Source organism: Dactylosporangium sp. NPDC000244, assembly GCF_040300725.1.
GTDB lineage: Bacteria > Actinomycetota > Actinomycetes > Mycobacteriales > Micromonosporaceae > Dactylosporangium.
In genome coordinates, this window is sequence record NZ_JBEPEH010000039.1 from 1 (window position 1) to 115,343 (window position 115,343).

The window sequence follows — 115,343 nt, forward strand, 5'->3', positions numbered from 1 at the left end:
CAGACAACACCAACGGGGTGATAGGACGCCCGGTCCTCGGCATCCCACCACCCTACACCCACTTATTAGGCGAACTTACGGCGCAGGACACTAGTGGCTTGGCCTCCAGCGGGGCCAGCCGTGGTCGCCGGCCAGCTGGGACAGGCGCGAACCGAGCATCAGCGCGGTGGCCGGCTCCGCGGACTGCAGGCGGTAGTGGACCTGCTCGGCGATCTCGGGCGCGCGGTACTCGGCGTGCTCGAGCAGCTGCAGCGTCACCGACCACCAGTAGCGGTCCTCGTCCGTCGCGTGCGGGGCGCCGGCGCGGAACCAGTCGGCCAGGCCGTCGAGGAGGTCGTCGCCGACGCCGTCCGGGTCGGTGAGGCGCAGCGCCGCGCAGACGCGCACGACCACGTCGTCGTCCCAGCCGGACAGGTGGCCGCGGACGAGGGTGTGCAGGGACGCGTGGCCGAGCGCGCCGGCGGCGTCGATCTCCAGCGAGTAGACGTTGTCGCGGGCCAGGCGCTCGTGCAGCACCGGCAGCACGCGCGTGTCGCGGCGGCGGGCCAGGCCCAGCAGCGCCTCGCAGCGCGTGTCGTCGTGCGGGTCATCGAGGCGCGCGGCCAGCGCGTTGCGCACGGTCGTCGAGTCCAGCTCCGACAGCTGGGTGCCGAGCGCGAAGCACGCCCAGTCGCGGACGTCGTTGTCGCGGTCGGCGCTCAGCAGGATCAGGGCGTGGATGGTGTCGTCCGGCGGGGCCTCGCCGAGGACGCTCGGGAGGGCCTGGGCCACGGCGCGGCGTACGCCCGCGTCGGGGTGGTGGGCCAGCGGCAGCAGCAGCGGGAGCGCGGCGTCGTCGTAGCACCAGGCGACCGCGTCCGCCAGCTCGGCCGCGGACGCGGCCGGCGAGCTCAGCAGGGCGGCGATGCTCCGCGCCGTCGGTTCCGCGTCCTCCGAGCCGGAGATCAGCGCGTCGATCGGGTCGAAATCGTGCACGTCCCGGGGGTGCGGGCGGGCCGCCGACGGAGAAAAATGGCGGAATTCATCGGAAAAAGATGAAAAGTCCGACATGTCGGAACTGGGCGACGGCTGGTCCGGGTCCGGGGAGCGCAGGTCCGCCAGGTCGGCGATCACCTCGGCCAAGGGGCTCAGGGCCAGTTCGTCCAGGTCCGAGGGTTCCCGGGCCGCGGGTACGAACAGCTCCGACGAGCTTGGGAACAATCCGGACACGTCGGCAGGGCCACCGGGGCGCGGGTCCGGTGGCTCGTCTGGCACGGGGCGGGAGGACGCGAGGTCGCTCATCCCCGAAAGTGTGCTCGTCTTCGCGAGGATCTTCCAGAGGGGTTCGCCCCTCAGAAGGACAATGCGGGGTGGACGATCACCCTACTCGTTGACATATCGACGCACATGGGAAAGGTGGCCTGGACAAGGGGCGGGCGGGGCGCTAGGGCGGAAAGCAGGGGCCGATACTCCGTCAAAGCGGGCAAAGGCGAAAAGTCAGAGCAAAAGCGCGAAAGTGAAAATACGGGGCAAAGCGTAAAGGGAGAGGGCAGGCAAAGCGCGAGAGCGGAGGACGGGTAAGCGTCGAGCGCGAGAGCCGGGGTCGGAGGAGGGCCGCGGTCGGGGGAGAGCCGGGCTGGCCAGGTGCACCGACCGCCGGGAGCAGGGCCGCCGAGTTGCGGTGCGGCGGCCGACCGGCGTCAGGTTCGGGGAACGCCGGTTGGCGGCGCGGGGGCGCAGAGACCGCCGGGAGCGGAGTCGTCGAGTGGCGGCGCGGTGGACAGGGCGCGTGCGAGAGATCAGGGGCGGGCCCGGCTCGCCAGGCGCAGGGACTGCCACGAGCCGTCCGCCGCCCAGCCGCCGTCCACCGACAACGCCGCCCCGTTCACGAAGCCGCTCTTCGCCGGGTCGGCCAGGAACGACACCGCCTTGGCGATGTCGTCCGGCTGGGCGAACCTCGCCATCGGCACGTGCTCGGTGATGTCGGTGTCCACATAGGCGCCCGAGGCCTGCGACGCGTCGTCCATCTCCGTCTTGACCCAGCCGGGGCAGACCGCGTTGACGCGCACGCCCCGGCCGCCCCACTCGACCGCCAGGGTGCGCGTCAGGCCGATCAGGCCGTGCTTGCTGGCGTTGTACGCCACCCGGTCCGCCACGCCCATGAGCCCCGCGACCGAGGCGATGTTCACGATCGAGCCCGCCCCGCGCGCGAGCATCCGGCGCCCGAAGGCCTGGCACAGCAGGAACGGGCCGGTCAGGTTCACGTCGATGACCTGGCGCCACTGGGCCGCGGTCGTCTCCTCGGCCGGGGCGATCGACGCGATGCCCGCGTTGTTCACGAGCACGTCCGCGCGGCCGTACCGCGCCTCGACCTCGGCCACGAAGCGCAGCACGTCCGACTCGTCCGAGACGTCGCCGGCGAAGGCCAGGACGTCGCCGGCGGAGGCCAGGACGTCGCCGGCGGAGGCCAGGACGTCGCCGGCGGAGGCCAGGACGCCGCCGGCGGAGGCCGGACCGTCGAAGTCCGCCACCGGCTCCCGGTCGATGACGGCCAGGAGATAGCCCTCCGCGGCCAGGACTTCCGCGGTGCGCCGGCCGATGCCGTGAGCCGCGCCCGTGACCACTGCCACCCGTTCCTCAACCATCCCGCGACAATAGACTCCACGTATGACTCAGCGCGTCGTGGTCGTCGGTGGAGGGATCGCTGGGCTCGCCGCGGCGCACCGGGTGCACACGCTGCGGCCGGACCTCGACGTCGTCCTGCTGGACCAGCGCGAGCGGCCCGGCGGGAAGCTGTCGACCGGGACCCTGGCGGGGCATCCGGTCGAGCGCGGGGCCGAGTCCTTCCTCGTCGGCGGGCCCAGCGCGGCCGTCCAGCTGGCCCGCGAGGTCGGGCTGGGCGACGCGATCGTGCACCCCGGCGGGGCCAGGGCGGCGGTTGCCGTCGGCGGCACGCTGCGCGACCTGCCGGCCGGGACCCTGATGGGCATCCCGCTGGACGGCCCCGCCGAGGAGCCGGGGCCGGCCCTGCTGCAGCCCGGCGAGGACGTGACCGTGGGCGCGTTCGTGCGGCCCCGGCGGGGGGACGAGGTCGTCGACCACTACGTCGAACCGCTGCTCGGCGGCGTGTACGCGGGCCGGGCCGACCGCCTCTCGCTGCGCATGGCGCTGCCCGCCCTCGCCGCGGCCGCCGAGCGGCACGACACGCTCACCGGTGCGCTGCGGGAGGCGGCCGGGGCCGGGCGCCGGGAGCCGGGCGCGCCCGTGTTCGGCACCGTCGCCGGCGGCATGACGACGTTCGTGGACGCCATCGCGCGGACCCTGCCGGACGTGCGCGCGGACACCACGGTGCGCACCATGCGGCCCCGGAAGACGGGCTGGGAGCTCACCGTCGGGTCGACCCGGGACGCCGAGACGATGACCGCCGACGCCGTCATCCTCGCGGTCCCGGCCAGGCCGGCGGCGCGCCTGCTGCACCGCGACTTCCCGCTCGACTACGCCTCCATCGCCCTGGTCGCCCTGGCGCTGCCGGCCACCAAGCTGCCCGAGCTGTCGGGCTTCCTGGTGCCGGCGACCGAGGGCCTGGCCGTCAAGGCGGTCACCTTCTTCGACCGCAAGTGGCCGCACCAGCAGCGGCCGGGGCAGACGGTCCTGCGCGCCTCCATCGGGCGCCACGGCGACGAGGCCCAGCTCCAGCGCACCGACGAGGGCCTGGTCGAGGTCGTGCGGGCCGAGGTCGCGCGGCTGATCGGCGTCGACGCGCTCCCCTCGGAGCTGGATCGGGGGGTGTACCGCTGGGGCGGCGCCCTGCCGCAGTACGCCCCCGGGCATCGGGACCGGGTCGCGGCCCTGCGCGACGACCTCGAGTCCCATCCGCCGATCGCGGTCGCCGGCGCGGCCTACGACGGCGTCGGCATCCCGGCGTGCATCACGTCCGGCCGGGCCGCAGCCGAGTCCATCCTGGCCAAGTTGGGAGAATGAGCGCCATGACAAGCACGAACGCCGCCCGCATCAAGGAGCTCAACGACAGCATCCGGTACACCATGTGGTCCGTCTTCCGGCTCGCCACGCCCTATGGTGCCGACAGCCGCGACGCCACCCAGGTCTCGGCGTTCTTCGCGGACCTGGCGACCAAGGACGTGACGGTCCGCGGCACGTACGACGTGGCCGGCCTGCGCGCCGACGCCGACCTGATGATCTGGTGGCACGCGTCCAGCGCCGAGGCGTTGCAGGAGGCGTACGCCGGGTTCCGCCGCACCAGCGTCGGGCAGCGCATGGCCCCGGTGTGGTCGCAGATGGCGCTGCACCGGCCGGCCGAGTTCAACAAGAGCCACATCCCGGCCTTCCTCGCCGACGAGCACGCCCGCGAGTGGGTGAGCGTCTACCCGTTCGTGCGCTCGTACGAGTGGTACCTGCTGCCGGACGAGGAGCGCCGCGCGATGCTCGCCGAGCACGGGCAGCAGGCCCGCGGCTTCCCCGACGTGCGGGCCAACACCGTGGCCAGCTTCGCCCTCGGCGACTACGAGTGGATCCTGGCCTTCGAGGCCGACGAGCTGCACCGCATCGTCGACCTCATGCGCGAGCTGCGCGCGTCCCGGGCCCGCCGCCACGTGCGCGAGGAGGTCCCCTTCTACACCGGGCGCCGCCGCGAGATCGCGGACCTGGTAGCAAACCTTCCATAAAATATTGACAGAACCCTCCGCCGACCCGCAGCCTGCTTCATAGACGGCTGTGAAACTAAGGCGGAGAACATGTCGAAGGTTCGATGGTTCGCGGTCCTGGTCCTCGCCGCGGGGCTGCTCACGGCGCTGCCCAGCCCCGCGGACGCGGCCCCCGGCGACTTCAGCACCTCGTTCGAGAGCGCCGATCCGCAGCCCACGTGGTCGGACAGCGTCGAGCGCAGCGCCGGCGTCGGCGGGTACTGCTGCGGCCTGACGGCCATGGAGAGCGGCACCCGCACCGAGACCGCGCACACCGGCACGAACGCGCTGATGTACTCGGGCGCCGACACCAGCACCACGACGAGCTACTCGTACAACCGCGTCTTCGACGTGGACATCGCCGTCGGGCCCGGCACCACGCTGTCCTACTGGGTGTTCCCGCAGAGCGGCGGCAACCTCGACGTGGCCGTGGACCTCGCCTTCACCGACGGCACCTACCTGCGCGACTCCGGCGCCGTCGACCAGCACGGCGTGCGGCTGCACCCGCAGTACCAGGGCAGCGGCAACGTCCTGTTCTTCGACACGTGGAACTTCGTCACCTCGAACATCGGCGCGAACGTGGCCGGCAAGACGATCGACCGCATCCTGATCGGCTACGACAAGCCCGACGGGACCGGGACGTTCCGCGGGTACTTCGACGACCTGAGCATCACCGCCGGCACCCTGGCCGACTACGTGGACACCCGCCGCGGCTCGAACTCCGACTCCGGCTACTCGCACGGCAACACGTTCCCGGGCGCCACCGTGCCCAACGGGTTCAACTTCTGGACCCCGGTCACGAACGGCAACAGCGACAACTGGCTGTACCAGTGGAACGCGACCACGATCCAGGGCTTCGCGATCAGCCACGAGCCCAGCCCGTGGATCGGCGACTACGGCCAGCTCCAGGTGATGCCGATGACCGGCGGGGTGAAGACGGCCCCGGACGCGCGCCGGTCCACGTTCAGCCACGCCGGCGAGGTTGCCCGGGCGCACTACTACTCGACGCGGCTGGACACCTACGGGATCACCGCCGAGATGGCCCCCACGGACCACGCCGGGGTCATGCGCTTCACGTTCCCGGCCGCGTCCGACTCCACGATCCTGTTCGACGTCATCGACAGCGCCTCGGGCTCGTTCAGCGTCGACACCTTCGCCCGCACGATCTCCGGCTATGCCGACCATCGAGGGCAGAAGTTGTACTTCTCCGCCACGGTCGACACCGCGATCGCGGCCTCCGGCACCGGCGGCACCGGCTGGGTGCGGTTCGCGACCGGGGCCAACCAGGCGGTGACCCTGCGCATCGGCACCTCGTGGATCAGCGTCGCGCAGGCCGCGGCCAACCTGAGCCAGGAGGTCGGCACCAGGACGCTCGACACGGTGAAGGCCGAGGCGCGGGCGCAGTGGGACGCGGTGCTGGGCCAGGTGCGGCTCGAGGGCGCGACCGGCGCGCAGCTCACGACGTTCTACTCGAACCTGTACCGGGCGAACATGTACCCGAACAACCGCGCCGAGACGGTGGGCGGGGTGCGCCGCTTCTCCAGCCCGTACGACAACCAGCTCCACGACGGCCAGATGTACGTCAACAACGGCTTCTGGGACACCTCGCGGGCTGAGTGGCCGCTCATGACCCTGCTGGCGCCGACCCGCACCGGCCAGATGCTCGACGGGTTCGTGAACGCCTACAAGGAGAGCGGCTGGACCCCGCGCTGGTCGGGGCCGTGGAACGTCGGGGCGATGGTCGGCTCGAACCAGGACCTCGCGTTCGCCGACGCCTACGTCAAGGGCGTGCGGAACTTCGACTACAACGCGGCGTACGCCTCCATGGTGAAGAACGCGACGGTCTGGACGAACTGGGATCCCAACGGCCGGCAGGGCATCGAGGTCTCCACGTTCAAGGGCTACGTGCCGACCGACGTGCGCAACGAGTCCGCGTCGTGGACGCTCGAGGACGCCAACAACGACTTCGGCATCTTCCAGATGGCCACGGCCCTGGGCAAGAGCGAGGACGCGGCGTACTTCCGCAACCGCGCCCTGGACTACGTGAACCTCTTCTCGCCCAGCGCCGGGATGTTCCGCGGCAAGCAGGGCAACGGCAACTGGCGCACCAGCGACGCCGACTTCAAGCCGAACCTGTGGGGCTGCGAGTTCACCGAGGGCGCGCCCTGGCACTACGCGATGGGCGCCCCGCAGGACCCGCAGGGCCTCGCCGGCCTCTACGGCGGCCGGGCCCAGATGTCGGCGAAGATCGACGCGGTGCTCGCCGCGCCCCGGGACTACCTGACCGGCTGCTACGGCGGGGTCATCCACGAGATGCGCGAGGCCTACGACGGCAACATGGGCCAGTACGCGCACGCCAACGAGCCCATCCACCACATGCTCTACATGTACAACTACGCCGGTACCCCCGCGAAGACCCAGAACCAGGTGCGCACCGTGCTCACCCGGCTCTACGACTCCGGGGCCGGCACCGGCAACGGCTACCTCGGCGACGAGGACAACGGCGAGATGTCGGCGTGGTACGTCTTCTCCGCGCTCGGCTTCTACCCGGCCCGGATGGGCAGCACCGACTACACCATCGGCGCCCCGCTGCACCCGAAGGCGACCATCGCGCTCGAGAACGGCCGGACGTTCACGGTGAACGCGCCGGGCGTGAGCGACACCAACCGCTACATCCAGTCCGCGACCCTCAACGGCGTCGCCTACACCCGCAACTACCTGACCCACGCCGACCTGCTCGCCGGCGGCACCCTGTCCTTCGTCATGGGCCCGAACCCGTCGTCGTGGGGCACCGGCGCCGCCGACATCCCGCCGTCGCTGAGCACCGGCACCGCCGCGCCCGTCCAGCTCAAGGACCGGGCCACCGGCGGCACGCTCACCGTCAGCGGCGAGAACGGCCCCGGCGAGGCCCGCGACAAGCTCACCGACGACACCTCGATGACGAAGTGGCTCACGTTCGCGAACACCGCGACGATCACCGACCAGCTCACCGGGGCGGTGGCGGTGAAGCAGTACACGCTGACGTCGGCCGACGACGTCCCCGGCCGGGACCCGCGCGCGTGGACGCTGCAGGGCTCCAACGACGGGGTGACCTGGACGACCGTGGACACCCGGGCGGACGTCGACTTCGCCGACCGGCGCCAGACGCGGGCGTTCGTGGTCACCGGCAGCGCCTCGTACTCGCGCTACCGCCTGCAGATCACCGCCAACCACGGCGCCGCCGAGACCCAGCTGGCCGAGTGGCAGCTCATTGCATGAGGTTCGACCAGCCCGACCACACCGACAGCCCGCGCAGCCACAGCTGCGTGACGAGGTTGCCGTGCGAGACCGCGTAGATCTCGGTGTTGCCGGTCCACGGGTTGAGCAGCACGGCGGGGTCCGACTCCAGGGCCCCGCCGATGCCCGTCCAGGCGGTCCAGCCGCCGCCGGGCATGACCAGGGTGTACCGCAGGGTGCCGGAGCCGGTCGCGTAGATCTCCGTCGAGCGGTACTGCGGGTTGAAGAACACGGCCGGGTCCCCGTCGATCGAGCCGCCCAGGTCGTTCCAGGCCGACCACGCCGTGCCCGAGTAGTACCGCTGGACCAGGTGCCCGCCCGCGCCGCGCGCGTAGATCTCCGTGGTGCCGTAGAGCGGGCTACGGAACGACACCGGGTCGCCGCGCAGGTCCCCGCCGAGGCTGTTCCAGCCCGACCAGCCCGAGCCGTAGTAGAGCTGCACGAGCGTGCCGTAGGTGGAGCGGGCGTAGATCTCCGTGGTCTTGTAGGCCGGGTTGTAGACGATCTCGGCCGGGTCGCCGGCCAGGTCGCCGCCGAGGTCGTTCCAGCCCGACCAGCCGCCGGCGTAGAAGCGCTGCATCAGGTGGCCGTTGGTGCCGCGGGCGTAGATCTCCGTCGAGCCGTACCGCGGGCTGTAGAACACCACCGGGTCCCCGGCGAGGTCCCCGCCCAGGTCCGTCCAGTCCGACCAGCGGCCCGCCCGCCAGTACTTCTGCGCCAGGTGGCCGTCGCGGGTGCGGGCGTACACCTCGACCGTGCGCGCGGCCGGGTTCTGCAGCACGTGCGGGGTGCCGGCGATGCCGCCGCCGAAGTTGCTCCAGCTCGACCAGCCGTAGCCGGGGCTCCAGTACCGCTGTGACAGCCCGTGGCTCGCGTCGGTGTAGACCTGCATCTGGGCCGTCGCCGGGTGGGCGATCGCGGCCGGCTTGGCGATCAGGGGCTCCGGCGGGTCGATCCCGGCCAGGCGGCGCAGCTGGTCGAGGTCGCCGTTGAAGACGTCCTTGTCGTAGTTGCCCTGCTGGTTGTTGTCGCCGCCGGTGTACTGCCACAGCGCCCACTTCGACCAGCCGCTGGGCAGCTTCGGGGTGGTGCCGCTCCAGCTCGCGATGTCCAGCGGGTAGGACGCGAACTGGGTGGTGCCGCCGACGCACTGGTTCCACCAGGTGGCCGCGGTGTAGATCATCGCCTTGCGCCCGATGCGGGCCTGGACCTGGTCGAGGAACGCCTGGATCCAGGCGCGCATGGCGGTCTGGTCGAGGTTGTAGCAGGCGCCGACGGTGCTGAAGTAGGGCCACTCGAGGTCGACGAACGGCACCAGGGTCTTCGAGTCGTTCACCCAGGCCGCGTTGTCGATGAAGGTGTTCGCGTCGCCGACCGGGTCGCCGCGGTCGGGGCGGGCGAACGTGTACGCCCCGGCCAGCAGCCCGGCCCGCTTCGCGTCGGCGATGTCCCGGGCGAAGTACGGGTTGACGTAGTTGCCGGACTCGGTCGCCTTGATGTAGGCGAAGCTCACGCCCTGGGCCGCCTGCCCGGCCCAGTCGATCGTCCTGAAGACGCTGTGGTCGTGGCTGGACACGTCGATGCCCTTGACCGTGTACTGCGGCCCGGGCACCGCCGCGGCGACCTCCTCGCGCCCTCCCGCCTGGGCGTGCCCGTCCGTGTCCGGGGACGGCACGGGATTGATGAGCCCGGCGAGCATGACCACGGCGAGGAGGCTTCGCATTCGGGCACCGTATCCGGACTTATCGGTTTATGTCCGTGTTTTCACGCGGAACAGTACGGCCGCGGCGACGACGGCGACGAGCATGAGCCCCACGCACCAGGCGGCCGCGCGCCACGGGGCGTCGCCGACCGGCTGATCGAGCAGCAGCCCGCGCAGGCTCTCGGTGATCGGCGTGACCGGCTGGTTGCCGGCGAAGCCGCGCAGCCACGAGGGCATGGTGCCGATCGGGACGAAGGCGCTGCTGGCGTACGGCAGGAAGGTGATCCCGAACGTGTAGCCGCTCGCGCCCTCGGGCGACCCCGCGAGCAGCCCGAGCGCCGCCGACAGCCACGACACGGCGGCGATCGTCAGGACCAGGATGCCGATCGCGGCCAGCCACTGCCCGGCGTCCGCGCGGGGCCGGAAGCCGAGGGCGAACGCGACCCCGAGCACCAGCGTGGACGAGATGACGTTGCGGACCAGGCTGGCCATCACGTGCCCGGACAGCACCGCGGCGCCGCCGCCGACGTCGAGCGAGCGGAGCCGGTCCATGATGCCGCCCTGCAGGTCGTTGGCGACGGAGACCGCGGTCATCGCCGAGCCGAACGACACGCACAGCAGCATGACGCCGGGCACGACGTAGGTGACGTACTCGGTGCCGGTCTGGATCGCGCCGCCGAAGAGGTAGACGAAGACGACCATGAGCATGACCGGCAGCGCGATCGACATGATCATGGCCTCGACGTTGCGGCGTCCGAGTCGCAGCGAGCGTCCGCCCAGGACGGTCCACCGGGTCAGTGCGGTGCTAGACACCGGCGAGCTCCTTGCGCGAGGTGAGGGACAGGAAGACGTCGTCGAGGGTGGCGCTGTGCAGGGAGAACCGGCGGACCGCGGCCCCCGCCGGGTCGATCTCGTCGAGCACCGAGCGCACGTGCGCGGCGCTGCCGTCGGTGGTCACGCCGAGGGTCAGCCGGGCGTCGTCGCGCTGCACGACGCGTTCGCCGAGGCGGCGCGCGGCCGCGTCGTAGGACGCCCGGTCGGCCAGGTCGAGGTCGAGGCGCTGGTCGCCGAAGCGCTGCTTGAGCTCGGCCGGGCTGCCCTCGGCGACGACCCGGCCGTGGTCCACGACGGCGATGCGAGCCGCGAGCCGGTCGGCCTCCTCGAGGTACTGCGTGGTCAGGAACACCGTGCGGCCCGCCTCCACGAGCCCGTCAACCACGTCCCACATGGCCTGCCGGCTGGTCAGGTCCAGGCCGGTCGTCGGCTCGTCCAGGAAGATGACCTCCGCCGGTCCGGCCAGGCCCGCGGCGAGGTCGAGGCGGCGGCGCATGCCGCCCGAGTACTGCCCGGCCCGCCGGTTCGCCGCGGCGGTCAGGTCGAAGCGCTCCAGCAGTTCGTCCGCGCGTTGGCGGGCCTCGCGCCGGGACAGGCCCGACAGGCGGCCCATCATGCGCAGGTTCTCCGCCCCGGTCTGCAGCTCGTCCACCGCCGCGTACTGCCCGGTGAGGCTGATCGCCCGGCGCACCTGGGCGCGGTCGCGGACCACGTCGTGCCCGGCGACCCGGGCGGTGCCCCCGTCCGGGCGGGTCAGCGTGGTGAGGATGCGCACCGTCGTGGTCTTGCCGGCCCCGTTCGGGCCGAGCAGGCAGAACACCGAGCCGGCAGGCACCCGCAGGTCCACGCCGGTGAGCACGGCGAGCCGGCCGTAGGACTTGGTCAGGCCCGTGGTCTCAATTGCGTATGACATACGCGTCATGCGTACGTTATACGCAGAAGTAGAATCCCTAGTCAATGAGCGAGCAGGAAAACGGCATACCGAACGCGCTGGCGCTGGCCTGGGGTCTGAAGGAGCGTCCCGGCAAGGGACCGAAGCCCGGGCTGAGCCTCGAGCGGATCGTCGCCGCGGGGGTGAAGGTCGCCGCGGCCGAGGGGCTGGGCGCGGTCTCGATGAGCCGGGTCGCGGCCGAGCTCGGGGCGGCGACGATGTCGCTGTACCGGTACGTCTCGGCCAAGCACGAGCTGCTGGACCTCATGGTCGACATGGCCATCGGCTCGCCGCCCGAGGCCGGTGAGACCGTGGGCTGGCGGGTGGGGCTGCGCGGGTTCGCCGACGCCTACCTCGCCCTGCTGCGCCGCCAGCCGTGGGTGGTGCGGGTGCCGATCAACACCCGGCCGATCACGCCCAACCAGATCGCCTGGATGAACCACGGGCTCTCGGTCATGCGCGACACGAACCTGCGCCACGACGAGCGGCTCTCCACGATCATGATGGTCAGCGGGATGGCCCGGAACTGGGCGCTGCTCACCGCCGACATCGACGCGGCCGCCGAGGCGCAGGGCGGCACGACGGAGCAGGCGATGCACGAGTACGGCCGGCTCCTGCACCTGCTGGCCGACCCGGAGCGCTTCCCGGCCGTCGGCGAGCTGCTGCGGTCCCGGGTCCTGGAGACCTCCCAGTCCCGGCCCGACGACGACTTCGAGTTCGGCGTCGAGCGCTTCCTCGACGGCCTCGAGGCGCTCATGAGCCGCAGGAAATAGCCCTTCGAGTGGTTTTCACCCGCTTCCTCACTCCGGCATCGGACGTTGCATACGGTGCGACGGACATCTCGGAGAGTGGAGCGCGGGTGACAGCACTGGTCGAGCGGCGATCCCCGGCAACCGCCTCCACCGCCCCGGCCCGGCGGGTCCCGCCCGCGTGGGCACCACCGGCGGTCCTGGCCGTGCTCGTGGCCGCGGGGCTGCAGTTCTACGGCGTGCCGATCGCCACGACCGTGATCTTCACGGGGTACGTCCTGCTGGCCGTCGTCACCCCCGGCACCCTGATCTGGCGGGCCGTGCGCGGGCGCTCCGGCTGGCTCGTCGAGGACCTCGGCGCCGGCCTCGCGCTCGGCTACGCCGGCGAGGTGCTCGCCTACATCCCGGCCCGCGCGGCCGGGCTGCCGCTGCTCGTGCTCGTCTGGCCCGCCGCGGTCATCGGCGCGTTCCTCGCCGTGCCCCGGCTGCGGCGGTGCTGGCGCGGCAGCCCCGACCCCCGCGACCGGACCCCGCTGTGGTGGTCGCTGATCCTGTCCGCCACCGCGGCCGTGGTCTTCTACTGGAGCTGCGTGCGCTTCTTCCGCACGCACGACCTGCGCGAGCCGGGCATGCTCAGCCCCGACGCCGACTCGCCGTTCCACCTCGCGCTCATCGGCGACGCGAAGCACCACATGCCGCTGCTGTCGCCGTGGCTGCCCGACCAGCCGGTGCTGTACCACTGGTTCGTCTACGCCGAGATGGCCGCGACCTCGTGGGTCACCGGCATCGAGCCGCACGTGCTGCTCGTCCGGCTCGCGCCGCTGCCGATGCTGTTCGGGCTCGTCGCGCTGCTCGGGGTCATCGGCCGGCGGCTCACCGGCGTGTGGTGGGGCGGGGCCGCGGCCGCGGTCGTCACCTTCTTCGTGCTCACCCCGCTGCCCTACCACTGGCCGCTGGAGGGCTGGTTCTCGGCGTTCGGCACCAACGCCTACGAGGACGGCTCCTCCCTGCGCGCCCAGCTGTGGACGAGCCCGACCCAGACGTTCGGGGCGCTGCTCTTCGCCGGGCTGGCGCTCGCCCTGGTCGAGGCGATGGCCGCCCCCACCAAGGCCCGCTGGGCGCTCGTGACGATCCTCATCGCCGGCGTCACCGGAGCCAAGGCGACCTTCCTGCCGATGCTGCTGGCCGGGCTGCTGCTCGTCGTCGCCGTGCGCCTGGTCACGCGCCGGCGGGTGCACCCGGGCGCGCTGTTCGCCGCCGGGATCACCCTGCTCGGGCTGCTCTTCGCCCAGTTCGTGCTCTTCGGCGGCGCCTCGCAGGGCATGGCGATCGACCCGCTGCACTTCGCGCAGATCTCCGGCGCGCCGTACACGCTGAAGTTCGCCGCCCCCGAGTACCCGCACCCGCTGTGGCGCCTGATCATCGTCACCGCCATCACCGTCAGCTGCTGGGCCTGCATCTGGCCCGGCCTGCTCGGGCTCGGGCGCCTGGCCCCGACCATCCAGCACGCCCGGCGGATGCGCCGCGACCTCGGCATCGCCGCCGATCCCGTGATCCTCATGTTCGGCATCGGCCTGTCCGGCGTCGGCGCGCTCATGGTCTTCGGCCACGAGGCCGGCGCCGAGGGCTGGTTCATGGTCTCCGCCCGGCCCTACCTGACCCTCGCGTCCGTGGTCGGCCTGGTGCTGCTGACCCCGCGCGGGCTGCCCGGGCGCAGGCTGCTGCGGCAGGTGTACGGCGCGATCGCGGTCGGCGCCGTGGTGCTCCTCGCCGTGCACAAGATCGGCTCGATGCACACGCCGAAGCTGCAGAACACCGGCAGCCTCGCGGTCACGCTGTGGGCGCTCGTCTGGCCGTACCTGCTGTCCTACGGGCTGCTCGGGGCCGCGGGCTGGTGGATGTACCGCCGCAAACTGCCGGCCTGGAGAACCCTCGTGTCCGCGATGCTCGCCGGGGCGTGCATGATCACCGCCCTGCAGCACGTGTATCTCATGACCCGCGCGTCGTACCTCGGCGGCTGGCGCGGCGTCGTGCAGATCGCGACGTTCGTCACGCCCGGCACCCAGGAGGCCGGCCGCTGGCTGCGCGAGCACTCCGACCCGGACGACCTGGTCGCCACCAACGCGCACTGCGTCGGCGACCCCTACGCGCTCACCGGCTGCGACAACCGCCACTTCTGGTTCTCCGCCTACAGCGAGCGGCGCTTCCTCGTCGAGGGCTGGGGCTTCACCAACCGGGCCCACGAGGAGGCCGCCAAGGCCGGCGTCAACGCGATCTTCGCGCCCTACTGGGACCAGCGCAAGCTCGCCGACAACGACGCCGCGTTCTACCACCCGACGGCGGCCACGGTCGGCAAGCTGCGCGACCAGTACCACGTCAAGTGGCTCATGGTCGACGAGGGCTACCTGCTGCTGCCGTCCACGTGGATCCAGGACTACGCCCAGTTCCGCTTCCGGGCCGGGCGCATCGCCGTCTACTCGCTGGGGGGATCGTGACGTCAACGCTCGTGGGGAACCGGCTCGCGCAGGCGCTGGCCTGCCCCCGCTGCCACGGCTACCTCGACGCGTCGCTGGTGTGCGGGGCGTGCGGCCCGGTGGGGGTCCGGCGCGGGGAGCAGCTGGACTTCGGCGGGTTCGGCGAGTCCGAGCTCAAGGCCGACGCCCTCAACCGGGTCAAGGAGCTGGTCAAGACCCGGTTCCACAAGCTGTACCCGGCCGCGATCAAGGTGCTCTCCCCGGTGCAGGACCGCCGGCTCATCACCCCGTTCCTGGGCAGCTTCGACCTCGACCGCAGCCTCGTGGCCGACTTCGGCTGCGGGACCCACCGCCGCGACGAGCGCGTGATCTGCATGGACGGCGGGTCGTACGGCAACGTCGACATCGTCACCGACCTGCGCCGGCTGCCCCTGGCCGACGGCAGCCTGGCCGGCGGCATCAGCATCGCCGTGCTCGAGCACGTGCCGGACCCGGCCGCGCACATCGCCGAGATGCACCGCGTGCTGCGCCCCGGCGGCCGGATGCTCGTGTTCGTGCCGTTCATGCAGCCGTTCCACGCCTCGCCGTACGACTTCCAGCGCTACACCGAGGTCGGCCTGCGCGAGCAGTTCGGCGCGTTCGAGGTCCTCTCGGTGAAGGTCGGGGCCGGGCCGACCTCCGGCATGCTGTGGGTGTTGCAGGAGTGGCTGGCGATGGTGCTGTCGTTCGGCAGCCGCCGGCTGTACCGCGCGATCCTGCCGCTGACCTGGGTGCTGTCCCCGCTGAAGGTGCTCGACCTGCTGCTGGCCCACCATCCGATGGCCGCGCAGGCCGCGAGCGGGTTCGTGATCGAGGTCCGCAAGCCCGCTTGATACAACTGGTCCCATGGAAGACCTGCGCGAACGACGACTCTTCGGCGGGGCCGTCATGGCCCCCGGCGACCTCTCCGCGAGCCCGTACCGGGTGGACCGGGACCGGATCGTCGCCTCGCCGTTCTTCGCCCGGCTGGCGGGCGTCACCCAGGTCATCAGCCCCGGCGGCTCCGGGCTGCTGGTGCACAACCGGCTCACGCACAGCCTCAAGGTCGCCTCGGTCGCCCGGGGCATCGCCGAGAAGATCGGCGGCGATCCGGTGCTGGACAAGCTCGGGGGGTGCGACGCCGACGTCGTCGAGGCCGCCGCGCTCGCCCACGACCTCGGCCATCCGCCCTTCGGGCACCTCGGCGAGCACGTGCTCGACCGGCTCGCCCGCGAGCGGCTCGGGCTGCCCGACGGGTTCGAGGGCAACGCCCAGTCGTACCGCATCGTCACCAGCACCCAGGTGCGGGGCGCGGCGATCGGGCTGGACCTCACCGCGGCGGTGCGGGCCGCGCTGCTGAAATACCCGTGGACGCGGCGGACGTACCCGGACCCGCACCCGATGCGCATGAGCCCGACGCCCCGAGGCGCCGGCGGCGACCCCGCGATCGGGTCGAGCAAGTTCGGCGCCTACGTCACCGAGCTCGCCGACGTCCGCCAGGCGCGGGCGCCCTTCGCGGGCCGCATCGCCGACTGGCAGCAGACGGCCGAGGCCTCCGTCATGGACACGGCCGACGACATCGCCTACGCCATCCACGACCTCGAGGACTTCCACCGCGTCGGCGTGCTCCAGCAGGGCGCCGTCGCCGCCGAGCTGGTCGCCTGGCTGCGCGACGCCGGCGAGCTGCGCGGCCTCGGCGACGCGCAGCTGCGCGCCACCGGCCGCCGCCCGGGCCGCTCGGTCGAGGTCCTGCGCCGCCGGCTGCGGGCGAAGGACGGCTGGATCAGCGACGACGACGCGTTCGCGGCCGCCGTCGCCCACGTGCGCACCGAGCTCGCCGACGGGCTGCTCGCCGCCCCCTTCGACGGCTCCATCGACGCCGAGCAGGCGGTGGCCCGGTTCTCGGCCCGCTGGACCCGCCGGCTCATCGACGCCGTCCACGTGCGGCCCGACCCGCCGGTGCGCTCCGGCCACGTGCTGCTCGCGCCCGCGCAGTGGCACGAGGTCCAGATCCTGAAGTTCATCCACCACCGGTTCGTGCTGGAGCGCCCCGACCTGGCCCTGCACCAGCGCGGGCAGGCCCGGCTGCTGTCCAGCCTGGTCGAGGCGCTGCACGCGTGGCTGACCGACCCGGGGGAGGAGGCGCGGCTGCCGCGGCGCCTGCACGACCTCGTGGAGCTCGCCGAGGCCGAGACCGCGGAGCTGGACCCGTCGGACTACGGCCGGGAGCGCATCGACGTCGTGGCCATGGCCCGCGGCCGGGCGATCGTGGACTTCGTCGCCGCGCTCACCGACGGGCAGGCGGTCGGGCTGCTCGAGGCGCTCTCGGGGCGTTCGCGCCAGCTGTGGACGGACGCGTTCGTATTGTGAGTCTCATGCTTCGACTGCGCCCGATGACCCAGGAAGAGCTCGACGCCCGGCTGCCCGTGCTCCACCGGGACTCCGCGGACGACGAGCTGCGCTCCGGCCGCGACCGGCCCGAGACGGTGCACGCGAACGTGGCGGCGGCGTGACCACGCGTCTCGTGGTGATCGGCGGCGATGCGGCCGGGATGAGCGCCGCCTCCCAGGCGCGGCGGCGGCGCCCGGCCGACGACCTCGGCATCGTGGCCTTCGAGCGCGGGCAGCACGTGTCCTACTCGGCCTGCGGCATCCCGTACCTGGTGGCGGGCGACGTCGCCACCTCGGACGAGCTGGTGGCCCGGCGCCCCGCCGACTTCGCCCGCATGGACATCGACCTGCGCCTGTCCTCGACCGTGGTCGGGATCGACGTCGATCGGCGCTCGGTGCTGGTGCGCGGCCCGGACGGGGAGTACCGGGAGCCGTTCGACCAGCTCGTCATCGCCACCGGCGGCGTGCCCGCGCGGCCCGACGTGCCCGGGGCGCTGTCGCTGGGCATCCACGGGGTGCAGACGCTCGAGGACGGGATTCGGCTGCTCGGGTACCTCGACCGCCACGCGCCGAAGCGGGCCGTCGTCGTCGGCGGCGGGTACATCGGCCTCGAGATGGCCGAGGCGATGCTCAAGCACGGGCTCGAGGTCACGCTGGTCGACGCGGCCGACCAGCCGATGCGCACCCTCGACCCCGACATGGGCGGGCTCGTCGCCGACGCGTTGCTGGCCGAGGGCGTGACCCTGCGCCTGGGCGAGCGGCTCGAGGGCTTCGCCAGCCACGCGGGGCGGGTCACCGCGGTGCACACCAGCGGCGGCGAGATCCCGGCCGACCTGGTCATCCTCGGCCTCGGCACCCGCCCCGACAGTGACCTCGCCCGGGCCGCGGGCATCGACATCGGCGAGACCGGGGGCATCCGCACCGACCGGCGGATGCGGACCTCGGCCGACGGGGTCTGGGCGGCCGGGGACTGCGTCGAGACGTTCCACCTCGTCTCGCAGCGGCCGGTGGCGATCGCGCTCGGCACGCACGCCAACAAGCAGGGACGCGCCGTGGGGATCAACATCGGGGGCGGTTACGCGACCTTTCCGGGTGTCGTCGGTACGGCCGTGTCGAAACTCTGCGACACCGAGGTCGCCCGGACCGGGCTGTCCACCGCCGAGGCCGCCGCGGCCGGGTTCTCCTCGTTCGGCGTGGTCACCGAGTCGACGACCCGCGCGGGATACTTCCCTGGCGCGCGGAAGATCAAAACCAAGATCATCGCCGAGCGTACGACGGGCCGGCTGCTCGGCGCCCAGATCGTCGGCGAGGAGGGCGCGGCCAAGCGGATCGACGCGCTCGCGGTAGCGCTCTGGCACGGCATGACCGTCGAGGAGATGACCTCGCTGGACCTGTCCTACGCACCGCCGTTCGCGCCGGTCTGGGACCCGGTGCTCATCGCGGCACGCAAGGCGGCCGAGGCGCTAGGTTCGTTCTCGTGATCTTCAGCTCCGCCTTCGCGTCCCTGTCGGCCCACGACCTGTACCGCATCCTGAAGCTGCGCTGCGACGTGTTCGTCGTGGAGCAGCACTGCCCGTATCCGGAGCTGGACGGCCGGGACACCGAGCCGGAGACGGTGCACCTGTGGATGGACGCACCCGACGGCACCGTGGCGGCGTACCTGCGCGTGCTGTCGGAGCCCTCCGGTGACGCCCGCATCGGCCGGGTCGTCACCGCGGCGGCGTCGCGCGGGCAGGGGCTGGCCGGGGTGCTGCTCGGGGCGGCCCTGGAGCACATCGGCCCGGACCGCCCCGCCGTGCTCGACGCCCAGACGGTGGCGACCGGGCTGTACTCGCGCCACGGCTTCACGGCGACCGGGCCGGCCTACGACGAGGACGGCATCGAGCACGTGCCGATGCGCCGGGGCTAGGGCTTCGGCTCCAGCTTGATGGACAGCGAGTTCACGCAGTGGCGCGTGTTCTTGTCCGTCATGCGCTCACCGCGGAACACGTGCCCGAGGTGCGAGTCGCACCGCGCACACCGGATCTCGGTGCGCACCATGCCGTGACTGCGGTCCTCGATCTCCTTGACGGTGCCGGGGATGGAATCATCGAAGCTCGGCCAGCCGCAGTGCGAGTCGAACTTGGTGTCGCTGGCGAACAGTTGCGCGCCGCAGGCACGGCAGTGGTACGTGCCCTCGGTCTTCGTGTTCACGTACTCCCCGCTGAACGGTGCCTCGGTGCCGGCGAGCCGCAGGACCCGGAACTCGTCCGGGGTGAGCCGGACCTTCCATTCGGCGTCGCTCGTGGGCAGGGTGACGAGTGGCTCAGTCATGCCTCAACGGTAGGCCGCCCGCGTTCCCTCGGCCATTACGGCCCGCGAACACCGTTCGCTCCGGTCCTCGCGGCTGTGGCCGCCTTCGTTTCCTTGCCGGGCCCCGGCCTTCCGTGGCTTCGCGCCTTCCGTGGACTCGGTCTTTCGTGGCGTCGCTCTCCTGTGGCTTCGCTCTTCCGCGGTTGTGTTCCCTTGCGGCTCGGCCTTTTGTGGTGAGATGCCCGAATCGTCCGGGCGCCTGGCTCGTTGGCCCACCCGAAAGCCACGATTCGGACTTTTGTGGTGCAACGGGTGATTTGGCTTTGGGGGTCGGTTCGACGATGAGGCTGCTATACAAGGCTGTCGCGCTGGGCGCGGTGGGCGCCGCGGGCGTGACGTCCCTGGCGAGCGCCGCCGAGGCCGCGTCGACCCAGCCCCCGGACCTGCGCACCACGGACGCCGCCGCCGGCACCCTGCAGCTGGTGGAGACGCCGTTGTCCGCCGCGGAGCGCTCGGCGCTGTCGGTGACGGAGGACCAGGACCTCCCGACCGCGACGAACACGGCCTGGCACGGCTCATCCGGCGCGGCCGGTGCTTCCGGCGGCGGCTCCGGCGTGTCCGACACTTCCGGCCACGACTCGCCTGCCCCTTCGGACTACGGCAACACGTCCGCCTCCGGCTATGGCGACACGTCTGCTTCCGGCTATGGCGACACGTCTGCTTCCGGCTACGGCGACACGGACGCGAACGCCGCCGGCTACGGCTCGGGCCGCCACTCCCGCACCTGGAACGGCGACACCCCGACCCACGGCTCCGCGAACGCCTCGGACAACGGCTACGGCTCGGGCAACGGCCACGGCGCCGGCTACGGCTCGGGCAACGGCAGCGGCTCGGGCAATGGTTACGGCGGCGGTCGGGGCCACGGCCACGGTGCTGGCAACGGCGGCTGGGGCAACGGTGGCTGGGGCAACGGGAACGGCCACGGTGGGCAGGGGAGCGGGGGCCACGGCAACGGCTCCGGCCATGGCAACGGCTCCGGGCACGGCAGCGGCGGCTACGGTGGCGGCCCGGGCGGCACGCACACCGGCGGCGGGCACGGCCAGGGCAACAACCACGGGCACGGGCCGACCACCGGGGGCGGCGGCAGCGGTCAGGGCAATGGCGGCCCCACGACGGGCGGCAACGGCGGTCCGGGCGGCAGTGGCCAGGGCAATGGCGGCCCCACGACGGGCGGCAACGGCGGTCCGGGCGGCAGTGGCCAGGGTAATGGCGGCCCGACCACCGGTGGTAACGGCGGTCCGGGCGGCGGCGGTCAGGGCAACGGCGGCCCCACCACCGGCGGCGGAGGATCGGGCACCGGCGTGAGCCCGGCCGGCGCCGGCGGCGTCACCGGCACCCCGGCGGGCGGCGCGGGCGTCACCTCGGTCGGCCAGCTGCCGGTCACCGGCCCGTCCTCGTCGATGATGACCACGATCGGGTTCGCCTTCATCATCGGCGGCGCCGGAGTCCTCTACCTGACGCGCCTCGGCGGCGATCCCGACGACGAGCCCGGCTCGACCCGCGTCCCCGGCCCGCGCAACCGCCGTCGCTCGGCCGGCGACGACCTGCAGCCGACGGGCGGCCGGCGTCCTCGCCCGCAGCCCTCCCGCCGCGGTCGCTGACCATCCAGCCTCAACCCCCGGTGCGCGGCGGACGACTTCGTCCGCCGCGCACGCACTTCCCGGCCACCGACCGCGCACGTCGGCGCCCGCGTTCTCCCGCTTTTCGTGTGCCGTTCCGCTCGTTTCCGCGGGTCGTCTCGTTTCGTCTGCGGTGAAGCGAGGGCGTGGACCTGGTGCCGGGCCGGTGATCCGGGGCTTCGCGGTGGCGTGGTGGCCGCGCGGCCGGCCGGTGCGGCGTAAGGTCCTTGGCATGGCCGATGCGCTTGAGGTCGAGGTCGCGGGGCGGGCTGTGCGGCTCACGAGCCCGGATCGGGTCGTGTTCCCCGAGCGGGGGTTCACGAAGCGGGACGTGTTCGAGTACTACCTGGCCGTCGGCGACGGGATCATGCGCGCGCTCGGCGATCGGCCCACGACGCTGCAGCGGTTTCCCGAGGGGATCGACGGCGAGGCGTTCTTTCAGAAGCGGGTGCCGGCGCGTGGGGTACCGGCGTGGATTGAAAAAGCGCAGATCGCCTTCCCCAGCGGGCGCAAGGCCGACGAGCTCTGCCCGGCCGATCTCGCGCATGTGGCGTGGGCGGCCCAGATGGGCACCATCGTGTTTCACCCCTGGCCGGTGCGCAAGGGCCACGTGGATCACCCCGACGAGCTGCGCATCGACCTCGACCCGCAGCCCGGCACCGGCTTCGGCAACGCGGCCGAGGTGGCCGGCGTGCTCAAGGGCGTGCTCGACGAGCTCGGGTTCATCGGGTGGCCGAAGACCTCCGGGGGCCGGGGCCTGCACGTGTACGTCCGGATCAAGCCCCAATGGACGTTCGTCGAGGCCCGCCGCGCGGTGATCGCCCTGGCCCGCGAGGTGGAGCGCCGGGCGCCCGAGCGCGCGACGACCAAGTGGTGGAAGGAGGAGCGCGGCGAGCGGGTGTTCATCGACTTCAACCAGATGGCCCGCGACCGCACCATCGCCTGCGCGTACTCCCTGCGCGCCAACCCCCGCGCCACCGCCTCGACCCCGCTGCGCTGGGAGGAGCTCGGCGACGTCGAGCCGGACGACTTCGACCTGCGCACGGTCCCGGCCCGCCTGGCCTCGCTGGGCGACCCCCACGCGGCCATCAACGACGTCTCCCACGACATCTCCGAGCTGCTCGAATGGTCCGAGCGGGACGCGGCCAACGGCGAGGGCGACATGCCGTACCCGCCCGAGTACCCGAAAATGGAAGGCGAACCGATGCGCGTCCAGCCGAGCCGCGCGCGCAAACAGGACGCCTGACCGCCCCATCCGCCGCGACTCCCGGTCGCCGCACCCAACACCGGCACGCCGCCGAATCACCCGCACCCGCACGGCGACCGGCCCCGGCTCTTGCGGGCGTGACTCCGGTACGCCTTCGCCCTCTCTCGGCATTTCCGTGGCCTGCACCTCCAACCACGGCCTCAAAGCCGTACGCTGCCGGCCGTGGTCCGCAGCCGCCACCGGGAACGCGCCTCGTAGGGTGCGGCGCCATGATCAGCCGGCCTCGAAAGCCGCACAAGCGACTTGTCACCTGTCGGGCGAAAAGTCCGAAAAGTCGTGGCGCGGAGCGCCCGACTTTTCGTGCCAAAGCGAAACCGCCCCGCCTCCCGAAGCCGTGGGAGGCGGGGCGGGCACCGGTGGTCGGGCGCTACTTCTCGCAGGTCGTGCCCGCGCCGGGCACCTTCAGGTCGATCAGGTAGCGGTTCACGGCGTCGATGATGCAGCCGGTCTGCGGGTATGCGGTGTGGCCCTCGCCCTTCCACGTCACCAGGGTGCCGACGCCGAGCATCTTGGCCAGGGCGGGGGCCTGCTCGTAGGGCGTGGCCGGGTCGCCCAGGGTGCCGATCACCACGATCGGGGCCGAGCCCGTGGCGGGGCCCTTCGGGTACGGGTCACGCTTGCCCGGCCACTGGGCGCAGATGAGGTTCAGGGCCAGGGCGCCGCCGAAGAGCGGGTACTTCTGGCGCCACTGTGCCTGCAGCGCGCGGTCCTGTTCGACCGTCGGGGTGTCGTCGGAGTCGGCGCAGTTGACGGCCGAGTTGGCGTCGAACATGTTCGAGTAGTGGCCGTTCGCGTCGCGCTCGGCGTAGGAGTCGGCCAGCTGGAACATCTTGGCCGGCTTGCCGTTGCGCAGGTCGTTCATGGCCTGGGCGAGCAGGCGCCAGGACGACTCGCTGTAGAGCGACGACACGACCGCCGTGAACACCCAGCCCGACGTCGCCTTGCGGCCGCCGGCGCCCGCGACCGGGCTGGTGCGCGCGTCCGCGATCGCCTTCATCACCACCGCGCGCGCGTCCGGGCCGATCGGGCAGGACGAGGCGTTGTCCGTGCACCACTTGCTGAAGTTCGTGAACGCCAGCTCGAAGCCGGCCGCCTGCTTCTCCGCCGACTGCTGCGTCGACTGGGTCGGGTCGACCGCGCCGTCGAGCACGAGGGCGCGCACCTTCTTCGGGAACAGCTGGGCGTACACCGCGCCGAGCAGCGTCCCGTAGCTGTACCCGAGGTAGGTCAGCTGCGGCTCGCCGACGGAGGCCCGCAGCGCGTCGAGGTCGCGGGCGGCCTGCTCGGTGGAGAACAGCGGGAGCTGGTCGCCGTATTTGTCGCCGCAGCTCTGCGCCAGCTTGCGGGTCAGCGTGACGAAGCTCTGGTAGCCCTCGTCGCTGACCGGGTCGGGGTCGATGCCGAAGTTCTGGTCGAGGTCGGCGTCGGAGAAGCACTTGACCGGCGAGGAGCGCCCGACGCCGCGCGGGTCGAAGCCGATGATGTCGAAGCGGCGCACGATCTCGGCCGGGAGGTACACCGAGCGATACACGCCGTAGTCGAACCCGGAGCCGCCGGGGCCGCCCGGGTTGATGAACAGCGAGCCGACCCGGTCGCGCTGGGTGGTGGAGCGGCCGCGGACCATGGCGATGTCGTAGGTCCCCGAGTCCTTCGGGTTGTTCCAGTCCCGCGGCACCTTCACCGTCGCGCAGCTGAACTGCACGTTCTGCGGCGGGGTGGGGAAGATGCCCTTGTACGCGTCCGGGCACGGCTGCCAGTCCGCGGCCGGGATGTCGAGCCCGCCCGACTTGCTCGCGTTCTCGCCCGCGGCGCCCGACGGTCCGGCCGAGGCCTTGGTGAGCGGCCGCCCCGAGGTCGGCGTCGTGAACTGCGTGCCCGAGGTGCACCCGGCGGTGAGCGAGGCGACAAGGAACAGCGCCACGAACCGCCGCACCGGAGTGCGAGAAGGCGAAGTGCGAGAGCTGGGACCGAGGGCGGAAGGAAGCAGGGTGCGCAGGGCGGAGGAGAAGGTCACGGACGGCCCGCCAGGACGGATTCGACGTCGAAGCGGATGGGGCGGTCCAGCTGCTCGTAGGTGCACGACAGCGGGTCGCGGTCCGGGCGCCAGCGCTTGAACTGGGCGGTGTGACGGAAGCGGTCGCCCTCCATGGCGTCGTAGCCGACCTCGACCACGAGCTGCGGGCGCAGCGGCACGAACGACAGGTCCTTCTTGCCCGTCCAGCGGCTCACGCCGCCCGGCAGGCGGGTCGCGGCGTCGCCCGCGGGGACCGACTCCAGGCTCTGCGCCGCGGAGCCGGGGGTCTGGCCGGCCCAGTTCCACGGGTGGTCGACGATGTTCTCGCGGTATTCGGCGAGCTCCTCGACCAGCTCGGCCCGCCGTTCGCGGGTGAAGGAGGCGGCGACGCCCACGTGGTGCAGCCTGCCCTCCTCGTCGTAGAGCCCCAGCAGCAGCGATCCCACGATCGGCCCGTCCTTGTGCCAGCGGAACCCCGCCACGACGGCGTCCGCCGTGCGGGAGTGCTTGATCTTGAACATGGTGCGCTTGCCCGGCTCGTAGAGGCCGTCGGCCGGCTTGGCGATGACCCCGTCGAGGCCGGCGCCCTCGAAGCGCTCGAACCAGTCCTGGGCCACGGCCGCGTCGGTCGTCACCGGGGTCACGTGCATCGGGGGCTTCACCCCGTCGAGGGCCTCGGTGAGGCGGGCGCGGCGGGCCGAATACCCCTTCCCGGTCAGGTCCTCGTCGCCCAGCGCGAGCAGGTCGAAGGCGACGAACGAGGCCGGCGTCTGCCCGGCGAGGAGCCTCACCCGCGAGGCGGCGGGGTGGATGCGCTGGCCGAGCAGCTCGAAGTCGAGGCGGGGATCGCCGGTGTCGCGGCGGATCACGATGATCTCGCCGTCGACCACGCAGCGGGGCGGGAACTGGGCCCGGACCTGCTCGACGACCTCGGGAAAATACCTGGTCAGCGTCTTGCCGCCGCGACTGGCGAGCTCGACCTCGTCACCGTCGCGGAACACGATGCAGCGGAACCCGTCCCACTTCGGCTCGTAGCTCATGCCGGGCGCGCTGGGCAGGCTGGGAATGCTCTTGGCGAGCATCGGCTCGACTGGCGGCAGGACTGGCAGCTCCACGAGCCCAAGTCAACCACACAGGTACGACAAGTTTCAGAACCGAGCGAACGAGCAGAGCGACCGCTCAGAACCGGGCGAACGACCGCAGCGGCATCCGCGGCCCGAAGCGGGGCGCCCCGATCCCGGCGCGCGCGATCAGGCCGCAGACCCGCCCGCGGTGCGGCGCGAAGGGGGCGAGCAGCGACAGCATGTGCTCGTCGCTGCCGCGCGCCACCCCGGTCAGCGCGAAGGTGACGTTGTTCTTGATGTTGTAGTCGCCGACGGAGACGACGTCCGCGTCCCCGTACACTGCCCGGGTCACCTCCGCCGCCGTCCACGGCCCGATCCCGGCGATGCTCACCAGCCGCGCCGTGCAGCTCGCCGCGTCCGCGCAGCGCTCCAGCGCGGCCGCCTGCGCCGCGGCCCGCCGCAGCGTGTCGGCGCGCTTGCGCTCGACCCCGAGCGGGTGGAAGGCCCAGTACGGGGTGTCCGCGATGACCTCCGGCAGCGGGGGCAGGTAGAGGCCGGCGCGCGGCCCGGGCGCGGGCTCGGAGAACCGGCGCACGATGCGGACGTAGCCGTCGTGCGCCTCCTTCCCGGTCACCTTCTGCCCGAGGATCGCCGGCACCAGGTGCTGGAAGACCCGCCCGGTCGCGCCCATGCGCAGCCCGGCGTGCTCGCGGGCGAGCCGGTGCACGAGCGGGTGGGCGCGCGCGAGCTCGGCGAACCCCGTGACGTCGTCGCGCAGGCCGGCGATCGCGTCCGCGCGCTCGAGGAGCCAGGAAGCGCCGGGACCGAACGCCTCGAACACGAGATCATCGCCCTGGAGATCGAACGCGATCGTCCCGGGGCCGAGCGGAGTGCGGGTCGCGAACCAGGCCGAACGGTGCGAGATGGCCATGGTCGGGTCGCCCTGGATGAGCGCGAGGCCCCGGAAGGTGCCCGCGAGGTCGTACCGCGGTGGAACCTTCACGCCGCGGCCCGGGACAGGGCCCGGTGCAGCAGACGGGCATCGCCGAGCATGGCGCGCAGCTTACGCTCCAGACCCGCGATCGGCACCAGGTTCTGCGGCGCCCTCGGGTCCTTGTACGCCTGCGACGCGAACCGCGGCAGGGTGACCGCCGACAGGTGGGCGAGGGCCACCGCGGCGGCGGGCGTGAGGTCGGCCGAGCACTCCGCCCGCACGATCCCGGACCAGGGCGCGCCGGCGGGCCCGGGCAGGCGCAGGTACCAGGCAAAACGGTTCCACGACGTGCCCAGCACGAACACGGGCGTGCGCTGCCCGCCCCGCAGCGCGGTGACCACGGCGGTCAGCTCGGGCGGCAGGTACTCGACCCGGTGCGTCTTGATGTACCCGAGCGCCCGCGGCAGGTGCGCCCGCTCCTGCAGCGGCCCGTCGACGATGAGCAGGTCGTCGTCGGTGCGCTCCTCGCCGGAGACGCCCACCTCGAGCGCCCGCATGTGCCGCTGCACGCCGAGCGCGAGGTCCTTCGGCTCGCCGCGGGAAACGCGCCGGAAGGGGTACCGGATGCTGCCCGCGACCACCGGCGGCACGTGCCCGGCGGAGGTGAACAGCCCCCGCTCGATGCGGGCGGTGGCGATCCGCGCGGCGCCCCGGTCCAGCTCGCAGCAGACCACCCCGGCGGCGTAGGAGGCGGCGACGCCCGGGTGCGTGGTCCCCTCGTCGTCGGTGATCCAGACCCGCGCGTCGATGCGCTGCACCCCGTCGACGATGAGCACGGTGCCGGGCGCCGCGAGGCCGGGCGGCGGATCGATCGGTCGCCAGGAGTCCGCGGGCAGCTCGGCGTCGGGCTGGATCTGCGCCGTGCTCTGCGCCTGCGGCCCCGCGGTCTCGGTCGCCTCGAAGGAGAGCCCGTACGCGGGGTCCCAGGCGTCCACGTGCAGCTTCACAGGCCCACCCGCTCGATCCGGGCCGTCCGCGCGTCGCGGCGGACCTCGAAGCGCACGGGAATCCGCTCGGCCAGCGCCCCCACGTGGGTCACGACGCCCACCATGCGGTCGCCGCGCGCGGCCAGGTTCTCCAGCGTCACCGCGACGGTGTCGAGGGTGGCCGTGTCCAGGGTGCCGAAGCCCTCGTCGAGGACGATCGACTCCAGGCTCGCCGACGCCGCCGACAACCCCGCGAGCTGCTCGGACAGCGCCAGCGCGAGGGCCAGCGAGGCCTGGAACGTCTCGCCGCCGGACAGGGTGCGCACGGCCCGGCGCAGGCCCGCGTCGTGGTGGTCCACGACGAAGAACTCGCCCTTCTCGTGGCCGAGGTCGTACTGCCCCGACGACAGCTCCCGCAGCGTGCGCGACGCCCCCTCGACGAGCGTGTCGAGCGCCTCGGCGAGCAGCCAGCGCTCGAACCGGTCCGCCCGCAGGTGCTGGGCGAGGGCCTTGGCGACCTGCGCCTCGCGGGCCATCTCGTCGCGCTGCTCGCGCATCCGGGCCGCGTCCGCGCGCCGCTCCTCGATCCGGCGCCGGGCCGCGTCCGCGCGCTCCAGCGCGACCGCGGCGTCGCGGGCCGGGTCGCCGCCCGGCGCGGGCAGCCCGGCCCCGGTGAACCGCGCGGCGAGCTCGTCGCGGATGCCGGACACGCGGCGCTCGGCCTCGCTCACCTCGTCCAGCGCGGCCTGGCGCCCGGCCCGGCGCCGGCCCGCCTCGCCGGCCGCCCAGGCTTGGAGGGTCGACCAGGCGTCGGCCAGATCGTCCCGGTTCGCCGGCGGCGGCCCGAACGCGGCCAGCCCGTCGCGGGCCCCGTCGAAGCCGCGCCAGGCGCTGCGCAGCCGCTCCTCGGCCCGGTCGGCCTGCCCGGCGGCGTTGCGCTGGGCCTCGCGGGCCTTGCGGACCTCGGCGCCCGCCGTCTCCAGGCCGCGGGTCAGCGCGGCGATGCCGTCGAGGTCGCGCTGCAGCGCCTCGGGCGCGGGCGCGTCCCGCAGCGCGGCATCGAGCTCGCCGAGCCGCTGCTCGAGCTGCTGCGCGTGGGCGCGCGCGGTCGCGAGCGCCCGGTCGAGCTCCCGCGCCGAGCGGTCCCGGTCCTCCACGGCCTTGTCCGCGGCGGTCGAGCGCTTGCGGGCCAGCTCGCCGGCCTTCTTCGCCGCGACCACGGCCGGCTCGTGCGGCTGGTCGGGCAGCTTGTGCACGGTCTGCTCGCAGACCGGGCAGGCCTCGCCGACGTGCAGCCCCGGCCGCAGCGCGACGGCCTGGTCGGCGGCCATGGCCGCGTTGTAGGCCTCGAACGCGGCCTCCAGCGCGAGCCGGGCCTTGGCCGCGTCCGCGCGCGCGGACTCCAGGGCCGCCGCGGCCTTGCCGTGCTCCGCCTCCGCGCCCGCCAGCGTCGCGCGCACGGTGGACGCCTCGGTGAGCAGGCGCGAGCGGGCCGCGTGGTGGTCGAGCAGCCGGCGCAGCGCCGTCGCGTCCCCGGCCGACTGCAGCTCCCCGCGCAGCTTCTCCTCGCGCTCCTCCGCGGCCCGGGCGGCATCCATCGCCCCGGTGACCGCGGCGCGCGCGGTGGCGGCGGCCGCGGCGAGGCCGGTGGCGTCGGCGGGCACCGCCACCGAGGAGAGGCGGGCGATCTCCGCGTCCAGCGTGGCCAGGGCGGTCGCGGTGGTCGCGGCGAGCCTCCCGGCGTCGGCGAGGCGGGGCGCGATGGCGTCGACGGCCGCGGCCACCCCGCGCAGCGCCTCGACCCGGGCCTCGGCCGTGGCCAGGGCGGCGTCGTCGATGTCGGCGAGGGCGTGGAGCTGGTCGTCGAGCACCTTGAGCTTGGCCTCGGCGGTGGTGCCCTCGGCCTGCGCCCGCTCGCGGATCTTGCCGTACACCTCCAGCCCGAGCAGATTCACCAGGATCTTCTGCCGCTCGGCCGGCTTGGCGTGCAGGAACGCGGCGAACTCGCCCTGGGGCAGCACCACGCACTTCGTGAACTGCTCGTAGGGCAGCCCGACAACGGTCAGCACGGCCGTGTCGACCTCGCCCGGGGTCCCGGCGAGGACCTCGGCGATGTCGTCCTGCTCGAGCCCGAACTCCAGCTTGCCCAGGTCGAGCCCGGCCGCCAGCATCTCCAGCCCGGCGTGCTTGGTGGTCACGGCGCCCTTGGCGTCCCGGCGCACGACGCGGGTGAGGACGTAGCGCTTGCCGGCCGACTCGAAGATCAGGCGCACCCGGGCCTCGGCCGCCGACGGTGCGAGGGCGTTGGCGATCGCGCGCCGGTCGCCCCAGCGGGGCACGGTGCCGTACAACGCGAAACACATGGCGTCGAGCACCGTCGACTTGCCCGAGCCGGTCGGCCCGACCAGCGCGAAGAAGTCCGTGTCGGTGAAGTCGACCGTGGTGGGCTCGCGGAACACGGTGAACCCGTCGAGATCCAGGCGGACCGGCCTCATGAGTGCATCACCTCGTCGTGCAGCCGGTGGAACAGGTTCACGGTCGCCTCGTCGGCGTGCCCGCGCTGGCCGAGGTAGTCGGCGAACAGCTCGCCCGCGGAGCGGCCCGCCCGCGGCGCCTCGCCCCGCCCGGCGCCCGGGCCCGGCAGCAGCTTCGGGTCGATCCGCACCTCGAGCGCCTTGGGCAGCAGCTCCTGCACCTCCTCGCGCAGGCCGGCGCGGGGGGCCTCCTGGACGTACACCCGCAGCCAGGCGTCGCCCGTGTCCAATGTGGACAACTGGGCGAGGGTGCCCCGCACGGTGCGCAGGGGCGTCGCGACCGGCAGCGGGATCTCGCGCACCCGCGCGGCGGTGCTCGGGGTGACGTCGACGACCGCGACGGAGACGATGTTCTCCTCCTCGCCGAAGTCGATCGGCAGCGGGCTGCCGCTGTAGCGGATCGGGCAGGGGCCGGCGACGGGCTGCGGGCGGTGCAGGTGGCCCAGCGCCGCGTAGTGCACGGAGGACGGGAAGACGGACGACGGGACCGCGTACCCCATGATCGTGTGCGCCTCCCGCTCGCCGCCGCCCATCGTGGCGCCGATGACGGTCAGGTGGGCGGTCAGCAGGTTCACGGTGTCGTCGCCGAAACCCTTGGCGAGCCGCGCGATGAGGTCGCCGATGTAGCCGGCGTAGGACTGCGTCATCTCGGCCGCGGAGAGCTCGAACATCTCGCTCGCGCGCACGGCGTAGCGCTGGGAGAGGAACGGCAGCGCGATGAGCCGCCACTGCTCGCCGTTGCCGCAGACGCCGGACAGCAGGTGCTCCTCGGGCCGGCCGATCGCGCCGCGGATGGTGATCCCGGCGGCGTCGGCCCACGGGCGCAGCGCGTCGAGGGCGTTGCCGTTGTCGTGGTTGCCGCCGATGACCACCACGTCGGCGCCGGTCCGGCGCAGCGCCGAGAGGCCGCGGGTGACGATCTTCGTGGCGTCGGCGGTCGGGGTCGCGGTGTCGTAGAGGTCACCGGCGACGATCACCAGGTCGGGGCGCTCGGCCTTGGCGACGTCCACGAGCCCGTTGATGGCCGCGATGTGGTCGGGGCCCCGCGACTGTCCTTTGAGGACCTTGCCGACGTGCCAGTCCGAGGTGTGCAGGATCCGCAAGCTGCCGGCCTTTCCTAGAACGGGATGTCGTCGTCGCTGATGCCGCCGCCGCCGACCCGGGCCACGACCGCGAACGGGTCGGTGGCGGCCTGGGCGATCGAGCGCAGCGTCGAGGCGGGCGGCGGGCCGGCCTCGGCCGGCCGGGTCGCCCACGAGGGGAACGGGAACTCGATGCACAGCGGCACCGGGATCTCCGGCTGGGACACGAACATGGTGCCGGGCTTGGCCAGCAGGGCGCGCTGGCGCTGGGCGGGCGGGAGGAAGCCGTACTCCGGCCGCGACGCCTCGGCCGGATCGAGCCGCCCGACGACCCGGATCGCCGAGTTGGCCACGATCCGCCGCTCCACCTCGCTCGCGGTCTGCTGGGCGCCGATGAGCACCACACCGAGGGAGCGCCCGCGCTCGGCGATGTCGAGCAGCACCTCCTTGATCGGGCTGGTGCCCTCCCGCGGCGCGTACTTGTTCAGCTCGTCGAGCACCACGAACAGCAGCGGCTTGGCGGTGCCGGCCTTCTCCTTGCGCTCGAACTCGGTGCGCAGCGTGACGCCGACGACGAACCGCTGCGCCCGGTCGGGGAGGTTGTGCAGGTCGACCACGGTCACCTGGGCCGACTCGGCGGTGTTGATCTGGTGCGGCTTGCGCTGGGCGAGGTCGCCGCGGATCAGCCGGGACAGGTCCTTCTTGCTGCCGATCAGCCGGCGCGCGAACGCGTTCACGGTGCCGAGGCCGACCGCGCTGCCGGCCCACTGCCCGCGGGTGGCGTCGTCGTTGAGCTGCTCGACGAGGTAGTCCACGAGGTCGGCGTACGAGTTCAGGCGGGTGCCGTCGACCGCGACCCCGCCCTCGGCCGGCTGGGCGATGCGCGCCAGGTGCGCGGTCACGGAGTGCACGACCATCGTGTACTGCTGCCGCTCGTCGTCGGCGTCGGCGAACACGTACGGCAGCAGCCGGTCGGTGCAGAACTCCGTCAGCGTCCAGTAGAAGGCGTCGACGCCGGACAGCCGGCTGCTCACGTCCGGGGTGCCGGAGGAGTCCCCGGCCCGCGGCGGCGCGTAGACCCGCACGTCCGGGAACGGCCCGGCGACCAGCCCGAGGCGCGCGTAGGCGTCCTCGGTGGCCTGGTCGAGCCGGCTGTTGGGGTGGTCGAGGAAGAGCAGGTCCTCGCCCTTGACGTTGAAGATGAGCGCGCGGGTGTTCGCGGTCTCGCCGGCGCCGCCGAGCACGCCGGAGCGGAAGACGGAGTAGAGCAGGAAGGTCGCGAAGCTTGTCTTCGTGGCCACGCCGGAGATGCCGGAGATGGACACGTGGGCGCCCCGCGAGCCGTCGAGGAAGTCGGCGTTGAGGAACATCGCGGCGCCGTCGCGGCCGAAGCCCATCGGGATGGTGCGCTCCATGCGGTCGAAGTACAGCGCCCCGGCCCGCGCGTCGCCCTGGGCCCGGCGGACCAGCGCGCCCGGGGTCGGGGGGACGTACACCTCCGGGTCGACGCGGGTCGTGGTGATCTCCGCGGCCTCCTGGATCGTGGCCGGCAGCGTGCCGTCGGCGACCAGGAACACGTCGGAGTCGAACACGACGCCCTCGTGGCGGGCCCGGACCGCGGTCACCACGCCGGCGATGGTCACCGGGTCGTGGCCGGGCAGGTCACGCTCCGTGACGACGACGTCGTCGAGCTGGAGGTAGGCGCCGTCCTCGACGGCGACCCAGAACGTCAGCGGCGTGGCGTCGGCGGTGCCGAGCACGCGCCCGACGACCGGCCCGCCCGAAGCGGCTGCGGACTCGTCCTCCATGGCGTTCGACCCCCAGTACATGTGTTCGCCTGTGCATCGTGCCCCACGTCGCCCACAAGGGCGAAGGCACCACGCCACGGTCGATGGATGAGTGTCCCATTCACCCGGGCAAAAGGGGACGAACCCGGTCGCGACTCACCTTTGTCCACAGGCTCGCGGCACGTTGTCCACAGGCATGTGGACGGTCCTGTGGTTAACGAGCGTGCCGCAGGAAGAGCAACCCTTCGTCCATGAGTACGTGACGCAGGGTGAGCCGCTCCGGGGCGGCGAGGGGCGGGCCGTCGGTGATCCGCCCGGCCCCGGGGCCGGCGAGCAGCGGGGAGAGCGTCAGGCACAGCTCGTCGACGAGCCCGGCCGCGGTCAGGGAGCCGAACAGCCGCGGCCCGCCCTCGCTGAGCAGGTGCGCGAACCCCCGCTCGCGCAGCGCCGCGAGCCCGGCGACGAGATCCACCGCATCGTCACCGACAGTGATGATCTCGGCCACGTCGGCCAGCCGCCCCGGGTCGGCCCCGGCGCGGGTGAGCACGATCGGGCGGACCGGGGCGCCGGCCAGGGCGTCCTGCCCGGGATCGAGATCGAGGCGCCCGGAGACGATGACCAGGGTGGGGTACTCGCACAGCCCGTTCGCCACCCGCCAGGCCCGCCGGTCGGCGTCGAGGCGCAGCGCGTGGTACCCCTCCTCGCGCACGGTCCCCGCGCCCACCACGAGCGCGTCGCAGAGCATGCGCAGGACGCCGAAGACGCGCTTGTCGGCCGGCCCGGACAGCGGCGCGCTGCGCCCGTCCACGTGCCCGGCCCCGTCCAGGCTCGACACGAAGTTCAGCCGCAGCCAGGGACCAGGCGGGGTTCGATACAGGTCGATCAGATCCGGTTCGGCGACGACGTCGGGCCACAGCTGCTGCACCCACCGAATCTACTTGGCGGGAGATCGCGGTGTAGGGCTGCGGCGCGGGGGAGGCGCACCCGACAATGGCTGCACCATGGCTCGCATGATCTACCAGCTGCGCATCGCGCTGGACGGCGTCGACCCGCCGGTCTGGCGGCGGGTGCTGCTGCCCGGCGCGTTCACGCTGGACCGCCTGCACCGGATCATCCAGCTGGCGATGGGCTGGGGCGACCGGCACCTGCACGTGTTCGACATCGACGGGGTGCAGTACGGCATGCCGGACCCGGACGGGCTGCTCGAGGTGCACGACGAGCTGGAGCACCGGCTCGACGCCGTGGCGGGCAAGGGCTCGCGGCTGCGGTACACGTACGACTTCGGCGACTGGTGGGAGCACGACGTGACGGTCGAGGACGTCGTGCCGGCCGACCCGGGCGTGCGCTACCCGATGTGCACGGGCGGGGAGCGCGCCTGCCCGCCCGACGACGTCGGCGGACCGCTGGGCTACCGCGACTTCCTGGCGGCGTACGCGGACCCGCGCAACCCCGAGCACGAGGCCATGCGGGCGTGGCTGGGCCGCGACTTCGACCCCGCCGGATTCGACGCCGGGCGGGCCAGCACCCTCCTGCGGCGCATGACCTGAGTAACTTTCAGCCCACATAGGGCCCCAACAAGCGGTCGTGACGCTCTGTAGAACTTTGCCGCACCCCCAAAAGCCGCGAATCCGGCGAAAAGGTCGCTTAGAAATCTTGCGGTAACGAAATGGGAACGCTCCCATTGCCCCATTGACACGCCGTCGTTCGCAGTCCAGTCTCATGGGAGCGCTCCCGCGGCTGTGGCCGGTGCCACACCCCGCAGCCGTGGGAGACATCAACTCGCATGTCCGCCATACCGCGCCGGCGGGGCTTCCCCCTGCCCGCCGCCGTACGCATCAACACCCCACACCACACCCACCCATCACGACCTGAGAGAGGGGTCAGGATGAGTTTCACCTCGCGCCGCGTCCGCTCCGTCGCCGCGGCCGCACTGACCGTCGGGCTCGCCCTCGGCATGGGCGCCTGCAGTGCCAAGAAGGACAACGCGGGATCCGACGGCAGCACCGGCGGCCCGGTCACGATCTCGCTGTCCTACTTCGGCACGCCCGGGTTCACCCAGGCGGTCAAGGACTTCGAGGCCGCCAACCCGAACATCAAGGTGGACATCAAGAACGAGGGCCAGACCAAGGACTTCGTGCCGAAGCTGGCCCAGCAGCTCTCCGCGGGCAGCGGCGCGAGCGACGTGGTCATGCTCGAAGAGGGCATGCTCCTGCAGTACCTGAAGGACAACAAGCCCTTCGCCAACCTGCTCGACCTCGGCGCGTCGTCGCTGGAGAGCGAGTACCTGCCGTTCAAGTGGAAGAACGCGTTCACCGCGGACGGCAAGAAGCTCGTCGGTCTCGGCACCGACGTCGGCCCGCTGGCCATGTGCTACCGCAGCGACCTGTTCCAGCAGGCCGGCCTGCCGACCGACCGTGACGCGGTCAGCAAGCTCTGGCCGACGTGGGACGACTACGTCAAGCAGGGCGAGGTCTTCAAGTCCAAGAACCTGAAGGCGACCTGGCTCGACTCGGCGACCTCGGTCATGCAGCCGTACATCATGCAGAACAGCGACACCTGGTTCTACGACAAGAGCGACAAGTACATCGGCGACACCAACCCGGTCGTGAAGAAGGCCTACGACCTCGGTCTGGACATGGCCTCCAAGGGCCTGACCTCGAAGCTGGCCCGCTGGTCGACCGACTGGGACGCCGCGTTCAAGAACGCCGCGTTCGCGACCGTGCCGTGCCCGCCGTGGTACACGGGCGTCATCAAGGAGCGCGCCGGCGACGCCGCCAAGGGCAAGTGGGACATCGCCACGATCCCCGGCGGCGGCGGCAACTGGGGTGGCTCGTACCTCGCGATCCCGGAGCAGAGCAAGAACAAGAAGGCCGCGTTCGAGCTCATCAAGTTCCTGACCGGCAAGCAGGGCGGCATCGACGCCTTCAAGGAGGCGGGCCCGCTCCCGTCGTCGCAGTCGGCCCTGGCCGACCCGCAGATCGCCGGCGCGACGAACGACTACTTCAACAACGCGCCCGTCGGCAAGATCTACGTCGACGCCGCGAAGACCCTCAAGCCGATCTACCTGGGCCCGAAGCACCAGGCCCTCTGGGAGAACGCGTTCGAGCCGGCCATGCAGGCCGCTGAGCAGGGCAAGCTGACTGCTCAGGCGGGCTGGGACAAGGCCATCAAGGACAGCAAGGCGCTGGCCGAGGGCTGATCGGTACCCCGATCGACACCGGGCGGAGGTGGCGGCAACTCGCCACCTCCGCTCGCCAGCGACCGGGCTTAGGCGTAAAGGACCACACCAATGACCACCAATGTCGAGGTCTCCGGGCCTCGCCACGGGCGGAGGGACCCGGTGTCGCCGACGCCCCGGCGCTCGCTGCGCCTCGGCCGGCTGGACATCAAGTACTCGCCGTACCTCTTCGTCGCGCCGTTCTTCCTGCTCTTCGCGGTCTTCGGCGCCTACCCGCTCGTCTACACCGCGGTGCTGTCGCTGCGCAAGAACACGCTGACGGGCGGCGACCAGGGATTCGTCGGCTTCGAGAACTACACGAAGGTCCTCACCGACGAGCACTTCTGGACCGTCATCGGCAACACGTTCGGGCTGTTCATCATCTCGACCGTGCCGCAGCTCATCTTCGCGCTGATGGTCGCCAGCTGGCTGAACAAGAAGATGCGCGCCCGCACCGCGATCCGCATGGGCGTGCTCATCCCGAACATCACCTCGGTCGCCGCCGTCGGCATCGTCTTCGGCCTGATCTTCGCCGACCGGTACGGCCTGGCGAACTGGCTGCTGCAGAGCGTCGGCCTCGACGCGGTCGAGTGGCGCAACCACCGCTGGTCCTCCTGGACCGCGATCGCCTTCATGGTCGACTGGCGCTGGACGGGGTACAACGCCCTGATCTACCTCGCCGCGATGCAGGCGATCCCGAAGGAGCTCTACGAGTCGGCCTCCCTCGACGGGGCCTCGGCCGTCCGCCGCTTCTGGCGGATCACGGTGCCGCTCATCCAGCCGACGATCCTGTTCACGGTGATCATCTCGACCATCGGCGGGATGCAGCTGTTCACCGAGCCGCTGCTGTTCAACTACGGCCGGATCCAGGGCGGCTCGCTCAACGAGTTCCAGACGGTCGCCATGTACATCTACGAGACCACGTTCACGAACAACTTCAACGTGGGCCGGGGCTCGGCGATCTCCTGGCTGCTGTTCCTGATCATCCTCGTTTTCGCCCTGATCAACTTCCTGCTGGTGCGCCGCTCGGTGAGGGGGCAGACGCAATGAGCACCATGACCCCGACCAAGCCCGCCACCCGGCCGGCTCCGGCGCCGAAGCGCCCCGGCCGCGTGCGCAGCGCCTCCGCGGCGCTGTGGGACGCGAGCCCGCTGACCTACCTGGCGCTGATCCTCACGATCGTGCTGTCGATCTTCCCGATCGTGTGGTCGTTCATCGTGGCGTCGCGGGACAACAGCGCGGTTACGGACATCCCGCCGCCGCTCACGCCGGGGGGGAACTTCTTCTCCAACGCCCAGCGGGTGCTGGAGAACACCGACGCGAACTTCGTCTACGGCCTGATCAACTCGGCCATCGTGGCGGGTTGCGTGACGCTGTCGGTAGTCTTTTTCTCGACGCTGGCAGGCTTCGCGTTCGCCAAGCTCAAGTTCCGCGGCAAGAACGCGCTGCTGCTCGTCATCATCATGACGATGATGATCCCGACGCAGGTCAACATCATCCCGCTGTACCTGCTGATGGTGAAGCTCGACTGGACCAACACGCTGCAGGCGGTCATCGTGCCCTTCCTGGTCAAGGGCTTCGGCGTTTTCATGATCCGGCAGTACGCCGAGTCGGCGATCAGCGACGAGCTGATCGAGGCGGCGCGGGTGGACGGTGCCTCGACGTGGCGCACGTACTGGAGCGTCGTGCTCCCGGCACTGCGCCCGGCCGCGGCGGTCCTCGGCCTGCTGACGTTCATGGAGACGTGGAACGACTTCCTCTGGCCCTACGTGGTGCTCAACGGTGACACACCGACCGTCCAGGTCTCCCTGAACATTCTGGCCACCGGTTACTACAAGACGGACTACGTGCAAGTCTTTACCGGGACAGCCCTGGCGATCGTGCCGCTGCTCATCGTGTTCATCGCATTCGGCCGCCAGATCATCGGCGGCATCATGGAAGGTTCGGTCAAGGCGTGACCAACATCGACCCGCTGACGTTCCCGCCCGGATTCCTCTGGGGTGCGGCGACGGCGTCCTATCAGATCGAAGGGGCGGCGGCTGAAGACGGCCGTACGCCGTCGATCTGGGACACCTTCAGCCACACGCCCGGTAGGACCAAGGGCGGCGACACCGGCGACGTGGCGTGCGACCACTATCACCGCTACCGCGAGGACGTCGCGCTGATGGCCGATCTGGGGCTGGGCTCCTATCGGTTCTCCATCGCGTGGCCCCGCGTGCAGCCGGGCGGCCGCGGGTCGATGAACAGCAAGGGCCTCGACTTCTACCAGCGGCTCGTGGACGAGCTGCTGGAGCGCGGGATCACCCCGTGGGTGACGCTGTACCACTGGGACCTCCCGCAGGAGCTCGAGGACGCCGGCGGCTGGCCGGCCCGCGACACCGCCGCCCGGTTCGCCGACTACGCCGCGCAGGTGCACGGCGCGCTCGGCGACCGGGTCCGGCACTGGACCACGCTGAACGAGCCCTGGTGCTCGGCGTTCCTGGGCTACGCCTCCGGCGTGCACGCCCCGGGCCGCAAGCACGCCCCGGACGCGCTCGCCGCGACGCACCACCTGCTGCTCGGCCACGGCCTCGCGGTGCAGGCGATCCGCGCGAACGACCCGGAGGCCCAGCTCGGCATCACGCTGAACCTCTACGCCATCTCGCCGGCGGACCCGGACTCCGCGGCCGACCTCGACGCCGTTCGGCGCATCGACGGCCTGGCCAACCGCCTGTTCCTGGATCCGGTACTGCTCGGCGCCTACCCGGACGACGTCCGGCAGGACCTGAGCGAGGTCACCGACTTCGGCTTCGTGCACGACGGCGACCTGGAGACCGTCTCCGCCCCGCTGGACCTGCTCGGCGTGAACTACTACAGCCGGCACGTGGTCGGCGCGCCCGACCCGGACCTGCCCGCCGAGCCCTACTGGCGGGCCCCCACGTCCTGGCCCGGCAGCGAGCACGTCCGCTTCCACCAGCGGCCGGGCGTGCCCGTGACCGACATGAACTGGGAGGTCGACGCGCCCGGGCTCACCGAGACCCTGGTGCGGGTCGCCCGGGACTACCCGGCGATCCCGCTCTACGTCACCGAGAACGGCGCGGCGTACGTCGACACCCGCACCGCCGACGGCGCGATCGACGACGTCGAGCGGGCAGACTACTTCGACGCGCACTTCCGCGCCGGCCTGGCCGCGATCGGGCAGGGCGCCCCGCTGCGGGGGTACTTCGCGTGGTCGCTGCTGGACAACTTCGAGTGGGCGTGGGGGTACACCAAGCGCTTCGGCCTGGTGGGCATCGACTACGACACGCAGACGCGCACCATGAAGACCAGCGGGCACCGCTACCGCGAGGTCATCAAGCGCAACGGCCTGGCCGAGTAGCGTGCACCGCCCGACACTTGACGAGGTCGCTGCCCTGGCCGGTGTCGGGCGCGGCACCGTCTCCCGGGTCATCAACGGCTCGCCCCAGGTGAGCCCGGAGGCGCGGGCTGCGGTGCAGAAGGCGATCGACGCGCTCGGCTACGTGCCCAACCGGGCCGCCCGGGCGCTCGTCACCCGCCGCACCGACTCCGTGGCCCTCGTGGTCTCCGAGTCCGAGGAGCGGGTGTTCGGCGAGCCGTTCTTCGCCGGCATCGTCCGCGGCGTCAGCTCGCACCTGGCCGACACCCAGATGCAGCTGTGGCTCGCGATGGCGCAGTCGGTCGCCGAGCGCGTGCTGGTCGAGCGCCACCTCAACGACCAGCACGTCGACGGCGTCCTGCTGCTGTCGCTGCACGACGACGACCCGCTGCCCGGCCTGCTGGCCGGCCGCGGGCTGCCGACCGTCCTGGGCGGGCGCACCGCGCACATGCTCGAGACGGGCACCATCGACGGCCAGGCCAACGGGCACACCGTCTCGTTCGTCGACAACGACAACGAGGGCGGTGCCCGGCTGGCCGTCGAGCACCTGCTCAACCTGGGACGCCGCTGCGTCGCGGCGATCGCCGGCCCGCAGGACATGGGCGTCGGCAAGGCCCGCCTGCGCGGCTATCGCGAGGCGCTGCGGGCCGCGTCCCATCCGTTCGACGACCGTCTCGTCGCATACGGCGACTTCAGCGAGGCGAGCGGCGCCGAAGCGATGAACCGCCTGCTGCATCTCAACCCGGGGCTCGACGCCGTCTTCGCCGCCTCCGACCTGATGGCCGTGGGAGCCATCCGAGCCCTGCGCGAGCTGGGCCGGGCCGTTCCCGCGGACGTCGCCGTGGTCGGGTTCGAGGACTCCGCCGTGGCCCGGCAGACCCTGCCGCCGCTCACCACCGTGCACCAGTCGGTGGAGGGCATGGGTCGCGAGATGGCCAGGCTCCTGCTGGCCCGCATCGCCGGCGGGCCGGCCCACTCGACTGTGCTCGACACGCACCTCGTGGTGCGCGAGTCGGCCTGAGACTGTGCCTTCCCCTGTGGGCACGCTAGGAGGCAAAACGTGCGCTACGGCCACTTCGACGACGAGAGTCGCGAGTACGTGATCGACCGGCCGGACACCCCGCTGCCCTGGATCAACTACCTGGGCACCGAGGCGTACTTCGGCATCATCTCCAACACCGCCGGCGGCTACTCGTTCTACCGTGACGCGCGGCTGCGCCGCCTCACTCGCTACCGGTACAACAACGCGCCCTTCGACTTCGGCGGCCGCTACCTGTACCTGCGCGACGCGGCGAGCGGCGAGTTCTGGTCCCCGACCTGGCAGCCGACGCAGACGGAGCTCGACGACTACGAGTGCCGTCACGGGCTGTCCTACACGACGATCTCCTCCGGCTACCGCGACATCAAGGCGCAGGTCACGTACTTCGTGCCGCTCGGCGAGACGCTGGAGGTCTGGCGGCTGCGGCTGACCAACGAGCGCGACACCGCCGCCGAGCTCTCGGTCTTCTCCTCGGTGGAGTTCTGCCTCTGGGACGCCCAGGACGACGCCACCAACTTCCAGCGCAACTTCAGCACCGGCCAGGTCGAGGTCGTCGACGGGGTCATCTACCACAAGACGGAGTACCGCGAGCGCCGCGACCACTTCGCCTACTTCGCCTGCTCCGAGCCGCTGGCCGGGTTCGACACGGCCCGCGAGTCCTTCCTCGGCCCGTACCGCTCGTGGGACCGGCCGATCGCCGTGGAGCGCGGCAGCTCGTCGGACTCGGTGGCGCACGGCTGGCAGCCGCACGGCTCGCACCACGTGCGCGTCACGCTGGAGCCGGGGGAGACCCGCGAGATCGGCTTCGTGCTCGGCTACTGGGAGAACCCGAAGGACGCCAAGTTCGACCCGCCCGGCTCGCAGACCGTCAACAAGCACATGGTCCGCCCGGTGATCGAGCGCTGGCTGCGGCAGGAGACGGTCGACGCCGGTTTCGCCGCGCTGCGCGAGAACTGGGACCGGCTGCTCGGCGCGCTGCAGGTGGACACGCCCGACGGGGACACGAACCGGATGGTCAACATCTGGAACACGTACCAGAACATGATCACGTTCAACCTGAGCCGCTCGACCTCGTTCTACGAGTCCGGCATCGGCCGCGGCATGGGCTTCCGCGACTCCAACCAGGACCTGCTCGGCTTCGTGCACATGATCCCGGAGCGGGCCCGCGAGCGGATCCTCGACATCGCCGCGACCCAGCTGGCCACCGGCGGGGCGTATCACCAGTACCAGCCGCTGACCAAGCGGGGGAACAACGACATCGGCTCGGGCTTCAACGACGACCCGCTGTGGCTCATCCTCGGGGTCGCGTCCTACCTCAAGGAGTCCGGCGACCTGTCGATCCTCGACGCGCCGGTGCCCTACGACAACGAGCCGGGCTCCGAGACGCCGCTCTACGATCACCTGCAGCGCTCGCTGCGGTACACCCTGGACCGCCTCGGCCCGCACGGCCTGCCGCTGATCGGGCGCGCCGACTGGAACGACTGCCTGAACCTCAACTGCTTCTCCGACACGCCGGGGGAGCCCTTCCAGACGACCGAGAACGCCACCGGCGGGGTCGCCGAGTCGGTGTTCATCGCCGGGCAGTTCGTGCTGGCCGCGAAGGAGCTCGCCGGGATCGCGCAGTCCGTGGGCCAGCCGGCCCAGGAGTACCTCGACGCGGCCGAGAAGATGGCCGGCACGATCGCCGAGCACGGCTGGGACGGGGCCTGGTTCCGCCGGGCGTACGACTTCCACGGCAACGTCATCGGCTCGGCCTCCAACGACGAGGGCCAGATCTTCATCGAGCCGCAGGGCATGTGCGTGATGGGCGGCGTCGGGGTCGAGGACGGCACCGCGGCGAGGGCCCTGGCCAGCGTGCGGGAGCGGCTCGCCACCCCGCACGGGATCGTCCTGCAGCAGCCGGCCTACACCTCCTACCGGCTGGAGCTCGGCGAGATCTCCTCCTACCCGCCCGGCTACAAGGAGAACGGCGGCATCTTCTGCCACACCAACCCGTGGCTCATGATCGCCGAGACGATCGTCGGCAACGGCGACGGGGCGTTCGACTACTACAAGCGGATCCTGCCCTCGGCCCGGGAGGCGATCAGCGAGGTGCACCGGTGCGAGCCATACGTGTACGCGCAGATGATCGCCGGCCGGGACGCGCCGACCCACGGCGAGGCCAAGAACTCCTGGCTGACCGGCACGGCGGCGTGGAACTACGCGGCCATCACGCAGTGGATTCTCGGCATTCGTCCCGAGCTGGCCGGCCTGCGGGTGGCTCCGGTCATCCCGGCGGACTGGCCCGGGTTCACGGCGGTCCGCCGGTTCCGCGGGGCGACGTACACCATCACGGTCCAGCGCGGCGACACCCGCTCGCTGACCGTCGACGGGGCGTCGATCGACCCCGATGGCGTCATCCCGCCGGCCATCGAGGGCTCCGACGTTGAGGTGATCCTGACGATTTCGTGAAAGATCGCGGGGCTGCCGGGTGGCCCGATGACGAGATGTGCGCACAATGAGGCGTGAACATCCCGTCCCCGGGCCGCCCGCGCTCCGCCGGCCGGCCCACGCTCGACGAGGTCGCCCTGCGCGCCGGTGTCGGCCGCGGCACCGTCTCGCGCGTGGTCAACGGCTCGCCCCAGGTGAGCCCCGAGGCCCGCGCGGCGGTGCAGAAGGCGATCGACGAGCTGGGGTACGTGCCCAACCGAGCCGCCCGCGCGCTCGTCACCCAGCGCACAGACTCGGTCGCGCTGGTCGTCTCGGAGTCGGAGGAGCGCGTCTTCGGCGAGCCCTTCTTCGCCGGCATCGTCCGCGGCATCAGTTCGGCCCTGGCCGACACCCAGCTGCAGCTCTGGCTGGCGATGGCCCAGTCCCCGGCCGAGCGCGAGCGCGTCGAGCACCACCTGACCAACCAGCACGTCGACGGCGTGATGCTGCTCTCCCTGCACGACGCCGACCCGCTGCCGCTGCTGCTGGAGCGCCGCGGCCTGCCCGTGGTGCTCGGCGGCCGGCCGGCCCAGATGCTCGCCGACGACGAGCAGCTCAACTTCACCGCCCAGCTGTCCCAGCTCTCCTACGTGGACGCGGACAACGAGGGCGGCGCCCGCATCGCCGTCGGGCACCTGCTGGACCGCCAGCGCCGGCGCATCGCCGCGATCGCCGGCCCGCAGGACATGGCCGTGGGCGTGTCCCGGCTGACCGGCTACCGCGAGGCGCTGGAGCGCGCGGGGATCCCGGTGGACGAGCGGCTCATCGCGTACGGCGACTTCTCCGAGGCCAGCGGCGAGCGCGCGGTGCGCGAGCTGCTCGAGTCCGACCCCGGGATCGACGCGGTCTTCGCCGCCTCCGACCTGATGGCCGTCGGTGCCCTGCGCGGGCTGCGCACGATCGGCAAGCGGGTGCCGGACGACGTGGCCCTGGTCGGCTTCGACGACGTGGCGATCGCCCGGCAGACCGACCCGCCGCTGACCACCGTGCACCAGCCGGTCGAGGCGATGGGGCGGGAGATGGCGCGACTGCTCATCGCGCGCATCGGCGGCGCGGCCTCGTCCTCGGTGATGGTCGAGACGCACCTGGTCCGCCGCGCCTCCGCGTAGGGGTTTGCCGTTCTCCGGTTCCGGGCAGCAGGACATCGGAGGAGGTGGCGATTTCGATGAGCAGTGAGTGGAAGAAGCGGCGGCGCCGGGCCGAGAGCGTGGCCGAGGAGGCCTGGGACCACCTGGTCTCGGCCCTCGACAACGCCCGCTCGTTCGGTGGCACGGTGAAGGACCGCGCATACGACTTCAAGGACCGGGCCGGCGACCTGGCCGGCGAGGCCTCGGACCGCTACAGCTCGGCGTCGGACCGGGTGAGCTCGGTGTCGACCGAGGCGTGGAAGCGGGCCAACCTGGCCCTCGACGCGCTGTCGGGCCGGCGCTCGCGCACGCCGTGGGGCTGGATCGCGGTGGCGGCGCTGGGTGGCGTGGCGGTGGGCTGGGCGGTGGCGGCCTCGGCGCCGAAGGCCATCCAGGCCGCGAGCGAGCGCTTCAGCGACGAGCCCGACGAGCTGCCGGCCTCGGCCGAGCCCCCGGCGCCCTACGAGCCGGTGGTCCCGCCGGTCACGCCCTGACCTGAGCTTTCCCCCGGGAAGAGGTAACCGGGCCGGCGCCGTGCGGGGCGCCGGCCCGTCTCTGCTTCGCGCCCCCGTCGGCCGCTGCCGATCGGGGGAGGGAGGTCATGCGTCGTCCGTCGCCGCCGAAGGCCGGCGGGGTGCCGCCGCGCCGGCGTGGCCGAGCAGGAAGGGCGCGAGGAGTTCGCGGACCCGCGCCTCGATGGCGGTCGCGTCGGATCCCGCCTCGATCATGCGGCTGGCGGTGTAGACGATCGAGCTGATCAGACCGGCGGTGACGGACGGGTCGGGCAGGCCGAGGTCGGTGAGGGCAGCGGCCAGTGGCTGGCTCATCTGCTCGTGCATGTGCTGGGTGCTGGCGCTGACCTGCTCGCCCGGCACCGACTGGATCAGGGCGGTGGCGAGGGCGTGTTCGCCTTCGGCGACCAGGCGCAGGTTCGCGGAGGCGTAGGCCAGCACCTTTTCTCCCGGGCTGTCGGCGGCGGCGATCGCGGCGGTGACGCGGCGCGACCAGTTCGGCAGGATTTCCTGCACCAGCTCGAGCAGGATGTCCCGCTGGGACGGGAAGTACTCGTACACCGATGAGCGGGGCAACCCGGCCCGGGTCGCGACGGCGGCGAGGGTCGGGATCCGGTGCGGGTCCTCGGTCAGCAGGACGCGTGCGGCGTCGAGGAGGGCCCGGCGGCGCTGTGCCCGGTGCTGAGCGATGGTGGGTGCGTCGATGCGCGGCACGGGCCCTCTCTCGTCGTGTCCTCAGCCGGTGGACAGCCGTCCGTCGATCATCTCGACCACCCGGTCGCAGTGTTCCAGCACGTCGTGATCGTGGGTCACCATAACCGTAGCGACGGCGGACCGTTTCGTCTCCCGAGCGAGCAGCTGCACCACCTCGTGGCTGCGCGCCCGGTCCAGCGCGGCCGTGGGTTCGTCGACCAGCAGCAGTGAGGGCTGTCCGACCAGGGCTCGGGCGATGCCGACGCGTTGCCGTTCCCCGCCGGAGAGCTGGTGTGGCCGGCGGTCGGCCCGGTGCGTCATCCCCACGTCCGCGAGGAGCTCGGCGGGATCGCGATCGTCCGTCCGGCGGCGGCTGAGCTTGGTGACCAGCCGCAGCTGGTCCAGTGCGGTGAGCGCCGGCAGGAGGTTGCCGCTCTGGAACACGAAGCCGATGTGGTCGCGCCGGTACGCCGCGCGGGCTGTGACACTCATGCCGACGATGTCGTGCCCGTCGATGGTCACGGTCCCGCTGTCGGGGATGCTCAACGCGCCGGCGACCGCGAGCAGGCTCGACTTGCCCGCGCCCGAGGGGCCCACCACGGCCACGAGTTCGCCCGGGGCGACGGTCAGGCTCACCTCGTCCAGTGCGGTGACCGACGCATCGCCGTCGCCGAGACGCATCGTCACCCCCGACAGGGCCAGGCCGGTGTGGTCGCTCATGGTCATCGCTGTGCTCCCAGTGCCGTGAGCGGGTCGATGGCCGCGACCCGGACGATGGCGGAGGCCGCACCGGCCAGCCCGAGAACGGCCAGCAGGACGGCGGCGACGGCCACCGCGGGCGCTTCGATGGCGAAGGGCACCGCACCGCCGCTGATCACGCCGCCGAGGCCGACGCCGACGGCCACGCCCGCGCCGATCGCGGCACCGAGGATCACCAGGGCCTGGATCAGGCCGTCGCGCAGCAGGTAGGACCGGGCGGCGCCCATCGCTCGCAGCACCGCGAGCTCGTGCCTGCGGTTGATGGTCCAGACCGTGAAGAACGCGCCGACCACCAGGGCGGAGATGGCGTAGAGGAAGACCTGGATGAGCCTGAGGGTCGAGGTCTCGGCGGTGTAGCCGGGCGAGGCGTCATATGCCTCCGCTTTGCGGAAGCTGGTCGTGCCGGCGGCCGCGTCCCCGGCGGCGAGGTCGGCATCCCTGTCCGCCCGGATGGCGACCGCGGTGGCCTCGGTGGTCGCCGAGGCCCGGAGCTCCTCGCCGGGCCCGACGCCCTGGTGCAGGCGCTGCCAGGCCGCGAGGGGCAGATACGCGACGTCGACGTGGCCGAACGTACGCTGGTCCCCGGTGGCGCCGACGACGGTCAGCCTGGTGCCGATCCGGTCGATGGTGACGGTGTCCCCGAGACGCAGACCGGCCTTGATGGCCGTCTGGGACACCACGATGCCGTCCGGACCGCCGAGCCCGGTGCCCTCGGCCGCAGCGGGTGCCAGGAACGAGCCGGGCTCGACGCCGAAGAGGGCCAGGTCGATGGGCAGGCCCCGTTCGCTGCGGGCGTTGACGAGCATGTTGCCGAACAGGGCGGCATCCAGCACGCCGGGCTGCCGGCGCCACTGATCGGCCTGCCGGCTGTTGACCACGCTGCGGGAGAACGCCGAGTCGAGCTTGGTGTGCTGATCGAAGGCGAAGGCGGTCACCGGGAGCCGCTGAAGACCGGACACGCCGTCGTTGACCAGGCCCGACGACAGCCCGGACAGCAGCACCACCAGGATCGCGATCAGGGCGACGACGCTGCCCATGAGCGTGAACCGCCAGCGCGCGAAGCGAAGTTCGCGCAGTGCAAGGAACATCCATCCTCCTGCGGGTAGCAGTTTTTCCGACACAGTGTCGGGAACTATACCGACACTGTGTCGAGAAAATGCCGCTCGGGGTCACCTGCGATCCGGACTCGCCGGTCTCCACCGCCGCCGTCACTGCGCCGCCGGGGACGCCGCGGCCTCGGCAGGAGGTGGCCTGCCGAGGGCCGACGGGAGCCGGCCTGTGCTGCGGGCCCAAGCGGAAACGCCCGACAAGCAGGATCGCTTGTCGGGCGGTGGGTGGCTTCGACGATGACGCGCCAGGCGCGGCCTCAGCTGTACTTGCGCAGCTCGCGCCGGGCCAGGGAGGCGCGGTGGACCTCGTCCGGGCCGTCGGCCAGGCGCAGGGTGCGGGCGCTGGACCAGAGCGTGGCCAGCGGGGTGTCCTGGCTGACGCCGGCCGCGCCGTGGGCCTGGATCGCCTTGTCGATGACCCACTCCGCCATCGACGGCACCGCGATCTTGATGGACTGGATCTCGGTGTGGGCGCCCTTGTTGCCGACGGTGTCCATCAGCCAGGCGGTCTTGAGCACCAGCAGGCGGGCCTGCTCGATGCGCACCCGCGACTCGGCGATCCACTCCTGGATGACACCCTGCTCGGCGAGCGGGCGGCCGAAGGCGACCCGCCGGCTGACCCGCACGCACATCAGCTCCAGGGCGCGCTCCGCCATGCCGATGAGTCGCATGCAGTGGTGGATGCGGCCCGGGCCGAGCCGCGCCTGGGCGATCGCGAAGCCCTGGCCCTCGCCGGCGATGAGGGCGTCGGCGGGAACGCGCACGTTGTCGAAGACGACCTCGGCGTGCCCGCCGTGGGCGGCGTCGGTGTAGCCGAAGACGTGCATGCCGCGCTTGACGGTGATGCCGGGGGTGTCGCGCGGTACGAGGATCATGCTCTGCTGCCGGTGCCGCTCGGCCTGCGGGTCGCTCTTGCCCATGACGATGAGGATCTGGCAGTTGGGGTTCATCGCGCCCGAGGACCACCACTTGCGGCCGTTGATGACGTAGCCGTCGCCGTCGCGCTCGATGCGGGTGGCGATGTTGGTGGCGTCGGAGGAGGCGACGTCGGGCTCGGTCATGCAGAAGGCCGAGCGGATCTGGCCCTCCAGCAGCGGCTTGAGCCACCGGTCCCGCTGCTCGGCCGAGCCGAACTGGGCCAGCACCTCCATGTTGCCGGTGTCGGGGGCCGCGCAGTTGAGCGCCTCCGGGGCCAGGTTCGGGCTGCGGCCGGTGATCTCGGCCAGGGGTGCGTACTGCAGGTTCGTCAGCCCCGCGCCGTGGGTGGCGTCGGGCAGGAACAGGTTCCAGAGGCCCCGCCCGCGCGCGGACCGCTTGAGCTCCTCGATGACCGCGGGGCGCGCCCAGGGGTCCTCGGCCTCGGCCAGCTGCCGCTCCAGGACGGGCTCGGCGCCGTACACCTCCTCGTCCATGAAGTCCGTGAGCTTCTCGTGCAGCTCGGCCGTGCGTTGGTCGAAACCGAAGTCCATCAGCTCTCTCCGTTGATCGCTGCGATGCCCTCTTCGAGCAGGGGCAGAACCAGGTCGCCGATCTCGTCGAAGCCCGCCCCGACGGTCTGTCCCCGGGTGTACCGGTAGTGGATCCCCTCCAGCACGACGGCGAGCTTGTAGCAGGCCAGGCCGACGTACCAGTGCAGGTCGTCGCTGAGCGGGGCGCGGCTCGCGTAGCGCTCGAGCAGCTCGTCGCCGCTGGGGAACCCGGCCGCCGCGCCGAGGCCGTCCGCGATCGGGTTGCGGCCGGTCTTGATGCGGTCCAGCACGTTCCAGTACGCCAGCAGCAGCCCCAGATCCGTCTGCGGGTCGCCGATCGTGGCCATCTCCCAGTCCAGGACGGCGGCCACGCGCAGGGTGTCCGGGTCGACGATGAGGTTGTCGAGGCGGTAGTCGCCGTGCACGATCGCGGGCCGGGGGCTCGCCGGGATGGTCGCGGCGAGCCGCTCGCGCAGCGTGTCGGCAGCGGGCAGGTCGCGGCTGCGGGAGCCCTCGAGCTGCTTGCTCCAGCGGCGGACCTGGCGCTCCAGGAAGCCCTCGGGCCGGCCGAACTCCGCCAGCCCGACGGCGGCCGGGTCGACGAGGTGCAGCTCGGCGAGGGTGTCCATCATCGCGAAGGCGACCTGGCGGCGGCTGTGCTCGCCGAGCGGGTCGGTCTGCGCGCGGTGGCGCAGCACCACGCCGGGCACCCGGGCCATGAGGTAGAACGGCGCGCCGAGCACCGAGTCGTCCTCGCACAGCAGCAGGGCCTCGGGCACGGGCACCGGGGTGGGGCCGAGCGCGGAGATGACCCGGAACTCGCGGGCCATGTCGTGCGCGGTGGCCAGCACGTGGCCCAGCGGCGGGCGGCGCAGGACGAAGGCGTCGTTGAGCACATAGGTCAGGTTGGATCGGCCGCCGGCCACGAGCTCGGCGGCCAGCGGCGCGCCGACCAGGCCGGGGGCCTTCTCGTCCAGGTAGGACTGCAGGCGGGGCAGGTCGAGACCGGGCGGGGTGGTCATCCGATCAGTCCAGGGTTGAGACACGTTCTCTGTCAAGCAACCGGGGGTGATTCGTCACGAATAATTCCGCACTGGCGGTGCGGAAACGCCCCGGGGAAACGTTCCGGCATCGACACCGCTGCGAAACGGCGCGGAAACTCGCGGTAGGCAACCTGGTCGCAGTAAGGGAGAGCAAGGCGTACACCAACGGCGGCGTGCACCTCGGCCCAAGGACGAACGGGAGGTCGACTCACATGCTGCTCAGGCTGAGGGTTGCGCTGCCCGACCGTCCCGGCTCACTCGGGCAGGTTGCCCGGACGCTGGGTGTGGTCGGCGCGGACATCGTTTCGGTAGTCGTACTGGAACGGGTCAGCGGCCGTGCGGTGGACGACTTCACCGTGGCATGGCCGGCTTCGGCCCCGGTCGACCGCGTGCTCACCGGACTGGCGGCGATCCCAGGCGTGCGCTTGGACGGTGTGTGGCGCGGCACCGAGCTCTCGGAGCCGTGCAGCGGCCGCGAGGTCGCGCTGATCGGACAGGTGGCGGCGAACCCGGAACACGGCCTGGCGACGGTCGTGGACGCGGCGCCCGCACTGTTCGGCGCGGACTGGGCGGTGGCGATCAGAGTCGGATCCGACTGGGCGGGCGGCGGCGCGCGTGCCCAGGCCTGGTCCGACGTCTCGGTGGTCAGCGCGAGCTGGCGCGCTCCGGATGTCCCCCCACAGGTGGACATCGCACCACTCCGGCCCCGTGCGTTGAGTGCAGCTGACGGCGTTCATCTCGCTGTCGCGCCTTTCCAGCGCGGAGGTCTGGTCCTTGTTGTCGGACGCGGCGGGGCGGACGGCGACGCTGGAGCACCACCGTTCCACGGTTCCGAGGTGGAACGGCTGGCGCAGCTGGTCGGTGCAACCGCATCTGTGTTGGGGGAACGGCTGGCGGGGCCCGGTTTGGCGGAACCGGGTGAGGCGGGGAGTTCCGTTGCCGGAACCCCCGCTCCCGCCGGCACAAGGTCGCGGTGATGGCGCTCTGGCGCATCCGGGCCACGGTGGACGACCGGCCCGGCTTCCTCTCCGTGCTCACCGCGAGCCTGGCCCTGCGGAAGGTCAACATCCTCTCCGTGCAGGTCCACACCACCGAGGCCGGTGCCGTGGACGACTTCCTGGTCGAGGCGCCCGACGACCTCACCGCCGCGGCCCTGGCCGAGGCCGTGCAGCGCGGCCGCGGCCGCGACCCGTGGATCGCTCCGGCCGACGTGCGCGGGCTGATCGACGAGCCGACCCGCGTGCTGGCCCTGGCCACCAAGGTCCTCGACGGCGGCTGCGACCTGGAGGAGGCCCTGGCCGCGCTCCTCGGCGACTGCGACATCTCCTGGCGCTCCAGCGGCGCCGGCGGCTTCACGGCCACCGGGATGCAGCTGGAGGACCCGGCCGGTGGCACGCTCTACGTCCGCCGGCCCGCCCCCGAGTTCACCCCGGCCGAGTATGCCCGGGCTCAGGCCCTGGTCGAGCTGGCCCGGGTCGCATCGAGACGCACCGCTTCCTGAGTCTTTTCACAGCAGCGCCCCCTCGTGATCGAGGGGGCGCTTTTTGTTGTGCCCGCCTACGTGTAGTCTGCCAACATGTTGGTTGGGTACATGTCGGGGGACGACGTATGAGCGGTACGGAGCGGAGCGGAGTGGCCGCTCATCGGCAAGCGCAGGGCTTCTCATGCCGTGGCCGCAGCGTTGCGGAGGTCGCGGCATGAGCGCCTTGGAGTACGCGCGGACCCAGTTCGGGCTCACCGCATCGCTGCACTTCACGTTCGTCATGGTCACGCTCGGCCTCGTGGTGCTCGTCGCCGTCATGCAGACGCGCTACACGATCACGGGCCAGGAGGTGTACGGCCGGATGGCCCGCTTCTGGGGCCAGCTCTACGCGATCAACTACGCGGTCGGCATCGCCACCGGGCTCGTCATGGAGTTCGAGATCGGGCTCAACTGGAGCGGCCTGTCCCGCCTGACCGGCGACGTGTTCGGCGCGCCGCTCGCGCTGGAGACGCTCATCGCCTTCGTGCTCGAGTCGACGCTGCTCGGCATGTGGATCTTCGGCTGGGGGCGGCTCGGCAAGCGGCTGCACCTGGCGCTGATCTGGGGCACCGCGGCGACCGCGCTGCTCTCCGCGTTCTGGGTGCTCGTGAGCAACGCGTTCCTGCAGCACCCGGTCGGCTACGCCCTGGACGAGCACGGCACCGCCCGGCTCACGGACTTCGGCGCCCTGCTCACCAACAGCGCCCTGTGGTTCGCCCTGGCCCACGCGGTCTCGGCGACCATGATCGCCGGGGGCGTGCTCGTGGCCGGCGTCTCGGCCTGGCGCCTGCGCCGCGCGAGGACCGACGACTTCGAGCTGTTCCGCCGCTCGCTGCGGCTGGGCATCCGGGTCGGGCTGATCGGCACCTTCCTCACCATCGGCTTCGGCTACGCCCAGTTCGGCTGGATCGACGCCAGTCAGCCGATGAAGATGGCCGGCCGCGGCGACACCGCGCTCGAGCGCCAGGCGGAGCTGGTGCAGCGGTTCGGCCCAGGCGACTACCTCGTCAGCGGCAACGTCGGGGTCGCGCTCGGCCTCATGATCCAGATCGCCAACCTGCTGTTCCTCGTCCTCGCCGTGGCGCAGGCGCTCACCTTCCGCGACGCGCTGATCCACCGCCGCTGGGCCCGGCCGATGTCGTGGCTGCTCACCGCGCTCATCCCGGTGCCGATGCTCACCGCGATCGCCGGCTGGTTCGTGCGGGAGGAGGGGCGGCAGCCGTGGGCGGTGTACGGCCTGCTGCGCACCGCCGACGCCGTGTCCCCGATGAGCGCGGGCGCGCTGCGGTGGTCCACGTTCGGCTTCTCCGCGCTCGTCGTGGCGCTGGTGCTCCTCGACTGGTGGCTGCTGGCCCGGGCCGCGGCGCGACCACCCGGCGAGGCGTTCGCGCCCGAGCCCGCCGAGCAGCGGCAGGAGGCCCTCGTATGAGCACCATGTGGTACGTCATCCTGGGCGCGGTGTCCGTCGCCTACTTCGTCCTCGGCGGGCTCGACCAGGGCGTGGCCATGCTGCTGCCCGCGCTGCGCGGCGACGACCGGCGCCGCGAGGCCCTCAACGCGCTCGGCCCGATGTTCCTCGGCAACGAGGTCTGGGTGGTCGGCGCCGCCGGGGTGCTCATCGCCGCGTTCCCGCGGCTGGAGGGGGAGCTGTTCACCGCCGCGTACCCGGCCGTCGTCGCGGCCGTGCTCGGGCTCGCCGCGCTCAGCGCGGGCGTCCAGCTGCGCGGCCGGGCCCGGCGGCGGGGCGGCTTCGACGTGCTCATCCCCGCGGCCGGGCTGACCCTCGCGACGGCCTGGGGGCTGCTGTTCGGCGTGCTGCTGCACGGCGTGCCGATCGGGGCCGACGGCCACGTGCACGGCCTCGCGCCCTTCGCCGATCCGATGGTCTGGCTCACGGCCGCGGCCAACGTGCTGCTGGTGCTCGCGCACGGGGCGGCGTACCTGCACTGGAAGCTCGGCCGGCCGCTGCGCCCGGGCCTGCCCCTGCTCGCAGGCGGGGTCGCGGCGCTGGCGCTCGGCGGCTGGTGGCTCGCGGCCCCGGCCGGCATCCGCAACCCGGTCGCCGGCACCGTGCTCGCGCTCGTCGCCGTGGCGGCCGTGGTCGTCGCCGGGTGGGTGCCCCGGCCCGGGATGGCGTTCGCGGCGACCGCTGTGGCGTGCGCCCTACCCGTCGTCGCGGCCGCGTCGGCGCTGTTCCCGGGCGTGCTAGCGTCCACGCTGGATCCGGGCGCGACGGTGACCGTCGACGGCGCGGCCGCGGGCGCTGACACGCTGCGGCTGCTCACACTCGGCGCGGCGCCGCTGCTTCCGGTGCTCGTCGCCGTCCAGGCCGCCTGCTGGTGGCTCTTCCGGCGCCGGACGTCTCCGTACTGGTAGGGCGGCGCGACACGTGGACAGAAGACTTTTGCGGCTCGGGCCGGTCCGGCGTTATGTGCTGGTGCTGGCGGGCTCGGCGCTGATCGCCGCGGTGCTCGTCGTGGCGCAGGCGGTCAGCCTCGCGACCCTGCTCGCCGCGGCCGCCGGCGGACGGCTCGACCGCACCGCGCTGGTCGTCGGCGCGGTGACGGTCCTGCTGCGCGGGCTGCACGCCGGCGCGCTGAGCGCCGTCGCCGGGCGGGCCGCCGCCGCGGTCAAGGCCCACCTGCGCGAGCAACTGCTCGACGCGGCCGCGCGGCGCGGGCCCGCCTGGCTGTCGGGGCAGCGCGCGGGGGAGCTCGCGACCCTGGCCGGCCGCGGGGTCGACGGCCTCGACGGGTACCTCACCGGCTACCTGCCGCAGGTCTTCCTGGCCGCGTTCGTCCCGCTCGCGACCCTGGGCTGGCTCGCCGTCACCGACTTCGCGTCGGCGGTCGTCGTCGCCCTGACCCTGCCGCTCATCCCCGTCTTCGGCATCCTCGTCGGCCGGTCCACCGGCGCCCGCACCCAGCGCCAGTGGCACGAGCTCACCCGGCTCGGCGGGCACTTCCTCGACACCGTGCGCGGCCTGGCGACCCTGCGCGCGCACGGCCGCGCGGGCGCGTACGTGCGGCGGGTGCGGGAGAACGCGGAGGGGTACCGCCGAGCCACCATGCGCACCCTGCGCCTGGCGTTCCTGTCGGCCCTGGTGCTGGAGCTGGTCGCGACCGTCTCGGTCGCGCTGGTCGCCGTGCCCGTCGGGCTGCGGCTGCTGGACGGCCGCCTGACGCTCGGCGCCGCGCTGGCCGTGCTGCTGCTCGCGCCCGAGGCCTACCTGCCGCTGCGCGCCCTGGGCACCAGGTTCCACGCCAGCCAGGAGGGGCTCGCGGCCTCCGCCGAGGTCCACGCCGTGCTGCACGACGCGCCGGGCCCCGGTGGCAGCCCCGGCGGCAGCCCGGCGACCACCGAGGCCCGGCTGCCACCGGCGGACGCGGCCCTGGTGCTGGAGCGGGTGGAGGTTCGCTACGGCGACGTCCTCGCCCTGCGCGAGGCGAGCCTGACGATCGAGCCCGGCGACCGGGTGGCCCTGGTCGGCCCGAGCGGCGGCGGCAAGTCCACGCTGCTCTCGCTGGTGCTCGGCTTCACGACGCCCACCGCGGGCCGGGTCCTGGCCGGCGGCGCGGACCTCGCCGCGCTCGACCTCGCGGCCTGGCGCGCCCGGCTCGCCTGGTTGCCGCAGCGCCCGCACTTGTTCGCCGGCACCGTGGCCGACAACATCCGCCTCGGCGCGCCCGGGGCGAGCCTGGACGAGGTGGTCGCGGCCGCGCGCGCCGCCGAGGCCGACGGTTTCGTGCGCGCGCTGCCGTCCGGCTACGACACCGACCTCGCCCTGCACGGCCTGTCGAGCGGCCAGCGCCAGCGCCTGGCCATGGCGCGGGCCTGGCTGCGCACGGAGGCGTCGCTGCTGCTGTTCGACGAGCCGACGGCGCGCCTGGACGCGGCCAGCGAGGCGGCGGTCGTGGCCTCCGCGGCCCGCCTGGCGGCCGGTCGCACGGCGCTGCTGGTCGCCCACCGCCCGGCCCTGCTGTCGATCGCCACGCGCACGGTCACCGTCGACGGCCGCCTGACCGAGTCGCGCAGCCCGGTGGTGGCCGCGTGATGCTGAACCCGCCGGCGGTGCTGCGGCTCGCCTTCGCCGGCCTCCTCGCCGTGCTGACGGAGGCCGCCGGGATCGGCCTGGTCGGCACCGCGACCTGGATGATCGTGCGGGCGGCCGACCAGCCGCCGCTGGCCGCACTGGCCGTCGCCATCGCCGCGGTGCGCGCGTTCGCGCTGCTCAAGGGCGGCATCCGGTACGCCGAGCGGCTGGCCGGCCACGACGTGGTCCTGCGCGTCCTGGCGTCGCTGCGCACCCGCTCCTTCGCCGCCCTGGCCGCCCGCAACGAGGCGCCCGCGGCCGGGGACGCGCTCAGCCGGGTGGTGTCCGATGTGGACGCCGTGCAGGACCTGCTGCTGCGGGCCGTCCTGCCCGCCGCGACCGCCGCCGTCGTCGGCGTCGCCGCCGTGGCCGCCTTCGCCGTCGTCTCGCCGCCGGCCGCGCTGGTGCTGGCCGCCGCCCTGCTCGTGGCCGGCCTGCTGCTGCCCCTGCTCGGCAGGGCCCTGTCCCGCCCGGCCGCCTTGCTGGCCGTCGCCCGCGGCGACGTCACCCGCTCCACTGTGGACATCGCGCACGGCGCCGCGGAGCTGCTCGCCTTCGGCGCCATGCCGGCCGCCCTGGCCACCGCCGCCGAGCGCTCGCGGCGCCTGGCCCGCCTGGAGACGCGCGCCGCGGCCGCCGGGGCGATCGTCTCGGCGGCCGCGACGGTCGTGCCGGCGGCGGCCGCCCTGGCCGTCGCCGCCCTCGTGTCCGGCTCCGCCGCGCCGGTGCTCGCGCTCGTGGCGCTGAGCGTGGGCGAGGTGGTCGTGCCGCTGGCCGGGGCCGCCGCGCGCCAGGCCGAGGTGCGGGGCGCCCTGAGCCGGGTGCGTGAGCTCGTGGCCGCGGGCGCACCTGATGCACCGGGCGCACCTGATGCACCGGACGCGCAGGAGTTGCGGGCCTACCGCGACCCGGTCTCGGTCCGGCTGCACGGCGTGACGGTGCGCTATCCGCACGGCGGCCGCGACGCACTGTCCGATGTGGACCTGGTCCTCCCGGCCGGCCGCCGGGTCGCCGTCGTCGGCCCGAGCGGCGCCGGGAAGTCCACGCTGCTGTCCGCGATCGCGGGCGCGGTCCCGCTGCGCGACGGGCGGATCGAGGGCCGCCCGCCGGGGGCCGAGCCCTGGCAGGTCGCCGGCGGGGTCTTCGCCGACGCGTACGTCTTGCACGCGACCGTGCGCGAGAACCTCACCCTCGGCCGGGCAGGCTTCGTCGACGCCGACCTGCGGGCCGCCCTGTCCGCGGCCGGGCTGCCCGCCTACGCCGACCGGCTGGACGAGCTCGTGGGGGAGGACGGCGGGCGGCTCTCCGGCGGGCAGCGCCAGCGGCTGCTGCTGGCCCGGGCCCTGGTCGACCCGCCGCCGGTGCTGCTGCTGGACGAGCCCACCGAGGGCCTCGACCCGGCCGCCGCGGACGCGGTGCTGGCGACGGCCCTGCGCGCGGCCGGGGACCGCACGGTCGTGGTGGTGACCCACCGCCGCGCCGACCTGACCGCCTTCGACGACGTGGTGACCGTCGCGGACGGCCGCGTCACGGGGTGACGATGGTCCCGGGTCGGGCGGGGCTTCTGGCCTTGCGGCGGGGCGCTGTGCAATTCTGGAGCACATGAAGGGGGTGCCGCGGCCCGCGACCGGACCGATCGACGCGTATGTCGACGGCCTCGCCGCCGCGCTGCGCGGACCCGGGCGCATGCGCGCGGAGATGATCACCGAGGCCCGGCACAGTCTCGAGGACGCCGCCGACGCGCACGCCGACGCGGGCCTCGGCGCCGCGGAGGCGGAGCGCGTCGCCGTGGCCGAGTTCGGGACGCTGGACGAGGTCGCGCCCGCCTATCAGGCCGAGCTCGCCGCGCAGCAGGGGCGGCGGGCCGCGACCTGGATCGCGCTGGCGCTGCCGCTCGTGAACGTGCTCGCGCCGCTCATGTGGTGGGACAGCCCGTGGAGCGTCCAGGAGCACGCCTCGCACCTCTACTGGGTGCTCGTCGACCACTTCAAGTACACGTCGTTCGTGGCCGCCGGCGTCGCCGCGCTCGTGGTGCTCGGGTTCTCGTGGGGGAGCCGGTATCTGCGCGACGGCGTGCGGTACACCCGGCTCGTCGGGCTCGGGGCGATGACCTTCCTCGGGCCGCACGCGCTGCTCGGGGCGGCCGTGTTCGGGCTCAGCATCTACCAGTGGCCGGCCGCGGCGACCTGGCCGCCGGTGATCCTCGGGATGGCGGGGAACCTCGCCGCCTTCGGCTATGCGGGGCTCATGTCGGTGCGCTGCTTCCAGTTCGCGGTGCACGCGCGCGCCGCGGTCGCCGCCTGACGAGCCTGCGACCGGGGTCAGGCGAGCGGGGTCAGGCGAGCGGGGCCTAGGAGGCGGGCGCCGGCGGCGGCATCAGGACCGCGCCGATCGTCGAGGTGAACTCCTGCCAGGCCGAGCGCTCCTCGGTCAGCACCTTGCGGCCCGCGTTGGTCAGGCGGTAGGTCCGGCGCTCGCGGCCGCCCACCGTCGACCAGGCGCTCTCCACGTAGCCCGCGCGCTCGAGGCGGCGCAGGGCCGGATAGACGGTGCCGGTGGGGAGGGTCAGGGAGCCGCCGCTGCGCTCCTGGAGGGCCTCGATGATCGCGTAGCCGTGGCGGGGTTCGCCGTCGAGCACCGCGAGCAGGAGTGCGTCGAGGTGCCCCCGTAGCGCGTCCGCCTTCATGTGTAGCGAGTCTACGGGTTCGGGTCCCGGCGCGCCACGGCAGGGGTTTAGGGATCGTGACCTTGGGCAGGACCGCTGCACGAAAACGTTTCTGGGGGGATCTGGTGGGAACGGCATGAGGCGGCGGGCCGAAACCGCGCGGGATGTCGATCTGCAATGGCCCACGGGGCTGGGGATCGCGCTGGCGATGGCGTCCGGGCGGGGACTGGCCTACCGGCGGGGCGTGCCCCGGCCCGTGGTGGCGGCCCCGCGGTGGAGCGCCGCGGGGCGGGCGGCGGAGTCCGCCGTCGACGCCGGGGCCGTGGCCCGGTGGCTCACGGGACAGTTGCCGGCCGGGCGGTACCACGGCCTCGTCATCGGCTCGCCCCACGGCGCGGCACTGCATCTGGCCGCGGCGCTCGGGGTGCCGTGGCTGCCCGCGGGGTTCGAGCTGGCCACGCCGGACGTGGCGGTGCGGGAGCGGAGCACGGGCAGTACCGCCGCCGACAACACGGCCGCGGCGAAGGCGGGCGAGCGCGGCGCGCGGGCGGTCCTCGCCGCGAACCCGGACGTCGCGGTGCGGCAGGTCTACGACCCGGTGTGGCGCGGATGGTCCACGGCGGCGGCCGCGTACTCGGTGGTGCGCTGGCAGCGCCTGCCCGGCGCCTACCGGGACTGGATCGCGGAGCGGCTGCGCCCGGGCGCGCCGGTCATCGTGACCCGCGACGTCGGGCGCTGGACGACCGTGGCGGGCCCGCCGGGGTACGCCTTCCAGCTCGGCAGCCGCGCCTCGGGCCTGGCCCCGGAGGACTACCTCGACCGGCGCGACGCCGCGGTGCTCGGGGAGCGGCCGGTCGACAGCGACTGCGAGCGCAGCGTCGACCGCGGGCTCGTCGAGGACCTGCGCCGGTTCGCGGCCGCGCACGGCCACCCCGTGCGCCAGGTGCTCTACCGGCACCCGGACGTGCTCAGCGGGGCCGTCGCCGACCTGTACCGCGACTGGCTGCGCGCGGGCCACCGCACCGGCAACCGGCTGGTGGTCGAGTGCGGGCGGCTGCTGGACCCGTGGCACGTGGTGCGGGCGGGGCTGGTGCCGTACTGGTGCGAGCACCCCCTGCGCGCCGCCGTCCGCGCGGTCTCGTGGTGGCTGGCCGGCAGCGAGCCGTTCACCGCCGTCGACGTGCTGCCCGAGCCGCCCGGCGTGACGCTGCCGACCACCGCGCCGCTGGCCGAGTGGGAGGCGGTCGCGGGGTTCGCGACCCGGCACGGGCAGGTCGACCCGCGGTGCGCGCGGGCCTACCCGTCCGGCGCCGTCCCCGCCCACCACGCGACCCAGGTGCTGCGCGCCCAGCCGCCGGACCTGCCGTATCTGCCGTTCCTGGAGGCCGAGTCCGCGCTCGTCGGGCTCGCCGAGCGCGGACAGACCGACGGCCTGCTGGTGCTCTAGCCACTCGGCCAACGTGTGCGAGGGGGTTTGGGTGGAGCGGAGCTCCCCCATGGGGAGCGACCGAAGGGAGCGCGGCAGCTTCAGGCGGTGGCGTCCTCGGACTTCTCCTTGTTCTTCTGCACCTTGCTGATGACGTCGTGCAGGGGCTTCGTGCCGCTGCCGACCACCACGCCGGTGATGATCGCGTCGATCCACACCGGGATGCCCTGCCAGCCGTCGCCCGCGATGGAGTGCAGCAGGTAGAGCCCGCCGGACGCGGAGGCGACGGTGGCCAGGGCGACGGCGATGCCCCACGAGATCAGGCCCCGGTTCGCGCGGCCCCGGTCCACCATGGACTTCGCGTGCGCGACCTGGACGAGGTCGTCGAGGGTGGCGTCGTGGTACTTGTTCGCCATGTTCGCCACCGCCTTCTCCAGCTCACCCTTGGCGTGCTGGCCGGGCATGAACCGGGCGAAGGGCTCGAGCACGCGCTCGACCGCGGTGGCGAACGCGAACAGCACCCCGAACAGGGCGGTCGCGTCCGGCAGGTGGATCTCGTCGGCGTTGACGCCGAAGTGGTACAGCGCCCAGGACCCGGCCCCGCCCGCCGCGACGAGCCCGAACGCGACGATCAGCGAGCCGATGCTGGCCGGCTGGGTGGCGACCGCGGCGGCCTCGCTGCCGGGCGCGGCCGGGGGCGTGTCGGGCCCGACGGCGACCGCGGCGCCGGCCACCTCCCCGGGGACTCCGGGAACCCCGGGCACCCCGCCCGACGCGGCGGTCGGCTGGGCCGGGATGCGCTGGGTGACGTCCTGGTCCGGCGGGACGGCCAGGTTCTGCGGTGCGACCGTGGCGGCGGCCACGACCCGGTTGCTGGAGGTGCCGAGGACGACATTGCGTCGGACCAGTGCCATGCGCGAGAGGCTAGCGCTCGTCGATGGCCCGGATCATCCTGGGGACGGCGACCCGACAGGCGGGGCCGGCGCCGGGGTCTCGGGCGGGAAACGGCTCAGCGCGAACGGGCCGAGGTCGACGGCGGCGTGCACGAGCACCGGCAGGAGCAGGCTGCCGGTGAACACGTACAGCACCGTCGCGCACGCCCCGAAGACCGAGGTGCCGACGATGCCGGGCAGCCCCTGGTACAGGTGGCCGAGGCCGAAGAACAGGCTCACGAGCGCGCCCGCGACCCAGACGTTCAGGTGCAGCCCGCCGACCGCGCCGGCCAGGAACGCGCCCCGGAACACCAGCTCCTCGCAGATGCCCGCGGTGAACGCGGTGCCGGCGCCCCACAGCCGCTCCCGGCCGGTGCGGGGGAGCAGGAACGCGACCTGGGGCGGGACGGCGGCGAGGCGGTGGCGCAGGAACCGGTCCCGGGCCCAGACCACCCCGGCGAAGAGCGCGAAGACGCCCAGCGCCAGCGCGATTCCGCCCGGGCCGGGCAGCCGCAGGCCGTAGTCGTCCGGGTCCACGCCGGGGCCGAACGCCACCGGGAGCAGGGCCACGGCGCTCAGCAGCCACCAGCTCAGGATGTACCGCCGATGGAACCGGATCCGGCCGTCGGGCCGCGACTCGATCTCGGCCCGGCGGCGCGCCACGGTGCCGGGCGAGCGCGCGATGCGCACCACGAACCAGGCCGCGAGCAGCGCGAGCACGGCCGCGCCCGCGGGGCCGAAGCGGGGGTCGATCCAGGGGGTCACGGGGCAATGATGACAGCGAAAGGGCCGTCGCCTCGTCCTCGCGGACGGGCGGCGGCCCCGGTGAACGCTTGAGCTGCCCTGTTGTTGCTGGTGCTGGTGCTGCTGCTGGAGCTAGGCCGAGGCCGAGGGGTTCGCGGAGGCCGGGCTCGAGGTGCTCGGCGAGGCGACGGTGGTGTCGGCCGGCGGCGGCAGTGCGCTGCCCTTGACGTACTCGTCCCAGGACTTGTCCCAGTCGGTCCAGCCGTTGCCCCAGGCGAGCTTGCGGGTCGTGTTCTTCACGATCACGACGTCGCCGATCTTGGTCAGGTTGTAGAGGTACTTCGCGTTCGACTCCGACACGTTGGTGCACCCGTGCGACACGTTGCGCTTGCCCTGGTCGCCCACCGACCACGGGGCGGAGTGGATGTACTCCCCGCCGCTGGTCATGCGCTGCGTCCAGTAGACGGTCTCGCGGTACGGGTCGTCGGGGTCGGTGCCGACGAACAGCTCGGACTGGTTCTTGTCCATGACCACCATGTTCCCGGAGGACGAGGGGGTCTTGGCCTTGCCGAGGCTGACCGGCATCGTCTTGATGACCGTGCCGTTCTGCTCCACCGTCATCTGGTGGGTCTTGTCGTCGGTCGTCATGACGATCTTGTCACCGATGCTGAACGTGCTCGTGACGTCCTTGGTGCCCCAGCCGGTCTTGGTGAGCTGGAGCCCGCCGACGGCGAGCCGGACGGTGATCTTGGTGCCGGCCTGCCAGTACTCCTTCGGGCGGTAGTGGACCTCGCCGCCGTTGAACCAGTACCAGGTGCCGACCTGCGGCGGCGTGCTGGTGACGATCAGCCGCTTCTGCACCGAGGCCCGCATCTCCTGCGGGACGCTGGAGCCGAACCGCACGACGACGGGCATGCCCACGCCGTACGTCTTGTTGTCCGCGACAGCCGTGGAGACGTTGACCGTCTTGCCGGGCTTCGCCATGGTCGTGAACGTGATCTTCTTGCCGGCGGTGTCGCCGGCCGAGGTCACGGTGGCCGAGTATTGCGTGCCGTACTTGAGCTGGGCCCCGGGCACCCACGCCGTCCCGTCGGCGTTGAGCCCGCCGTTCACCGCGGCACCGGAGGCGTCCGTCAGCGTCACCTGGGCGTTGGAGCCCGGGGGAGCCTGCAGGGACAGCTCGGTCGCGGTGGAGACGTTGCTCGCACCGTCGTCGGGAGCGGCGAAGGCCGCCTTGGGCTGCTCGGCGGCGGACGCGGAAGCCGAGGGGCCGCCGGCACTGCTGTCAGCGCCGGTCCATTTCGGTTTCGGCGAATCGTCGTTGCTGCATCCCGCAGCCAGAACGACGACGCTCGTGAGCGCGGCGATCGTGGCCAGTGCGCGTGCGGAGACTCCCATGTCCACACCTCCTTCGTTGGGCTAGAGCATGCACCGGTTACCGCACCGGTGTATCCCGTGTTAGTGCCACTGGTTCACAGTTCCGCGAACTATGTGGTGGCGGGCGATCTTGCCGTGCATCATCGTAGGAAGTAACGGATGGCGAGGGCCACCCGCTCGTTGGACGTCTTCCGGACTGCCACAGGTTGCGTGACAGTTCGGTAACGACCGCTCGAGCGTCCGCTCCGTGGGATTTGTCACGATCCCGCGCGGTAGGTTTCCGGCCCGTACGCACGGTACGTTGTCTCGCAACATACGCGGCGGGCGCGCTCGGCATGCGGTACGGACTCGAGTACCGAGCATGCAACTTGCGCCCGCTCTTCGCGTACACTGGCGAGACCGCTCCTCAGGGCCGACGTTGTCCCGACTTGCACTCGATGACGTCAGGAGGCCCGATGGTGTATCCCGGACCGCAGCAGCAGGGTCTGTACGACCCGGCTTTCGAGCACGACGCCTGCGGGGTCGCCTTCGTCGCCGACATCCACGGCCGCAGGTCCCACGACGTCGTGTTCAAGGGGCTCTCGGCGCTGCGCCGGATGGACCACCGTGGCGCCCGCGGGGCCGAGCCGAACACCGGCGACGGCGCGGGCATCATGATCCAGATCCCGGACGCGTTCCTGCGTGAGGTCGTGCCGTTCCCGCTGCCCCCCGCCGGGCAGTACGCGACCGGCCTGGCCTTCCTGCCCACCGACGACGACGCGGCCGCGCGCGCCCAGCGGGTGCTGGAGAAGTACGCGCTGGTCGAGGGCGCCCAGGTGCTCGGCTGGCGCGACGTGCCGGTCGACGCGAGCGACCTCGGGGCCACCGCCCTGGCCGCGATGCCCCGCATCCGCCAGGTGTTCGTGAGCGCGGAGCGGCTCGGCGCGCCCGGCACCGTGCTCGAGGCCCTGGAGCTCGACCGGGTCGTCTACTGCGTGCGCAAGCAGACCGAGCGGGAGACCCGGGAGCGGGGGATCCAGCTGTACCTCCCGTCGCTGTCGTCCCGCACGATCACCTACAAGGGCATGCTCACCCCGGACCAGGTCGTGTCCTTCTTCCCCGACCTGTCCGACGAGCGGGTGGCCTCGGCCATCGCGCTGGTGCACTCGCGCTTCTCGACGAACACGTTCCCGAGCTGGGAGCTTTCCCACCCGTACCGCATCATCGCCCACAACGGCGAGATCAACACGATCCGCGGCAACCGCAACTGGATGGCCGCCCGCGAGGCGCTGCTGGCCAGCGAGAACCTGCCCGGCAACATCCGCCGGCTGTTCCCGATCTGCACGCCGGAGGCGTCGGACTCGGCGAACTTCGACGAGGTCCTCGAGCTGCTGCACCTGGCCGGGCGGAGCCTGCCGCACGCGGTGCTCATGATGATCCCGGAGGCGTGGGAGAACGACCCGCGGATGGACCCGCTGCGCCGGGCCTTCTACCGCTTCCACGCCTGCCTGATGGAGCCGTGGGACGGCCCCGCCAGCGTCGCGTTCACCGACGGCACCGTGGTCGGCGCCGTGCTCGACCGCAACGGCCTGCGCCCGGGCCGCTGGTGGCAGACCAGCGACGGCCTGGTCGTGCTGGCCAGCGAGGCCGGCGTGCTCGACATCGACCCGGCCACCATCGTCGCCAAGGGCCGGTCGGCCCCCGGCAAGATGCTGCTGGTCGACACCGCGGCGGGCCGCATCCGCACCGACGACGAGGTCAAGGCCGAGCTGGCCGCGGCCGAGCCGTACGAGGAGTGGCTGCACGCCGGGCTCATGGACCTCGACCAGCTGCCCGAGCGCGAGCACGTCGTCTACACGCACGACTCCGTGCAGCGGCGGCAGCAGACGTTCGGGTACACCGAGGAGGAGCTCAAGATCCTCATCGGCCCGATGGCCCGGGCCGGCGCCGAGCCGCTGGGCTCGATGGGCACCGACACCCCCGTCGCCGTGCTCTCGACCCGCCCGCGGCTGATGTACGACTACTTCACCCAGCTCTTCGCCCAGGTCACCAACCCGCCGCTGGACGCGATCCGCGAGGAGCTGGTCACCAGCGTCGCGGCCACCATCGGCCCCGAGGGCAACCTGCTGCGCCCCGGCCCGGCGTCGTGCCGGCAGATCGCGCTGCCGTACCCGGTCATCGACAACGACGACCTGGCCAAGCTCCTGCACATCGACGAGGACGGCGACCTGCCCGGCTTCAAGGCCGTGCGGGTGTCGGGCCTCTACCCCGTGCGCGACGGCGCCACCGGCATCAAGCGCCGGCTGGTCGAGATCATGCGCGGCGTCTCCGAGGCCATCGAGGACGGCGTGCGCATCCTGGTGCTCTCCGACCGCGACTCCACCGTCGACCTCGCCCCGATCCCGTCGCTGCTGCTCACCGCGGCGGTGCACCAGCACCTGGTCCGGGAGCAGACCCGCACCCAGGTCTCGCTGGTGGTCGAGTCCGGCGACTGCCGCGAGGTGCACCACGTCGCGCTGCTGTCCGGCTTCGGCGCCTCCGCGGTGAACCCGTACCTCGCCTTCGAGAGCGTCGAGGACCTCATCAACACCGGCGCGCTCGCGAACGTCGACCCGGACACCGCGGTCCACAACTACGTCAAGGCGCTCGGCAAGGGCGTCCTGAAGATCATGTCCAAGATGGGCATCTCGACCGTCTCGTCGTACTGCGGCGCCCAGGTCTTCGAGGCCGTCGGGCTCGACCCGCGGCTCGTCGAGCGGTACTTCACCGGCACCCCGAGCAAGATCGGCGGCATCGGCCTGGCCGAGGTCCACGCGGAGATCGCCGCCCGGCACGCCCGCGCCTACCCGGCCAACGAGGCCGAGCGGGCGCACCGGCGGCTCGAGGTCGGCGGCGAGTACCAGTGGCGCCGTGAGGGCGAGCTGCACCTGTTCAACCCGGAGACCGTCTTCCTGCTCCAGCACGCGACGCGCTCGCGGCAGTACGACGTCTTCCAGCGCTACACCGCGCGGGTCGACGAGCTGGCGGGCCAGGCGGGATCGCTGCGTGGCCTCTTCGAGCTGCGCACGGGCGTGCGTCCGGCGGTGCCGATCGACGAGGTGGAGCCGGCCGCGGAGATCGTCAAGCGCTTCGCGACGGGCGCCATGTCGTACGGCTCCATCTCGGCCGAGGCGCACGAGACGCTCGCGATCGCCATGAACAACATCGGCGGCAAGTCGAACACCGGCGAGGGCGGCGAGGAGGTCGACCGCCTGCACGACCCGCGCCGGCGCTCGGCCGTCAAGCAGATCGCCAGCGGCCGCTTCGGCGTCACCACCGAATACCTGGTCAACGCCGACGACCTGCAGATCAAGATGGCCCAGGGCGCCAAGCCGGGCGAGGGCGGGCAGCTGCCGGGCAACAAGGTGTGGCCCTGGATCGCCAAGACCCGCCACGCCACCGCCGGCGTCGGGCTCATCTCGCCGCCGCCGCACCACGACATCTACTCCATCGAGGACCTCGCCCAGCTGGTCTTCGACCTCAAGAACGTCAACCCGTCGGCGCGCGTGCACGTGAAGCTCGTGTCCGAGGTCGGCGTCGGCACCGTGGCCGCCGGCGTGGCCAAGACGAAGGCCGACGTCATCCTGATCTCCGGCCATGACGGTGGTACGGGTGCGTCGCCCCTGAACTCCCTCAAGCACGCCGGCACGCCGTGGGAGCTGGGCCTGGCCGAGACGCAGCAGACCCTGCTGCTGTCGGGGCTGCGGGACCGGGTCAGCGTGCAGGTCGACGGGCAGCTCAAAACCGGCCGGGACGTGGTCGTCGCGGCGCTGCTCGGCGCCGAGGAGTTCGGCTTCGCCACCGCGCCGCTCATCGTCTCCGGCTGCATCATGATGCGCGTCTGCCACCTCGACACGTGCCCGGTGGGCATCGCGACGCAGAACCCGGCGCTGCGCAAGCGGTTCACCGGCACCCCGGAGTTCGTCGAGAACTTCTTCTGGTTCCTGGCCGAGGAGGTGCGCTCCTACCTCGGCGAGCTCGGCTTCCGGACCCTGGACGAGGCGATCGGCCACACCGAGCTGCTCGACGTGCGCCCGGCGATCGACCACTGGAAGGCCGGCGGGCTCGACCTGACCCCGTTGCTGCACGTGCCGCCGATGGACGACGACGCGGCCCGGCGGCAGACCACCAAGCAGGACCACCGGCTCGAGCGGGCGCTGGACAACCAGCTCATCGCCGCGGTGTCCCCGGCGCTGGACGCCGGCGAGGCGGTCACGCTCGAGGTCACGGTGCGCAACGAGCACCGCTCGGTCGGCGCGATGCTCGGCGGCGAGGTCGTGCGGCGGGTCGGCGGGGCCGGCCTGCCCGACGACACCGTGCACATCACGCTGCGGGGCGTGGCCGGGCAGTCCTTCGGCGCCTTCGTCCCCCGCGGGGTCACCCTGCGGCTGGTGGGCGAGGCCAACGACTACGTCGGCAAGGGCCTCTCCGGCGGGCGGCTCATCGTGCGCCCGGACGAGCGCGCGCCGTTCGTCGCCGAGGAGCAGACGATCGGCGGCAACACGGTGCTGTACGGCGCGACCGCGGGCAAGCTGTTCATGCGCGGCCGGGCCGGGGAGCGGTTCGCGGTGCGCAACTCCGGCGCGCTCGCGGTCGTCGAGGGCGTGGGCGACCACGGGTGCGAGTACATGACCGGCGGCACCGTGGTCGTGCTCGGCACCACCGGGCGCAACTTCGCCGCGGGCATGTCCGGCGGCGTGGCGTACGTGTTCAACCTCGACCGGAACCTGGTCAACGCGGAGCTGGTCGACCTGCGGCCGGTCAGCGACCCCGAGAAGCTGCGGGCGTACATCGCCGAGCACCACGCCGAGACCGGCTCGGCGGTCGCGGAGCGGATGCTGGCCGGCTGGGGCACCGCGGTGGCGCAGTTCACCGAGGTCATGCCGCGCGACTACGAGCGCGCGATGGAGGCGATACGGGCCGCCGAGGCTGCCGGCCGCGACGTGGATGCGGCTGTCATGGAGGTGGCACGTGCCTGACCCGAACGGTTTCCTGAAGCACGAGCGGCGGCTGCCGGCCCGCCGGCCGGTTCCGGTGCGGCTGCAGGACTGGCGCGAGGTCTACCCGCCCGCGACCGACGAGCTGATCCGGGAGCAGGCCAGCCGCTGCATGGACTGCGGCATCCCGTTCTGCCACGACGGCTGCCCGCTGGGCAACCGCATCCCGGACTGGAACGACCTGGTCCGGGGCGGCGACTGGGACTTCGCGATCGAGGCCCTGCACGCGACGAACAACTTCCCGGAGTTCACCGGGCGGCTGTGCCCGGCCCCGTGCGAGGCGGCCTGCGTGCTGTCCATCGCCGGCGGCCAGGCGGTCACGATCAAGCAGGTCGAGGTCGAGATCATCAACCGCGCGGTGGCGGCCGGCCGGATCACCCCGCGCCCGGCGCCCGAGCGCTCGGGCAAGAGCGTGGGTGTGGTCGGCTCCGGTCCGGCCGGGCTCGCCGCCGCGCAGCAGCTGGCCCGGGCCGGGCACGACGTCGTGGTGTACGAGCGCGACGACGCCCTCGGCGGGCTCCTGCGCTACGGCATCCCGGACTTCAAGCTCGAGAAGGAGCACATCGAGCGCCGGCTCGAGCAGCTGACCGCGGAGGGGGTGCAGTTCCGCACCGGCGTCCACGTCGGCGTCACGGTCTCCGTGGACGAGCTGCGCGCCTCGCACGACGCGCTGCTGCTGGCCTGCGGCGCGCTGGCCGGCCGCGACACGCCCGAGACGCCCGGCCGCGAACTGCGGGGCGTGCACATGGCGATGGAGCACCTGGTCGAGTCGAACCGCGTCGTCGCCGGCAGGCAGCCGTCGGCCGCGATCACGGCCGAGGGCAAGCACGTCGTCATCATCGGCGGCGGCGACACCGCGGCCGACTGCCTGGGCGTCGCGCACCGGCAGGGCGCGGCGTCGGTGTTGCAGCTGGACCAGTACCCGACGCCGCCGGACCAGCGCGACGAGTCCCGCGACCCGTGGCCGACCTGGCCCTGGATCCTGCGTAACTACCCGGCCCACGAGGAGGGCGGCGAGCGCGCCTTCGCCGTCGCCGTGACCTCGTTCGAGGGCGACGCCGAGGGCAACCTCACCGCGGTGCGCATCGCCGAGGTCAAGGTGTCCAGAGTGGACGGCCGCCGTATCGTGAGCGTCGTGGAGGGGACCGAGCGGGAGTACCCGGCCGACCTCGTGCTGCTCGCGATCGGCTTCGAGGGCACCGAGGAGGGTCCGCTGCTGACCAACCTCGGCCTGACCCGCAACCGGCGCGGCGGCATCGACACCGACGCCACGTGGCAGAGCAAGGCGCCCGGCGTCTTCATCGCGGGCGACATGCACCGCGGCGCCTCGCTGATCGTGTGGGCCATCGCCGAGGGCCGCGCGGCGGCGGCGTCGATCCACGCGTACCTGGGCGGCGACGGCACCCTGCCCTCGCCGGTCGAGCCTTCCGCGGTGGCCCTGTCGGCCTGAGGTGCTAATCGGGTGCGGGCTTCTTCGGGAGCCCGCGCCCGGGTACCCCTCGGCCATGAAACGGGCTTCATGGGGTCTGGCCGTCGCGATCTGCTGCTGGTTCCCCGCGCAGACGGCCCTCGCGAACGGCAGCTTCGCCTCGGACCTGAACATCGCCATCCGCGTCGCCGAGCACTACTGGGGCGCGAAGATCGTGGGCTTCCGCCCGATCACGAAGATCATCCCGTACGTCGTCGACGGCCAGATCTCCTGCGGGACCCAGCCGATCCCGGCCCAGAACGCGGCCTACTGCCCGATCGGCGACTTCATCGCCTACGACCGCAACTGGTCGGAGCAGGTCTACAACGACATGGGCGACGCGTTCGTGTTCTACCTCCTCGGCCACGAGTACGGCCACGGCATCCAGCAGCGCCTCGGCATCCAGTACCAGTTCACGATCTACCAGGAGCTGCAGGCCGACTGCTTCGCCGGCGCCATGATCGGCGACTCGATCCGCACCGGCGACCTGACGCTGGACACCGGCGACCTGGACGAGCTGAAGGCGGGCCTGATCTCGGTCGGCGACCCTCCGGACGAGCCGTGGTTCAAGGAGGGCGCCCACGGCTCGCCGCAACAGCGGGAGTCGTCGTTCTTCGGCGGGTACGACCACGGCCTGGACTCCTGTGACGTGCACAGGGGCAGCCTGACGTCGACCACTCCGCCGGCGTTCCCGTCGCTGCCGGCACCGGCACCGGCACCGAGTTTTCCTGGCACGCGCAACCCGTTCCCGGGCTGGACCAACCCCCTGCCGGGCCCGACCACCCCGACGTGGCCCTTCTTCCCGTAGCCGTTCGCGTCTTTTGTGGCGGTTTGAGTCTTGTTCGGTACGGCGGCTTCGGGGTCGCCGCGCACCGGGACGCTCCGTTACGGTCATCGGGTTCGATGCGCATCGTGGCGGGGAGGGCGCGGTGGGTGAACCGGGGTTCGTGGTGGACCCGGGCGCGGTCCACGCGTTCGGGCGCGACTTCCAGCACGATCTGGACGTGCACCTGTCGGCGGAGAAGGTGCGGGCCCTGCACCTCTTCGCGGCCACGCCGGTGTTCGGCACCAGGGCGGTGAACAAGGACGTTCAGCAGGCCGCGACGGACTACGTCAAGCGGTTGCAGGAGCTGTTCGATCTCATGGAGGTCCTGCTGTACAACGGCTCGGTGATGGCGCAGGCGGCCCACGAGATCGCCGAGGCGTACGAGTCCGCCGATTCGCTCACCGCCGATCAAGTGTCCAAGGCGCTGGGCAATGCCAGAGCCGCGGTGACCGCGGACGCCGACGCCGTGGACCCGAGAACGGGCAGGCCGGTCTGATGGCGGAGACGTACCGGGACTTCAATCTGCCGGATCTGTGGAACATCGTGCGGGACGAGGACCCGGAGTCCGGTTTCACGCACGTGAGCACGTTGAATCGGCTGCGGACGGCGTTGGAGCAGCAGCGTGACAATCTCCGTGTGCACCGGGACCAGCTGACCGACGGCTGGCCTCCGAGCCGCAGCGAAGCCGCTTGGGCGTTCGCCGGGCGCATCAACGACATGATCGATGTGATGACCCAGACCGCGGACGCGGCGAACCTGATGGCCATCGGCGTCGACGAGGCGTACGCGGCCGTGCGGGAGGTCCGGCGTCAGCTCGAGTCGATGATGGCGCAGTACTCGCGGGCCACCGGACAGGGACTGCTGGCCGGCGGTGCGAAACATGCCGAGCTGGACCAGCGGGGACGCGATGTGGTGATCGCCGCCGATGCCAGGATCGTGGGCGCCGCCGAGAAGATCAACGCAGCGGTGCCGCAGTACCGGCGGTTCGACGAGGTCGGAGCGAGGATTCTGCGCGACCAGGATGCCGACGGTGGCGGATCAACCCAGTCGACTGGGCGGCAACGCGGGATCGGCAATGGCCCGCTGCAATCGCCGGTGTTCGATCCGCCGTCACCCGGCGATGGATTGACGCTGGCCGAGCAGCCGGAGCGTCCCGGCGGCACGTCCGGGGACGGCACACGTGTGGGCGTTCCCGCGGGCCCGGTCGGGGTGATCGGCGGCGCGCCCGGGAGCGGAAAACCCGCACCCGCGACACCCGGTGGCGTTGCCATCCGCCCGGGCGTGCTGGCACCGGGCGGTGTGATCAGCGCACCACGTCCGGGCGGCGCGGCGGTGGGTCAGCCGGCCGTTCCGATGCCGGGTGGTGCCGTCCCCCGAGCGGGTGCCTCGCAGGCGGCCCGAACCCGGCCGGCGACGAGTTCCGCCGCGCCCGCTGAACCGCTCGGGAGCAGTAGCACGGTCGGCGGCTATCGCGACCGCTCCTACGAGGAGTACACGAAGCGCCGGCGTTCGAGGCCGAGCGTGGACGGCGACGAACTGTGGGGGGTGGACGAAGGCGTGCCACCGGTCCTCGAGGCGCCTCCCGAACGCCGTCACGATCCCGGGCCGGGTGTGGTGGGGATCGACCGTTGATCGCCGGGATCCGCCGGGCCGGGGTCTGCGTGCTGGCAGGCGTCGTCATGGTGCTGGCCGGCGTGCGCCCGGCCGCGGCCGACAACATCCGGGATCGGGAATGGCACCTCGGGGCCCTGCGTATCCCGGAGGCGCACCAGATCAGCCAGGGCGAAGGCGTGGTGGTCGGGCTGCCGGACACCGGAGTCGACACGAAGCACGCCGAGCTCGACGGGGCGCTCCTACCGGGCAAGGGCTTCGGGGAGGGCAACGGCGACTTCGACGGACGGGGCGACTTCATCGGCCATGGAACCGCGATGGCCGGGCTGATCGCGGGGCGGGGACTTCCCGGAAACGGGGGAGTGCTGGGAATCGCGCCCAAGGCCATGATTCTGCCCCTGCAGACGTTGCGCAATGAGAACGGCAGTGGGAACGCCGCGTACCTTGCCGCGGGAATCGACTGGGCGGTGGAACACGACGCAAAGGTCATCTGCATCGCCGGCGGCACCGGCAGGGACTCGAGGGTGCGGGCGGCCGTCGAGCGCGCGCTTCGGTCGGACGTCGTGGTGGTCGCCGCGGTCGGCAACACCTCGACCGAGCACGCAGTGTCCTTCCCCGCGAACATTCCGGGCGTCCTCGCGGTCGGCGGGACGGATCGCGACGGGAACCACGCCTCGATCTCGGTGACCGGCCCGGAGATCATGATTGTCGCGCCGGCCGTCGACATCGTCTCGACGAGATTGTCCGGCGAGTACGCGTCGGCCACGGGGACGAGCGACGCGACGGCGATTGTTGCCGGCGTTGTCGCGCTGGTCCGGGCCAGGTATCCCAAGCTCTCCGGCGCCGAGGTGGTGCACCGCATCACCGCCACGGCGGTCGACAAGGGCAAGCCCGGCCGTGACGACGAGTTCGGGTTCGGCATCGTCGATCCCGTCGCCGCGCTCACCGCCGACGTCGGGCCGGTCGCCGGCTCCCCGGCGGCGTCCCCGGGCACCGCTACGCCAGGCAAGCATGAGCCGGGTGGGAGCGGCGTGACGTGGGCACTGGCCGGGGGTGGTGTGGCGCTGCTGGTGGCCGTGATGGTCGTGGTATGGAGGCGGCGCCGGGCGCGACGCTGATCACCTCCGGCAGTGGGTGTGGCGATCACCCTTGGCGGGTAAGGCGCGCAGAATGCGGGATTCGGTCTTTGACACGCTCTTGCCGCTGGGGATCGCGCTCGGGTCCGCGCTCCTGGCGTTGCTCGCGGTACACGTCGTGCACAAGATTCTGGTGCGCGTCGGGCGGCAGTCGTCGCTCGTCACCGAGCTGGCGCAGCGCGCGCATCGGCCCACGCAGTGGGTCCTGGTGTTGTGCGCGGTCTACTTCGCCGTTCGCGCCAACGCCGACGGGGCCTCGTGGCGGCACACGTTTCTGCACGCCGATCAGCTGGTCATCATCGCGGCGGCGGCTTGGCTGCTCGCCGCGCTGCTCGTGGTCGCCGAGGATGCGGCGCTGTCGCGGGTCAACACCGAGGTGCCCGACAACCGTACGGCTCGGCGCGTCCACACCCAGGTGGTCATGATCCGGCGGGTGACGGTCGCGGTCGTGGCCGTGCTCGCGGTCGCCGTGATGCTCATGACGTTTCCGGGGGCGCGGCTCCTCGGCACGAGCGTGCTGGCCAGCGCGGGGTTCCTGGGCATCATCGCCGGTCTCGCGGCGCAGAGCGTCCTGCGCAACGTGTTCGCGGGGCTGCAGCTCGCGTTCTCCGACGCCGTACGGCTCGGCGACGTCGTCATCGTCGAGCAGGAGTGGGGGCGGGTGCAGGAGATCACGCTGTCCTACGTCGTCGTGCACGTGTGGGACGACCGGCGGCTCATCCTCCCGACGTCCTACTTCACCGAGAAGCCGTTCGAGAACTGGACCCGGACGAGCTCGGCACTGCTGGGGGCCGTGATGTTCGACGTGGACTGGTGGCTGCCGGTGCCGGAGATGCGTGAGGAACTGCGCCGGGCGCTGGAGTCCACGGACCTGTGGGACGGGCGGGTGTCGGTGCTGCAGGTGATCGAGGCCACCGGCAGCGCCATGCAGCTGCGCGCGCTCGTGAGCGCCGCCGACGCGCCGAAGCTGTGGGATCTGCGCTGCTTCGTGCGCGAGCACCTCGTGGGCTGGCTGCGCGACACGCACCCGGACGCGCTGCCGCGGGTCCGCGCGGAGATGACCTCGGCGATGCCGCTGCACGCGACGCTCACGGGGCAGACGCTCACCACCGACGGCGACTCGCGCGTGTTCAGCCACAGCGTCGACGGCCGGGCGCGGGCCGAGGCGTTCACCGGGCGGGAGCCGTAGCCACCCGCGTCGCCACGAGCCCGGCGAGCACGGCGGCCATCACCGGCAGCGCGTACTGCCCGAAGAAGCCCGCACCCAGCACCAGGATTGCCGCCGCGTACGTGAGCCAGGCCAGGCGGCGGGGCAGGTGCAGCGCCTGCAGCGCGACCAGGAGTACCGCGACCGGGATCGAGACCGGCAGGAGCGCGATTTCGGGGTCCTCCAGCACGACGGCCAGGCCCGCGCCCAGCGCCGCCGCCGATGCGAAGACGAAGAAGTGACCGTAGCCCCACACGAAGGCCTGGCGCTTGCCGGTGAGGCGGTGGTGGACCGGGCGCTCGAAGTACAGCCACCAGAACGCGAACACGATGACCAGCCCGGCGCCGGCCACCCACCACAGGCGCCCGGCCGCGAAGCCGCCCTGCACCGCCAGGGTGGTCGACAGGACGACCTCCCCGAGCACGATGATGAACAGCAGCCCGTAGCGCTCGGCGATGTGGTGCGGGTGCCACGGCGTCGGCCAGGGCCGCTCGGCCCACACCGGCACCGACAGCTCGGCCGCCGCCATCACCACGAACAGCAGGGTGTGCGTGGTGCCGTGGGTGAACAGCAGCAGGCCCCACCCGACCATGCACGCGCTCACCCCGGCGGCCATGCGCAGGGCGGTGCGCCGGACCTCGGCGGTGCCGCGGGCGGCGCGCAGCCACTGGGTCGTGAGCCCGATGCGCATGATCACATAACCGAGCGTGACCACGCGCAGGTCGCCCTCGAAGGCGTCGGCGACGCCGGCGGCCAGGACGAGTACCCCCGCGATCTGCAGCAAAGCCGTCAGCCGATAGGGGACGTCGTCGGTGTCGAACGCGGAGGCGAACCAGGTGAAGTTCATCCACGCCCACCACACGGCGAAGAACGTCATGAGGAACCCGGCGATGCCGTGCGCCACGTGGTGCTCCGCCACCGAGTGGTGCAGCAGCTGCCCCAGCCGGGCGATGGCGACCACGAAGCACAGGTCGAACAGCAGCTCGAGCGGGGTGGCGACGCGGTGTGCCTCGTGGGTGTCGCGGGCGCGCATGGGTCGCCGCCACTGGGGGAGGGTGGACATCGGACCAGTATCGAGCAAAGGCCGGGTGACCGGAGTCTCAACTGATGGCTCCGGGCCGGGGCAGCGGATACGCGCCGTGAACGAGGGGCTAGCCTCAAGGGCGTGACTCGACGCGCCAAAATCGTCTGTACGCTCGGCCCGGCCACGTCGTCGGCCGAGCGGCTCCGTGGCCTAGTCGACGCCGGGATGGACGTCGCGCGGCTCAACTTCAGCCACGGTAGCCACGAGGACCACGCCTCGGTGTTCAACCTTGTTCGGGAGGCCGCCACCGCCGCCGGCCGCCCCGTGGGCATCCTCGCGGACCTCCAGGGTCCGAAGATCCGTCTCGGCCGCTTCGCAGACGGACCGCACGAGTGGGCGGCCGGTTACACGGCCGTCATCACCAGTGACGACATTCTCGGCACCGCCGACCGGGTGTCCTGCACGTACAAGAAACTTCCGCAGGAGGTCAAGGCCGGCGACCGGCTGCTCATCGACGACGGCAAGGTCGCCGTCGAGGTGACCGAGGTCAACGGCAACGACATCACCGTCCTCGTGACCGAGGGCGGCATGGTGTCCAACAACAAGGGCGTCTCGCTGCCGAACGTGGCCGTGAGCGTGCCCGCGCTGTCGGACAAGGACGCCGAGGACCTGCGCTTCGCGCTGCGCCTCGGTGCCGACTGGATCGCGCTGTCCTTCGTGCGCTCGCCGGACGACATCAAGCTCGTCCATGAGATCATGGAGGAGGAGGGCATCCGCCGCCCGGTGCTCGCGAAGGTCGAGAAGCCCGAGGCGGTCGCCGCCCTCGAGGCCATCGTCAACGCCTTCGACGGCGTCATGGTCGCCCGCGGCGACCTGGGCGTGGAGATGCCGCTGGAGCAGGTGCCGCTCGTGCAGAAGCGCGCGGTGCAGCTCTGCCGCGAGCAGGCCAAGCCGGTCATCGTCGCGACCCAGATGCTCGACTCGATGATCGAGAACGCGCGGCCGACCCGCGCGGAGGCCTCCGACGTGGCCAACGCGGTCCTCGACGGCGCCGACGCCGTCATGCTGTCGGGGGAGACGAGTGTCGGGAAGTACCCCATCCTGACCGTCTCCACGATGGCGCGGATCGTCGCCACCACCGAGGGCGGGGCGCTGACCGTGCCGCGCCTGCAGCACGACCCTCGCACCCGGGGCGGCGCGCTGACCTCGGCCGCGTCCAACATCGCGCGCAACATCGGCGCGAAGGCGCTCGTGGCCTTCTCGCAGACCGGCGACACCGTGCGCCGGCTGGCCCGCCTGCACTGCGAGCTGCCGCTGCTGGCGTTCACCCCGGAGCCCACGGTCCGCAACCAGCTCACCCTCAGCTGGGGCGTGCAGACCTTCGACGTGCCGTTCGTGGAGCACACGGACGAGATGTTCGAGCAGGTGGACATCGCCCTCGTCGGGCTGCCGTGGCTCTCGCCCGGCGACGACGTGGTCATCGTGGCGGGCTCGCCCCCCGGAACCCCGGGATCGACGAACACCCTCCGCGTGCATCAGCTGGGAGCACTCTCACAGTAAAAAGTTCGGGCGAGCTGCGAAGATTGTCCGGTGACTGAACTGGCAACCGGACAGGAAGCCGTGGATGAGCTCGTCCGACTGCTCGACCTCGAGGCGCTGGGGGACGACCGGTTTCTGGGCATCAGCCCGCCGGACGGCCCCCAGCGTGTCTTCGGCGGCCAGGTGGCCGGGCAGGCCCTCGTCGCCGCCGGGCGCACCGTGGACCGGCAGCGGCGGGTCCATTCGCTGCACGGCTACTTCGTGCGCCCGGGCGATCCGGAGGTGCCGATCACGTACGCCGTGGAGAACATCCGCGACGGGCGCTCCTTCTCGGTGCGCCGCTCGGTCGCGCAGCAGCACGGCAAGGTGATCTTCTTCATGTCCGCCTCCTTCCACCGCCTGGAGGACGGCCTGGACCACGCCGAGCCCGCACCCGCCGACGTCCCCCCGCCGGACGAGGTCCCGACGACGGCGGAGCGGCTGGCGAGGTACGAGGAGCGCGCCGGCATCTGGTCGATGGTCCCGCGCCCGATCGACGTGCGCTACGTCGGCGAGCCCGGCTGGGTCCCGGCCGGCGACCGCCCCGCCGAGCCCCGCCAGCGCGTGTGGATGCGCCTGGCCGGCAAGCTCCCCGACGACCCGGTCCTGCACACCTGCGTGCTCACCTTCGCCTCGGACCTGACGCTGCTCGACTCGGTCCTGTCGGCCCACGGCGCCGTGTGGGGCCCCGGCGGCTTCGCCGGCGCGAGCCTGGACCACGCGATGTGGTTCCACCGCCCCTTCCGCGCCGACGAGTGGTTCCTCTACGACTGCGTGAGCCCGTCCGCGTCGGGCGCCCGCGGCCTGGCCACGGGCCGTATGTTCACCCTGGACGGCCGGCACATCGCCACGGCCGTGCAGGAAGGTTTGCTGCGTCGCGTGGGAGGATGAGGACATGCGGCTTTCGGCCCGAGTTGACTACGCGCTGCGCGCGGTGGCGGAACTGGCGGCGACGTCGGCCGACGGCAAGCTGGTGACCGCCGACCGCCTGGCGTCGGCCCAGCAGATCCCCCCGAAGTTCCTGGAGAGCATCCTCCTGCAACTGCGCCGCGGCGGCATCGTGCTCGCCCAGCGCGGCCCCGAGGGCGGCTACCGCCTCGCCCGCCCCGCCGCCGAGATCTCCCTCGCCGAGATCATCCGCGTGATCGACGGCCCGCTCGCCAACGTGCGCGGCCAGCGCCCGGAGGATCTCGGCTACCACGGCGCGGCGCAGGCGCTGCAGGACGTGTGGATCGCGCTGCGGGCCAACGAGCGGCTCATCCTCGAGACCGTGACGATCGAGGACGTGGTCACGGGCGAACTGCCGGAACGGGTGCGGGACCTCGTCGCCGATCCGCGCGCCTGGGTCTGAGGTTTTCCCTGCTCGGGTCCGCGTCAGTGGCGGACCGTCGCTCCCGCCAGGAATCCCGGCGTCCGCGGCGGCAAGACCGCACCCACGCCTTGCCGCACCGTCGCTTTTGCGGTGCTCTCGTGGGGTTTGTCCCCGTTTTTCCAGCCTGCGCTGCCCTTGTGCCGCGCTGCCCCTGTGCCGCGTTGTCCTCGCCTCCGCCGGTCTCGACTCACCCCTAGTCGCTATTTCCTATCGGAAAAACAGGAGTTAGGATCGTCGGCGTGACGATTGTCGTGGTCTCCGGAAACCCTCGCCCGCACTCGCGGACCCTGCACCTGGCCGAGGAGGTCGGCGGCGCCCTCGCCGCGCGGCTGGGCCTGGTGGCCCCGCGCACCGTCGACGTGAGCGACCTCGGCGTCAGGCTCCTGCAACCCGGCGACGGCGCCCTGGCCGAGGCGGTCGCGGCCCTGCGCCGCGCGAGCGTGCTGGTCGTGGCCACGCCCACCTACAAGGGCAGCTACACCGGCGTGCTCAAGGTGCTCCTCGACCAGCTCCCGGCCGACGGCCTCAAGGACATCGCCGCCGTCATGGTTGTCACCGCGGGCGTGCAGCCCCAGGCGGACGCGGCCCAGCGCCACCTGCGGGAACTGCTCGGCGAGCTGGGCGCGGTGCCGGTCGACCCGGGCCTGGCGGTGGTCGAGGGCGAACTGGCGAACGCGGGTACCGCGGCCGCCGAGTACGTCGACGGCATCGCCGCCCACTTCGACACCGCCGCCACGCACTGACTCCACCACCGACCCGCCCCGCGCACCTGTTCGCGTGCGGGCGGTGTCGCTTCGAGCCGTCCGGTCGCGCCCTGGCGGCGTCGATCTGCGCTGGCTGATTCTGCGCGGGTGGCGTCGATTTGGGCCGCCCGGCCGCGTGCTGGCGGCGTCGCTTCGAGCCGGCTGGTTGAGTGCGGCAGCGGCGCCCGGTTCGGGCCGACTCCGGGGTGCTGCCTTCACCGCGCCGGATGTGCGCACCAGCGGCGCCGGGTTCGGCGCGACCGGTTGCCCGCGTCGTCCCGGGGTGCTGTTCACTGCGCCGGCGGCGCCGGGTGCGGGCCGGTTGCCCGCCTCGTCCGGGGGCGCTGACTCCACCGCGGACGGGCACCGTGCCGGGCGGCGTTCGAGCGGCGGCCTCGCCCGGAAACGGACCAACCACCTCGGAACACCGAATACCCCGTCAGGGGATAAATGCGGATATGTCGCGGCGCGAAGCGCCCGACATATCAAGCATCAGTTGTGCAGCGCCGCCGCAGCCGTCAACAGCGAGCCGGCGTCCTCGGCCCCGCCGCGCTCGCTGATCTCGTTGAGCGAGCGCGCGATGCTCACCAGCGCATACGTCTGCGTGACCCGCAGCGTCCGGTCCATCTCCAGGTCGTCGGCCATGTCCAGCTCGGCGCGGATGCTGTGCAGGAAGCCCTCGGCGGCCTGCAGATAGGGGTCGTGCGCTTTCGTCGACATGATCCGAGCGTAGGGCCCGCGACGAGCCCGCAACCCGGAAACGACCAACGCGGCTAGCGCGGCTGCCAGGCGGCCGGAGGCGTGGTCAGGCGCCGCACGTGCGCCGGCATGCGGCCCCGCACCACGTCGGCCAGGCTCACCTCGTCCAGGACGTTGCGCACCGCCGCGCGCACCGCGACCCAGAGTTGCTGGAGGTGTTCGGCGGTGCCGGAGTACATGGCCTCCTCCGGGCGGACGCCGCGCACCTCGGCCAGCGGGCCGTCGACCGCGCGCAGCACGTCGCCGACCATGATCTCCGAGGGCTGGCGGGTGAGCACGTAGCCGCCGTCGACGCCGCGCTGGCCGCGGACCAGGCCCGCGCGGCGCAGGTCGCCGAGGACCGCCTCCAGGAATTTTCTGGGCATGTCCTGCTCGTCGGCCAGCCCCGCGGCCGACACCACCGCGGGATAGGCCGCGGCGAGCCCGAGGGAAGCGCGAACCGCGTAGTCGCCGCGCGCCGAGATGTGCATCGAAAGACTGCCTTTCCGGCCGGGCTGGTGGCATAGGTTGTCCGCTACCAATGTAGGGTGCCCGCCTGCGCGTGATCGCCGGGGTGGGCGTTGCCGGCCGCGCGACCGGCCGGAGCCGCGGCCCTCGCCGGCCGTCGCGTCCGCCGTGAGGTGGTGCCCGCCCTGGTCATGCGGGGCGCGGCCCGCGGGTGAGCATCGGGGTAGCGTTGTCGGATTATGCGATCAGATGAGCCGCGGCGGGGCGCCGACCACAACGTCATGCGCGAGGTCAACCGCTCGCTCGTGCTGACCATGGTCAAGGAGGGCGGCCCCGTCTCGCGGGCCAGCATCGCGCGCTCGACGACGCTGGCCAAGCCGACGGTCTCGGCGATCGTCGACGAGCTCATCGCCGAGGGGCTGGTGCGCGAGATCGGGCCGGGCTCGACGGCCGTCAGCGGCGGGCGGCCGCCGATCCTGCTGGAGTTCAACGCGCGGTCGCTGCTCGTGGTCGGCGTGCACATCGGGGCCCGGCGCACCGCCATCGCGATCGGGGACGCCACCGGCGAGGAGATCGTGCGCCGGGAGCTGGCGACGCCCGGGCCGGGGACGGCGCCGGGCGAGGTGCTGCGGACCGTCGCGGCGGAGATCCGGGCGGGCATCGCCGGGGCCGGGCTGCCCGGGGCCAAGATCGCCGCGGTCGGGGCCGTGCTGCCGGGGCTCACCGACTTCCACGCGGGCGTGTGCCTGCTCGCGCCCAACCTCGGCTGGCGTGACGTGCCCGTCCGCGACCTGCTCGCGGCCGAGCTGCAGGGCGCCCCGGTCTACGTGCACAACGCCGGGCAGGCCGCCGCCGTGGCCGAGAACCTCGAGGGCGCGGGGGAGCGGGTGGGTGACCTCGCCCTGCTGTACACCGGCACCGGCCTCTCCGCCGGGGTGCTCTCCGACGGCCGGGTCTTCCACGGGGTCGGCGGCACCGCGGGCGAGATCGGGCACAACGCGGTGCCGGGCAATGCCGAGCCCTGCAACTGCGGCAAGGTCGGCTGCCTGGAGACCCTCGCGTCCGGGCCGGCCATCGTGCGCGCGGCGAAGCGGGCGGGGCTGGACGGGTTCGACGCCCGGGACGTGACCGCCGCGGCCCGCGACGGGGACCCGGCGGCGCGGCGGATCATCGAGGAGGTCGGCGAATACCTCGGGCTGGCGGCGTCGTGGCTCATCAACGCGTACAACCCGGCGCTCGTCGTCGTCGGGGGCGGGCTGGCCGCCATCGGGGACCTGCTGCTCGAGCCGCTGCGCGCCGCCGCGGCCCGGCACGCGCTCGCCCCGGCCCTGCGCGGGGTCGAGATCCGCGCGTCGAAGCTCGGCCCGGACGCGGAGGTCCGCGGCGCGGTCCTGCTGGCCCTGCAGCACTCGGAGACCTACTACCGGGTGGTCTTCCGGGCGTGAGGAGGGGTTAGTTCTTTTCTTGAACAAACCCCCTGAGCGGCGTACCGTGTGCCCCAACACACCCCGCCACCGCGAAGAGGTACCCATGACTGATTACCAGCCCACGCGCGAAGACAAGTTCAGCTTCGGGCTGTGGACCGTCGGCTGGCAGGCCCAGGACGTGTTCGGCGGCCCGACCCGCGCCCCGCTGGACTCGGTGGAGGCCGTGCACCGCCTCTCGGACCTCGGCGCCGCGGCCGTCACGTTCCACGACGACGACCTGTTCCCGTTCGGCAGCGACGACGCGACCCGCGACAAGCTCATCGGGCGCTTCAAGGACGCGCTGGGCGAGACCGGCGTGCGCGTGGAGATGGTCACCACCAACCTGTTCAGCCACCCGATCTTCAAGGACGGCGGGTTCACCTCGAACGACCGCGCGGTGCGGCGCTTCGCCCTCAAGAAGGTGCTGCGCAACATCGACCTCGCGGCCGAGCTGGGCGCGGAGACCTACGTGCTCTGGGGCGGCCGCGAGGGCGCCGAGTCCGGCGGGGCCAAGGACGTGGCCGCCGCGCTGGACCGCTACCGCGAGGGCCTCAACGTGCTCTGCCAGTACGTGCGCGAGCAGGGGTACGACATCCGCTTCGCCCTTGAGCCCAAGCCGAACGAGCCCCGGGGCGACATCCTGCTCCCGACCATCGGCCACGCCCTCGCGCTCATCGCGACCCTCGACGAGCCCGACCGCGTGGGCCTCAACCCCGAGGTGGGCCACGAGGAGATGGCCGGGCTGAACTTCGCCCACGGCATCGCCCAGGCGCTCTGGCACGGCAAGCTGTTCCACATCGACCTCAACGGCCAGCACGGGCCCCGCTTCGACCAGGACCTGCGCTTCGGGGCCGGCAACCTGCGGGGCGCGTTCTGGACCGTCGACGTGCTCGAGACCGGCGGGTACACCGGCTACCGCCACTTCGACTACAAGCCCCCGCGCACCGAGGACTACGACGGCGTGTGGGAGACCGCGCGCGCCTGCATGCGCAACTACCTGATCCTGCGCGAGCGCGTCCGCTCCTTCCGCGCCGACCCGGACGTGGCCGCGGCCCTGGCGGCGGCGCGCGTCGGCGAGCTGTCGCAGCCGACCCTGGCCGAGGGCGAGACCATCGCGTCGCTGCGCGCGGAGGAGTTCGACGTCGACACCCTCGCGGCGCGCGGCGGGGCCTTCGAGGTGCTCGACCAGCTCGCGATGGAGCACCTGCTCGGGGTCCGTTCGTGACGCTCGTCGCCGGGGTGGACACCTCCACCCAGTCGACGAAGGTGCTCGTCTGCGACGCCGACACCGGCGCGGTCGTGCGCGAGGGCCGCGCCGGGCACCCCGACGGGACCGAGGTCGCCCCCGAGCACTGGTGGACGGCGCTGCAGGAGGCGACCGCCGGCGGGCTGCTCGACGGGGTGGCCGCCGTCGGGGTCGGCGGGCAGCAGCACGGCATGGTCCTGCTCGACGAGGCCGGCGAGGTGGTCCGCGACGCGCTGCTGTGGAACGACACCCGTTCCGCCGGCGCGGCCGGGGACCTCATCGCCGAGCTGCCCGGCGGGGCCGCGGGCTGGGCCGATGCCGTCGGGCTGGTGCCGGTGGCCAGCTTCACCGTCACCAAGCTGCGCTGGGTCGCCCGGCACGAGCCGGAGGTCGCGGCCCGGGCCGCCTCGGTGGTGCTGCCGCACGACTGGATCACCCACAAGCTCAACACCAGCCCCGAACTGACGACGGACCGGGGCGACGCCTCCGGCACCGGGTACTGGTCGCCGGCGACGGGGGAGTACCGGCCCGATCTCGTCCGGCTCGCCTTCGGGCGGGACCTGCGGCTGCCCCGGGTCGCCGGGCCGGCCGAGGTCGTCGGCGAGACCGCGGGCGGTGCGCTGCTCGCCGCGGGCACCGGCGACAACATGGCCGCGGCGCTCGGCCTCGGCCTGCGCCCGGGCGACCTGGTGGTGTCGCTGGGCACCTCCGGCACCGTGTTCGGGGTCAGCGCGGCGCCCGTCGCCGACCCGAGCGGGACGGTGGCCGGGTTCGCCGACGCGAGCGGGCGGCACCTGCCGCTCGTCGCGACGCTGAACGCGGCCCGGGTGCTCACGGCGGCGGCGGCGCTGCTCGGCGTACCACTGTCCACACTGGACGAACTCGCGCTCGCCGCGGAGCCGGGGGCGGGCGGGCTGACCCTGCTGCCCTACCTCGACGGCGAGCGCACGCCCAACCTGCCCAACGCGCGCGGGCTGCTCAACGGGCTCACCCGCGCCAACGCGGGCCCGGCGAACCTGGCCCGGGCCGCGTACGAGGGCATGCTGTGCGGGCTCGCGGACGGCCTCGACGCGGTCCGCGCGCTGGGCGTGCCGGTCGAGCGGGTGCTGCTCATCGGCGGCGCGGCGGCGTCGGCGGCGGTCCGGGCGATCGCGCCGGGGCTGCTCGGGGTGCCGGTGAGCGTGCCGGAGCCGGGGGAGTACGTGGCCCTCGGCGCGGCCCGGCAGGCGGCGTGGGCGCTGCGCGGGTCCTCCGAGGCGCCGTCGTGGCCGGTGTCCGCGGTCGATGTGACGGCGGATCCGGCCGAGAAGACCCGGAAGGTGTACTCGGACGTGCGCGACCGCGCGCAAGCGTTGCTGCAGTAGGAAAAAGCTCCGTCGAGGTCATCCTCGACGGAGCTTTTTCTTGTCACCCGCTCAGTCGTCCGGCCACTCACCCGTGAGCCGCCGCACGCCCGCGGCCCCACCGCGGTCGATCGCGGCCTTCACCACGGCGAAGATGGCGCCCTGCAGCGCCGCGGCGGCCAGGACCTCGCCCCAGCCGTACTCCCGCGACGTCGCCGCGGGCGCGTCCTCCTCGCCGGCGAGGCGCTTCCACACCTGCTTGAACACGATCCCCGCCGCGACGCCCCCCGCCACGCTGAAGGCGATGCTGAACGGCTTGTACAGCAGCTTGTTCATTCAGTACTCCCGCCGGCTGCGGTAGCCGACCAGCGCCGCCAGGACCAGCAGCGCGGAGCCGACGACCCACGGGGCGGGCCGCTCCCGGGCCGAGTCCAGCAGCCGGCGCATCCCGGTCTGCAGGGTGCTCTTCGGGTGCGTCCGCAGCTCGCGGCTCGCGTAGGCGGCGTTGGCCGCCACCTGCGAGACGCCCTCGCGCATGCGCAGCTTGGCGACCTCCACCGAGGAGTGCATCGCCTCCTGCGCACGGGACTTCACGTCCGCCTTGGCCGCGAGGGCCTCCACGGTCTCGCCGAGCCCGGCGCGCGTGCGGGCGATCTCCGCCCGCAACGCCGCCGGGTCGGCGGTGGTGCTGTGCCCGTTCGCGCTGTGCTGCGATTCCGTTGCCGTCATTTGTGGCCCCCGTGCTTCACCGAGGTCGTGATGGTGTCGATGTCGGCCTTCACGCCCGCGACCGACTCCTGCGGCATCGGCGGCACGGCCTTCTTCACCTGGCCCTTGCCGACCAGCGCGAGCACGCCGGCGACCAGGAAGAGCGCGACGCCGACGATGAGCGCGGCCAGCCAGGCCGGCATCACGGTGGCCAGGCCGATGATGAGCGCGGCCAGCAGGGCGCCGACGCCGTACAGCGCGACGAGCCCGGCCCCGCCGAACATCCCGGCCCCGAGGCCGGCCCGCTTGCCCTTCTCGGTGAGCTCGATCTGGGCCAGCTTCAGCTCGTCGCGCACCAGCGTGGAGACCTGTTCGGCGGCGAGCTTCACCAGCTCGGCGGTCGACCGGTCGGCGCTGCTCGGTGCGGGACTCGTGATCGGGTTCTGCACGCGCGGCGTCAGGGCCGGGCGGACCGCCTCCGCGCTCCGCGGCTCCAGGGTGGACGTCATGGCTTCTCCTCTCGCCCGTACCGACTTGATGCCCAGCCTGAGGCGGGGCTAACCCGCAACCGTTGCCACGGAGGCCTCGTGCGCCTCAGGGGTCTCCTCCCGTGCCAGGGCCGGCAGCAGGAAGCACAGCGCGCCGGCGAGGACGAGCAGCCCGAGCTCGAGCCACAGCACGCGCTCGAGGGAGACGGTGAGGCCCCGCCCGGCCCACGAGAAGAACGCGGTGCCGAGCACGGCCACGCCGATCGCGCCGCCGATCTGCTGGGCGGCCGTGAGCGTGCCGGAGGCGGAGCCGAGCTCGTGGGGGTCGACGGCGGCGAGGACGATGTCGAAGTACGGCGCCATCGAGGCCCCCATCCCGATCCCCAGCACCAGCAGGGCGGGCAGCAGCGGCCACGGCGAGGCCGGGCCGCCGGTGGCCGCGAGCGTGCCCAGGAACACGACGACGCCGAGCACCACGACGCCGGTGCCGCCGACGAGCACCTTGCGGCCGCCGAGGCGGGCGCTCAGGCCGTGCGCGGCGACGGCGCCGAGCGCGGTGCCGAAGGCCCACGGCGCCTGGGTGAGGCCGGCGCGCAGCGGGCTGTAGCCGAGGCCCAGCTGGAGGTACACGCTGATGATGAGGGACAGCCCCATGACACCGGCGAAGAAGATGAGCCCGACCACGAGCCCGGCGTTGAAGCGCCGCTTGGCCAGCAGCGAGGGCTCCACCAGCGGGCTGTGCCCGGCCCGCACGCGGCCCTGCTCATAGCGGCGGAACAGCCACAGCCCGGGCACCGACGCGGCCATCGCCGCCCAGCACCACCACGGCCAGCCCAGCTCGCGCCCCTGCACCAGCGGGAAGACGAGCAGCAGCAGGGCGCCGCCGAGCAGCGCGGTGCCGGGCAGGTCCAGGCGCAGGCCCGGGTCCCGCTCGGCGTTGCGCGGCAGCCAGCGCGCGGCGCCGAGCAGCGCGGCCAGGCCCACCGGCAGGTTGATCAGGAAGATCGCCCGCCAGCCGGTGCCGAACAGGTCGGCGTCGACGAGCACGCCCGCCAGGATCGGGCCGCAGACCGCGGAGAGCCCCATCACCGGGCCGAACGCGGCGAACGCGGAGCCGGCCTTCTCGGGCGGGAACGCGGCCTTGATCAGGCCGAGCCCCTGGGGGATGAGCACGGCGCCGCAGAGGCCCTGCAGCACCCGGAACGCGATCAGCCAGGCCGGGCCGGGCGCGATCGCGCAGAGCAGGGACATGAGGGTGAAGCCGGCCGCGCCGGCGAGGAACATCGGGCGGCGGCCGAAGACGTCGCCGAGGCGGCCTCCGGTGACGAGGCCGACGGCGAAGGCGAGGGTGTACCCCGCGGCGAGCCACTGCAGGAACGCCGTGCCGCCCCCGAGGTCGGCGCGGATGGACGGCCCGGCGATGGCGATGACCGTGGCGTCGAGAAGGTCCATGACCTCGGCGGCCAGCACGATGGCCAGCACGATCCAGGGGTCCGAACGCTGTTCGTATCTCACGAACACCGTTCTACTTACGAACGGCGTTCGTGTCAAGTACGATTGCCGGGTGCCTGCTGCCGCCATTCCCGCCCCACCGTGGCGGGCGCCGAAGAAAGCCCCGGCCGCCCGCCAGCCCCTGAGCGCGGAGGCGGTCCTGAGCACCGCCCTGCGCCTGGTCGACCGGGACGGCCTCGACGCGCTGAGCATGCGGCGGGTCGCGCAGGAGCTCGGCACGGGCGCGGCGTCGCTCTACGCGTACTTCGCCAACAAGGACGAGCTCCTCGAGCAGCTCCTGGACCGTGTGGTCGGCGAGATCCCGCTCCCGCGCGCCGACGTGCCCGACTGGAAGGCCGAGGTCAAGCGCACCTGCTTCGCCAGCCGCAACGTGTTCTGCTCGCACCGCGACCTCGTGCGGGTCGCGCGGGCCAACATCCCGACCGGCCTCAACTCGCTGCGCTACACCGAGGCCCTGCTGGCCCTCCTGCGCGGCGCGGGCATTCCGGACCGCATCTGCGCCTGGGCGATGGACCAGATGTCGATGGTCATCATCGCCGACGCGGTCGAGCAGTCCATCCACGAGGAGCTGGGGCGGCGCACGGAGGCGGAGGCGGAGCCGTACTTGAACCAGGTCCGCGACTACCTCGCCGCCCTGCCGGCCGACGAGTTCCCGAACCTCGTAGCCCTGGCCCCCACGATGATCGAGGGCAGCGGCGACGAGCGCTTCCAGTTCGCCCTCGACCTGATGATCGACGGCCTGGCGACCTACGCCCGGCCCGCCGGAGGTGCCGCGTGACCGCGATCGTCGGCCTGGTCCACCAGGGAACCGTCTACATCGGCGGCGACTCGGCGGGCGCCTCGGGCTGGAGCCTGACCGTCCGCGCCGACTCGAAGGTGTTCCACAACAACGGATACCTCTTCGGGTTCACCACGTCCTTCCGGATGGGGCAGCTCATCCGGTACTCCCTGAAGCCCCCGAAGCCGGTCGGCGACATCGAGCGGTTCATGGCCACCCGCTTCATCGACGCGGTGCGCGAGTGCCTGAAGGCGGGCGGCTGGGCCCGGCGCGACAGCGAGCGGGAGGAGGGCGGGACGTTCCTCGTGGGCGTCAAGGGCCGCCTCTTCACCGTGCACGACGACTACCAGGTCGCCGAGGCCGCCGACGGGTACGCGGCCGTGGGCGTGGGGGACGAGATCGCGCTCGGCGCCCTGTTCGCGACGGCACAGTCGCGCATGGCCCCGCAGCGGCGCGTGGAGGTGGCCCTGCGCGCGGCGGAGCGCTTCAGCGCCGGCGTGCGCGGCCCCTTCGTGTGCCTGTCCCAGCCGCCCCAGGTCCTCGCGTAACCCCCACGCCGCCCCGCGGTACTCGGTTCGAGCCCAGCGCGCCCCACCTTGGCGTTCGTCGGCGGACGTAGAGCCTGAGTGAGCAAGGCCTGTGGGGCAACGGTGGCACGCCGCGCTCCGAGCGAACAATTGGACGGACGTTACGTTCTTCCGCATACCTCGCGTTCGAGGACCGGCGGCTGCGCCGGAAGGCCAAGGCGGTCCTGCGCTACGCCGAGATCCTCAACGACCTCGATGTGCCTGACATCGCCGCCGTTCGTTTAAGGGCCTACTGGCTTGTGGCGAATGCGGACCGAATCACATGTGGAGTGTATTTTGTGTTGCGCGGGCCGCCGGCGCCAGTCCGATCCTCGTGCCCGAAAACATCGGACACGAAGCTGTGGTCTCTCGGGCGCGGTGCGGCACTCGGCTTTTCGATGATGCTCCCGGATCTCGGCAACAGCTTGCACGGCGGCGTGTCGGTGTACACATCCAGCCGGCCTCGAGGCCTAGATCTTGTCGTAGTGTGGCAAGGTCAACGGGCTCCCGTATTGGTCGGAGGCGTTGACCGCCTCTGCGAGCAACTGAATGCAGCGCGCGTGAGAGTCGCTTCGGGTGTAGTACGGTGTGAGTCCTTTCGGGTCCCTCAAATCGGGAACCTCGGAAGGCACCGATATTCCAACGCGGGCCAAGAGCAGATTCAGTTCTGCGTTCAACACCCGGGGATCGGCCAGGGCCGCTCTTAGAAGGCTGGCAATATCGCGTACCAAGCGGCCCTTCGGCGAGAGGCCGACCGGCCGATCTTCGTTCAGCTCGATAAATCCGGATGCGACCAGGATGTCGAACTTATTGGCCGTGGTTGTTCTGGCAGCACCTAGGGTTGACGCAAGATTCGAGACTAGGGGGGCTGTTCCCTCGTGTATTGCCTCAAGAATTGCCAAATTCATGCCCGGAATGTTGGCAAAGCGTTGGAACCGAACCAAATCATCGGCGTTTGCGTTGCCAAAGACGTTGCGCAGCAGTAGGTCGTCTGATATCCGTCCCTCAAGATATCTGACCATGTGTGCATGATCCTCGATATTATCCGCTCGAAAGTCCGAGGGTACCGGTATCATGCGTAGCAGAACAGCTGGGCCGGTGCGAATTCGCCGAATGTGCTGCAGTGCTTCGTCGATTGCTCGGCGGGCCCGGAGGGTGTCGGGAAAAAGGTAGATTCCGAGAGTTGTGTGGCCCGCGTTGGCCTGGAGCGAAACTATGTCCTTCAAAACGCCTTCATGATGTCCCCACAATGTCTGGCCAACCACGATCCGTTCGTGAGTCTGAGTTAGATTGCAGGCGAAGTCATACATCGACCGGTCGGATTCACGAAATCCATACAGCCGGGAATTCGACAAGCGTTCGACTATGCCGACGAAGATCTCAGATATTGCCGTATGTTCATCTGAGGCTGCCACTCGACCGATGTTAACAGTGAAACGGTGACGACATGGGGTGGCGGGCTTCGCCGGCTTCGACTCGCCATCCGACGCGGCGCGCCAGATCGCCTGCGTCTGCTGGGCTTGCTTCCTTGTGCGCTGATTTGCGGGTCTGGCTCCGAACCCAGCTGCGCCGACTCCCGCACCCGGCTGATCATTTTCGTGAACTGGGCAGACACCCGGTCAGCGATGGACCCGTGAGCATGATTGAGCGGTTCGCATAGTGCATCGTGTGCTTCGCCGTGCAAGGCAGTGCGCGAGGCGGGGCGCCCGCCAGAACCGAAAGCCGGGCCCGATGGGCTGCGCGAGTCGCGGATCGCCGGGAGAGGCGGTCGTCGGTCGGGCTACGGCCGATCCACCGTTCGACGTTGATCCGCCACGACACCGCATCCGATTCGATGATCGATGGACCGCTGTCCTCGTCGACGAGGTGGACACGAGGCGGATTCTCTGCGTTCGCCGTGGGTGCCCGACGAACGCCCGGACGCAGCTGGGCGTGGGTACACCAGATCCCGTCTTCGTCGCGCTCGCCACGCAAGCCCGGGGGCCGGATCTCATCGGTCGGCACGTCGACCCGCTCGCGTTGGTCGTGCCACCGGCGGCCTCTGGTACGGCCCGGCCGGCTGGTCTCATGGTGTGCACATCACGAAAGGCTCGACGAGCGGTACGACGAGATGACCATCGACCAGCAGCTGAAGCTCGCCGAGGTCAAGGCCCTCGCGTCGATCGCGCTCGCGCTCTCGGCCATCCACCACGGTGGCATCAACCCGGACTACGACCCGGACGTCGACTGACCTTCTTGTTGCTGGGTGACAATATTGCCGGAGTGAAGGATTGCCGTACCGTGGCGGCATGACGTTCTCGATCGTCGGGCGGTCCTCCGACGGGCAGTCGCTCGGTGTCGCCGTGGCCAGCAAGTTCCTCGCCGTCGGGGCCGCCGTGCCCGCGGCCGAGGCCGGGATCGGGGCGCTCGCCACGCAGGCGCTCGCGAACCTCGCGTATCGGGCGCAGGGGCTGGCGCTGCTGCGGACCGGTACCGCCGCCGCCGACGTGATCGCCGGGCTCACCGCCGCCGACGGCGGGCGCGCGCACCGCCAGCTCGGGGTCGTCGGGCCGGCCGGGGACGGCGCGACGTTCACCGGTGACGAGTGCTTCGCGTGGGCCGGGGGCGTGGCGGGCGACGGGTACGCGATCCAGGGCAACATCCTCGCCGGGCCCGAGGTCGTCGCCGAGATGGAGCGGGCCTGGCTCGGGTCCGCGGGGCTGTCGCTGGCGCGCCGGCTGCACGCGGCCCTCGCGGCCGGGGACGCCGCGGGCGGGGACCGGCGCGGGCGGCAGAGCGCGGCGCTGTTCACCGTGCGGCGCGGGGCCGGCTACGGCGGCATGAGCGACACCGAGGTCGACCTGCGCGTCGACGACGATCCCGATCCGGTGGGGCGGATGGGCGGGCTCATCGACCTCTGGGAGCTGTACTTCGGCAAACCCGACCCGGCCACCCTGCTGCCCCTGGAGGGCGAGCTCGCCGCCGAGGTCGCGCGGCGGCTCGAGGCGCTCGGGTACGCCGACCTCGAAGCCTGGGCCGGGGTCGAGAACCTCGAGGAGCGCATGGTCCCCGGCGCCATCGACCCGCTCGTCCTGGAGCAGCTACGCGGCAGCTGACAGCGCGGCCAGGGCGGCGGCGACCGACGGGCGGGTCGCGGCCGAGGCGCGCACAGCCGCCGTGATGCGCCGCCGCAGCGGCTCCCGCAGCGGGTGCGCGGCCACCTCGTAGCGCGCGTCCACGGCCAGCTCCGGCAGCAGCGTCACCGACAGGCCGGCCTCGACGTGGGCGAGCAGCGGCCCGTACGACGCGAAGACCGCGGTCACGTCCGGCTCGAAGCCCGCCCGCCGGCACGCCCGGGTGATGAGGTCGTGCGTCCACGTGCCGGGGCGCTCGGCCGACCACACCGCGCCCGCGTACGCGGCCAGGTCGACCGGCCCGGCGACGGGGGCGGCGGCGGTCACCAGCACCACGCGGTCGGTCGCCAGCGGGGTGTGCAGGATCTCGTCGTCGACCGGTGCGCCGCCGTCGAACAGGTCGGCGGTCACCGCGATGTCGCACGCGCCGCGGCGCAGGGCCGGGATGCCCTCGGTCGGGTCCAGTTCGCGCAGGTCGACGCGCAGGCGGGGGTGCTCGGCCCGCAGGCGGCGGATGGCGGTCAGGACGAACGTGTTGACCGCGCTCGTGAAGGCGCCGATGGTCAGGCGGCCGGCCGGGGCCGAGCCGTCGCCGGCGACCTCGGCCCGGGCCGTCTCCATCTGGTCGAGGATCGTGCGCGCGTGCCGGGCCAGCGTCTCGCCCGCGTCCGTGAGCCGCAGCCGCCGGCCGGCCCGCTCGAACAGCCGGGCGCCGGCCTCCCGCTCCAGCACGGCGAGCTGCTGGGAGACGGTCGACGGGCTCAGGTGGGCGGCCTGTGCCACGGCCCGCACGGTGCCGAGCGCGGCCAGGTCGCCGAGCAGCTTGAGCCGCCACGGGTCGAGCACGTGGTTCCCACCCTTTGTTCGATCCAGCCGTACAAGCTGTGCGAAATCGTGAGCTGGAAGTGAACATAGCGCGGCCGTAGCGTCGGGGACATGGCGGACTTCTGGAGCGATGCGCAGCGGCATGTCGTGCGGTACGGCGGGGCGTTCACCCCGGAGATCATCGTGCGCGCCGAGGGCAGCCACGTCTTCACCGAGGACGGCCGGCGCATCCTCGACTTCACGTCGGGGCAGATGAGCGCGATTCTGGGGCACTCGCATCCGGAGATCGTGGCGACGGTACGGCAGCAGATCGGCGAGCTCGACCACCTCTTCAGCGGCATGCTCTCGCGGCCCGTCGTCGACCTGTCGCGCCGCCTCGCCGAGTCGCTGGGCAAGGCACAGGCGCCCTTCGAGGGTGCGGAGCTGTCCAAGGTCCTGCTGCTGACGACCGGCGCCGAGTCCAACGAGGCGGCCGTGCGCCTGGCGAAGCTCGTCACCGGCGGGCACGAGATCGTCTCCTTCGCGCGCTCCTGGCACGGCATGACCCAGGCCGCGGCCGGGGCCACCTACAGCGCGGGGCGCCGCGGCTACGGGCCGCCCGCGCCCGGGAACTTCGCGATCCCGGCGCCGGACGCGTACCGCCCCGACTTCACCCGCCCCGACGGCACGCTCGACTGGCGCCGCCAGCTCGACCACGCGTTCGCGCTCTTCGACGCCCAGTCCTCCGGAGCGCCGGCCGCGTGCCTGGTCGAGCCGATCCTGAGCTCGGGCGGGGTGCTGGAGCCGCCGCCCGGGTACCTCGCCGCCCTGCAGGCCAAGTGCCGCGAGCGGGGCATGCTGCTCATCCTCGACGAGGCGCAGACCGGCCTGTGCCGGACCGGCACCTGGTACGCGTTCGAGCGCGACGGCGTCGTGCCCGACATCATCACGCTGTCCAAGACGCTCGGCGCGGGCCTGCCCCTCGCGGCCGTGGTGACGACGGAGGCGATCGAGCAGCAGGCGTACGAGCGCGGCTTCCTCTTCTACACCACGCACGTGAGCGACCCGCTGCCCGCGGCGGTCGGCAACACCGTGCTCGACATCCTGGAGCGCGACGGCCTCGACCGCCGCGCGGCCGAGCTCGGCGAGCGCCTGCGGCGGGGCCTGCTCGAGCTGAGCACCCGCCACGAGGTCGTCGGCGACGTGCGCGGCCGCGGCCTGCTGCAGGGCCTGGAACTCGTGACCGACCGCGCGACGAAGACCGGCGCGGACCGCCTGGGCGCGGAGGTCACGCGGCGGTGCCTGACGCTCGGCCTGCACATGAACGTGGTCCAGCTGCCCGGCATGGGCGGCACGTTCCGCATCGCCCCGCCGCTGACCAGCACCGACGAGGAGATCGACCGCGGCCTGGCCATCCTGGACGAGGCGCTCACCGGGGCGCTTACCGCGGCGCCCGTCGGGGCGCTCACAGGGGCGTGAGCCGCAGCGTGGTGGCCGCCGCGGCCGGGCCTGACCGTCGGCGGCCCCGAGCCGAGCGGCGCCGCCGGGCAGGGCCGTCCGCGCGACGCCGGCCTGCGCCGCGAGATCGAGCTCGCCGCATTTGTCACCAGGCAATCACAAACGGCCCGATGCCGCGTCACTGCATCGGCTGAGACCCCTGCGCGGCCAGGAACGCGTTGATGAACTCCCGCGTCTCGCCGGCGGTCGGGCCGCCCTTGTCGCTCACCCGGGCAAGGAACGTCCACTGCAGTCCGTCCTCCATCCGCGTGCACCGGATGCCACCACCCGAGAAGAGCTTGTCGCAGCCCGCCGGGCCCTTGCCGGACGCCATCCGGGGCTCGGACGACCGGAACACGTAGACCCCGCGCCGGGGGTCGCCGGCATACTCGTACACGGCCGCGTGGACCTCGGCACGCGCGTAGACGTCGCGCATCGCGGCATTGCCGGAGTTGGACTCCGCGTCGCCCCTGTGCTTCTCCGCCGCGAGCGCGTCGTACACGTCGAAGCCGTCGTCCTTGCTGCCGGGCATGCCGTCGACGCCGCGCAGCATGTCCATGCCGGCGACGTCGGTGTAGTGGCCCGCCTTCCCCATCGCCAGCAGGTCGCCGTTGGTCATCAGGGTCCACTTCGCCACCGCGGTGGGCAGCTTCCAGCCGTTGATCTCCTCGGCCGCCGGGCGGGTCGCGCTCGCGCCCGGCTCCGTCCCGCCGGTGGTCGCCGGTCGGGCATCGCCACAGGCGGACAGCGCGCTGAGGGCGACGGCAAGGACGGCGAGCAAGGTACGTGTGGACACGATCCGTCCTCCGCGATGTCGGTTGATGACGGCGGGCCCGCTGCGGATGCGAACGGGGCGCGGCACCCATGGGCGCCGGCACGGGTCCGCGGACGACGGTCCGCGCACCTGGTGAGCGTGCGCCTATGATGCTGAGAAAGATCGTTCGCAGCCACCCCGGAATCGTCCGGGGTTGCCGGTAGGGCACCCGGCCGGCGAGGCTGTCGATGACGGCGGCCGCCCCGCCGGGAGGAGCCGCCGCCGGTGATCGGGCAATCACCGTGGCGTCGCATCGCCGGGTTTCGTGGCCACACCCTCGCGGCCGAAGCGGAGCTCGTGATGCTGCTCGGCGTCCTGGGAATCCGGCTCAACCTGATCGTGCAGCTGCTGCTGGCGATCCGCGAGGGGCTCGAACACGCAACCAGGCCGTGGCTCTTTCTGCTCCTGCTGGCCGTGATGATTGTGGAGTCTGTGGTCGTGACGACCTGCGCCGTGCGAGTGCGGCGGTTCGCCGGGCTGGGGCTGGGCGGCGCCGACGTCGCGATCATCGCCGTGCTCGTCGGAGCCGAACGCTGGTACAGCGCGCCGGACGACCGGGTAGGAACATGGGTGGCGTGGGGGTTCGGCGCCGGTGCGGTGGCGGCCGTGACGGCCGGCGTGGCGCTGCCACGATGGTGGCACACGATCGCGGGCTGCCTCCTGATCGCCGGCGTCTACTTGGCGGTCAGCATTTCGGGTGGCCAGACGTCCACCGCGGTCAACAACGCGGTCGGGCTGGTGAGCTTCGCCGTTGTGTCTCGACTGGTCGCGTCGTACCTGCGCCGTCTCGCCGACCTCGCCGACCGGGCGCGGGCCGAGGCGGTGCTGGCGGCGCGGCGCTCCGAGCTGGACAAGCACCGGCTTCTGCTGCACGACCAGGCCACCGTGCTGCGGCTGCTCAGCGAACCGGTCACCGACCCGCGCCTGCTGGCGCTGCTGCGTCGCCAGGCGGCAGCGGCCAGCCACGAGATCCGGTTCTTCCTCGGCACCGACCGCCACGACCCGCCGATCGAGGACGGACCGGTGGACCTGCGCGATCTGATCACCGCGGTCGCGAACGAGTTCCGTGACCTGCCGATCACCCTGAACACGCGGCTCGTCAGCGGGATCGAGGTGCCCGACGGGCTCGCCACCGCGGTGATGCGTGCGCTGCGCACCGTCCTGCTGAACGTCCGCGTCCACGCCGGCGCCGACGAGGTCACCGTGCACGGCGACGTCGAGGCGGACACCGACGGTTGGGAGATCACGGTCGTCGACGACGGGGTGGGCTTCGTCCCCGATCGCACGCCCCTCGGGTACGGGCTGTCCCACCAGGCCGGAGACCATCTGCTGCGCTGGGGCGTCACGACGGAGATCGACTCGGCACCCGGCGACGGCACCCCGATCACCCTGCGCGGGCCGGCGAAACCGTCCCGCGCCGGCGAACGGCACGACGGATGAGCCCGGGGACGCGCCGTGTCGCCGTCGTCGATGACGACACCGTCGTGCGCGAAGGGCTCCGCGTGCTGCTGTCCTCGGTGGAGGTCGTGGGGGCGTACGGAAGGCATCAGCAACTGCTGCACGCCGCACCCGAGGTCGACGTGGTGCTGCTCGACCTGAACCTCGACGGCCTCGGCACCGGAGGCGTGCGCCAGGGCGGGAGCGCGGTGGCGGACGTGGCCGCGGCCGGCTACCGCGTGCTCATCTACACCAACGAGCATCGGCTCACCGTGCTCGCCGGGTGCCTGAGCGCCGGCGCGAGCGGCATCGTGCACAAGACCGAGCCGCTGGAGCGGCTCAGCGAGTCCGTCCACGCGGTGCACCGGGGGGAGTTCGTGATCACCCCGGCGCTCGTGGGGCTGGCCGAACTGGCCCAGCGACAGGGCGCCCTCCCGTCGCTGAGCCCTCGCCAGTGCCAGGTGCTGCGAGGCCGGGCGCGGGGCGAGAGCTACCGCAGGATCTCGCGCCGCCTGGACATCTCCGAGAAGGTCGCCCACGAGTACATGAGCGTCGTGACGGCGCGGTTCGCCCAGTTCCTCAGGGACCACTCGGCCGCCGACCTCGAACGCCACCTCGGCATCGGGCCGGGCGACCTGCTGGACTTCGGCGGCTGAGCTGGACTTTCGACGGCTGATGCGACGGCTGGGCGGTGCCGTGACCGTCTACAGCGGCAGCGCGGCGAGATCCGCCGCGATGGCGGCCTTGAGGGCCGAGCCGCCGACCGGGTGCGACTCGGCGTCGGTGTTCGCCGTGACCTCCACGAGCGCGACTCCGAGGTCGGCGGCGAAGGTGTAGATCGGCGACTTCGCGGAGGTCGAGCACCAGGTCGCGCGCGCGGCCCCGGTCAGCGTCGCCGGTGCGCACGAGAACGCGGTTCCGCCACCGTCCTCGTCGAGGAAGAACAGGACGTGGTCGCGGTACCAGTCCCCGGGCTGCAGGATCTGGACCTCCAGACTCGACTGGTCGCTCAGCCCGTCGGCCGTGGCGGTGGAGTCGCCGGCGCCCCAGCCGCACACGGTGCCCGGGTAGGAGTCGAAGTTCTTCGACTGCCACTGGGCCTGCGACGTCGGCATGGCGCCCGGGTGCGGCTCGTTGTACGTGTGGGTGAGCAGCTCGGTGGTCCGCAGCAGCGCGGTCGTCCTGGTCATGATCGTCGCGCAGTCGAACCTGAGCTTGCTCAGCGCCGTGTCCGGCCGCGCGGCGGCCGCGGACGACCCGTCCACCGTGGCCGAGGCCGCGCCATCGGCGTCGTGTCCGGCGCAGCCTCCGGCGCCGATCAGGGCGAGGCCGACGACGAGGGCGCGCAGGGAGGGGCGAGAGGAGTTGAGCACGAGGTCACCGTATGCACCGGGGGCCGGCACGAGCACCCGGGGAAAAGTCCCGGGTTCACTCGCCGCCACCGGATGTGCGAACGTTTCGGCGTGCGCTGTCGGCCCGCCGCGGGTCAGCCGAGGGAGTTGCGCACGGCGTACAGGGCGGCCTGCGTCCGGTCCTGCACGCCGAGCTTCGTCAGGATCGCGCTCACATGCGTCTTCACCGTCTTCTCGGCCAGGCCCAGCGTCCGCGCGATCTCCCGGTTCGACCGCCCCCGCGCGATCTCCGCCAGGACCTCGCGCTCGCGTGCGGTCAGGTGCGCCGCGTCCGGGGGCGGCCCGCCCTCGGTCAGCAGGCGTGCCACGTCCGGGTGCAGCAGCACGTGCCCGGCATGCACGGCGCGGATCGCCGCCGCGAGCGCGGGCGGGTCCACGTCCTTGTAGACGTAGCCCGCCGCGCCCGCGCGGACGGCCGGCAGGACCGCCGACGGTTCGGTGAAGCTCGTGATGACGAGGACCCGGGCGCGGGTCCCCGCGGCGGCGAGCTCGCGCAGGGCCTGCACGCCGTCGCCGCCCGGCATGCGCAGGTCCAGCAGGATCACGTCCGGGTCGGTGCGGGCCGCCGCCGTGACGCAGGACGCGCTGTCCTCGGCCTCGCCCACGACCTCGATGTCGTCCTGCACGTCGAGGAAGGTGCGCAGGCCCTGCCGTACCACCGGATGGTCGTCGACCACGAGCACGCGCACGGGATCAGGCACCGGGCACCTCCATCGTCACGACCGTGCCCGCGCCCGGCGCGGACCGGATCAGCAGGCGGCCGCCGGCGGCGCGGGCGCGCTCGCGCATCGAGGCCAGGCCCAGCCGCGGGCGGGGCAGGTCGCCGCGCGGGTCGAAGCCGCGGCCGTCGTCGGTGACGGTCAGCACGACGCGCGGGCCGGCCCGGCGCAGCTCCACGGCCACGCGCCCGGCCGACGCGTGGCGCAGGGCGTTGTGCAGGGCCTCCTGGGCCACCCGGTACGCGGCCTCCTCGCGGGCGGCCGGCAGGCGCGGGACCGGGTCGGCGGCGAAGGTGACCTCGGCCTCGTGGACCCGGTCGAGGAGGTCGGCCTGGCGGCGCAGGGCGGCGGCGAGGCCGTCGCCGGCCAGGTCGATCGGGCGCAGGCCGACCACGATGGACTTCAGCTCCTCCGTGGCCTCGGCGGCCAGGCGGCGCACCACGTCCAGCTCGGCGGCGGCCCGGGCCGGGTCGCGCTCGACCAGGGCGGCCGCGGCCTCGGCGGTGAGCCGGAGGCTGAAGAGCTTCTGGGTCACGGCGTCGTGCAGCTCGCGGGCGATGCGCTGGCGCTCCTCCACAATGGACAGCTCGCGGGCGCGCTCGTAGAGGCGGGCGTTGACGATGGCGATCGCGGCGTGGGCGGCCAGCAGGCGCAGCAGCTCCTCGTCGGCGGCGTCGAAGGGGCCGCCGCGCTTGTTGGCCAGGAACAGCTCGCCCAGGATCTCGCTGCCGTCCACAATGGGCATGCCGAGGAAGTCGGCCATCTCCGGGTGGGCCGCGGGGTAGCCTTCGAAGCTCGGGTGCGTGCGGATGTCGGCCGAGCGGACCGGGTTCGGGTCGCGCAGCATCGCGCCGAGCAGGCCGTGCTGGCGCGGGATCGGGCCGATGCGCCGCCACTGCTCGTCCGTCAGGCCGTCGGCCAGGAACTCGCGGAACGAGCCGAGCTCGTCGGGGATGCCCAGCGCCGCGTACTCGGCGTCCAGGAGCCGCCGGGCGGCCGAGACGATCGTCTGCAGGACCTCGCGCATCGAGCGGTGGGCGGTGACGGCCAGCACCGCGGCGCTCACCTCGCGCAGCTCGTCCCGATCGCATCCGCCCACGACATCCACGGTACCCAGGCGGTACCTAGGACCAAGGACCTAGGCGGGTCCCCGTCCGCGGCCCGATGGCACGGGCCCGGGCGCTTCCTAGCGTCGAAGGCATGGACACCACACCAGGAACCGCCATCGTCACCGGAGTCTCGCGCGGGCTGGGCCGGGCGCTCGCCAACGCGCTGGCGGAGGCGGGCTGGACCGTCTTCGGCGACGGGCGGACCCTCGACCCGGCCGGCCACGGCGGCGTCCGGGCCGTCCCCGGCGACGTCACGGACTCGTGGCACCGGGCGCGGCTCGTCGAGACCGCGCTGGAGACCGGGCGGCTCGACCTGCTCGTGAACAACGCGGGCATTCTCGGGCCGAGCCCGCAGCCGGCGCTGGCCGACTACCCGGCGGACGCGCTGCGCGACGTGCTCGAGGTGAACCTCGTCGCGCCGCTCGCGCTCACCCAGCTCGCCCTGCCCGCGCTGCGCGACCACGGCGGCGCGGTCGTGAACATCAGCTCGGACGCGGCCGTGGGCGCCTACCCGGGCTGGGGCGGCTACGGCGCCGCCAAGGCCGCCGTCGAGCAGCTCAGCAACGTGCTCGCCGCGGAGGAGCCGAAGCTGCGCGTGTGGTGGGCCGACCCCGGCGACCTGCGCACGCAGATGCACCAGGAGGCGTTCCCGGGCGAGGACATCGGCGACCGGCCCGGGCCCGAGACCGTCGCGCCCGCGTTCCTGCGGCTGCTCGCCGCGCGGCCGGCGTCGGGGCGGGTGAAGTTGTGACGGCGGTGCTGGACTTCGCGCTGCCGGTGTCGGGGCGGGTGAAGCTGTGACGGCGGTGCTGGACTTCGCGCTGCCGGCCGAGCTGGAGGCGCGGGAGCCCCCGGAGGCGCGCGGGCTGGCCCGCGACGAGGTGCGGCTGCTGGTCGCGTCCCCGCAGGGCCTGTCGCACCACCGGTTCGACGCGCTGCCGGAGCTGCTGCGGGCCGGGGACGTGCTGGTCGTCAACACGTCCGGGACGCTCGCGGCGGCCGTGCGGGTGGTGGGGGTACCGCTGAGCCTGCACTTCTCCACCCGCCTGCCCGACGGGCGGTGGGCGGTCGAGGTGCGGGGCCCGGACCGGCGGCCCCACCCCGGGGCGCCGGGCGAGCTGCGGCTGCCCGGCGGGGCGGGCGTCACGCTCGAGGAGCCCTACACGCACGGGCGGCTGTGGGCCGCCGCCGTGCGCACGCCCGTGCCCGTGCCGGAGTTTCTGCGGCGGTACGGCGAGCCGATCCGCTATCCCTACGTGCGCCGGCGGTGGCCGTTGGAGGCCTACCAGACCGTCTTCGCCCGCGAGCCCGGCAGCGCCGAGATGCCCTCGGCCGCGCGCCCGTTCAGCGAGCGGGTCGTGACCCGCCTGGTCGCCGCGGGCGTGCAGTTCGCCCCGCTGCTGCTGCACACCGGGGTCGCCTCGCCGGAGGCGCACGAGCGGCCCTACCCGGAGTGGTTCGCCGTCCCGCCCACGACGGCCCGCCTGGTCAACGACGCCCGGGCGGCCGGCGGGCGGATCATCGCCGTGGGCACCACGGCGGTGCGCGCGCTGGAGAGCGCGGCCGCGCCGGGCGGGACGGTCGCGGCCCGCGAGGGGTACACCAGCCTCGTCGTGACCCCGGACCGCGGCGTCACCGTGGTCGACGGCCTGCTGACCGGCTTCCACGAGCCGCGCGCCTCGCACCTCGACCTGCTCGCCGCGGTGGCCGCGCCGGCGGTGCTGGCCGCGGCGTACGACGCGGCCGTGCGCGAGCGCTACCTCTGGCACGAGTTCGGCGACGTGAACCTCCTGCTGCCCGGGCGGTAGGGTCGGGTGCGTGGACGATCTGGTGGCGCGGGCCCTGCGGGAGTTCAACGAGCGCATCGACGTGTACGACCCCGCGCCCGGGCCGGCGGTGGCCGAGGTGCGGGTCGGCGAGCAGGTGATCGCCCTGCGCGCGCCGGTCGCGAAGGCCCTCGCGGCGGCGCTGCGGGCCTACGCCGACCCGCGCGACCGGGGGCGCTGCGACCACTGCGGCGGCCCGCGGCTGGACGACAACTTCGTCTGCGCCGACTGCGGGCGCGCGAGCGGCGTCTTCGGCCGGCTGCTCGCGGAGCGGGTCGCCCGCTACGAGCCGCCGGCCGAGCTGGCCTGAGCCACCTCCCGCAGCCGGGCGAACTCCGCGGCGAGCCGCAGGCCGAGCTGGCTTGAGCCGCCTTCCGCAGCGGGCCGCCCGCTACGAGCCGCCGGCCGAGCCGGCCTGAGCCACCTCCCGCAGCCGGGCGAACTCCGCGGCGAGCTCCGGCAGCTGGTAGTGGGCGTTCAGCCCGCTCGGGTTCGGCAGGATCCACAGCCGCGTGGGGGCGAGCGCGTCCGACTCCTGCGGCCCGACCGTCGCGGCCCGCACGCCGAACGCGACCCGGAACGCGGTGACGCCGAGGACGGCGAGCCAGCGCGGGGCGAACGCTTCGACCTTCGCGCGCAGGATCGCGCCGCCCGCCGCGAGCTCGTCGCGGCTCAGCTCGTCGGCCCGCGCGGTGGCCCGGGCGGCGAGGTTCGTGATGCCCAGCCCCCAGCCGGGCAGCAGCTCCTGCTCGTCGGGGCGCAGCTGCCGCGGGGTGAAGCCGGAGCGGTGCAGCGCCGGCCAGAACCGGTTGCCGGGCCGGGCGAAGTGGTGCCCGCTCGCCGCCGACCACAGCCCCGGGTTGATGCCGCAGAGCAGGACGTCGAGCCCGGGCGCGATGACGTCGGGCAGGAGCCGGTCCGCGGCGGCCAGCAGCTGCTCGCGGCTGTACCGCACGCGTGGTCCGGCCTGGCGGTTCACTGGCGACGGCATGCGGACAAGCATGCCAGCGTGCGACGACGTCGACCTGATGCGCCAGCTCGGGCAGCTGCCGTCTAGCGTCTGAGGCATGAGCGAGCGGCGGTTGATCTCCAGCGGGTCGGCGTTCGAGCGGGAGATCGGCTACTCCCGCGCGGTCGTGGACGGCGACTGGGTGCACGTCTCCGGCACGACCGGCTTCGACTACGCCACGATGACCATCTCCGGCGACGTGGTCGAGCAGGCCGAGCAGTGCTGGCGCAACATCGACGCGGCGCTGCGGGCGGCGGGGGCGTCCCCGGCCGACGTGGTGCGCGTGCGCTACCTGCTGCCCGACGCGGCCGACTTCGAGCCGTGCTTCCCGGTGCTCCAGCGCTGGATGGGCGAGGTGCGGCCGGCCGCGACCATGCAGGTGTGCGGGCTGTCGGACCCCCGGATGCGCATCGAGATCGAGGTCACCGCGCGCAAGGCCGGGCGGCTCGGGTGGCCGAGATAGTCGGATAGCCGTCAGTCATCCGCCAGGGTGATCTTCAGGGCCGCGGCGAAGAGGCCGAGGAGCTCGTCGGCGTCCACGCCGGTCATGGTCGCGCCGGCCAGGCCCTCGACGCCCGTCGCGCCCGCCAGCGTGCACGACTCGAAGCGCGCGCCCCCGGCGGCGGCGCCGGAGAAGGTCGCGCCGGAGAGGTCGCAGCCGCTGAACGTGGCCCCGGTCAGGTCGGCGTCGGTGAAGTCGGCGCCGGTCAGGTCGGTCGAGGTGAAGAAGACCGCGTGCAGCTGGGCGTCGCGGAACACACTGCGCTCGGCCCGGCAGTCGCGCACCGTCACGTCCCGCAGCGTCCCGCCCAGCCACTGCAGGTCGGCGAGGCCGCAGTCGCGCAGCGTGACGCGGTGCAGGACGGAGTGATCGGCGTGCACGTGGTCGAGCGCGGTGCGTTCGAGCAGGCAGTCGGTGAGGATCGCGCCGGACAGGGCGGTGCCGGTCAGGTCGGCGCGGTTGAACCGGCACTGCACGAACTGGGCCGACTTGGCGCTGCGGCCGGTCAGGGCCAGGTCGTAGAAGCCGATGGCCTGGTAGGCGGCGTCGTCGCGGAGGTCGTCCTCGTCCAGCGTGCCCAGCGTCAGGGCCCGCGGCGGGCGGGGCCGGGCCGGTCCCGGGCGGGCGGGGGAGACCGTCGGGAACGCGCCGGTGGCGAAGGTGCCGGCGGAGAAGGTGCGGCCCTCGGCCGCGTGACGCGGGGCGGGGCGCACGCCGGAGGGTGACGGCTGGAAGGGGACCGCGGGCATCGCCATGGGTGTGACGTTAGTGGCAGGAGTGACGGACCGTCACGGCGGCCCGCCACGTGTCGGCGAGAAACCGGGCACCCCGGCAAAATCGACGGGCAATCCCGGCGCCGGGTGCCTATCCTTGCGAGCGTCATGTCTGAAACGCCCCAGCCGACCAGCCTGAGCGAGCTTCGCGCTCGCCTCACCGGGCTCATGCCCCAGGACCAGCATCGGCTGCGACGCCGGATCGACGGGGCGAAGCGCTCCAGGAACGCGCAGGCGATCGCCGAGGCCATCAAGGCCGACGTCGAGCGCGCCGAGCAGCGCGTCGCCGCCCGCCGCGCCGCGCGGCCCGAGATCAGCTACCCCGAGCAGCTGCCGGTCAGCCAGCGCAAGGACGAGATCCTGGCGAAGATCCGCGACCACCAGGTGGTGATCGTCGCGGGCGAGACCGGGTCGGGCAAGACGACCCAGCTGCCCAAGATCTGTCTCGAGCTCGGCCGCGGCGTGACCGGCCAGATCGGCCACACCCAGCCGCGGCGGATCGCGGCCCGCACCGTGGCCGAGCGCGTCGCCGAGGAGCTCGGCACCGAGCTGGGCGCGACCGTCGGCTTCAAGGTGCGCTTCACCGACCAGTCCTCGGACCAGACCATGGTCAAGGTGATGACCGACGGCATCCTGCTGGCCGAGATCCAGCAGGACCGGCTGCTGCGCCGCTACGACACGCTCATCATCGACGAGGCCCACGAGCGCAGCCTGAACATCGACTTCATCCTCGGGTACCTCAAACAGCTCCTGCCCCGCCGCCCCGACCTGAAGATCATCATCACGTCGGCGACGATCGACCCGGAGCGGTTCTCGCGGCACTTCGGCGACGCGCCCATCGTGGAGGTGTCGGGGCGCACCTACCCGGTCGAGGTGCGCTACCGGCCCCTCGAGGCGCCCGACGAGGGGGCCGAGGAGGTCGACCAGTTCGACGCGATCTGCATGGCCGTCATGGAGCTGCAGGACGAGGGCCCCGGGGACGTGCTCGTCTTCCTCAGCGGCGAGCGCGAGATCCGCGACGCCGCCGACGCGCTGACCAAGCTGGACCTGCCGAACACCGAGATCCTGCCGCTGTTCGCCCGGCTCTCCTTCGCCGAGCAGCACCGGGTCTTCCAGCCGCACTCCGGCCGCCGGGTGGTGCTGGCGACCAACGTGGCCGAGACCTCGCTGACCGTCCCCGGCATCAAATACGTCGTGGACCCCGGCACGGCGCGCATCTCGCGGTACAGCCACCGCCTGAAGGTGCAGCGCCTGCCCATCGAACCCGTCTCGCAGGCCTCGGCCAACCAGCGCAAGGGCCGCTGCGGGCGCACGTCCGACGGCGTGTGCATCCGGCTCTACAGCGAGGACGACTTCAACGCCCGGCCGGAGTTCACCGACCCGGAGATCCTGCGCACCAACCTGGCGTCGGTCATCCTGCAGATGATCTCGCTCGGCCTCGGCGACCTGGGCGCGTTCCCGTTCATCGACCCGCCCGACCGGCGCAACGTCACCGCCGGCGTGCAGCTGCTGGAGGAGCTCGGCGCGCTCGAGCCCGGCCCGCACCTGACCCCGCTGGGCCGCCGCCTGTCCCAGCTGCCGGTCGACCCGCGGCTGGCCCGCATGGTGCTGGAGGCGGAGAAGAACGGCTGCGTGCGCGAGGTCATGGTGATCACCGCGGCACTGTCCATCCAGGACCCGCGCGAGCGCCCGGCCGACAAGCAGGCCCAGGCCCAGCAGTCGCACGCGCGCTTCGCCGACAAGGACTCGGACTTCGTCGGCTACCTGAACCTGTGGAACTACCTGCAGGAGCAGCAGCGGGAGCTCTCCAGCAACCAGTTCCGCAAGCTGTGCCGGGCCGAATACCTCAACTACCTGCGCGTGCGCGAGTGGCAGGACATCTACAGCCAGCTGCGCCAGGTGCTCAAGACGATGGACGTGACGCCGAACGAGCAGCCCGCGGCGCCGCTGGCGATCCACGTCTCCCTGCTCGCCGGGCTGCTGTCGCAGATCGGGCTCAAGGAGGCGGACAAGCACGAGTATCTCGGCGCCCGCAACGCCCGCTTCGCCGTCAACCCGGGCTCCGCGCTGTTCCGCAAGACGCCCCGCTGGGTGATGGCCGCCGAGCTGGTCGAGACCACGCGGCTGTGGGCCCGGGTGGTGGCCCGCATCGAGCCCGAGTGGATCGAGCCGCTGGCCCAGCACCTCGTGAAGCGGCAGTACAGCGAGCCGCACTGGGAGCGCAAGCAGGCCGGGGTGATGGCGGTCGAGCGGGTGACGCTCTACGGGGTGCCGATCGTCACCAACCGGAAGGTCAGCTACGGCCGCATCGACCCGGCGCTGTCCCGCGAGCTGTTCATCCGGCACGCGCTGGTCGAGGGCGACTGGGAGACCCAGCACGACTTCTTCGCCGAGAACCGCCGGCTGCTCGGCGAGGTGGAGGAGCTCGAGGCCCGGGCCCGCCGCCGCGACCTGCTCGTCGACGACGAGACGCTGTTCGAGTTCTACGACGGCCGGCTGCCCGAGGAGGTGGTCTCCGGCCGCCACTTCGACAGCTGGTGGAAGAAGACCCGCCGGGAGTCCCCGGACCTGCTCACGTTCGACCCGGCGATGCTCGTCAACGCCGGCGCGGACGCGGTGCAGCAGGCGCAGTACCCGGACGCCTGGGAGCAGGACGGGCGCCGTTTCGCGCTCACGTACCAGTTCGAGCCCGGCACCGAGGCCGACGGCGTGACCGTCCACATCGGACTGCCGCTGCTCGGCCAGGTGCGCGCCGGCGACTTCGCGTGGCAGGTGCCGGGGCTGCGCGAGGAGCTCGTGACGGCGCTCATCAAGTCGCTGCCGAAGGCGACCCGGCGCAACTTCGTCCCGGCTCCCGACACCGCCCGCGACGCCCTCGCCGACATGGCGCCCCGCGACGGCGAGCTGCTCGACGCGCTCGAGCTGGCCCTGCGGCGCATGACCGGGGTCTCGGTGCCGCGGGCCGAGTGGGACTGGTCGAAGGTGCCCGAGCACCTCAAGATGACCTTCCGCGTCGTCGACGACGCCGGGAAGGTCCTCGGGGAGGGCAAGGACGCGGCGGTACTGCGCGAGCGCCTCGCCCCCAAGGTGCGCGAGACGGTCGCCGAGGCGGCCGTGGACGTGACCCGAAAGGGCGCCACGAGCTGGGAGTTCGGCACCCTGCCGCGCAGCCTGTCGCGCACGGTCGCCGGGCACACCCTCACCGTCTATCCGGCCCTGGTCGACGAGGGCGCCTCGGTCGCGGTGCAGGCCTTCGACCTGCCCGCGCGGCAGCAGTACGAGATGTGGCGCGGCACCCGCCGCCTGCTGCAGCTCACGCTTCCGCCGCCGGCGCGGTTCGTGCAGGGCCGGCTGTCGAACGAGGCCAAGCTGGCGCTGAGCCGCAACCCGCACCGCAACGCCGTCGACCTGCTCGAGGACTGCGCGGCCTGCGCCGTGGACCAGCTCATGACCGACGCGGGCGGGCCGGCCTGGGACGAGGCCGGGTTCGCCGCGCTGCGGGACAAGGTGCGGGCCGACCTCGTCGACCTGACCCTCGACGTGGTCGGCAGCGTACGCAAGATCCTGGCCGCGGCCTACGACGTCGAGCAGCGCCTGGCCCGCACCAAGAACCCGCTGCTGCTGCCGGCCCTGACCGACATGCGCGGGCAGCTGAGCCGGCTGGTGTACCGCGGCTTCGTCACCGACACCGGCTGGCAGCGCCTGCCGGACCTGGAGCGCTACCTGCGCGGCATCGAGCGGCGCCTGGAGAAGGTGCCGACCGACACCGGGCGCGACCGCGAGCGGATGCTCACGGTGCAGGAGGTGCAGAAGGAGTACGACCAGCTGGTGGCCTCCATGACCATGACGCCCCAGCTGCGCGAGATCCGCTGGATGATCGAGGAGCTGCGGGTCGGGCTCTTCGCGCAGGCCCTCGGCACCGCCTACCCCGTGTCGGACGTGCGGATCTACCGGGCGATGGACGCGCTGCCGGGCTGATCGCGGTCCCGGCCGCGCAGCACCGGGGCGAGCACCGCGATGGCGGCGGCGAGCCCGGCCAGGCCCAGCAGCGCCCGGCCCAGGCCGATCACGTCGGCCAGGGCGCCGATGAGCGGCGGGCCGACCAGCAGCGAGCCGTAGCCGATGCTCGTCACGAGCGCGATCGCCTCCGCGGGCCGGTCGGTCTCCCCGGCGGCGCTGACCGCGGCCGGGAACACCAGGCACACGCCCAGGCCCCAGAGCAGGGCCCCGGCGTACATCGGCCCGGTGCCCGGGGCGAGCACGGCGGCGGCGATCCCGGCCACGCCGAGCAGCGCGCCGAGCCGGACGGCGCGGGCCCGGCCGAGGCGGGCGACGGCGGTGCTGCCCGCGAACCGGCCCACGGTCATGGCGGTGGCGAAGAGGGTGTACCCCAGCGCCGCCGAGGACTGCGAGAGCCCGCGCCCGGTGTGCAGGAAGAGCGCGAGCCAGTCGCCCGCGGCCCCCTCGACGACCGTCGCGCACAGCGTGGCCAGCCCGATGAGCAGCAGCGCCCGGCCCGCGGAGAAGCGCCGGCGCTCGTGTGCCGCGGCGGCCCCGGCCTCGGCGCGCCCGTCCGTGCGCTCGTCGAGGAAGAGGGTCAGGCCGGCATACGTCACCGCCAGCGACACCACCGCGGCCCCCGCGAGGTGCGGGGCGGCGCCGATGCCGGCCCGGGCCGCGAGGGAGCCGGCCGCCGCCCCGCCGATCGAGCCGAGGCTCCAGCAGGCGTGGTACCGCGGCATCCACTCCCGGCCCGCGCACCGGTCCACGAAGCTGCCCTGCACGTTCATGGCCACGTCCCAGGAGCCGTACGCGAGCCCGAGCGCGAACAGCGCCCCGGCGAGCGTCCACAGCGAGCCCGCGAGCCCGGCCGCGGCGAGGGCGGCGGCGGAGACGAGCGCGGTGCCGGCCACCCAGGCGCGGCTGCCGAAGCGGCGGCAGGCGTGCCCGGTCACGGGCATGGAGACCAGCGAGCCGAGGCCGAGGGCGAACAGGGCCCGGCCGAGCTCGCCCGGGCCGATGCCGAGCCGCTCGACGACCGCGGGGATGCGCGACACCCAGCCGCCGACGATCGCGCCGCTGGCCGTGAAGACGAGGGCCGTGCCGAGCGCGGCCTTGTTCACCGCCGGCTAGAGGTCTTCGGGGCGGCGGAAGATGACGGTCTGGTCGTTGCCGGGAACGGGTCCGCCACCGGGTCCAGCACCGGGAACGGGGCCGTTGCCGGGCTGGATGACCTGGGTGGGGCCCGGCGGCCCGCCGAGGCCGGGGTTGATCATCTGCGTCTGTGCGGCCGGGGAGCCGTAGGTCTGCGGCTGGGGCGGCGTGCCGTAGGTCGTGGGCTGCGGCTGGGAGCCGTAGAAGCCCTGCGGCGCCGGGACGACCGGGTGCATGCCCGTGTCGGGCTCGTTGCGGTCCTTGCGCCGGAAGTAGAAGAGGCTGCCGATCAGGCCGAGCGCGCCGACGATGGCGATGATGCCGGCCCACAGGCCCATGCTCATCCCGCCGCCGCTGCCGTTGGTGCGGTTCGTGGCCGGCCCGGTGGTCTCGATGGCGACGCCGTTGCCGGCCTGGGGCACCCCAAAACTGCCGTCGTCGTCGATGCCCGGCGTCTCGCTGGCCGACAGGCTCGAGGTCTTGGTCGGCTTGGCCGACTTCCCCGTCGCCGACGGGGTCGGGCCGCCGGTGGCGCGCAGCTGGAAGTTGTCGGCGTTGCCGTGCTCGACCTGGACGCGCCCGGCGGCCTGCCCGGCGGTCTTCACGGTGAGCGTGAACTGGCCGCTGGCGGACTTGTCGGCGGCCAGGGTGCCGTTGGAGCGGCAGGTCGCCGCCCGTCCGCCGCTGCCGACCGTGCAGCCGGGGTTGTCGGCCGCGTCCAGCACCGCGTTGCCCGGCGCCGCCATGGCCACGGTCACGCCGGTGACCGGCTGCTTCGTGTTGTTCTTGACCACGAAGCGGACCTGGACCTTGTCGCCGACCTTGCCCTGGACGCTGTTGTCGACCTTGATCTCGAGCTGGTCGGCGGCCCAGGCGGGCGTCGCGGCGGCCCCGATCAGGCCGACGCCGAGGGCCGCGACGGCAGCCGCCGCCGCGCTCCAGCGCCGCATCCTCCTGATGTCAGTCATAGCTTCGGCGGACGATAGCAGGCTTCGTCAACGATCGGTGTCGGCCCTCTGGCTGGATGAATCGGGCGCGGGCGACTGAAACAGCCGAAACAGCCACCACAGCGACGGTGTGAGCACGGCGGCACCGCCGAGGACGGCCCACAGGGTGGCGCGCGTCACGGCCGGGGCCGCGGCCGTGGCGGAGATCGTGGTCGCGGGCGGGAGCAGGTACGGGTGCTGCGCCGCCGCCCAGCCCCAGAGCACCGCGGCCACGGCGAGGCCCGCGGTGAGCCGCACGGCCACGTAGCGGCCGGCCGCCAGCAGCGCGATCGAGGCCAGCCCGGCCAGCGCCGAGAGCACCACGAGCGCGGCCGGCACCGGGCGCAGCAGCCGGTCGGCCAGCCAGCCGGCGTCGGCCTCCACGGCGAGCAGCCCGGCCACGGCGAGGACCCCGGTGCCGGCCCCGGCCCAGAGCGCCCGGCGGCGCATCCCCGCGACGAGGTCCGGGTCGTGGCGCTCGGCGTCGCGGCAGAGGAAGACGGCGGCGAGGTACGCGCACACGGCCACCGCGAGCGCCCCGGTCGCCACCGAGGTCGGGTTCCACCAGGACGTGAGCAGGTCGCCCCGCCCGGCCGTCCAGGGCGGGACGCGCCCGGAGGCGATGCCGCCCGCCACGGCGCCGAAGCAGAACGGGGTCACGAGCGAGGAGAACGCGAACAGGGCGCCGAACAGCCGCTCCCGGCCGACGGTGTCGCTGGTCTTGCGGAACGCGAACCCGGCGCCGCGGCCGATGATGCCCAGCGCGGCCCCCGTGAGCGGCACGTACATGGTCGCGGCCACGCCCGCGAAGACGGCCGGGAAGCCGGTCCACAGCAGCACCACGGCGAAGATGAGCCAGACGTGGTTGGCCTCCCACACCGGGCCGATCGCGTGCTCGATGAGGGAGCGCCGGCGCCGGCCCGAGCGGGCGCCGCCGGCGAAGAGGTCCCAGAACCCGGCGCCGAAGTCGGCGCCGCCGAAGAGGGCGTAGGCGGTGACGGCCGCGAAGAGCACGACCAGGAGCGCGTCGGCGGCCCGCATCACGGCACCGGGAAGGTGTCGACGTCGGACTCCTGCGGCGCGACGGGCACCGGCCGGTCCCTGGCCAGGCGGCGGAGCACGAAGACGGTGGCGACGGTCAGCAGGGCGTACACGATGGTCAGCACGACAAGCCCGGTGCGCAGCCCGGGGGCGGTGTTGACGGCGTCGTGGGTGCGCAGGACCCCGTAGACGACCCACGGCTGCCGGCCGGTCTCGGTGGTGGTCCAGCCGGCCTCGAGGGCGAGGACGGCGGCCGGGCCGCACAGCGCGGCGGCGCGCAGGAACCAGCGGTTGGTGAGCCAGCCGCGCCGCCATCGCCAGCTGAAGGCGAACAGGGCGGCGACGCCCAGCATGGCGAAGCCGGCCCCGACCATGAGCTGGAACGACCAGTGCACGATGTTGACCGGCGGGCGCTGGTCCGCCGGCACCGTGTTGAGCCCGGTGATCTCCGCGTCCGGGTCCCAGTGGGCCAGCAGGCTCAGGGCGTTGGGGATCTCGATGGCGTAGCGCATCTCCCCGTCGATCGCGACCCCGCCGACGTGCAGCGGCGCGCCCCGCTGGGTCTCGTACACCCCCTCCATCGCGGCCAGCTTGACCGGCTGGTAGTCGGCGACGAAGTGCGCGGCCCAGTCGCCGACGCCGACCTGGACCGGGGCCATCACGGCGGCGACGGTGAACGGCACCAGGAAGCCGAGGCGGTGGTAGCGGTCGTTGCGCCCGCGCAGCAGGCCGACGGCGTAGACGGAGGCCATGCAGAAGCCGGTGACCATGAACGCGGCGACGAGCATGTGCACCGACTGGGGGCCGGTGGCCGGGTTGAACATCGCGCCGAGCGGGTCGACCCCGGTGATCTTGCCGTCCACCAGGTCGAAGCCGCGCGGCTGGTTCATCCAGGCGTTGGCGCTGACCACGCAGAAGGTGCCCACGATGCCGGCCAGCAGGATCGGCACCGCCGACCACATGTGGACCTTGGCCGGGAGCCGGTCCCAGCCGTAGAGGTAGATGCCGAGGAAGATGGCCTCGACGAAGAAGGCGAAGCCCTCCAGCGTGAAGGGCAGCCCGATCACCTGGCCGTAGGTGCCCATGAGGCCCGGCCAGAGCAGCCCCATCTCGAAGCTCAGGATCGTGCCGGAGACGGCCCCGACGGCGAAGAGCACGCCCATCGCGCGGGCCCAGCGGCGGGCCAGGAGGCGGTACTCGACCTGCCCGGTCCGGTGCCCCCTCCACTCCATGAACAGGGTGATCGCGGGCATGGCGACGCCGAAGCTCGCGATGATGATGTGCCAGCCGAGGGACAGGGCCATCTGGGTTCGTGCGGCCGCGAAGTCCCCCGGTGTCGCGGCCTCGGCGAGAACGGTCAACGGTTCCACATGGCTGTTCTATCGCCGCTCGCGGCGCGCCCGCGCATCGGTCCACGCGAAAGCGGCGTTGCCCACGTTCGGGAACTTTTCGCGCTTTTTACGAGTAGCATGGCTACATGTTCCGTGCCTACAGCTCAGAGGCCGGTCCGCCGCACTGGGCGAGCGCCAGCAGCAGCACGAGCACGACGAAACCGGCGTAGACGAACCGGCGCCGGCGGATGTTCTCGTACGCGTGCCACCAGGCGATCGCCGCCTCGGACGCGGGGCCGGCGATGAACGTGCGGGCGCGCGGCTGCGGCCGGGGGAGCACGAGCGGGGCGCGGCGCACGGCGTTGCTGACCGGCACCCGCCGGTCCGGCCGCGGCCGCTCGTCGCGCTCCGGCGTGACCGTGATCTGGTGCTCGTCGTCGAGCCCGGGATCGGGCTCGCGCTCGTCGGCCAGGGTCCAGCGCTCGCAGCGGCGGTGGAAGGTCCGGTCCAGGAACTCCTCGGCCGCGCCCGGCCGGCCCAGCCGGGTGCGCCGCAGCTCCAGCCAGGGCCAGCGCGTCGCCACGTCGGTGAGCACGTCGACGTAGAGGTGGTCGGCGTCCTCGTCGCCGCCGACGACCCGGGAGGAGTCGCGGCGCAGCGGCTCCAGGTGCCGTGTGACGAAGGCGACGTAGCCGGCCGGGGGCTCCGACGTCATCTGCATCGCACCAACGCGCATGCTCTCATCGTGACCCCGGCCCCGGAACGTTTCAACGGGCCCCCGGGGAGTTTGCGTGCGGGTGGCATGATCGGCCCCGTGGGCTCCGCGTTACCCGTCGGCCGGGAGGTCCTCATCCCCGGCGAGCTGTCGGTCGCCATCGACGAGGGTGGCATCCGCACGGCCTCCGGCATGCTGCCCGCCCTGCTCTACACCACCGACGGGCTCGAGCGGCACGGCCAGCGCGAGATGGTCTTCGCCGTCGCGCGCACCGGCGCGCCCGCGGCCGGCTTCCCGCTCACCATGGCCCGCACCGTGCACCGCTTCGCCGCCGAGGGCCGGCTGGTCGACGCCGGCGACGTGAGCGTCTTCGGCCGGCCGGGGGTCGACGTCGACGAGCGGGTCACCGGCTTCGTCTACGCCGACCCGCCCGCCGCGCTGGCGTCCACTGTGGACCTGCCCCGGCCGCCGCTGATCGCGCTGCCGCTGCTGGGCGGGGAGACCGCGGTGGTGCAGCGCTTCGGCCACGCCCGGGTGCTCGCGCTGCTCGGCGCGCAGGAGCGGTACTACCCGCACCCGTGGTGGTTCCGGCCCGGGCGCGCCCCGGTGCTCGACGACGCCGAGTTCCGGGCGGCCACGATGCTGTCCCGCGCGCCCGCGTACAACCTGCCGTTCCTGCGCGTCGTGCACGACGGCGACCGGCTGGAGCTGTCGGTGGCGGCCGAGGAGCTGCCCGCGCTGCGCGACGCGATGCGGGAGGCGCCGGAGGTCTGCGCCTACCTGCCGGGGCTGGCCGGCACCCCGAAGACCTACGTGTGGGCGCCCGGGCAGTCGGGCCCGGCCGCGATCGTGGCGCCCGGGGGCGAGCGGGCCACCCGGCTCGCCTGCAACTTCCTGCTCATCATCCGCGACGCGACGCTCGGGGGGACCGGCCGCGTGGCGGGGGAGGGTCCCCGGCCGCCGACGGCCCGCCAGGTCGAGGACGGCTTCGCGGTCCTGCTGACCGGCGCCATGCACGCCCGGCTGCTGCAGGCCGTGGAGGCCGGCCGCCCGGTCGAGATCGGGCTGCCCGGCGGGGCCGTGCGCGCGGTCGCGTTCCGGGTCAGCGACGGCTCGCCGGAGGCGGCCCCGGCCGCGGAGGGCCCGGACGCGGTGAACGCCCTGCCGCCGACGCTGCTCAACGGCGTCCCGGCGGCGACCACGATGGCCGCGGCCACCGGGAGCCCGCAGGCGCCGCGGCCGCCGGGCCGCATCGTGCTGCTCACCAGCGAGGAGCAGCTGCGGCAGGCGACCACGCCGGCCGAGCTCAGCGACTTCCTCGACCGGGCCCGGCGGGTGGTCGAGCGGCTCTTCGCGGGCGTGCGCCACCACACCGAGGAGCTCATGGTCGAGTTCCGCCTGGCCCCGAACCGTCCGGTGGCCGTGCGCATCATGGCCCGCCCGATCGCGCCGCCGCGGGAGCTGCTGGTGGTGCTGGAGCGGCAGCTGCAGGCGCTGCCGCCCCCGGCGATCCACTACACGGAGGTGGCCTTCCAGCTGCACCTGCCGATCGGGCCGGCCTCCTCCTGAGCCGCCCGCAGGGCCCACCACACGAGCGGGATCTGCAGCGGCAGGCGGCCCCAGGCGACGGCCCGCCGCGCCGGCGTCGCGTTACGCGCCATCGCCGATCCGGACGACCATCTTGCCGAGGTTCTCGCCCTTGAGCATGCCCAGGAACGCGTCCACCGCGTGGTCGATGCCGTCCACGAACGTCTCGGCGACCTTGACCTTGCCCTCCCGCAGCCAGCCCACCATCTCCTCGGCGAAGGCCTCGCGGCGCGACCAGTGGTCGAGCACGAGGAAGCCCTGCATCGTGAGGCGCTTGCTGATGAGCAGGCTCAGGTTGCGGATGCCCTTGGCGTCGGGGGTGTTGTACTGCGAGATCGCCCCGCAGACCGCGATCCGCCCGTGCAGGTTCATCCGGAACAGCGCCTCCTCGAGCTGCTCGCCGCCGACGTTGTCGAAGTAGACGTCGATGCCGTCCGGCGCGAGGCGCTTGAGCTGGGTGCGGATGTCTCCGTCGCGGTAGTTGAAGGCGGCGTCGAAGCCGAGCTCCTCGGTGAGGTAGCGCACCTTCTCCGCCGACCCGGCCGAGCCGATCACCAGGCGGGCGCCGCGCAGCCGGGCGATCTGCCCGACCAGCGTGCCGACGGCCCCGGCCGCACCGGAGACGAACACCGTCTCCTCCGGGCGCATCCGGGCCACGTCGAGCAGGCCGGCGTAGGCGGTCAGGCCGGGCATGCCGAGCACGCCGAGGTAGGCCGAGGCCGGGGCGGCCGCGGTGTCGACCTCGCGGACGCGCTCGGGGTCGAGCAGCGCATACTCCCGCCACCCGAGCCCGTGCAGGACGCTCGCGCCGACCTCGACGTCCGGGCTCTGCGACGCCACCACCGTGCCGACGGCGCCGCCGTCCAGCGGGGCTCCGAGCTGGAAGGGCGCGACGTAGGACTTCACGTCGTTCATCCGGCCGCGCATCGCGGGGTCGACGGACATCACCTCGTTGCGGACGACCACCTGCCCCGGGCCGGGCTGCGGCACCGGCTCCGTCCTCAGCTCGAAGTCCGAAGTGGACGGAAACCCGTCGGGGCGCGCGGCGAGATACCAGACCCGGTTCTGCTCGCTCATGCCGAGACCTCGATGTGCACGTCGATGTTGCCGCGGGTGGCGTTGGAGTAGGGGCAGACCTTGTGCGCGGCGTCGGCGAGGGCCTGGGCGGTCGCCGCGTCCGTGGCCGGGAGGGTCACCGTGAGCCAGACCTCGAGGCCGAAGCCGCCGGCGTCGTTCGGGCCGATGCCGACCCGCGCCTGCACCTGCGAGCCCTCGACCGCCGGGAGCGCGCTCTGGCGGCGGGCCACGCTGCGCAGCGCGCTGTGGTAGCAGGCCGCGTAGCCGGCCGCGAAGAGCTGCTCGGGGTTGGTCGCCCCGCCCGCGCCGCCCATCTCCTTGGGCATGCGCACGTCGAGGTCGAGGATCCCGTCGGAGCTCGTCACGTGTCCGTTGCGTCCGTCACCGGACGCGGTGACCTCAGCGGTGTAGAGCACCTGCATCGATTTCTCCCTGTCGCTGGAGTGCGGCGGTGAGCCGCACGAGGGTGTCGCGGAGCTCCTCGAGCTCGCCCAGGCCGAGGCCGCCGTCGCAGACCAGGCGGGCCGGGATGCCGGCCGCCCGCGTCCGCAGCGCCGAACCCTCGGCGGTGAGGCGCACGGTGACCGAGCGCTCGTCGTCGGCGCGCCGCTCCCGGGCCACGAGGCCGGCCGCCTCGAGGCGCTTCAGCAGCGGCGAGAGCGTGCTGGAGTCCAGCCGCAGCGCCGCGCCGAGGTCCTTGACCGTCCGCTGGTCCTGCTCCCACAGCGCGAGTAGGACCAGGTACTGCGGGTAGGTGAGGCCGAGCTCGTCGAGCAGGGGCCGGTAGCGCGCCGTGACCGCGCGGGTGGCGGTGTAGAGCGCGAAGCAGACCTGCCGGTCGAGTGGGAGGACGTCCACGAGCAGAAGCCTATCGCGCGAT

At 72.8% G+C, this 115,343-nt stretch carries 101 protein-coding genes; 55 read left to right on the forward strand and 46 right to left on the reverse strand.

From position 1 onward, the window contains the following. Positions 1–90: 90 nt before the first annotated feature. A complete protein-coding gene (locus ABT369_RS43080) occupies positions 91–1,281 on the reverse strand; it encodes a HEAT repeat domain-containing protein (protein WP_350621698.1) in 1,191 nt (396 codons plus the stop codon). A gap of 497 nt (positions 1,282–1,778) precedes the next feature. After that, positions 1,779–2,624: an SDR family NAD(P)-dependent oxidoreductase gene (locus ABT369_RS43085; RefSeq protein WP_350621700.1), complete on the reverse strand. Its 846-nt coding sequence runs from the start codon at positions 2,622–2,624 to the stop codon at positions 1,779–1,781. Positions 2,625–2,646: 22 nt separating this feature from the next. Here ABT369_RS43085 and hemG point away from each other — a divergent pair, with 22 nt between their 5' ends. The 3 genes from hemG to ABT369_RS43100 all read left to right on the forward strand — a co-directional run bounded on the left by hemG (position 2,647) and on the right by ABT369_RS43100 (position 7,937). Beyond that, complete coding sequence (gene hemG / locus ABT369_RS43090) at positions 2,647–3,960, forward strand: protoporphyrinogen oxidase (RefSeq protein WP_350621702.1); 1,314 nt, start codon at positions 2,647–2,649, stop codon at positions 3,958–3,960. A 5-nt stretch (positions 3,961–3,965) separates the two neighbouring features. Next, entirely contained in the window at positions 3,966–4,661 is a 696-nt protein-coding gene (gene hemQ, locus ABT369_RS43095) for a hydrogen peroxide-dependent heme synthase (RefSeq protein WP_350621704.1), read from the forward strand. Between the two features lie 69 nt (positions 4,662–4,730). Next, a complete protein-coding gene (locus ABT369_RS43100; protein WP_350621706.1) occupies positions 4,731–7,937 on the forward strand; it encodes a GH92 family glycosyl hydrolase in 3,207 nt (1,068 codons plus the stop codon). On the opposite strand, the gene ABT369_RS43105 is transcribed toward ABT369_RS43100, so the two are convergent. From ABT369_RS43105 to ABT369_RS43115, 3 genes are read right to left on the reverse strand one after another with little or no spacing between them, the layout of a single operon-like run. Continuing rightward, positions 7,927–9,678 (reverse strand): GH25 family lysozyme, encoded by a 1,752-nt coding sequence (locus ABT369_RS43105; RefSeq protein ID WP_350621708.1) that lies wholly within the window; start codon positions 9,676–9,678, stop codon positions 7,927–7,929. The two genes, ABT369_RS43100 and ABT369_RS43105, sit on opposite strands and share 11 nt — an antisense overlap. Before the next feature lie 27 nt (positions 9,679–9,705). Then, complete coding sequence (locus tag ABT369_RS43110; protein ID WP_350621710.1) at positions 9,706–10,470, reverse strand: ABC transporter permease; 765 nt, start codon at positions 10,468–10,470, stop codon at positions 9,706–9,708. Beyond that, positions 10,463–11,413, reverse strand: coding sequence for an ATP-binding cassette domain-containing protein (locus tag ABT369_RS43115; RefSeq protein ID WP_350621712.1), 951 nt, complete (start codon positions 11,411–11,413; stop codon positions 10,463–10,465). The genes ABT369_RS43110 and ABT369_RS43115 overlap by 8 nt, the downstream gene beginning before the upstream one ends. Before the next feature lie 35 nt (positions 11,414–11,448). Between ABT369_RS43115 and ABT369_RS43120 the strand changes: the two genes are divergently transcribed. The 7 genes from ABT369_RS43120 to ABT369_RS43150 all read left to right on the forward strand — a co-directional run bounded on the left by ABT369_RS43120 (position 11,449) and on the right by ABT369_RS43150 (position 18,962). Continuing rightward, on the forward strand, positions 11,449–12,195 hold the full coding sequence (locus tag ABT369_RS43120; protein WP_350621713.1) for a TetR/AcrR family transcriptional regulator: 747 nt from the start codon (positions 11,449–11,451) through the stop codon (positions 12,193–12,195). A gap of 86 nt (positions 12,196–12,281) precedes the next feature. Continuing rightward, positions 12,282–14,666 (forward strand): hypothetical protein, encoded by a 2,385-nt coding sequence (locus tag ABT369_RS43125; RefSeq protein WP_350621714.1) that lies wholly within the window; start codon positions 12,282–12,284, stop codon positions 14,664–14,666. After that, the gene (locus tag ABT369_RS43130; RefSeq protein WP_350621717.1) at positions 14,663–15,517 is read left to right on the forward strand and encodes a class I SAM-dependent methyltransferase; all 855 of its coding nucleotides are present in this window, start codon (positions 14,663–14,665) and stop codon (positions 15,515–15,517) included. The genes ABT369_RS43125 and ABT369_RS43130 overlap by 4 nt, the downstream gene beginning before the upstream one ends. A gap of 13 nt (positions 15,518–15,530) precedes the next feature. Then, positions 15,531–17,033, forward strand: a complete 1,503-nt coding sequence (locus ABT369_RS43135) for a deoxyguanosinetriphosphate triphosphohydrolase family protein (protein WP_350621719.1) — start codon at positions 15,531–15,533, stop codon at positions 17,031–17,033. A gap of 5 nt (positions 17,034–17,038) precedes the next feature. Next, on the forward strand, positions 17,039–17,176 hold the full coding sequence (locus tag ABT369_RS43140; protein WP_350621721.1) for a hypothetical protein: 138 nt from the start codon (positions 17,039–17,041) through the stop codon (positions 17,174–17,176). Then, positions 17,173–18,534, forward strand: coding sequence for an FAD-dependent oxidoreductase (locus ABT369_RS43145; protein WP_350621723.1), 1,362 nt, complete (start codon positions 17,173–17,175; stop codon positions 18,532–18,534). Before ABT369_RS43140 ends, ABT369_RS43145 begins: the two co-directional genes overlap by 4 nt. Continuing rightward, complete coding sequence (locus ABT369_RS43150) at positions 18,531–18,962, forward strand: GNAT family N-acetyltransferase (protein ID WP_350621726.1); 432 nt, start codon at positions 18,531–18,533, stop codon at positions 18,960–18,962. Before ABT369_RS43145 ends, ABT369_RS43150 begins: the two co-directional genes overlap by 4 nt. Here ABT369_RS43150 and msrB read toward each other — a convergent pair. Continuing rightward, entirely contained in the window at positions 18,959–19,366 is a 408-nt protein-coding gene (gene msrB / locus ABT369_RS43155) for a peptide-methionine (R)-S-oxide reductase MsrB (protein WP_350621728.1), read from the reverse strand. The genes ABT369_RS43150 and msrB overlap by 4 nt on opposite strands. 320 nt (positions 19,367–19,686) lie before the next feature. On the opposite strand from msrB, the gene ABT369_RS43160 reads away from it, so the two are divergent. Both ABT369_RS43160 and ligD read left to right on the forward strand, forming a co-directional pair. Next, entirely contained in the window at positions 19,687–21,006 is a 1,320-nt protein-coding gene (locus ABT369_RS43160; protein WP_350621730.1) for a hypothetical protein, read from the forward strand. A 250-nt stretch (positions 21,007–21,256) separates the two neighbouring features. Then, on the forward strand, positions 21,257–22,270 hold the full coding sequence (gene ligD, locus ABT369_RS43165) for a non-homologous end-joining DNA ligase (protein WP_350621732.1): 1,014 nt from the start codon (positions 21,257–21,259) through the stop codon (positions 22,268–22,270). 388 nt (positions 22,271–22,658) lie between these two features. On the opposite strand, the gene ABT369_RS43170 is transcribed toward ligD, so the two are convergent. The 8 genes from ABT369_RS43170 to ABT369_RS43205 all read right to left on the reverse strand — a co-directional run bounded on the left by ABT369_RS43170 (position 22,659) and on the right by ABT369_RS43205 (position 33,617). Then, the gene (locus tag ABT369_RS43170) at positions 22,659–24,212 is read right to left on the reverse strand and encodes an alpha/beta hydrolase (RefSeq protein ID WP_350621734.1); all 1,554 of its coding nucleotides are present in this window, start codon (positions 24,210–24,212) and stop codon (positions 22,659–22,661) included. Positions 24,213–24,301: 89 nt separating this feature from the next. Further along, the gene (locus tag ABT369_RS43175) at positions 24,302–25,387 is read right to left on the reverse strand and encodes an ATP-dependent DNA ligase (RefSeq protein ID WP_502891896.1); all 1,086 of its coding nucleotides are present in this window, start codon (positions 25,385–25,387) and stop codon (positions 24,302–24,304) included. Between the two features lie 97 nt (positions 25,388–25,484). Further along, on the reverse strand, positions 25,485–26,372 hold the full coding sequence (locus ABT369_RS43180) for a DNA-3-methyladenine glycosylase family protein (RefSeq protein WP_502891893.1): 888 nt from the start codon (positions 26,370–26,372) through the stop codon (positions 25,485–25,487). Beyond that, positions 26,369–27,310, reverse strand: a complete 942-nt coding sequence (locus tag ABT369_RS43185; RefSeq protein WP_502891894.1) for a hypothetical protein — start codon at positions 27,308–27,310, stop codon at positions 26,369–26,371. The genes ABT369_RS43180 and ABT369_RS43185 overlap by 4 nt, the downstream gene beginning before the upstream one ends. After that, entirely contained in the window at positions 27,307–29,784 is a 2,478-nt protein-coding gene (locus tag ABT369_RS43190; protein ID WP_350621740.1) for an AAA family ATPase, read from the reverse strand. The genes ABT369_RS43185 and ABT369_RS43190 overlap by 4 nt, the downstream gene beginning before the upstream one ends. Continuing rightward, on the reverse strand, positions 29,781–30,926 hold the full coding sequence (locus ABT369_RS43195; protein ID WP_350621743.1) for an exonuclease SbcCD subunit D: 1,146 nt from the start codon (positions 30,924–30,926) through the stop codon (positions 29,781–29,783). The genes ABT369_RS43190 and ABT369_RS43195 overlap by 4 nt, the downstream gene beginning before the upstream one ends. A 14-nt stretch (positions 30,927–30,940) precedes the next feature. Beyond that, positions 30,941–32,713 (reverse strand): ATP-binding protein, encoded by a 1,773-nt coding sequence (locus ABT369_RS43200; RefSeq protein ID WP_350621936.1) that lies wholly within the window; start codon positions 32,711–32,713, stop codon positions 30,941–30,943. Between the two features lie 193 nt (positions 32,714–32,906). Further along, positions 32,907–33,617: a pyrimidine reductase family protein gene (locus ABT369_RS43205; protein ID WP_502891895.1), complete on the reverse strand. Its 711-nt coding sequence runs from the start codon at positions 33,615–33,617 to the stop codon at positions 32,907–32,909. Between the two features lie 76 nt (positions 33,618–33,693). On the opposite strand from ABT369_RS43205, the gene ABT369_RS43210 reads away from it, so the two are divergent. The 9 genes from ABT369_RS43210 (at position 33,694) to ABT369_RS43250 (ending at position 44,414) form a co-directional block, all read left to right on the forward strand. After that, complete coding sequence (locus ABT369_RS43210; RefSeq protein WP_350621746.1) at positions 33,694–34,239, forward strand: plasmid pRiA4b ORF-3 family protein; 546 nt, start codon at positions 33,694–33,696, stop codon at positions 34,237–34,239. Between the two features lie 338 nt (positions 34,240–34,577). After that, positions 34,578–35,891, forward strand: coding sequence for an extracellular solute-binding protein (locus ABT369_RS43215; RefSeq protein ID WP_350621748.1), 1,314 nt, complete (start codon positions 34,578–34,580; stop codon positions 35,889–35,891). Positions 35,892–35,981: 90 nt separating this feature from the next. Further along, a complete protein-coding gene (locus tag ABT369_RS43220; RefSeq protein ID WP_350621750.1) occupies positions 35,982–36,959 on the forward strand; it encodes a carbohydrate ABC transporter permease in 978 nt (325 codons plus the stop codon). A 62-nt stretch (positions 36,960–37,021) separates the two neighbouring features. After that, positions 37,022–37,867 (forward strand): carbohydrate ABC transporter permease, encoded by an 846-nt coding sequence (locus tag ABT369_RS43225; protein WP_350621940.1) that lies wholly within the window; start codon positions 37,022–37,024, stop codon positions 37,865–37,867. Beyond that, the gene (locus tag ABT369_RS43230) at positions 37,864–39,267 is read left to right on the forward strand and encodes a GH1 family beta-glucosidase (protein ID WP_350621752.1); all 1,404 of its coding nucleotides are present in this window, start codon (positions 37,864–37,866) and stop codon (positions 39,265–39,267) included. Before ABT369_RS43225 ends, ABT369_RS43230 begins: the two co-directional genes overlap by 4 nt. A gap of 1 nt (position 39,268) precedes the next feature. Further along, entirely contained in the window at positions 39,269–40,306 is a 1,038-nt protein-coding gene (locus tag ABT369_RS43235) for a LacI family DNA-binding transcriptional regulator (RefSeq protein WP_350621754.1), read from the forward strand. A 39-nt stretch (positions 40,307–40,345) separates the two neighbouring features. Then, entirely contained in the window at positions 40,346–42,775 is a 2,430-nt protein-coding gene (locus ABT369_RS43240; RefSeq protein ID WP_350621756.1) for a glycoside hydrolase family 94 protein, read from the forward strand. 59 nt (positions 42,776–42,834) lie between these two features. Next, positions 42,835–43,902, forward strand: coding sequence for a LacI family DNA-binding transcriptional regulator (locus ABT369_RS43245; RefSeq protein WP_350621943.1), 1,068 nt, complete (start codon positions 42,835–42,837; stop codon positions 43,900–43,902). Between the two features lie 56 nt (positions 43,903–43,958). Then, on the forward strand, positions 43,959–44,414 hold the full coding sequence (locus ABT369_RS43250) for a hypothetical protein (RefSeq protein WP_350621758.1): 456 nt from the start codon (positions 43,959–43,961) through the stop codon (positions 44,412–44,414). 105 nt (positions 44,415–44,519) lie between these two features. Here ABT369_RS43250 and ABT369_RS43255 read toward each other — a convergent pair whose 3' ends face one another. The 5 genes from ABT369_RS43255 to ABT369_RS43275 all read right to left on the reverse strand — a co-directional run bounded on the left by ABT369_RS43255 (position 44,520) and on the right by ABT369_RS43275 (position 49,484). Next, positions 44,520–45,146: a TetR/AcrR family transcriptional regulator gene (locus tag ABT369_RS43255; protein WP_350621761.1), complete on the reverse strand. Its 627-nt coding sequence runs from the start codon at positions 45,144–45,146 to the stop codon at positions 44,520–44,522. A gap of 21 nt (positions 45,147–45,167) precedes the next feature. After that, positions 45,168–45,851, reverse strand: coding sequence for an ABC transporter ATP-binding protein (locus ABT369_RS43260; protein WP_350621764.1), 684 nt, complete (start codon positions 45,849–45,851; stop codon positions 45,168–45,170). Beyond that, on the reverse strand, positions 45,848–46,972 hold the full coding sequence (locus ABT369_RS43265) for an FtsX-like permease family protein (RefSeq protein ID WP_350621766.1): 1,125 nt from the start codon (positions 46,970–46,972) through the stop codon (positions 45,848–45,850). The genes ABT369_RS43260 and ABT369_RS43265 overlap by 4 nt, the downstream gene beginning before the upstream one ends. Before the next feature lie 278 nt (positions 46,973–47,250). Further along, a complete protein-coding gene (locus ABT369_RS43270) occupies positions 47,251–48,462 on the reverse strand; it encodes an acyl-CoA dehydrogenase family protein (protein WP_350621769.1) in 1,212 nt (403 codons plus the stop codon). Further along, positions 48,462–49,484: a phosphotransferase family protein gene (locus ABT369_RS43275; protein ID WP_350621771.1), complete on the reverse strand. Its 1,023-nt coding sequence runs from the start codon at positions 49,482–49,484 to the stop codon at positions 48,462–48,464. Before ABT369_RS43275 ends, ABT369_RS43270 begins: the two co-directional genes overlap by 1 nt. Positions 49,485–49,717: 233 nt before the next feature. On the opposite strand from ABT369_RS43275, the gene ABT369_RS43280 reads away from it, so the two are divergent. From ABT369_RS43280 to ABT369_RS43310, 7 genes are all read left to right on the forward strand, one after another. Next, entirely contained in the window at positions 49,718–50,482 is a 765-nt protein-coding gene (locus ABT369_RS43280; RefSeq protein ID WP_350621774.1) for an ACT domain-containing protein, read from the forward strand. Next, the gene (locus ABT369_RS43285) at positions 50,482–51,006 is read left to right on the forward strand and encodes an ACT domain-containing protein (protein WP_350621776.1); all 525 of its coding nucleotides are present in this window, start codon (positions 50,482–50,484) and stop codon (positions 51,004–51,006) included. The genes ABT369_RS43280 and ABT369_RS43285 overlap by 1 nt, the downstream gene beginning before the upstream one ends. Before the next feature lie 196 nt (positions 51,007–51,202). Continuing rightward, the gene (locus ABT369_RS43290; protein WP_350621778.1) at positions 51,203–52,456 is read left to right on the forward strand and encodes a cytochrome ubiquinol oxidase subunit I; all 1,254 of its coding nucleotides are present in this window, start codon (positions 51,203–51,205) and stop codon (positions 52,454–52,456) included. Continuing rightward, complete coding sequence (locus ABT369_RS43295) at positions 52,453–53,403, forward strand: cytochrome d ubiquinol oxidase subunit II (RefSeq protein WP_350621781.1); 951 nt, start codon at positions 52,453–52,455, stop codon at positions 53,401–53,403. Before ABT369_RS43290 ends, ABT369_RS43295 begins: the two co-directional genes overlap by 4 nt. Before the next feature lie 13 nt (positions 53,404–53,416). Further along, complete coding sequence (gene cydD / locus ABT369_RS43300; RefSeq protein WP_350621783.1) at positions 53,417–55,081, forward strand: thiol reductant ABC exporter subunit CydD; 1,665 nt, start codon at positions 53,417–53,419, stop codon at positions 55,079–55,081. Next, the gene (gene cydC, locus ABT369_RS43305; RefSeq protein WP_350621945.1) at positions 55,081–56,658 is read left to right on the forward strand and encodes a thiol reductant ABC exporter subunit CydC; all 1,578 of its coding nucleotides are present in this window, start codon (positions 55,081–55,083) and stop codon (positions 56,656–56,658) included. The genes cydD and cydC overlap by 1 nt, the downstream gene beginning before the upstream one ends. Positions 56,659–56,722: 64 nt before the next feature. Then, positions 56,723–57,424: a permease prefix domain 1-containing protein gene (locus ABT369_RS43310; RefSeq protein WP_350621785.1), complete on the forward strand. Its 702-nt coding sequence runs from the start codon at positions 56,723–56,725 to the stop codon at positions 57,422–57,424. 46 nt (positions 57,425–57,470) lie between these two features. Here ABT369_RS43310 and ABT369_RS43315 read toward each other — a convergent pair whose 3' ends face one another. Further along, positions 57,471–57,806, reverse strand: coding sequence for a PadR family transcriptional regulator (locus ABT369_RS43315; protein ID WP_350621787.1), 336 nt, complete (start codon positions 57,804–57,806; stop codon positions 57,471–57,473). A gap of 115 nt (positions 57,807–57,921) precedes the next feature. On the opposite strand from ABT369_RS43315, the gene ABT369_RS43320 reads away from it, so the two are divergent. After that, positions 57,922–59,232, forward strand: coding sequence for a hypothetical protein (locus ABT369_RS43320; protein WP_350621790.1), 1,311 nt, complete (start codon positions 57,922–57,924; stop codon positions 59,230–59,232). 80 nt (positions 59,233–59,312) lie between these two features. On the opposite strand, the gene ABT369_RS43325 is transcribed toward ABT369_RS43320, so the two are convergent. The 3 genes from ABT369_RS43325 to ABT369_RS43335 all read right to left on the reverse strand — a co-directional run bounded on the left by ABT369_RS43325 (position 59,313) and on the right by ABT369_RS43335 (position 62,285). Next, on the reverse strand, positions 59,313–60,125 hold the full coding sequence (locus ABT369_RS43325; RefSeq protein WP_350621793.1) for a hypothetical protein: 813 nt from the start codon (positions 60,123–60,125) through the stop codon (positions 59,313–59,315). Positions 60,126–60,158: 33 nt separating this feature from the next. Beyond that, the gene (locus ABT369_RS43330) at positions 60,159–60,908 is read right to left on the reverse strand and encodes a CPBP family intramembrane glutamic endopeptidase (RefSeq protein WP_350621795.1); all 750 of its coding nucleotides are present in this window, start codon (positions 60,906–60,908) and stop codon (positions 60,159–60,161) included. 111 nt (positions 60,909–61,019) lie between these two features. Next, a complete protein-coding gene (locus ABT369_RS43335; RefSeq protein WP_350621798.1) occupies positions 61,020–62,285 on the reverse strand; it encodes a L,D-transpeptidase in 1,266 nt (421 codons plus the stop codon). Positions 62,286–62,719: 434 nt separating this feature from the next. Here ABT369_RS43335 and gltB point away from each other — a divergent pair, with 434 nt between their 5' ends. The 7 genes from gltB (at position 62,720) to ABT369_RS43370 (ending at position 73,509) form a co-directional block, all read left to right on the forward strand. Beyond that, the gene (gltB, locus tag ABT369_RS43340) at positions 62,720–67,261 is read left to right on the forward strand and encodes a glutamate synthase large subunit (RefSeq protein WP_350621801.1); all 4,542 of its coding nucleotides are present in this window, start codon (positions 62,720–62,722) and stop codon (positions 67,259–67,261) included. After that, complete coding sequence (locus ABT369_RS43345; RefSeq protein ID WP_350621803.1) at positions 67,254–68,729, forward strand: glutamate synthase subunit beta; 1,476 nt, start codon at positions 67,254–67,256, stop codon at positions 68,727–68,729. Before gltB ends, ABT369_RS43345 begins: the two co-directional genes overlap by 8 nt. Positions 68,730–68,784: 55 nt before the next feature. Further along, positions 68,785–69,555, forward strand: a complete 771-nt coding sequence (locus tag ABT369_RS43350; RefSeq protein ID WP_350621806.1) for a neutral zinc metallopeptidase — start codon at positions 68,785–68,787, stop codon at positions 69,553–69,555. A gap of 121 nt (positions 69,556–69,676) precedes the next feature. Continuing rightward, positions 69,677–70,069, forward strand: coding sequence for a hypothetical protein (locus ABT369_RS43355; RefSeq protein ID WP_350621809.1), 393 nt, complete (start codon positions 69,677–69,679; stop codon positions 70,067–70,069). Then, entirely contained in the window at positions 70,069–71,205 is a 1,137-nt protein-coding gene (locus ABT369_RS43360; protein ID WP_350621812.1) for a hypothetical protein, read from the forward strand. The genes ABT369_RS43355 and ABT369_RS43360 overlap by 1 nt, the downstream gene beginning before the upstream one ends. Then, on the forward strand, positions 71,202–72,302 hold the full coding sequence (locus tag ABT369_RS43365; RefSeq protein WP_350621814.1) for a S8 family serine peptidase: 1,101 nt from the start codon (positions 71,202–71,204) through the stop codon (positions 72,300–72,302). Before ABT369_RS43360 ends, ABT369_RS43365 begins: the two co-directional genes overlap by 4 nt. A gap of 52 nt (positions 72,303–72,354) precedes the next feature. Next, the gene (locus ABT369_RS43370; RefSeq protein WP_350621817.1) at positions 72,355–73,509 is read left to right on the forward strand and encodes a mechanosensitive ion channel family protein; all 1,155 of its coding nucleotides are present in this window, start codon (positions 72,355–72,357) and stop codon (positions 73,507–73,509) included. Here ABT369_RS43370 and ABT369_RS43375 read toward each other — a convergent pair. After that, entirely contained in the window at positions 73,490–74,590 is a 1,101-nt protein-coding gene (locus ABT369_RS43375; RefSeq protein ID WP_350621820.1) for a low temperature requirement protein A, read from the reverse strand. The two genes, ABT369_RS43370 and ABT369_RS43375, sit on opposite strands and share 20 nt — an antisense overlap. 102 nt (positions 74,591–74,692) lie before the next feature. Here ABT369_RS43375 and pyk point away from each other — a divergent pair, with 102 nt between their 5' ends. The 4 genes from pyk to ABT369_RS43395 all read left to right on the forward strand — a co-directional run bounded on the left by pyk (position 74,693) and on the right by ABT369_RS43395 (position 78,244). Next, on the forward strand, positions 74,693–76,111 hold the full coding sequence (pyk, locus tag ABT369_RS43380) for a pyruvate kinase (protein WP_350621822.1): 1,419 nt from the start codon (positions 74,693–74,695) through the stop codon (positions 76,109–76,111). Positions 76,112–76,150: 39 nt separating this feature from the next. After that, on the forward strand, positions 76,151–77,020 hold the full coding sequence (locus ABT369_RS43385) for an acyl-CoA thioesterase (RefSeq protein WP_502891897.1): 870 nt from the start codon (positions 76,151–76,153) through the stop codon (positions 77,018–77,020). Positions 77,021–77,024: 4 nt separating this feature from the next. Continuing rightward, positions 77,025–77,480 carry an RrF2 family transcriptional regulator gene (locus ABT369_RS43390; RefSeq protein WP_350621828.1) on the forward strand — a complete coding sequence of 152 codons (456 nt, stop codon included), beginning with the start codon at positions 77,025–77,027 and terminating at the stop codon, positions 77,478–77,480. A 260-nt stretch (positions 77,481–77,740) separates the two neighbouring features. Then, complete coding sequence (locus tag ABT369_RS43395) at positions 77,741–78,244, forward strand: NADPH-dependent FMN reductase (RefSeq protein WP_350621831.1); 504 nt, start codon at positions 77,741–77,743, stop codon at positions 78,242–78,244. A 492-nt stretch (positions 78,245–78,736) separates the two neighbouring features. On the opposite strand, the gene ABT369_RS43400 is transcribed toward ABT369_RS43395, so the two are convergent. Beyond that, positions 78,737–78,964 (reverse strand): hypothetical protein, encoded by a 228-nt coding sequence (locus tag ABT369_RS43400; protein WP_350621834.1) that lies wholly within the window; start codon positions 78,962–78,964, stop codon positions 78,737–78,739. Positions 78,965–79,017: 53 nt separating this feature from the next. Further along, positions 79,018–79,473 carry an RrF2 family transcriptional regulator gene (locus tag ABT369_RS43405; RefSeq protein WP_223102116.1) on the reverse strand — a complete coding sequence of 152 codons (456 nt, stop codon included), beginning with the start codon at positions 79,471–79,473 and terminating at the stop codon, positions 79,018–79,020. A gap of 216 nt (positions 79,474–79,689) precedes the next feature. Between ABT369_RS43405 and ABT369_RS43410 the strand changes: the two genes are divergently transcribed. The 3 genes from ABT369_RS43410 (at position 79,690) to xylB (ending at position 83,526) form a co-directional block, all read left to right on the forward strand. Then, complete coding sequence (locus tag ABT369_RS43410; protein ID WP_350621837.1) at positions 79,690–80,895, forward strand: ROK family transcriptional regulator; 1,206 nt, start codon at positions 79,690–79,692, stop codon at positions 80,893–80,895. An 85-nt stretch (positions 80,896–80,980) separates the two neighbouring features. Continuing rightward, positions 80,981–82,141: a xylose isomerase gene (xylA, locus tag ABT369_RS43415; protein WP_350621840.1), complete on the forward strand. Its 1,161-nt coding sequence runs from the start codon at positions 80,981–80,983 to the stop codon at positions 82,139–82,141. Next, positions 82,138–83,526 carry a xylulokinase gene (gene xylB / locus ABT369_RS43420; protein WP_350621843.1) on the forward strand — a complete coding sequence of 463 codons (1,389 nt, stop codon included), beginning with the start codon at positions 82,138–82,140 and terminating at the stop codon, positions 83,524–83,526. Before xylA ends, xylB begins: the two co-directional genes overlap by 4 nt. 51 nt (positions 83,527–83,577) lie before the next feature. Here the strand turns inward: xylB and ABT369_RS43425 are convergent, their stop codons facing one another. The 4 genes from ABT369_RS43425 to ABT369_RS43440 are packed head-to-tail and all read right to left on the reverse strand — an operon-like array spanning position 83,578 to position 86,216. Beyond that, complete coding sequence (locus ABT369_RS43425) at positions 83,578–83,841, reverse strand: DUF4235 domain-containing protein (protein ID WP_350621845.1); 264 nt, start codon at positions 83,839–83,841, stop codon at positions 83,578–83,580. Next, positions 83,842–84,234 (reverse strand): DUF3618 domain-containing protein, encoded by a 393-nt coding sequence (locus tag ABT369_RS43430; protein ID WP_350621848.1) that lies wholly within the window; start codon positions 84,232–84,234, stop codon positions 83,842–83,844. It lies immediately after the preceding gene. Next, positions 84,231–84,722, reverse strand: coding sequence for a phage holin family protein (locus ABT369_RS43435; RefSeq protein WP_350621850.1), 492 nt, complete (start codon positions 84,720–84,722; stop codon positions 84,231–84,233). The genes ABT369_RS43430 and ABT369_RS43435 overlap by 4 nt, the downstream gene beginning before the upstream one ends. 48 nt (positions 84,723–84,770) lie before the next feature. Continuing rightward, positions 84,771–86,216 (reverse strand): MFS transporter, encoded by a 1,446-nt coding sequence (locus ABT369_RS43440; protein ID WP_350621853.1) that lies wholly within the window; start codon positions 86,214–86,216, stop codon positions 84,771–84,773. A 49-nt stretch (positions 86,217–86,265) separates the two neighbouring features. On the opposite strand from ABT369_RS43440, the gene ABT369_RS43445 reads away from it, so the two are divergent. Further along, positions 86,266–86,991 carry a TetR/AcrR family transcriptional regulator gene (locus tag ABT369_RS43445; protein ID WP_350621855.1) on the forward strand — a complete coding sequence of 242 codons (726 nt, stop codon included), beginning with the start codon at positions 86,266–86,268 and terminating at the stop codon, positions 86,989–86,991. After that, positions 86,988–87,539 carry a hypothetical protein gene (locus ABT369_RS43450; protein WP_350621857.1) on the forward strand — a complete coding sequence of 184 codons (552 nt, stop codon included), beginning with the start codon at positions 86,988–86,990 and terminating at the stop codon, positions 87,537–87,539. Before ABT369_RS43445 ends, ABT369_RS43450 begins: the two co-directional genes overlap by 4 nt. Positions 87,540–88,027: 488 nt before the next feature. Here ABT369_RS43450 and ABT369_RS43455 read toward each other — a convergent pair whose 3' ends face one another. After that, on the reverse strand, positions 88,028–88,972 hold the full coding sequence (locus tag ABT369_RS43455; protein ID WP_350621859.1) for a hypothetical protein: 945 nt from the start codon (positions 88,970–88,972) through the stop codon (positions 88,028–88,030). An 873-nt stretch (positions 88,973–89,845) separates the two neighbouring features. On the opposite strand from ABT369_RS43455, the gene ABT369_RS43460 reads away from it, so the two are divergent. Next, positions 89,846–90,652 carry a DUF1028 domain-containing protein gene (locus ABT369_RS43460; RefSeq protein WP_350621861.1) on the forward strand — a complete coding sequence of 269 codons (807 nt, stop codon included), beginning with the start codon at positions 89,846–89,848 and terminating at the stop codon, positions 90,650–90,652. On the opposite strand, the gene ABT369_RS43465 is transcribed toward ABT369_RS43460, so the two are convergent. Then, on the reverse strand, positions 90,638–91,516 hold the full coding sequence (locus ABT369_RS43465) for a LysR family transcriptional regulator (protein ID WP_350621863.1): 879 nt from the start codon (positions 91,514–91,516) through the stop codon (positions 90,638–90,640). The two genes, ABT369_RS43460 and ABT369_RS43465, sit on opposite strands and share 15 nt — an antisense overlap. A 90-nt stretch (positions 91,517–91,606) precedes the next feature. Here ABT369_RS43465 and ABT369_RS43470 point away from each other — a divergent pair, with 90 nt between their 5' ends. Beyond that, positions 91,607–92,953, forward strand: a complete 1,347-nt coding sequence (locus tag ABT369_RS43470; RefSeq protein ID WP_350621865.1) for an aspartate aminotransferase family protein — start codon at positions 91,607–91,609, stop codon at positions 92,951–92,953. 157 nt (positions 92,954–93,110) lie between these two features. Here ABT369_RS43470 and ABT369_RS43475 read toward each other — a convergent pair whose 3' ends face one another. After that, entirely contained in the window at positions 93,111–93,767 is a 657-nt protein-coding gene (locus ABT369_RS43475; protein WP_350621867.1) for a hypothetical protein, read from the reverse strand. Between the two features lie 243 nt (positions 93,768–94,010). Between ABT369_RS43475 and ABT369_RS43480 the strand changes: the two genes are divergently transcribed. Both ABT369_RS43480 and ABT369_RS43485 read left to right on the forward strand, forming a co-directional pair. Next, entirely contained in the window at positions 94,011–95,225 is a 1,215-nt protein-coding gene (locus tag ABT369_RS43480) for a sensor histidine kinase (RefSeq protein ID WP_350621869.1), read from the forward strand. Then, a complete protein-coding gene (locus ABT369_RS43485) occupies positions 95,222–95,878 on the forward strand; it encodes a response regulator (RefSeq protein WP_350621871.1) in 657 nt (218 codons plus the stop codon). The genes ABT369_RS43480 and ABT369_RS43485 overlap by 4 nt, the downstream gene beginning before the upstream one ends. 48 nt (positions 95,879–95,926) lie before the next feature. Here the strand turns inward: ABT369_RS43485 and ABT369_RS43490 are convergent, their stop codons facing one another. From ABT369_RS43490 to ABT369_RS43500, 3 genes are all read right to left on the reverse strand, one after another. Beyond that, positions 95,927–96,595: a hypothetical protein gene (locus ABT369_RS43490; protein WP_350621873.1), complete on the reverse strand. Its 669-nt coding sequence runs from the start codon at positions 96,593–96,595 to the stop codon at positions 95,927–95,929. A 113-nt stretch (positions 96,596–96,708) separates the two neighbouring features. Further along, entirely contained in the window at positions 96,709–97,335 is a 627-nt protein-coding gene (locus ABT369_RS43495) for a response regulator (RefSeq protein WP_350621875.1), read from the reverse strand. Next, a complete protein-coding gene (locus ABT369_RS43500; protein WP_350621877.1) occupies positions 97,328–98,452 on the reverse strand; it encodes a GAF domain-containing sensor histidine kinase in 1,125 nt (374 codons plus the stop codon). Before ABT369_RS43500 ends, ABT369_RS43495 begins: the two co-directional genes overlap by 8 nt. Positions 98,453–98,553: 101 nt before the next feature. On the opposite strand from ABT369_RS43500, the gene ABT369_RS43505 reads away from it, so the two are divergent. Genes ABT369_RS43505 through ABT369_RS43515 form a run of 3 tightly spaced genes read left to right on the forward strand, consistent with a single transcriptional unit; the run spans position 98,554 to position 100,598 of the window. Further along, on the forward strand, positions 98,554–99,213 hold the full coding sequence (locus ABT369_RS43505) for an SDR family NAD(P)-dependent oxidoreductase (protein ID WP_350621879.1): 660 nt from the start codon (positions 98,554–98,556) through the stop codon (positions 99,211–99,213). 46 nt (positions 99,214–99,259) lie between these two features. Then, on the forward strand, positions 99,260–100,270 hold the full coding sequence (locus tag ABT369_RS43510; protein ID WP_350621881.1) for an S-adenosylmethionine:tRNA ribosyltransferase-isomerase: 1,011 nt from the start codon (positions 99,260–99,262) through the stop codon (positions 100,268–100,270). A gap of 10 nt (positions 100,271–100,280) precedes the next feature. Beyond that, positions 100,281–100,598 (forward strand): hypothetical protein, encoded by a 318-nt coding sequence (locus tag ABT369_RS43515; protein WP_350621883.1) that lies wholly within the window; start codon positions 100,281–100,283, stop codon positions 100,596–100,598. Between the two features lie 81 nt (positions 100,599–100,679). Here the strand turns inward: ABT369_RS43515 and mug are convergent, their stop codons facing one another. After that, positions 100,680–101,279 (reverse strand): G/U mismatch-specific DNA glycosylase, encoded by a 600-nt coding sequence (gene mug / locus ABT369_RS43520; protein ID WP_350621885.1) that lies wholly within the window; start codon positions 101,277–101,279, stop codon positions 100,680–100,682. 76 nt (positions 101,280–101,355) lie between these two features. Here mug and ABT369_RS43525 point away from each other — a divergent pair, with 76 nt between their 5' ends. Next, entirely contained in the window at positions 101,356–101,760 is a 405-nt protein-coding gene (locus tag ABT369_RS43525; RefSeq protein ID WP_350621887.1) for a RidA family protein, read from the forward strand. Positions 101,761–101,771: 11 nt separating this feature from the next. Here ABT369_RS43525 and ABT369_RS43530 read toward each other — a convergent pair whose 3' ends face one another. Beyond that, positions 101,772–102,554, reverse strand: coding sequence for a pentapeptide repeat-containing protein (locus ABT369_RS43530; protein ID WP_350621889.1), 783 nt, complete (start codon positions 102,552–102,554; stop codon positions 101,772–101,774). Between the two features lie 126 nt (positions 102,555–102,680). Here ABT369_RS43530 and hrpA point away from each other — a divergent pair, with 126 nt between their 5' ends. Continuing rightward, positions 102,681–106,550: an ATP-dependent RNA helicase HrpA gene (gene hrpA, locus ABT369_RS43535; protein WP_350621891.1), complete on the forward strand. Its 3,870-nt coding sequence runs from the start codon at positions 102,681–102,683 to the stop codon at positions 106,548–106,550. Here hrpA and ABT369_RS43540 read toward each other — a convergent pair. The 5 genes from ABT369_RS43540 to ABT369_RS43560 all read right to left on the reverse strand — a co-directional run bounded on the left by ABT369_RS43540 (position 106,520) and on the right by ABT369_RS43560 (position 111,820). Continuing rightward, complete coding sequence (locus tag ABT369_RS43540; protein ID WP_350621893.1) at positions 106,520–107,695, reverse strand: MFS transporter; 1,176 nt, start codon at positions 107,693–107,695, stop codon at positions 106,520–106,522. The two genes, hrpA and ABT369_RS43540, sit on opposite strands and share 31 nt — an antisense overlap. Positions 107,696–107,701: 6 nt before the next feature. Continuing rightward, the gene (locus ABT369_RS43545; RefSeq protein ID WP_350621895.1) at positions 107,702–108,694 is read right to left on the reverse strand and encodes a hypothetical protein; all 993 of its coding nucleotides are present in this window, start codon (positions 108,692–108,694) and stop codon (positions 107,702–107,704) included. 27 nt (positions 108,695–108,721) lie between these two features. Continuing rightward, positions 108,722–109,753: a cytochrome d ubiquinol oxidase subunit II gene (locus ABT369_RS43550; RefSeq protein WP_350621897.1), complete on the reverse strand. Its 1,032-nt coding sequence runs from the start codon at positions 109,751–109,753 to the stop codon at positions 108,722–108,724. Continuing rightward, positions 109,753–111,123: a cytochrome ubiquinol oxidase subunit I gene (locus ABT369_RS43555; RefSeq protein ID WP_350621899.1), complete on the reverse strand. Its 1,371-nt coding sequence runs from the start codon at positions 111,121–111,123 to the stop codon at positions 109,753–109,755. The genes ABT369_RS43550 and ABT369_RS43555 overlap by 1 nt, the downstream gene beginning before the upstream one ends. A 118-nt stretch (positions 111,124–111,241) precedes the next feature. Then, positions 111,242–111,820 carry a hypothetical protein gene (locus ABT369_RS43560; RefSeq protein WP_350621901.1) on the reverse strand — a complete coding sequence of 193 codons (579 nt, stop codon included), beginning with the start codon at positions 111,818–111,820 and terminating at the stop codon, positions 111,242–111,244. A gap of 78 nt (positions 111,821–111,898) precedes the next feature. Between ABT369_RS43560 and ABT369_RS43565 the strand changes: the two genes are divergently transcribed. Beyond that, the gene (locus ABT369_RS43565) at positions 111,899–113,368 is read left to right on the forward strand and encodes a hypothetical protein (protein ID WP_350621903.1); all 1,470 of its coding nucleotides are present in this window, start codon (positions 111,899–111,901) and stop codon (positions 113,366–113,368) included. An 81-nt stretch (positions 113,369–113,449) separates the two neighbouring features. Here ABT369_RS43565 and ABT369_RS43570 read toward each other — a convergent pair whose 3' ends face one another. The 3 genes from ABT369_RS43570 to ABT369_RS43580 are packed head-to-tail and all read right to left on the reverse strand — an operon-like array spanning position 113,450 to position 115,327. Then, positions 113,450–114,463, reverse strand: a complete 1,014-nt coding sequence (locus ABT369_RS43570) for an NADP-dependent oxidoreductase (protein ID WP_350621905.1) — start codon at positions 114,461–114,463, stop codon at positions 113,450–113,452. After that, complete coding sequence (locus ABT369_RS43575; RefSeq protein WP_350621907.1) at positions 114,460–114,885, reverse strand: organic hydroperoxide resistance protein; 426 nt, start codon at positions 114,883–114,885, stop codon at positions 114,460–114,462. Before ABT369_RS43575 ends, ABT369_RS43570 begins: the two co-directional genes overlap by 4 nt. Beyond that, positions 114,863–115,327, reverse strand: coding sequence for a MarR family winged helix-turn-helix transcriptional regulator (locus ABT369_RS43580; protein ID WP_350621947.1), 465 nt, complete (start codon positions 115,325–115,327; stop codon positions 114,863–114,865). Before ABT369_RS43580 ends, ABT369_RS43575 begins: the two co-directional genes overlap by 23 nt. Between the last annotated feature and the right edge of the window lie 16 nt (positions 115,328–115,343).

Bases quoted from the DNA above. Each gene is read 5' to 3' on its own strand.
- ABT369_RS43390 (WP_350621828.1), top strand. From the start codon at position 77,025: ATGCGGCTTTCGGCCCGAGTTGACTACGCGCTGCGCGCGGTGGCGGAA.
- ABT369_RS43200 (WP_350621936.1), bottom strand. From the start codon at position 32,713: ATGGAGGACGAGTCCGCAGCCGCTTCGGGCGGGCCGGTCGTCGGGCGC.
- ABT369_RS43250 (WP_350621758.1), top strand. From the start codon at position 43,959: ATGAGCAGTGAGTGGAAGAAGCGGCGGCGCCGGGCCGAGAGCGTGGCC.
- ABT369_RS43220 (WP_350621750.1), top strand. From the start codon at position 35,982: ATGACCACCAATGTCGAGGTCTCCGGGCCTCGCCACGGGCGGAGGGAC.
- ABT369_RS43370 (WP_350621817.1), top strand. From the start codon at position 72,355: ATGCGGGATTCGGTCTTTGACACGCTCTTGCCGCTGGGGATCGCGCTC.
- ABT369_RS43550 (WP_350621897.1), bottom strand. From the start codon at position 109,753: ATGCGGGCCGCCGACGCGCTCCTGGTCGTGCTCTTCGCGGCCGTCACC.
- ABT369_RS43210 (WP_350621746.1), top strand. From the start codon at position 33,694: ATGGCTCGCATGATCTACCAGCTGCGCATCGCGCTGGACGGCGTCGAC.
- ABT369_RS43425 (WP_350621845.1), bottom strand. From the start codon at position 83,841: ATGAACAAGCTGCTGTACAAGCCGTTCAGCATCGCCTTCAGCGTGGCG.
- ABT369_RS43315 (WP_350621787.1), bottom strand. From the start codon at position 57,806: ATGAAGGCGGACGCGCTACGGGGGCACCTCGACGCACTCCTGCTCGCG.
- ABT369_RS43120 (WP_350621713.1), top strand. From the start codon at position 11,449: ATGAGCGAGCAGGAAAACGGCATACCGAACGCGCTGGCGCTGGCCTGG.
- ABT369_RS43410 (WP_350621837.1), top strand. From the start codon at position 79,690: ATGCGATCAGATGAGCCGCGGCGGGGCGCCGACCACAACGTCATGCGC.
- ABT369_RS43085 (WP_350621700.1), bottom strand. From the start codon at position 2,624: ATGGTTGAGGAACGGGTGGCAGTGGTCACGGGCGCGGCTCACGGCATC.
- ABT369_RS43285 (WP_350621776.1), top strand. From the start codon at position 50,482: ATGGCGCTCTGGCGCATCCGGGCCACGGTGGACGACCGGCCCGGCTTC.
- ABT369_RS43545 (WP_350621895.1), bottom strand. From the start codon at position 108,694: ATGACTGACATCAGGAGGATGCGGCGCTGGAGCGCGGCGGCGGCTGCC.
- ABT369_RS43325 (WP_350621793.1), bottom strand. From the start codon at position 60,125: ATGGCACTGGTCCGACGCAATGTCGTCCTCGGCACCTCCAGCAACCGG.
- hemG (WP_350621702.1), top strand. From the start codon at position 2,647: ATGACTCAGCGCGTCGTGGTCGTCGGTGGAGGGATCGCTGGGCTCGCC.
- ABT369_RS43505 (WP_350621879.1), top strand. From the start codon at position 98,554: ATGGACACCACACCAGGAACCGCCATCGTCACCGGAGTCTCGCGCGGG.
- ABT369_RS43430 (WP_350621848.1), bottom strand. From the start codon at position 84,234: ATGACGGCAACGGAATCGCAGCACAGCGCGAACGGGCACAGCACCACC.
- ABT369_RS43280 (WP_350621774.1), top strand. From the start codon at position 49,718: ATGCTGCTCAGGCTGAGGGTTGCGCTGCCCGACCGTCCCGGCTCACTC.
- ABT369_RS43290 (WP_350621778.1), top strand. From the start codon at position 51,203: ATGAGCGCCTTGGAGTACGCGCGGACCCAGTTCGGGCTCACCGCATCG.
- ABT369_RS43460 (WP_350621861.1), top strand. From the start codon at position 89,846: ATGACGTTCTCGATCGTCGGGCGGTCCTCCGACGGGCAGTCGCTCGGT.
- ABT369_RS43575 (WP_350621907.1), bottom strand. From the start codon at position 114,885: ATGCAGGTGCTCTACACCGCTGAGGTCACCGCGTCCGGTGACGGACGC.
- ABT369_RS43295 (WP_350621781.1), top strand. From the start codon at position 52,453: ATGAGCACCATGTGGTACGTCATCCTGGGCGCGGTGTCCGTCGCCTAC.
- ABT369_RS43260 (WP_350621764.1), bottom strand. From the start codon at position 45,851: ATGACCATGAGCGACCACACCGGCCTGGCCCTGTCGGGGGTGACGATG.
- ABT369_RS43100 (WP_350621706.1), top strand. From the start codon at position 4,731: ATGTCGAAGGTTCGATGGTTCGCGGTCCTGGTCCTCGCCGCGGGGCTG.
- ABT369_RS43560 (WP_350621901.1), bottom strand. From the start codon at position 111,820: ATGCGCGTTGGTGCGATGCAGATGACGTCGGAGCCCCCGGCCGGCTAC.
- ABT369_RS43135 (WP_350621719.1), top strand. From the start codon at position 15,531: ATGGAAGACCTGCGCGAACGACGACTCTTCGGCGGGGCCGTCATGGCC.
- hemQ (WP_350621704.1), top strand. From the start codon at position 3,966: ATGACAAGCACGAACGCCGCCCGCATCAAGGAGCTCAACGACAGCATC.
- ABT369_RS43375 (WP_350621820.1), bottom strand. From the start codon at position 74,590: ATGTCCACCCTCCCCCAGTGGCGGCGACCCATGCGCGCCCGCGACACC.
- ABT369_RS43525 (WP_350621887.1), top strand. From the start codon at position 101,356: ATGAGCGAGCGGCGGTTGATCTCCAGCGGGTCGGCGTTCGAGCGGGAG.
- ABT369_RS43570 (WP_350621905.1), bottom strand. From the start codon at position 114,463: ATGAGCGAGCAGAACCGGGTCTGGTATCTCGCCGCGCGCCCCGACGGG.
- hrpA (WP_350621891.1), top strand. From the start codon at position 102,681: ATGTCTGAAACGCCCCAGCCGACCAGCCTGAGCGAGCTTCGCGCTCGC.
- ligD (WP_350621732.1), top strand. From the start codon at position 21,257: ATGGCCGATGCGCTTGAGGTCGAGGTCGCGGGGCGGGCTGTGCGGCTC.
- ABT369_RS43265 (WP_350621766.1), bottom strand. From the start codon at position 46,972: ATGTTCCTTGCACTGCGCGAACTTCGCTTCGCGCGCTGGCGGTTCACG.
- ABT369_RS43400 (WP_350621834.1), bottom strand. From the start codon at position 78,964: ATGTCGACGAAAGCGCACGACCCCTATCTGCAGGCCGCCGAGGGCTTC.
- ABT369_RS43405 (WP_223102116.1), bottom strand. From the start codon at position 79,473: ATGCACATCTCGGCGCGCGGCGACTACGCGGTTCGCGCTTCCCTCGGG.
- ABT369_RS43485 (WP_350621871.1), top strand. From the start codon at position 95,222: ATGAGCCCGGGGACGCGCCGTGTCGCCGTCGTCGATGACGACACCGTC.
- ABT369_RS43270 (WP_350621769.1), bottom strand. From the start codon at position 48,462: ATGGACTTCGGTTTCGACCAACGCACGGCCGAGCTGCACGAGAAGCTC.
- ABT369_RS43470 (WP_350621865.1), top strand. From the start codon at position 91,607: ATGGCGGACTTCTGGAGCGATGCGCAGCGGCATGTCGTGCGGTACGGC.
- ABT369_RS43275 (WP_350621771.1), bottom strand. From the start codon at position 49,484: ATGACCACCCCGCCCGGTCTCGACCTGCCCCGCCTGCAGTCCTACCTG.
- mug (WP_350621885.1), bottom strand. From the start codon at position 101,279: ATGCCGTCGCCAGTGAACCGCCAGGCCGGACCACGCGTGCGGTACAGC.
- ABT369_RS43530 (WP_350621889.1), bottom strand. From the start codon at position 102,554: ATGGCGATGCCCGCGGTCCCCTTCCAGCCGTCACCCTCCGGCGTGCGC.
- ABT369_RS43190 (WP_350621740.1), bottom strand. From the start codon at position 29,784: ATGAGGCCGGTCCGCCTGGATCTCGACGGGTTCACCGTGTTCCGCGAG.
- ABT369_RS43350 (WP_350621806.1), top strand. From the start codon at position 68,785: ATGAAACGGGCTTCATGGGGTCTGGCCGTCGCGATCTGCTGCTGGTTC.
- msrB (WP_350621728.1), bottom strand. From the start codon at position 19,366: ATGACTGAGCCACTCGTCACCCTGCCCACGAGCGACGCCGAATGGAAG.
- cydC (WP_350621945.1), top strand. From the start codon at position 55,081: ATGCTGAACCCGCCGGCGGTGCTGCGGCTCGCCTTCGCCGGCCTCCTC.
- ABT369_RS43080 (WP_350621698.1), bottom strand. From the start codon at position 1,281: ATGAGCGACCTCGCGTCCTCCCGCCCCGTGCCAGACGAGCCACCGGAC.
- ABT369_RS43160 (WP_350621730.1), top strand. From the start codon at position 19,687: ATGAGGCTGCTATACAAGGCTGTCGCGCTGGGCGCGGTGGGCGCCGCG.
- ABT369_RS43310 (WP_350621785.1), top strand. From the start codon at position 56,723: ATGAAGGGGGTGCCGCGGCCCGCGACCGGACCGATCGACGCGTATGTC.
- ABT369_RS43175 (WP_502891896.1), bottom strand. From the start codon at position 25,387: ATGCTCGCCAAGAGCATTCCCAGCCTGCCCAGCGCGCCCGGCATGAGC.
- ABT369_RS43215 (WP_350621748.1), top strand. From the start codon at position 34,578: ATGAGTTTCACCTCGCGCCGCGTCCGCTCCGTCGCCGCGGCCGCACTG.
- ABT369_RS43360 (WP_350621812.1), top strand. From the start codon at position 70,069: ATGGCGGAGACGTACCGGGACTTCAATCTGCCGGATCTGTGGAACATC.
- ABT369_RS43140 (WP_350621721.1), top strand. From the start codon at position 17,039: ATGCTTCGACTGCGCCCGATGACCCAGGAAGAGCTCGACGCCCGGCTG.
- gltB (WP_350621801.1), top strand. From the start codon at position 62,720: ATGGTGTATCCCGGACCGCAGCAGCAGGGTCTGTACGACCCGGCTTTC.
- xylA (WP_350621840.1), top strand. From the start codon at position 80,981: ATGACTGATTACCAGCCCACGCGCGAAGACAAGTTCAGCTTCGGGCTG.
- ABT369_RS43115 (WP_350621712.1), bottom strand. From the start codon at position 11,413: ATGACGCGTATGTCATACGCAATTGAGACCACGGGCCTGACCAAGTCC.
- ABT369_RS43435 (WP_350621850.1), bottom strand. From the start codon at position 84,722: ATGACGTCCACCCTGGAGCCGCGGAGCGCGGAGGCGGTCCGCCCGGCC.
- ABT369_RS43105 (WP_350621708.1), bottom strand. From the start codon at position 9,678: ATGCGAAGCCTCCTCGCCGTGGTCATGCTCGCCGGGCTCATCAATCCC.
- ABT369_RS43320 (WP_350621790.1), top strand. From the start codon at position 57,922: ATGAGGCGGCGGGCCGAAACCGCGCGGGATGTCGATCTGCAATGGCCC.
- ABT369_RS43335 (WP_350621798.1), bottom strand. From the start codon at position 62,285: ATGGGAGTCTCCGCACGCGCACTGGCCACGATCGCCGCGCTCACGAGC.